The organism is Mycolicibacterium anyangense (assembly GCF_010731855.1).
Classification (GTDB): Bacteria; Actinomycetota; Actinomycetes; order Mycobacteriales; family Mycobacteriaceae; genus Mycobacterium; species Mycobacterium anyangense.
The window spans coordinates 114,215-228,157 of record NZ_AP022620.1 but is presented as its reverse complement, the minus strand read 5'-3'; the positions used below and the strand labels follow the sequence as shown (position 1 = coordinate 228,157).

Genomic DNA, 113,943 nt, shown 5'->3' with positions numbered 1-113,943 from the left:
GTGAATCTGTGCCGGCACCGTGGAGCGCTGCTGGAACAGAACGAGAAGGGCCGTTGCCGGTTCTTCTCCTGTGCTTACCATCGGTGGTCGTATGACCCCGACGGGTCGCTGCGGATGATCACCCGGGACAACACCTTCGGCGACATCGACCGCAGCGCTCAGGGTCTGGTGGAGCTGCCGTGCGAGGAGCGGCACGGTTTCATCTGGATTATCGACAACGCACACGCATCGATCAACGTCGCCGAATGGCTGGGCCCGGAGATGGACACCATCCTGGCCGGCTACCACCTCGACGAGCTGACATGTTTCCGCGCCGCCGGTTTCGACGAGCCGACGAACTGGAAGATCATGCAGGACGCGTTCCTGGACGGCTACCACATCCAGTACGCGCATCCAAACTCCGCGGGAAAGATCATTCATACCAATGTGATGGCCTTCGAGGACTTCGGGCGGCATTGCCGGTTCATCGCCCCGCGCAAGTCGATCGACCGCTGGCTGGAAGAGGATCCCGGCGACCAGCCACTGGACCCCTACGTCACCGAGACCCACTTCCTGCTGCCGAACAGCACCCTGCTGCGTCAACCGGATCACTTCCAGCTGTTGACGTTCCGGCCGCATCCGACCGACCCCACCCGATCGCGGATGGAGCAGCGATTGATGGTGCCTCCGGTGGAAGCCTCCGGCCTCGAGCAGTCGCACTGGGAGCACCGATGGGACAAGAACTGGCAGATCCTGCTGACCGTCCTGCACAACGAGGACTTTCCCCTGCTTCGCGATTCCCAGCAGGGCATGGGAAGTGCCGATGCCGGCGGAATGCTGTTGGGTCGCAACGAGGTCGCCAATCAGGTGTTCCACCGGGAGATCAGGAAGCTGCTCGCGCAGGGCCGCGCCGCCACATGACCAACCGATGATCAAGTACGAGTGGCGAACCGAACTCAGTGCCGCCGAGGCCGACGAACTGCGCGATGTCCTGCAGCGGGCATCGGAGTACGACGCCGAACCCGGTTACAGCACCATCGATTTCGCGTCGGTAGCGCAATCCATGGCGGAGCAGGACTCGAAGGACTGCCATCTGGTCATCTGGATGCTCCCGCACGCGACGGCGCTCGCCGAACCAGACGAGCCTGAGCGCATTGCTGGCCTGGTCCGCCTGCAGCACACCGGGAGTGGATGCGCCGACGGCACCGCGGTGATCGATCCGAGACTGCGCTCGATCGGCATCATGACGCTGCTGACCGAACAACTCGGCCTGGACACCACCGGTCCGACCGGCTGGGTCGGCACCGGAGCCCACACCATCTCGTGCTGGGCCCGCGGCAACCACCCAGCCGCGGGACGGTTGAGCAACCGGTTCCTCGTCCCGCGAACACGCCAGGTCTGGCAACTGATCCGCGGCACGGATCCGGATCCGGAGCTTGCCGGCGCCCCCGTTCTCGAGCCGGCAGCCGCCACTGGTGCGGGAACCAGCTGGACGCTGCGGGAAGCGGGGCGGGCATTGGGCACGGCAACACTGAGCAGCGTCACCTTCGACTCCGAGGAATTCGGCGTGTGCAGTGTCATCAGCGATATCGAGTTCTCGCCGTCGGCGCCCGCCGGGGCATTGCGACGACTGCTCTACGGCATCAGCGTCATCGCCCACGAAGCGGGCCGAACCGGGGTCGTGGTCAACGTCGATTCCAATGACCCCGCCCTGGTCAACGCCGCCCGGCTGGCCGGCTTCCACCACGACCGCACCGATGTGCGTTACCAACTCGGAGGTACCCCGTGAGCGTGACGCTCGCACCCGACGATCTCGTCGCCACCGTCGAGGCCCACGGTAAGGCCGTCGCCGCTGCCGACAACAAGACCGTGCTGGCCGACTTCATGCCGGATCGGATCGGCCAGCTGATCGCGTCCGCAGACGTTCCGCGGACCCTCAAGGGTTCACACGTGCAGAGCATCACCGCCGTCGAAGAAGGCAGCTACGACGCGGTCATCCGTTACCTCAGGGCCGACGACAGCTGGTTCGAACTGCGCAGCCGCTGGGTGCGATTCGGCGACGGCACCTGGCGCGTCCTATCGGTGCGCAACATCCCGGACACTCCGCCGTGGATCGACCTGACCGGACCCTCCCTCGACGGCCTCGATACCCCACACTGGGACGGGCTGCGTGCGGGAAGGCTTGTGCTGCAACAGTGCGGTGACTGCTCGACCTGGATCTGGTCGCCCCGGCCCATCTGCCCGCACTGCCATTCCTTCGCCATCTCCTGGCATGATGTCGACCCCGTCGGCACCGTCTACTCCTGGACCCGCACCTGGCAACCGTTCTCGCCGCAGAGCACCGGGCACCTGCCCTACGTCGTGGTGCTCGTCGAGCTACCCGCGGCGGGCCTGCGGCGAGTCGTCGGTGTGCTGGCCGACGCCGACGGAGTGACGCCGCGCATCGGTGCCACGGTACGCGGACGGATCGAACAGCCACCGGACGGCGATCACTGGCCACTGATCCGCTGGCATCTCGAGGAGGACGCCCGATGAGCGGCTTTCGCGGCGCGACCGCAGTGGTCGGAGTCGGCGCCACCGATTACTACAAGCGTGGCACCAGCCCGTTCTCCTCGGCCCAACTGGTGTTGCAGGCCATCCTGGCAGCGTGCCGGGACGCCGGTGCCGACCCACGCAGGATCGACGGGTTCGTCTCCTACGCCGGTGATTCCAGTGAGGGGCTGGCCATCGGCGCGGCACTGGGAGTTCACGAGGTCCGCTGGTCGACCCAGATCTGGGGCGGTGGCGGCGGCGCGGTGGCCGCGGCAGTGAACTGTGCTGCCGCGGCGGTCCACAGCGGGCAAGCCGAGTGCGTGGTCGTCTACCGCGGCCTCAGCGAAGCGACCGACGGCCGAGGCGCCTTCACCAAGGGGCACATGGGCCACCTCTACACCGCGCACGGCATGCTGGCACCGCCACAGGTCTGCGCGTTGCGCACCCAGCGGATGCTGGAAATCGACGGTGTCCCGGCCTCCGCGTTGGAGGCGGTGTCGATGGCCGGCTACCACCACGCCCAGAACAATCCCCGGGCCGTCGCCTACGGCCGGCCGCTGGACCACGACCGCTACGCCCGGTCCCGGCCCATCTCCGAACCGCTGCGCCTGTTCGACTGCTCCCGGGAAAATGACGGTGCCACAGCCATTCTCGTGGTGGCTGCCGACCGGGTGGGCGACTATCGCGGCCGTCCGGCCTACATCCTGTCCGGGGTGCAGGGAGCGGCAGCAGGCTGGACCGAATCGGTCGAGAACGAGGACCGCTACACCAGCGCCGGCTTCCATCCTGCCCTGGTCGAACGACTCTGGCAGGGAGCGGGCATCACAGCCCAGGATGTGGACGTGACCCAGGTGTACGAGAACTTCACCGGACCGGCAGTCGCCTCGATGATCGACCACGGACTCTGCCCGCCGGGCCCGGCGGCCGGGGACTTCCTGACGCTGCAGAATCTGACCGTCGAAAGCGGGGATCTGCCGATCAACACCGCCGGCGGCAATATCGCCGAAGGCTTCGTGCACGGTATCGGGCTGGTGGCAGAGGCGGTCCGCCAGATCAGGGGTGGATCACCCAATCCCGTTCCCAACGCCGAGATTTCCCTGCTGATCGGCGGCCCCATGGCACCATTGGTCAGTTCGACTGTCTTCGGCGCCGCTGCCACAGTGTGACCGCGACAAGCGACATCACGTATCGAGGAGAACGATGGCGACGACAGTAGCTTCGGCACTGCGGTGGTGGGCCCGGACTCAGGGCGAGCGCAATGCACTCGTCGTCGGCGAGGACCAGCTCAGCTATCGGGAACTGCAAGAGTGGACGAGTCGGCTGGCCCGCCGGCTCGCCGACGACGGAGTCAAACCCGGGATGCGAGTCGGTCTGCTGGCACCGAACTCGCTGCAGTGGCCGGTGGCCGCACTGGCGATCATGAAGGCCGGCGCGGTTCTGGTCCCGCTCAACTCACGGCTGAAGCCGGCCGAGATCCGCAAGATCGCCGACGACGCCGAACTCACCGTGATCATCGCCGCGGAAGCACACCTGGCCGACGCCCAGGAGGCCGGATCAGCCGGACGCGAATTCGCGGTGTGGGACCTGGACATCGCCGGGGACGTCCGGGCCGGTGCGGCCGACGACTTCGCCGTCGAGCCGGGTCTGGCCGACCCCATCGCGATCATCTTCACCAGCGGCTCGACCGGCCTGTCCAAGGGCGTGATCCTGACCAGTCAGACCCTGATGGGCATGGTGCTGGAGAACACGCTCACCGAAGAGGGATTCCGACCCGGTACCGTCACGCTGCTCGTGCTGCCGCTGGCGTTCACGCCCGGACTGGTCTACGGCGTACTGATCACCACGGTGCTCGGTGGCACGCTGGTGGTCGAACCTGAACTCAACCCGGCACGTGCGGTCACCATGATCGAAAAGCATTCGGTACGAGCATTATTCGGTGTTCCGCTGGTCTTCGAGGCGCTGTCCCGGACCGAGGAGTTCGCCAGCGCCGACCTCAGCTCACTGCAGACCGCCATCGTCGGCGGGGCGGCGGTGCCGCCGGACCTGTTGCGCCGCTGGGCCGAGAAGGGCGTGCTGCTCCGCCAGATCTACGGGATGACCGAGGCCGGCGGCGTGGCGACCGCGACCATCAAGTCCGAGGCCCTCGAACACCCGGATTCGTGCGGTAGCGGTTCGATCTTCACCGAGGTGCGGGTGATGGCCGCCGGCGGGTCACTGGCCCCGCCCGGAGAGCCCGGTGAACTGGTGGTTCGAGGTCCGGGGGTGACTCCCGGCTACTGGAACGATCCGCAGACCACCGCCACCGCATTCCGGGACGGCTGGCTGCACAGTGGGGATCTGGGTGTCGCTGACGACGCGGGGCGGCTGCGGTTCCTGGACCGGATGAAGGAGCTCATCATCTCCGGCGGGATCAACATCTCCCCTGTCGAGTTGGAGTCGACGATCGCGGCGTTGCCCGGGGTTGCCGAGGTCGCGGTGATCGCAGTGACCGACGAGCGCTTCGGTGAGACGCCCGCCGCGATCATCACGGTCGCCGACGGCTCAGATCTCGACGAGCCCGCGGTGATCGCGCACTGCGAGAACCTGTTGTCGGACTACAAGATTCCGCGCTACGTGGTGCTGTTGTCCGATCCGCTGCCCCGGCTGCCCAGCGGAAAGCTGGACAAGAACGCCATCCGCTCGGCCTATCGGGACATTCCCGATCGCTTCAGCAAGGTGCGGTAGATCAGAACCGGTAGATCGACTTGGTGACCTCGTAGGCGGCCAAGCCCTCGGGACCGAGTTCGCGACCGATGCCGCTGTCCTTGACCCCACCGAAGGGCGAGCGCATATCCAGTTCGTAGCCGTTGACCCCGATCGATCCGGTCCGGATCCGACGGGCGATGTCGGTGGCGCGCTCGACGTCCGTCGACCACACCGTCCCCGCCAGGCCGAACGCGCTGCCATTGGCGATCGCGACGGCATTATCGTCATCGTCGTACGGCGTGATGGTCAGTACCGGTCCGAAGATCTCCTCCTGGGCGATCCGGTCGGCGTTATCCACATCGGCGAACACGGTGGGCTGCACGAACCATCCACTGGGCTGGTCGTCGGGTACTCCCCCGCCTGCGACAAGCTTGGCGCCGGAATTGCGACCGATAGCGATGTAGTCGAGCACCCGTTCACGCTGACGCTCACTGACCAGCGGGCCGATGTCGGTGGCCTCGTCGAGCGGATCACCGACGGTCAGGCTGCTGGCCAGATCCGCGATGGCGTCGACGAACTCGGGATATCGGAACCGCGGAACCAAGATCCGCGAGCTCAGGTGACAGGTCTGGCCGTTGTTGACAAACGACGCCGACCGTAGACCGTTGACCGTGTCGGTCAGATCGGCGTCATCGAGGATGATCGCGGCCGACTTTCCCCCCAGCTCAAGCGTGACCGGCCGGATCAATCGGCCGCACGTCTCGCCGATCGCCCGGCCCGCCGCGGTCGAGCCGGTGAATGCCACCTTGTCGACGCCCGGGTGGCCGACCAGGTGGGCGCCGGCGGCCGCACCGCCCGGAACGATGTTGAGCACGCCGGCGGGCAATCCCACTTCGGCGGCGGCATATGCGAACGCCAACGCGTCCAGGCTGGTTTCGGGCGCGGCCTTGAGGATGACCGAACAGCCGGCCGCCAGGGCCGGGGCGATCTTCATGACCGCGAGGGCCTGGGGATAGTTCCACGGGGTGATGGCGGCGACGACGCCGACGGGCTCGCGACGGACCAACGTATGGCCCGCCAGGGCCGGCCTGACCTCCTCGGGCGAGAAACCCTCGACCAGTCCCGCGTAGTAGCGGACCAGAGCCGCCGGGAAGATCCCGTTGACCAGTCGCGAGAGCGTGATCGGCATGCCGTTCTCGCGGGTGACCAGGGTGGCCGTCTGGGCTGATCGCTCGCGCAGTGCAGCGCTGAAGCGCTTGAGAACGGCGGCGCGCTCAGCTGGTGGGCAGCTGCGCCACTGCAGTGCCGGCGCCGACCGCGCGGCGGCCACCGCGTCGTCGATGTCGGTCTCGGTAGCGCACGGGCCTTCGCCGAGCGGACGCCCCGTGGCCGGCTCGATGACGGTGGTGAACTCCACGGGCCGCCAAAAGCTGCCGCCGATGTAGATCTCCGGTTGGACGGTAGTCATGATCTCCTCACGGCGTGGCCATCACCAGACAGTCGACAGCTGCCGTGTGTGCTCCTGCTAGGCAAATCCGGTGTCAGATCCGGACGCCGGCAGTGCACCCAAGCTCTTTGCCAGACAGCGATATAGAAGCATGACCAAGTGCTATCGACAGACTGCTAAACCTTATCTCTATAGATTAATCCACGTCAAAGAGGGAGGCTTCGATTGGGCCCTGGCCGCATACACCCGGCCGAGGCACAACCGGCGACGAAGCATCCGATCGGAGGAGAAGTCGCCGACCTGATCGACGTCCCGGAGAGTCGGGATCGTCAGCGCAGACAGGTAGCTGACGATCTCGACAGATGCCCACTCCAATGGCCTTGAACTGCACAAACCGGGCAGCTAGCCCATAAGGGGTACAAAATAGCCCCCATCGAGGAGCAGCAGTCGCAGCAAAGGTCACGATACGGTTCCGCAATGTACCCGGACGCCAACGCAGACCCCGGGCAGCTGACCATTCCGGCGCTGCAGTCGGTCTCGTGCCAGACCCATCAGGGCACCGCCAGCAACCCTGACAAGCCGTCGGGCGCCCCGCAGTGACCGCTAGCAACACATTCGCCAAGCCAGTACGTGCCTTCGGCGGGTTCATCGGCATGTCCCTGGACACGCTCGTATTGATGTTCCGGCCGCCGTTCGCCTGGCAGGAGTATCTCCTGCAAACCTGGTTCGTCGCACGCGTCTCGGTACTACCCGCCTTGATGTTGACGCTGCCCTACTCCGTCCTGCTGGTGTTCACATTCAACATCCTGCTCGGCGAGTTCGGCGCGGCCGACTTCTCCGGCACCGGGGCAGCGATCGGCACGGTGAACCAGATCGGCCCCATCGTCACCGTCCTCGTGGTCTCCGGGGCAGGGGCGACAGCGATGTGCGCCGATCTCGGCGCCCGCACGATCCGGGAAGAACTGGACGCATTGAAGGTGATGGGTATCAATCCGATCCAGGCGCTCGTCGTCCCCCGAGTCCTCGCGGCGACGACTGTCGCCCTGGCCTTATCGGCGACGGTGATCCTCACCGGTCTGGCAGGTGCCTACATCTTCTGTGTCTACATTCAGCACGTATCCCCTGGCGCGTTCGCGTCCGGAATGACGTTGCTCACCGGATTGGGGGACGTCGTTGTATCTCTCACCAAGGCCACGCTGTTCGGCTTGGCTGCCGGCCTCATTGCCTGTTACAAGGGCGTTTCCGTCGGCGGCGGCCCCGCGGGCGTCGGCAACGCGGTCAACGAGACCGTCGTGTTCACCTTCATGGTGCTGTTCGCGATCAACGTGATCGTGACTGCGGTCGGCATCCAATTCACCGTCTAAGGCAGGCTGTCCGGTGACCATAGGAATTCCAAGCAGACTGCGCCCCAAGCTGACCGCGAGCATCGAGGACCTTGCAGCGGGGTGGAATCGTGTCGGCTCACAAACCCGGTTCTTCGTACGAACTCTCGCCGCCATCCCGGAGGCCGTGACTCGTTACCGCAAGGAGCTGTTGCGCCTGATCGCGCAGATGGGACTCGGCGCCGGCGCACTGGCAGTCGTCGGCGGAACCGTCGCAATCGTGGGCTTCTTGACCATGACCACCGGTGCCCTGGTTGCTGTGCAGGGCTACAACCAGTTGGCCTCAGTCGGTTTCGAAGCGCTGACCGGATTCGCGTCAGCCTTCTTCAACGTCCGCTTGATTGTTCCCGGCACAGTGTCGGTTGCGCTGTCGGCGACCATCGGCGCAGGAGCCACCGCCCAGATCGGCGCCATGCGCATCAACGAGGAAGTCGACGCCCTGGAAGTCATCGGAATCAAATCCGTCACCTATCTCGCGTCAACTCGGGTATTGGCCGGTGTCATTGTCGTGATCCCGCTGTACTGCATCGCGGTGATGATGGCCTTCCTTGCCGCGCGCACCGGAACAGTCGTCATCTACGGGCAAGGATCCGGGGTCTATGACCATTACTTCAACACTTTCCTCAATCCCACCGACGTCATCTGGTCGTTCATGCAGTCGGTAGCGATGACAGTCGTGATCATGCTGGTGCACACCTACTATGGCTATACAGCAAGCGGCGGACCGGCCGGCGTGGGCGAAGCGGTGGGCCGGGCGGTCCGCACATCCATGGTCGTCGCGGCGGTCGAGATCGTGATGATCTCACTGGCCGTCTACGGTCAGTCCGGCAACTTCAATCTGGCTGGCTGACCGTGGAACCCAGACCTGGCGAACAACGCCTGCACGACCGCTGGTGGGCTCTTATTCTGGTCATTGCTATTGGTGTCTTCTTTTTCGTTACCTCAACGGCATTCGCCGGAACCTTCAGGTCCTACGTTCCGGTCACCCTGACCGCGGATCGTTCCGGCCTGGTGATGGAGAACGGCGCGAAGGTCAAGATGCGCGGCGTCCAGGTGGGACGGGTCAGCCAGATCACCGGTGGCGACGGTCCTTCCTCGCTCCGACTCGAGATCGACCCCGACCAGATTCAGTACATTCCGGCCAACGTCGGAGCACAGATCCGGGCCACGACTGCCTTCGGCGCCAAGTTCGTCGACCTGGTGTACCCGACGAACCCCAGCCCCCAACGACTTGCCGCGGGCGCGGTTCTGAAGTCTGACAACGTCACCACAGAGGTCAATACGGTCTTCCAGAACGTCGTCAATTTGCTGAACATGATCGACCCGGCCAAGCTGAATGCCGTCTTGACCGCCGTCGCCGAAGGGGTTCGCGGGATGGGACCTCAAATAGGCCAGGCGACAACCGATCTCGACCAAGTTCTCAAGGCGCTCAATGAGCGTAGCGACACCATTAGGGCCGATTGGCGATCATTCAAGGACTTCAACGACACCTACGCCGCGGCAGCACCCGACATCGTGACAATCCTCAACGCCGGCAGCACCATCAGCGACACCATCGCCAACCAGGCTTCCTCGCTAGACGCGCTGCTGCTCAACACGGTTGGCTTCTCCCACTCGGCACGCGAATTGTTGGAGAGCAGCGAGGATCCGTTGGTGCGCGCAGTCAATCTGCTCGAGCCCACCACGAACCTCCTCTTGAAATACAACCCGGTCTACACCTGCTGGCTGCAGGGGGCGTACTGGACGTTGACCACCGGCGGTGCCTACGACGCGTGGGGTGGCAAGGACGGCAAGTCAGCTAATTTCGACGTCGCTCTCCTACCCGGCAACGACCCCTACCAGTACCCGGACAACCTGCCGATCGTTGCTGCCAAGGGTGGTCCGGGCGGCAAGCCCAGCTGTGGGTCGTTGCCGGACGCAACCAAGAACTTCCCGGTTCGCCAGCTGGTCACAAATACCGGGTGGGGCACAGGACTCGATATCCGGCCCAATCCCGGCCTGGGGCACCCGTGCTGGGGCAACTGGTTCCCCGCCACACGGGCCGTGCCGGAACCGCCCAGCATCCGACAGTGCCTTCCGGGTCCGGCCCCTGGCCCCGATATGGGGCCGGGAATGCCACCTTACGGCGCCGCGTGGTACGGCCCCGGCGGGGTCCCACTATGGCCGGGCGTTCCACCCGCTCCCGCCCCGACGCCGCCACCCGCGCCGCCGGCCGGAACGCCCCCGACACCGTGAACATCGGCATCCGACAGGAGAAACAACCGTGACGAACCAACTGAGGAGCACCATATGGCGCCTCGCTGTGTTCCTCACAGTCTGCTTTCTCGGCGCATTCGCCCTCCTAGCTGTCTTTGCCCAATTCCGGTTCGGCGGCGGCACGACCTACAACGCCCAATTCACCAACGTCACCGGGCTGAAGTCTGGCGACTTCGTGCGCATCGCGGGTGTTGAGGTGGGCAAGGTCGAAGACATCACCATCAATCCCGACGCGACCGTTCGCGTCGAGTTCTCCGCCCGCGACTCGGTGGCCCTGACCGAAGGGACCCGCGCAGTGATCCGTTACGACAACGTGATCGGCGGTCGCTTCCTTGCTCTCGAGGAAGGTGCGGGTGACCTGAAGCGTCTGCAGCCGGGCGCGACAATTCCGGTCAGCCGTACTGCGCCCGCACTCGATCTCGATTCGGTGATCGGCGGATTCAAGCCGCTTTTCCGGGCACTGAGCCCCGAGCAAGTAAATGCCTTGAGCGGGCAGCTTGATCAAGCACTCCAGGGACAGGGGGCAACCATCTCCTCTTTTCTCGATCAGGCTGCGGTGCTGACCAACACCCTTGCCGATCGCGATCAATTGATCAGCGAGGTCGTCACCAACCTCAACGTGGTCCTGGGCACGGTCGGTGGGCAGAGCGCGCAACTGGACAAGGCGGTGACCAACCTGTCCGGTTTGATCGATGGACTCAATGCTCGCCGGACCGACATCGCCCACGCTTTCACGAACGCGAGCGCCGCCGCCGCCACGGTAGCCGACCTCCTGGACCAGACACGTGAGCCCATCAAGACAGTCATTCACGAGACCGATCGGGCCTCCGCGATCGCGGTGGCTGACCATCAATACTTGGAGAAGTTGATCGACACGCTGCCGGACAAGTATCGCGCCCTCAGCCGACAAGGCATGTACGGCGACTTCTTCAGCTTCTACCTTTGCGATCTGGTCCTCAAGCTGAATGGCAAAGGCGGCCAGCCTGTTTACGTCAAGGTGGCCGGCCAAGACACCGGGCGGTGCACTCCGAAATGAAAGCCTTCTCCGAACGCAATCCTGCCGTCCTCGGCGCCGTCGGCGCCGTCGTCATCGCCGCAATAGTGCTCGCCGCCCTGAACTGGCAGAAAGTTCCGTTCCTCAATCCTGGCCGGAACTACTCCGCCTACTTCGCGGACGCCGGCGGGCTGTTCACCGGAGCCGGAGTGGAAGTCTCCGGACTGCCGGTCGGCAAAGTCTCCAGCATCGAATTGGACGGCCAGCAGGTTCTGGTGAAGTTCCGCATCAAAGGTGATGTGCGCCTTGGCGACCGTACCGCTGCAGCGATCAAGACCAAAGGTCTGCTCGGAACCAAGATGCTCGACGTCACACCGCGGGGCGACGGCGCTCTGTCCGGTCCCATCCCGATCGATCGCACCACGTCGCCGTACCAGCTTCCGGATGCATTGGGCGATCTGACCAACACCATCAGCGGGCTGGACACCAACCAACTCTCGGCGTCGTTGGCAACCATGGCAGACACCTTCTCCAGTACCCCGCCGGATCTGCGTAACGCAGTGGCGGGAGTAGCCCGGTTCGCCGACACCCTGGACAAACAAGATGCCCAGCTACGCAGTCTGCTCGCCAACGCCGCGAAGACAACTGGTGTGCTCGCCACCCGCACCGACCAGATCGTTCAACTCGTCCGGCAGACCAATTCCCTGCTCGTCGCCCTCGATGAACAGAGCGCCGCGTTGGACCAGATCTGGCGAAACATCTCCGCGGTATCTCGCCAACTCAAAGGCTTCATCGCCGACAACCAGGCCACACTCAAGCCGGCCCTGGAGAAACTGAACGGCGTCCTGACCATCGTCGACGACCGTAAGGCCAAAGTGCAGGATGCGATCAAGCGGCTCAACAGCTACGCCATGTCACTGGGCGAATCCGTTTCCTCCGGACCGTTCTTCAAGGCTTATGTGGTCAATCTGTTACCCGGACAGTTCGTACAACCCTTCATTGATGCGGCCTTTTCCGACCTCGGCACCGACCCCGCGACGCTCCTGCCGTCCCTTCGCACCGACCCGCAAGTCGGCCAGCCCGCGACTCCTGCGCTGCCCGTGCCGTACCCGCGCACTGGCCAGGGCGGCGAACCCAACCTGAACCTGCCCGACGCAATAACGGGCAAACCCGGTGATCCCCGATACCCGTATCGAGAGCCGCTTCCCGCGCCGCCGGCTGGCGGTCCGCCACCGGGGCCGCCAGCCGCATCACCGCCCGAGATCGCCTCGAGTCCCGACCCGATACCGGCACCCGTTCTCGTGCCGGCGCCGAACGAACAACCAGCCGACGGTCAGACCGGAGGTAGCCGATGAAAACGCTACGCAGGCCACGACTCGCACTAGCGATCGTGTTGACGTTGACGATGCTCGCCGGTGTCGTGCTGGTCGTACGCGCCCTCGACCATGTTGGTCGCAACGAGGTTGTCGCATATTTCGAGAACAGCAATGCGCTGTTCCCGGGTGATGACGTACGGATCCTTGGCGTACCCGTTGGCCGCGTTGCAGCTGTCGAGCCACAACCCGACGGCGTGAAGGTCTCCTTCTGGTACGACAGCAATTACAAGGTCCCGGCCGACGCAAAAGCCGCCATTTTGTCGCCCATGCTGGTGACCGGTCGGGCCATTCAGCTGACACCGGTCTACACCGGCGGCCCAACCTTGAAAGACGGCGCCGTCATCGCCCGCGACCGCACCGCAGTACCAGTCGAGTGGGATGAGGTACGTACCCAGCTCAAACGCCTCACCGAGTTGCTGGCGCCGACCAAGCCTGGCGGAGTCAGCACTCTTGGCGCCTTCATCGATACCACGGCGGACAATCTCCGCGGTCAAGGCGGCAACATCCGCGAGACCATTGTCAAACTCTCACAAGCGATGTCGATAGTCGGCGACCACAGCAGCGATATCTTCGACACGTTCCGGAATTTGTCGATCCTGGTCTCGGCGCTTCGCGGTAGCAGCGACCTACTGACCCAGCTGAACAACAATCTCGATTCAGTGACCGCCGCACTGGCCAGTGATCCAGGCAAGATCGGTAATGCTTTCGTCCAGATGAATTCGGTCATCGGAGACGTCAAGCGGTTCGCCGACGAGAACAGCGGCACCATCGGAACCTCATTCGACAAGCTCGCCTCCATCAGCGCGGCCCTCAACGACAGCCTCGATGACATCAAGCAGACGTTCCATATTGCTCCCTCAACCGTTCAAAATTTCGACAACATCTACGAGGCGTCGAACGGATCGTTCACCGGAGCACTGGCCGTCAACAACTTCGCCAATCCGATTTCCTTCATTTGCGGCGCCATCCAGGCCGCATCGCGACTAGGGGCCGAACAGTCTTCGAAGTTGTGCGTCCAGTATCTGGCGCCCATCATCAAGAACCGCCAATACAACTTCCCGCCGATCGGTGAGGATCTTCTCGTGGGCGCGCAGGCACGCCCCAACGAGGTGACTTACAGCGAAGATTGGATGCGCCCGGACTACGTGCCGCCGGCGGCCCCGGCGGCGGCAACACCCGATGCCACCCCAATGGGTCCGTCCCTACCCGCCGAGACACCTCCTGCGCAACAGACCGATCCCACAACGGGGATAGCCGGGATGATGGCGCCTCCCGCTGGCGGCGGCTCATGATCGCCCGGCGATGGTGCCGCAGAGTGGCTACCGTAACGGTGGTCCTCGGACTCGTCGGCGGCTCGTCCGGCTGCGGTCTCAAAGACTGGCAGGGGCTCAACACACTGCCGCTTCCCGGCACTGTCGGCGACGGCCCCGGATCTTTCGTCGTCACGGCGGAGATGCCGGATGTCAACAATATTCAGCCCAACTCCCGGGTGCGGGTGGGCGATACCACCGTCGGGCACATCACGTCGATCGAACTCCAGGGCTGGCATGCGCTGGTCTCGATGCGCCTCAACGGCGACGTCCATCTGCCCGCTAACTCGACGGCCAAGATCGGACTCACGAGCATCCTGGGTTCGCAGCACATCGAGCTCAGTCCCCCGACCGACGCTGCGCCCCAGGGCCAGTTGCACGAGGGGTCGGTCATTCCACTGTCGCACTCGGCATCGTTTCCGACCGTCGAACAGACTCTGGCGGCCGTCTCGATGGTGCTCAACGGCGGTGGACTCGGCCAAATCCAGGACATCACCGAGGCGTTCAGTACCGCCTTCCGCGGACGTGAACAGGATCTGCGCAACCTGATCCACGAGCTAGACCGGTTCGCCACCAACACCAACGGACAGACCGACGACATCATTGCCGCCACCGAGAGCTTGAACACGCTGGCCGGCACGTTCGCCGCGAGCCAGCCGGTGCTCGACAAGGCACTCAAGTCGGTTCCCGAGGCGCTGGCGGTACTCAATGCCGAGCGCGACAACCTTGCCGAGGCCGCTGATGCCTTGGGACGGTTCGCCGATCGGGTGGTGAGCACCGTAGACCAGACCAAGGCCAATCTGGTCAAGGAGCTCAAAGAGATCGGCCCGGTGCTCGAGTCGTTGGCCAATGCCGGGCCTGCCATGACTCGGGCGCTGAGCCTGATTCTGACTTTCCCCTTCCCCAACGAGACCATCGAGAAGTGGCAGCGCGGGGACTACGCCAACATGACCGCGATCGTCGATCTCACGCTCAGCCGCATCGACCAGGGCCTCTTTACCGGCACCCGCTGGGAGGGCGACCTCACTGAGCTCGAGATGCAATGGGGCCGCACGATCGGTCAGTTCCCCAGCCCATATACCAACGGCAATCCATTGGTCGCGCCGTACCGATTCGATCAGGGGCCATAACGTGCATTTGAACAGACGAATGTTGATCCAGCTCGCGACCTTCTGCGCCATCGCGCTGATCGCGATCGCAGTGATGAGCCTGCAGTTCCTGAAGCTCCCGGCCAAATTGTTCGGGATCGGACGCTACACCGTGACCGTGGAGTTACCCGAGAGCGGTGGACTCTACGGAACAGGCAACGTGACCTACCGCGGTGTCGAAGTGGGAAGGGTCCAGACGGTAAAGCTCACCGATACCGGTGTCCGCGCCGTCCTGTCACTGAAGTCGGGTATCGATATTCCGTCGGATCTCAAGGCAGAGGTGCACAGTCAGTCAGCCATCGGTGAGCAGTACGTCAATCTGATTCCCCGCAACGGGTCCTCACGGCCCCTCAAAGATGGCGACATCATTCCGATTTCCGATACCTCGGTGCCTCCAGACATCAATTCATTACTCGATGCGGCGAACACCGGTCTGCAGGCCATCCCTCGGGAAAACCTCAAGACAGCGATCGACGAGGCCTACACCGCAGTCGGCGGCCTCGGTCCACAGCTCTCCGAAATCGTCAAAGGATCAACAACGTTGGCGATCGATGCACGCAAGAACCTCGACCCGTTGATCAGCCTCATCGACAACTCGAAACCAGTACTGGACTCGCAAAGTCAGTCGGCGCAGGCAATCCGAGCGTGGGCGGCGCACCTGGCCACAGTCACCAGCGACCTGCAAAGCCACAATGACGCAGTCTCGGGCTTCATCGGTCAGCAAGGAATCGTCGTCACCTCCGAGGAAGCCCGTCGACTGGTGGAGCGACTCAAACCCACATTGCCCGTCCTGGCGGCCAATCTCGCCAGCGTGGGTCAAGTGGGTATCGACTATCAGAACAGTATCGAGCAATTGCTCGTGACGCTTCCCCAGGCAGTCGCATCCGGTCAAGGCACCTTCCTCGCCAACGCGAACACCAAGCAGGCCTATAAGGGCGAATATCTCTCCTTCAACCTCAACGTGAACCTCCCACCGGCCTGCACGACGGGATTCCTTCCTGCCCAGCAAGCCAGGGACGCGAGTCTGACCGACTATCCCGACCGGGCACCGGGGGACCTGTACTGCCGCACCCCGCAGGACTCACCGTTCAATGTCCGCGGGGCACGCAACATCCCATGCGAGACCCGGCCAGGCAAGCGCGCCCCCACGGTCAAGCTCTGCGAGAGCGACGAACAGTACGTGCCCCTGAACGACGGCTACAACTGGAAAGGCGACCCGAATGCGACGCTGTCGGGACAGGACATCCCGCAGCTCGCACCGGCGTCCGCCGCACCCCTTCCCGACGCACCGAATACTGCTCTGCCCGCCACCCAGACAGACAAGACGTGGCAATCGATGTTGTTGCCACCCGGCTCCTGACGCCGATAGTCACAACGTGGAGCACGGGGAACGGCAAGAGGCGTCTGGAGTTTGGATCATGGGGCATCACTGATGGCCGGGTTGCCGATGGTCACCGAGACGCTGGCCGGCAGCGACACACGCCGCCAGGGGTGTCGTCGCCAGACCGTGGCGATCAATCCGGCGCTGGCAATCTCGAACGATCGGTCGTCGTCGCCGTGAACGGCAAGCCAGCCTGACCCGGCGGTGTGGCCTCGTCACCAGCGACGCGTCGCGCCCCCAGCCGGACCACGACGGGCCCGAACACGCCAACGGCCACGCCTACCAGGAGACAGTTCCCGCTGTCGGCTGCGGTACCTGCGACAGCCATTCCGAGCCCGACCAGTGCGCACAAGGACGATGTCAGCGCAACAGGAACCGAATCGGCGCCGCGATACCGACCGGCCAGCACGTACGGATCCATCAGAAGACGTAACGCCCGATCATCTCCGCGACGGCGGCGGGCTTGTCGGCACCGTCGATCTCGACGGTGTGTTGCACCGTGAGATTGACTGTGGTGACACCGTCTTCGGTCGGTAACACCTCGACGAGCCGGCACCGCACCCGCAGACGTGAGCCCACCGGCACCGGCGCCACGAAGCGCACCTTGTTCAATCCGTAGTTGATGCCCATCTTGGCCTTGTCAACGACGAAGCACTGCTTGCTCAGAGCAGGGATCAGAGACAAAGTCAGCAGGCCATGCGCGATCGTGGCGCCGTAGGGGCTTTCAGCGCGTGCCCGGACCTGGTCGACGTGGATCCATTGGTGGTCGCCCGTTGCTTCGGCAAACGTGTCAATTCGGTCCTGGTCGACCAGGAGCCAGTCGCTGACCCCCAGCTCGGCACCGGCCAACGCCAGCGCATCGTCGATCGACGCGATCACTTTCATGGTGTCTCCTCAGACCGTGCGCTCGGCCTTTGCTGCCGCCGAGGTCGACTTGCTGCGTTCACGAGCCCGCACCCAATCGTTCTCACTCATCGACGTCAGCGCGGCGAACGTATTCGGACCGGCGAGCCGCTGTCCACCATCCATCGCGATGGTCTCACCGGTCAGATAGTCACACGCATCCGAGAACGCGAAGATCGTCAGATTGGCCAGTTCCTCGATCGTGCCCGTGCGCCCGAGTGGAATCTGTTCGGCCTGAGTTGCTCCCGCTGAACTCTCGGCAGTCGGGTTGAGCATCTCCCAGGCATACTCGGTCGGAATGGGTCCCGGTGCAAGGGCATTGAGCCGGATGCCGTAGCGGCCCCATTCCACGGCCAGCGACATCGTCATCGCGTGAACAGCGGCTTTTGCCATCGCCGATGGCACCACGAATGCCGATCCACTCCATACCCAGGTAGTGAGGTTGGACAGTACCGAACCGCGTAATCCCTCTGCGATCCAACGCCTGCCGACCGCCAGGGTAGTGTTGAACGAGCCTGTCATCACCGTCGACGTGACTGCGTCGAAGGCCCGCGGACTCAGGCTGGTGGTGGGGGCGATGAAGTTCGCGGCCGCGTTGTTCAGCAGTCCTGTCAGTGGTCCGTAGTGAGCCCAAATATCCTCTACAGCAGCGGATACCGCATCGAAGTCGCGGACATTGACCGCCTGGTAATGCGCGACGCCGGGACGATCGGCCGAGATCGCCGCTACGGCCTCGGCGAGGACATTCTCCCGCCGTCCCCAGATGTGCACGTGGGCGCCGTGTGCCACCAGCCGGGCAGCGACGCCGCGACCCAGTCCGGTCCCACCGCCGGTGATGAGGATTCGCTTGCCGGCGAGCGCAGTCGTTGAATAGATGCTCACAGGTCAAGAGCCTTCGCAATGATGTCCCGCTGGACCTCGTTGGCTCCCCCATAGATCGGCGGCGCCAGCGCTTTTCGGACTTGCAGCTCCATCCCGTACTCGACGGTGTAACCGTTGCCACCCATCAATTGCACACCTTCCAACGCTGCACGTTTGGCCACCTCGGTGCATTTGAGCTTGGCGATAGCCCCTTCCCTTGCGAGCTGCGCCTCCAGCCCGGCATCGATCTGTGCCGCCACCTGGTAGACGTAGGAACGACAACAATCGATCTCCGCGACCAGATCCGCTATCCGGTGTCGAACGGCTTGAAACATGCCCAGCGACCGACCGAACTGTTCGCGTTGCTTGACATAGGCGATGGTGTCTTGCACGGAGCGCCTCGCCGCGCCGATCGACATCGCTGCGATGATCAGCCGCTCGACGTTCAAGCCGCGCATCAACCGGTGCCAGGCGTCGCCTACGCCGCCGACGACGTTGGCGGCAGGCACCGACACATCGGTGAAGAACACCTCGTTGACGGTGTGACCGTCCATGGTCTGGATAGGCTTGATCTCGAGACCGGGCGCGTCGGTGGTCGAGTACATCAGCGTCAGCCCTTGGTGTTTGGAACCCTCGCTTGACGTCCGGGTTAGCACCAACAGATGGTCGGCGAGATGGGCGGCGGTGATCCACGTTTTCTGCCCATTGACGATGAACCGATCCCCGTCTCGAATCGCCCGGGTGCGAACAGATCCCAGGTCGGATCCGGCGCCAGGTTCGGATAGTGCGATCGCCTCGAAGCGGCCGCTACACAGATTGCCGAGCACTTCCATCTTCTGGTCCTCGGTTCCGTGCCGCAGATAGGTCTGCGCGGCCGTCAAGCCAGTTCCGTAGGCATGGATCGGCGCCAGTCCACGTGCCGTCTCCTCGAGGAAGATGCACTCCTCCACCATGCCCGCACCACCGCCGCCGTACTGAGCCGGAAGAGACACTCCCAACCAGCCCAACTCGGCGAGCGCGAGAAGCAACCCAGGACTGTTCGACAGCGTGCCGCCGTCGGTCAGCGAATCGCGTTGTTCGACCGTGCCGCAATTGTCCACACAGAACTGTTCGATCGCGTCAGCGAAATCTTGTTGCTCTGCAGTGAACAGCGACACCTCAGTTGCCCCGGTACGGCGCGAAGTCAGGCAACCGCTTCTCGTTGAAGGCCGTCACACCCTCCTTGGCCTCCGGCGTCTCACCGAAGAGTTTCAGGTTGGAGTAGGCCATCTGACCGAGGGAGGCGAATTGTTCAGTGTCGGCGTTGAACGACTGCTTGAGCACCTTCAAGGAGGTCGGCGACAGCTGCAGGATCTCATCGGCCCACGCACGCACCTCAGCCCTGAGCTGGTCAGCAGGCACCACCTTGTTGACCAATCCCCATTCATAGGCCTGCTGCGCCGAGTACCGGCGGCACAGGAACCAGATCTCCCGGGCCCGTTTCTCACCGACCACCCGGGCGAGGTAGCCGGTGCCGAAGCCGGCATCGAACGAGCCGACCCGCGGACCGTTCTGGCCGAAGATCGCGCTCTCCGAGGCGATGGTCAGATCACAGAGCACGTGCAGGACGTGCCCACCGCCGATGGCGAATCCGTTGACCGCTGCGATCACCGGCTTCGGCGCATCCCGGATCACCCGGTGCAGCGAATCCACCTCGAACAAACCGCTGTCCGACGGACCGTAGTCGCCGGTCTCGGCGCGCTGTCTCTGGTCGCCACCGGTGCAGAACGCCTTCTCCCCAGCGCCGGTCAGGCAGATCACACCGACCTCGGAACTGCCCCAGGCCAGCTTGAAGGCCTTGATCAGCTCGTCAACGGTTCGGGCCCGGAAGGAGTTGTAGCGATCAGGGCGGTTGATCGTGATCCAGGCCAAGCCGTTGTCAACCTCGTAGGTGATATCGGTGAAGTCAGTCATGTTGTCGCCCTTCGTCATTGAAGGCCCACTGGCGGGGATTCCCGGTGGGCATCTGGGAATTTTGGTCATACCATAATACCAAAGCCGATGGCGAGCAAGGCGCTCAACGGTCTCGAAACTCTGCCGGGATCGACTCGAGGGCGTTCTCGCGGTCGCGCAGTTCGACACGACGGATCTTTCCCGAGATGGCCTTGGGCAACTCGTCGACGAATTCGATGCGCCGCAGGCGTTGATGGGGCGCCAGGTCCACACCGCCGTTGGCGAGCCATTGCCCGGCCCGATAGGCCCGGCTTGCCGGACTGGATTCGTTCATCGTCGGCTCCTGGAAGTTACTATCTCGGTGTTCGGGATCGTTGCTGCTGAAGGAGGCCTCGAATGGCACGCCGTGAACCGGCGGCGCGCTCGTCGCGGGCCGAAGTGGTGGCCGCCGACCTCGAGCACGAGATCATGTCCGGGCGTCTCCCGGTAGGAGCTCATCTCGGCCGGCGCGCGGAACTGATGGATCGGTTCGGTATCAGCCCAACGGTGATGAACGAGACGTTGCGGATTCTGCGCGATCGGGACCTGGTGTCGGTACGGCCCGGACCAGGCGGCGGCATCACCGTCGCCAACACCCCGCCGCAGGTCCGAACTGGCGCGCTGGACCTGTGGTTCCAGCCCTCCAATCCTCATCCCCTCGACCTCTTCGAGGCCCGGCTCTATCTCGAATTCGGACTGACCAAGGCGGCCTTCGAGCGCGCCGGCAGCGAGGACATCGCAGCGATGCGCGAGGCGATGATGCACATGCGGGCCAGCCGTGAGGCACGCGAGTTCTTCGACGCGGTATTGAACTTTCACGCCGTGGTCGCGGCCGCAGCACACATTCCAGTGCTCGAAGGAATGCACCAGCTCATCATCACCAGCATCAGGGCCGTGTTGAGCCGAGTGACCTTTGTCAGCGATCATGAGCCGATCGTCGCGGCCAGCATTGCCGTCCACGACGACATCGTGGCCGCGATCGCCGTCCATGACCATGTGTCGTTCGTCGACGCCATCAATCGTCACGACCGCGACCTCATCCGGGCAGACGACCCCGGTCGCACGCCGCACACCCCGCAGCACCCCTGATATCAGCCGTACCCACGAGATCCCCACTACGCGTGGGGTTTCGGGCTGCAGCGAACCTGGGCGCACCCTGTACTCCTACCATCGCAGTGATGTGATCCACACCATTCTGCATAAACATCTTGAATTATGGATGCACAATATTCTAGGCTGTCAGCGATCCCCTCCCCCACCCTTCGAGGTCGCGATGAGCTCCCCGCCCCGCACCGCTCTGGTCGACGTGCACACCCACGCCATCGATCCAGACCTTCCTGCCCTCATCGAGCGCTACGGCCTCGACCGCTGGCCGAGCGTGGAACGCACCGGCGAAACCACCGCCTGGCTCAACTATGGTGAGCGCCGCTACCGTCAGATCGACCACCGATGCTGGTCTGTGGACGTTCGCTTGGCCGACATGGATCGTGACGGGGTTGCGCTGCAGGTCATTTCACAGATACCAGTGACCTTCTGCTATGACGCGGACCCAGCCGGCGCGGCGGAGCTCGCCGCCATCCAGAACGACTTCTTCGCCCGGTTGGTCGGTACACACCCGACGCGGTTCGCAGCGCTGGGCGCCGTCGCACTTCAAGACCCTGACCTCGCGGTCGCCGAACTGCGCCGGTGTATGGGTCGTCCCGGCTTCCTCGGCGTCGAGATCGCCACCCAGGTGCAGGGCCGCGAACTTTCGGACGAAGAATTCGACCGATTCTTCGCGGTGGCTGCGGAGTTGGGCGCTTTAGTCTTGGTCCACCCGCGCGACGAGGACCTGCCTAGCCGAATGGCCGGACTGGCAATGGGTTTCGGGGCCGGAATGCCCATCGAAACTGCCACCGCGGCAGCGTCACTCCTCACCAGCGGCGCGATCATCCGGCGACCCGGCGTTCGACTGTGCCTCGCACACGGTGGTGGGGCGCTCCCCGCGATCATAGGCCGGCTGGACAAGGGAGCCGAAATCGGCGGAATGCCAGCCGATTCGGCGCAGCTACCTAGCCGAGTGGCCACCTCACTGTGGTGCGACTCGCTGACCTACAACCGAACCGCATTGTTGGCCGCGATCGAGGTGGTGGGCGCCGACCACGTGGTTTTCGGTACCGACTATCCATTCCCTGCCGTGCCCGATCCCATCGATCACATCGTCGCCGACCTCCCCGACGATCTCACTGACCGCATCACACGAACAAACCTGGAGAGCATCTATGGCGCACTTCCTTGGACTGGGCCTGACCCACTACCCATTGCTGGCAGGAACTGACGACCACATGGCCAGCCTGCTGCGCTGGACACTTGCCGACCCCGACATCCCGGAGACGGCGAAGGACCCATCGAACTGGTCGGGACCGATGCGACGCGAATGGGGCGCTGACAAGGGAGTGACCGCGGCAGCAGAGCATCGAAAGGCATTGGTCGACAACCTTGCTCGCTGCCGCGCCGCCTTGGACGAGTTCGAACCGGACGTCGTGGTCGTCTGGGGCGATGATCAGTACGAGAACTTCCGCGAGGAAGTCGTGCCGCCCTTTTGTGTGTTGGCATACGACGATCTGCGCGTGGAGCCGTTCGAGCTCATGACCGAGCGGGGTAGCCCCAATGCCTGGGGTCTGCCCGACGACACGACCATCACGGTGCGCGGCAGCTCCGACACCGGTCGGTGGTTGACGAGCGAACTCATCGAGCGCGGATTCGACATGGCCTACTCCTACCGTAAGCGTGCGGACGCGGCCTTTCCTCATTCAATCGTCAACACCCAGCTGTTCCTGGACTACCCAGATGCGGGCTCGGCCTTCGGCCATCCGCTGCTGCCGATCACGGTGAACTGCTACGGACCGCACGTGATAGCCCGCCGCGGAGGGTTGGTCACCTTCGCGCAGAGCATAGGAGAACGTCTGGACCCGGTCGGCCCGTCACCGGCACGCTGCTTCGCCCTGGGCCGCGCCGTCGCGCAGGCATTCGCCGCTACCGACCTGCGGGTCGCGCTGGTGGCGTCATCGAGTTGGTCGCACGCCTTCCTCGTGGACAAGACCTGGCGTCTGACCCCCGACACCGACTCCGACCTGAGGCTCTACGGTTTGCTGACCGACGCCGACTGGGAGGCATGGCAGACGACGACGACATCGGACCTCATCGCGTCGGGCCAGCAGGAGATGCTGAATTGGTTCTGCATGACCGGTGCGATCGCCGAACTCGGGCTGGAACTCAGCTGGTCAGAACTCGTCCTGACCAGTGTCTTCAACTCCAACAAGTGCTTCGCGATCTATGCGGAAGAGGAAGGAGGCCCTCGATGACGTTCACAGTGGCCCAATCCCACACCATCGACGCCGGTGGTATCACCACCGCCTACCTGGAGGCAGGCTCGGGGGCTGCGGTGCTGATGCTGCATGGTTCCGGACCTGGAGTCTCCGCGACGGCGAACTGGCAGCTCACTATCGGGCCCGTCGCGGAACGCTTTCATGTCCTGGCTCCTGACATCGTCGGATTCGGTGCTACCGAGCGTCCGGACGACGTCGTCTACTCGTTGCGGACCTGGACCGACCACGTGTGGTCGTTCCTGGACGCGAAGGGCATCGACCGCACCGCCATCGTCGGCAACTCCCTCGGCGGCCGCATCGCCCTGCAGATGGCCACTGACCATCCGGAACGGATCAGCAGAATGGTGCTGATGGGCTCCCCCGGTGTCGGAATGACGCCGACCGAGGGACTTGCCGCGCTACGGGCCTATGAACCCTCACCCGAGGCCATGCGTCAGCTGCTGAAGACCTTCTTCGCAGTGAACCCAGAGCTCATCACCGAGGATCTGGTCACGATCAGGTATGAGGCCAGCGTCGCCGACGGCGCGTACGAGGCCTACCGGGCGATGTTCTTCGACCCCAGGCACAAGGGTTCCGAGTTGGCCATCACAGCTGACGAGGTTCGCACCATCACCATTCCCACCCTGCTGGTGCACGGCCGCGAGGACAAAGTCGTGCCACTTGCGGTCTCGCTGACCATGCTGGACCTCCTTCCCCATGCCGACCTACACGTGTTCAGCCGGTGCGGACACTGGACCCAGATCGAGCGCGCTGACGAATTCTCCGCTCTGGTGGCCGACTACCTGGAGCGCTCATGACCACCGCCGAACGCTCGACAATCGACCGGGATAGACCTGCCGCCGGCAACCCGGTGGTCGTCGACGACCGTGATCTGAACACCTTTCGGGTACACCGTTCGGCCATGACGTCCGAGCAGATCCATCGGGCCGAGGTGGAGCGGATCTTCGGGCATTCCTGGCTCTATGTCGGCCACGAGTCGGAGATCCCCGAACCGGGCGACTTCGTGCGCCGCAACGTCGCCGGCCGGCCAATCTTCATGGTCCGCGGCGCAAAGAGCGGCAACGTCAACGTCTTCCACAACACCTGCACTCACCGCGGCGCGCTGGTGTGCCGCCAAGACTCGGGCAATGCCAAGGTGTTTCAGTGCTTCTACCATGCTTGGTCGTTCGACAGTGAAGGCACCCTCAAGGGTGTACCCGACCGCGACGGATACGCCAACGGACTGAACTTCGAGGAGCTCGGGCTGGCCAGAGTGGCCAGAGTCGAGTCCTACCGCGGCTTCGTGTTCGCCAGCTATGACCACGACATCGTCGACCTCACGACCTGGCTGGCCGGTGCGAGGGACTACATCGACATGGTGATCGACGGCTGCGGTGGCGCCGTCGAGATCATCAAAGGCACCAACGAATACAGCTTCGACGCCAATTACAAGTTACTGATCGAGAACAGCGTGGACGGCTACCACGCGGCGTCCACCCACGACACCTACTTCAAATACCTGGTGTCGCTGGGCACCGATATGCAAGGTGGGGTGCTCGGCGAAGCCGTCAGCCTGGGAAACGGTCACGCCGTCATCGAATACTCCTCGCCCTGGGGTCGGCCGGTCGCCAAGTGGGAACCGCTCTTCGGCGAACAGGCAAAAGTCGAGATCGACCGTATCCGTGCCGAACTGATCGAGCGCCACGGCGCGGAACGCGCTCGCAAGATGTGCGAGGTGAATCGGAATCTGGTCATCTACCCGAACCTGATCATCAATGACATCATGGCAGTCACGGTGCGAACGATGTTCTCCCCCAGGCCAAACCGGGTGGACGTCACCGCGTGGGAATTGGCTCCCAGCGACGAGCCGGCCAGCTTGCGCGATCGCCGACTCGACAGCTTCCTCACTTTCCTTGGGCCGGGCGGCTTCGCCACCCCGGACGATATCGAGGCGCTCGAATCCTGCCAGCAAGGCTTTTCCAGCGGCGGCTGCGAGTGGAACGACATCTCCCGCGGTATGGGTCGGGGGCCGATGGCCAACGACGAGGAACAGATGCGCGAGTACTGGCGACGCTGGCAGCAGCAGATGGGTGAAGCAGCTGATCTGGGCGGTGAGCGGTGACCGCGGCGGTCGTGACTCGGGCCGCGATCGAGGAATTTCTGTATCACGAAGCCGCCCTGCTCGATTCATGGGATCTGGACGGATGGTTGGAGCTGTACACCGTCGACGCCAAGTACGAGGTGCCCTGCAACGACAAGCTCGACGCCGACCCGGTACGCGACCTGCTGCTCATCGACGACGATTACCGCCGCATGCAGGCCAGGGTGGAACGACTGAACAATCGCAGAGCGCACCGCGAGTACCCACATTCGCGCAGTAACCATCAGGTGTTCAACGTCCGGGTGGAGCCGCTGGGTCCGGCTGGTGAGGAGATCGCCGTGAGCGCCGCGTTCACCGTATGGCGGTTCAGAGCGGGCAAGTCGAGTGCCTACGTCGGCAAGTACCGCTACCGGCTGCGTCGAGTCGAGGGCAGCTTACGAATCGCCTACAAGCGAGTCGAGTTGGACATGACCGATCTGCGGCAGGTCGCCGACGTGGCGATCATCCTGTGAGCAGCCGACTCGATGGTCGGACCGCGATCGTGACCGGTGCGTCCTCCGGAATCGGCCTCGGTATCGCCGAGCGACTGATCGCCGACGGGGCAAGGGTTTTCGCCGTCACCCGATCTCAGGCCGACCTTGATCGAGTAACGGGTTCTATCCCGGTCACCGGAGGCTTTGTCGGCGAGCTGCACACACCCGACGTGGCGGCAGATCTGGTGACCGCTGCGGTGCAGTCGCTCGGCCACGTCGACATTCTGGTGAACAACGCCGGTGGTGGAGTCATCGCACCGACGCTGGAGCACACCGAAGAGACCCTGCAGGCGACCATCGACAACAACCTGTGGACCACGATCAGATGTGTGCGGGCGGTCCTGCCGCACATGATCTCCCGGGGCCACGGCAGGATCGTCAACGTAGGCGCCGATTCTGTTCGTACCGGTTTGATGGACCACGCCATCTACAACGCCGCCAAAGGCGGGGTGCACGCCATGGTCACCGGTCTGGCCCGGGAGTTCGCCGACTCGGGTATCACGGCCAACACCGTCGCACCGTGCTACGTCCGCACCCCCGAGCTCTCCGCCCTCTTCGCCTCCGGCGCCGCCCCGGCCCGGTTGCTGCAGGTCGTCGAGCAGGGCACCGCGATGATCCCACTCGGCCGGCCGGGCGACCCGGCGGAGGTAGCCGCGATGGTGGCCTTCCTGGCCGGCGACGACAGCGGGTTCGTGACCGGACAGACCATCTACGTCAACGGCGGCGCCAGTATGGGCTGACGCCCGGAAGGACCGAAGAACCATGCCCCTGCCGACAACCCACCTGCGCAGCGCCGCCGATCGACTGATCGCCGCGGCCGACGCCCGACAGCAGTGTAAGCCGGTACGAGATATCCTCGGCGACAACGATATTGATGCGGCCTACGCGGTGCAGAATCTGATCACCGAGGATTCGCTGAGCCGTGGCCGCACCATCGTCGGGCACAAGATCGGCCTGACCTCGCCCGCCGTTCAGCGCCAACTCGGAGTGGACCAACCCGATTCCGGCGTGCTGTTCTCGGAAATGCGACTCCGCACCGGATCGACGGTCCCGGCCGGGACGCTGTTGCAACCCAAAGTGGAGGCGGAGATCGCCTTCGTGCTGAGCGCCGACTTGGTCGACGACATCTCCCAGTCAACGGTCCGTGCCGCTGCGGGACGGGCCCTGCCAGCCATCGAAATCGTCGACTCACGAATCCGGGACTGGTCGATCAGCATCGTCGACACGATCGCCGACAACGGCTCCTCGGCGCTGTTCGTGTTGGGCGATGGGGCTCAACCCGTTTCCGACATCGACTTCGTCTCCCGGACCATGCAGCTCACCCGGGATGGCGCGCCGGTGTCGCAGGGGCGCGGCGCCGACTGCCTGGGCAGCCCACTGATCGCCTTACAGTGGCTGGCTGAGCGGGCGCGCGACAACGGATCTCCGCTGCGCGCCGGGCACATCGTGCTCTCCGGGGCGCTGGGGCCGATGGTTCCAGCCATACCGGGTAGCACGTACTGCGCGACGATCGACGGCATCGGGTCGGTGGAAGTGTCGTTCGCCTAGCAATCGAAGACGTGCGGCTACCCCAAAGGGGCCACGAGATCACTCCCGAGTGGGGACGTTTTCGATCACGGATGTGGGCAACATCACTGGCACAGAGGCTTTCGGCCCGTCGAAACACGAGGAGGCCCACGTGGCAACCAGTATCGATCCCGGTATCAGCGGAGCCCCCAACACCGCGGTAGCACCGGCACCTTACGGGACGGACTACCGAATGTGGAAGGTGCTGGCGTGGTGTGGGCCCGTCTTCCTGTTCGCGGTGTTCGTGCTGTGGGGGATTGTCGGACGCAACATGCCGCCCTTCCCGCCCAGCGCCACCGGTGAAGAGGTCAAGGCACACTTCCAGGAGTTCCGGACACCGTTGTTGATCGCGCTGAGCGTGTGCCTCACGATGACGGCGTTCTACATGGCGTGGAGCATCGCGGTCTCCCGGCTGATGGAGGCGGTCGAAGGCCGTGGCGGGATTCTGTCGAAGGTCGAATATCTGGGGGGCACGATCACCTGCGCCCCCGTGACGATCACCATGGCGATCTGGCTCACCGCCGCCCACGAAGTCAACAGCCTCAGTCCCGAGATCATGCACATGCTCTACTGGATGGGCTGGCTGACCTTCGACCTGGCATACTTCGTCACCTCATTGCAGATCGCGGCGGTCAGCATCGTGTTCGCCCGCGACAAGCGGCTCAAGAAGCTCGTGCCGAGCCCGGTGGTCTGGTGGGGCTGGGTGACCTTCGCATCGTTCTTCTCGGTGAGTGCCATTCCGTTCGTCACCACCGGACCGCTGGCGTTCAACGGCGTGATCAGCTTCTGGATCGCCTTCTTCAGCTGGTTCTTCTGGATTCCCTCGCTGTCCTACTACGTCATCAAGGGCATCGATCGGGTCAAGGCTGAGGAGGCTGCAGCAGCGCGTGCCGGCGCCTGAGCTGGTGGCAACCCCGACATCGGCCGGATCGCATGCCCGACGTCTTCCCGGTGTGGACGGCGTCTGGGTCGCCATCGGCGCGGACGCGGTCTTCTTCGCGATCCTCTTCCTGACCTTCATGCAGGACCGCCTGAAAGATCCTGCGCTGTTCGAGGCCTCCCGGCACACGCTCAACCCCAACTTCGGCGGCATCGATACGGTCATCCTGCTGACCAGCTCATGGTGCGTGGCCATCGCCATACAGGCGCTCAAGCGAGATCTTCCCGGCGCCGCATCGCGCTACCTCCTCGGCGCGGTGCTGACCGGTTTGATGTTCGTGGTTTCCAAGGGCATCGAGTACTTCTTGAAGTTCTCGCACGGCATCACACCGGCGACCAACAGCTTCTTCATGTGGTACTTCACCCTGACCGGTATCCATCTGATCCACGTAGTCTTCGGCACCGGCCTGTTGACCTTCGTTTGGTGCAAGGCGCGTACCGGCAGCTACCACAGCTCGAATCGGGTGGTGCCGGAGTGCGTGGCGTCCTACTGGCATCTGGTCGACATGTTGTGGGTCGTGCTTTTCCCGCTGCTCTACTTGCTGAGGGCGGGCTGATGTCGGTACTGCGGCTGCGCGCCACCCTGGTGTGGCTGGGCCTCATCCTGGCCACGGTGGTGACGACATGGGGTTTGTCCAAGAACGCATTCAGCCCGGTCGTGGCCGTGGTCGGGACCTTTCTGATCGCCGCGGTGAAAGTCCGCTACGTCATCCTGGATTTCATGGAGCTTCGCACTGCGCCTCGACCGGTTCGCATCGCCTTCGAGATCTGGCCGATCGTGGTGACCACGGTAATCCTGGTCTTCTGGTTCCTCAGCCGCTGACTCCCATCGCGCTACGAAGGCCCTTCTGGTGGTTGAAAAACCCCCCTAAGGGAGACGCAGCTCGACCTGCCCCGCAATTAGCGTGACGCCATGGTTCACGAGCCGACCGCCCTTGCCGACTACCCGCGCCGCTATTTCGCAGCCTGGAATCAACGCGACCTGGCCACCGCACTGGACGTGATATCCGAAACCGTCGAATGGCAGGACCCGTCTCTGCCGGTTCCGATCACCGATCACCACAGCGCCGCCGACTTCTTCACCGCGGCCTGGACCGGATTCCCGGACATGGCCTTCCACCCAGTGGGTGAGCCCCTGGTCGATGCCGCCAACAACCGGGTTACCCAGGAGTGGCGGATGGCGGGCACCCACACCGGCGAAGGATTCCCACCCGGAGTACCCCCCACCGGCCGGGCATTCGACGTGACCGGAATGGATGTCTGGGAAGTCGACGAGACCGGTAAAGCCGTGTCGGTACACGCTTACTGGAACACCGTGGCGCTACTGACTCAACTCGGCCTGGCCTGAGACCCGTGCACGCAGTCGTCATCCGCGACTTCGGTGACCCCACGGTCTTGCAACCCGACTCGTTCCCGAACCCGACCGACAGACCCGGCTGGGTCACTGTCGAACTCAAAGCCGCAGCGCTGAATTGGCATGATGTGCTGGTGCGCGAGGGCCGGTATCGCTCCCCGCTGCCGCACATCATCGGCGCCGACGGTGCCGGAATCCGCCGCGACACCGGTGAGCCCGTGGTGATCGTGCCATCGCTGTACTGGGGTGAGCGCGACGACGCCCCCGGGGCTGACTGGCAGATTCTTGGTGACCACATCTGCGGCACCTACGCAGAACTGGTCAGCGTGCCGGCGGAATGCCTTGCGCCAAAGCCGGCCGGATTCAGTTGGGCTCAGGCGGCGGCCCTCCCGCTGGTGGGGCTGACAACCTACCGTGCCTTGTTCAGCCGGGGCCGGCTGCGAGCCGGCGAATCGATGTTGGTGGTCGGCGCCGGCGGCGGAATCGCCTCCATGGCAGTACAATTGGCCTCACACGCCGGTGCATCGATCACCGTCACATCCTCGTCTACGCACAAGATCGGTGCCGCAGTCGCCGAGGGCGCCGCCGGCGGCGTGCTGCACACCGAGCCCGACTGGCCGGAACAGGCCCGGCAGTTGTCGCCCTCAGGCGCCGGCTTCGACCTCATTCTCGACCCGGTTGGCCGCTGGCCGGAATCGATTCGGGCACTACGGCCCGGGGGCCGGCTGGTGGTGCTGGGAGCCAACGCCGCCGAGGTCGCCGAGATAGACGTCCGCCGGTTCTACTTCGGCCAGTACGACCTGCTCGGGACCACGATGGGCACCGTTCGCGACTTCGCCGGTCTGCTGCGGCTGCTCACCGACTACCGGGTGCCTCCCCCGGTCATCGACCGGACCTTCCCGCTGGACGAAGCAGCCAGAGCACATCAACACCTCGAGACCTCTCGGGGATTCGGCAAGACCGTACTGGAGAATGCATGAGCCACCTTGTCGCCTACGACGTGCGCACCACCGGCCCAGAGCCGGACGCGCCGTCGGCGGCCTACGTGACCCTCGATGATCCGGCACGCCGGAACGCCTTGTCCGACGAGCTGCTCGATCAGTTGTTGGAGGCGCTGCGCCGCGCCGCCACGGACCCACAGGTGCGGGTGATCGTCCTGACCTCTTCGCACGAGAAGGTGTTCTCCTCGGGCGGCAACCTGGACGCGTTCGCCGACACCCGTTCGACGATCACCAAATATGCTGGACTGAAACGCTTTCCAGATCTCTACCGAACCCTGGCGGCGATCGACAAGCCGGTGATCTGCGCGGCCAACGGCGACGTCCTGGCCGGGGCGCTCGGAATCGCCCTGGCCTGCGATCTGGTCATCGCCAAACAGTCCATCCGATTGGGTTGCCCGGAAATCAACATCGGCGCATTCCCGTTCATGATCTCCGCGCTCATCTTCCGCAATACCGGTCGACTGGCCGCCAACGAGCTGATGATGACCGGGCGACTGTTGTCCGCATCCGAGGCGCTCGACCTCGGCCTGCTCAACCGGGTCGTACCCGACGACCAGTTCGACGCGGCCGTACGTGACTGGGTGGCTGCCATCGCGTCAAAGTCGCCACTGCTGCTGGGGCTGGGCAAGAAGGCACTCGATGCGACGCGGGACCTGCCGCTCGATGCCGCCCTGGATTACCTGCAAGCCCAACTAGCTCTGGCTTTCACGACCGAAGACCTCGTCGAGGGAGTGCACGCGTTCAAGCACAAACGCGCCCCCGTTTGGCGCAACCGCTGAGGATGGCGCCGTGATATTTTGGTCTGACCATAATAAGGTTTCGCATATCATCGAAGGGGTGAGCAGCGATGAAGCCTGGTAAATACACCGATCGCCATGCGCCCGAGGACATCGATGCCTATCGCGCCGCGGGTCTGTGGAGCCATGAGACCTTTTACGACCTGCTCTCGCTGCAGGCCGACAGCCGCCCGGACAAGGTGTTCGCCACCGACGGGCAACGCTCGCTCACCTACCGCGAGCTGCACGATTCCGCGCTGCGGCTGGCCGCCGGTTTCCACGCACGCGGTTGGCGGGCCGGTGACACCGTCGCGGTCCAACTCCCCAACTGGGTCGAATTCATCGAAGTGGTGGCGGCGCTGTCCCGGCTCGGGATCATCACCGTGCCGATCATGCCGATCTACCGCCGCGAAGAAGCCAGCTACGTACTCGGGCACGCCGAGGCGCGGGCAGTCATCGCGCCGTCGACGTTCAAAGGCTTCGATTATCTGGGGATGTATCGCGATATTCGCGGTGACTACCCGAAATTGGAGATACTGACCGCACGCGCGGATGCTGCCGGGTTGCTGGCCGCCGGCGAAATGAACAGTGGTGTAACACCTTTGGACTTGGCGCGAGATACCCGTGTGCCGTCCGGATCTGATCTGCCCGCCCAGCCGAGCCCCGACGAACCCTTCGTGATCGTCTACACCTCCGGGACGACCTCGCGACCGAAGGGTTGTGTGCATACGTTCAACACCTATTGCTCGGGAGCTCGTAGCCTGACCAGTGCCTTTGGCTATACCCAGTCCGACGTGCAGTTCGGTCCCTCGCCGATAACGCACACCACCGGTCTGGTGACCAGCGTCTTGCTGCCCCTACTCAACGGGGCCGCAACACATCTGATGGCCGAGTGGGAACCTCGGCGCGGCGCAGCAGAAGTAGCCGAGTTCTCGTGCACTCAGGCTGTCACCGCCACCACATTCCTCCAGATGCTATTGGAAGCGTTCGACCCGAGTCGCCACGACCTGTCCAGCCTGCGGCTGTGGACATGCGCTGGAGCCCCGATTCCACGGGCCGTCGTCGAGCGAGCGCACACCACACTGCCCCATCTCAAGGTCCTGAGTCTCTACGGTCGCAGCGAGAACCTGATGACCACGACCTGCACGGTCAACGACGCCCCCACACGGGCCCTCGATTCCGACGGCGCTGCGATGGCCGGACATCAGGTCGCTGTCGTCGACGCGGAGGGCCACGAGGTACCCCGGGGATCCGAAGGAGACATCGCCTACCGCGGACCGTCCCACATGATCGGTTATCTCGGCGATCCGGAGGAGACCGCCGCACTCCTCACTCCCGATGGATTCTCGCGGTCCGGCGACATCGGGGTCATGGACCGAGACGGTTTCGTCAGAGTCACCGGGCGGCTCAAGGACATCATCATCCGGGGCGGCATGAACATCAGCGCCCGAGAGCTCGAGGAACATCTCGTATCGCACCCCGGTCTCAGTGACTCGGCGGTGGTCGGCTACCCCGACCACCGGCTCGGAGAACGGGTCGCCGCCTTCATCGTCGCGCGCGCCGGCCACCCGGCGCCGTCCGTGGACGACCTGAGGACCTACCTGACCCAGCACGGCGTCGCTATCCAGAAGACGCCGGAGCGGGTCATCAGCGTCGACAGCCTCCCAATGACGGCCACCGGAAAGGTGCAAAAGCACCTGCTTCGCGAACAAGCCGCCAAGATCGTCGAAGCAGGAAAGTAGAGCCACGACAATGGAACTCAAAGACAACTCGGCGGAAGCGGAATTCCGCAGTCAGATCCGGGCCTGGCTGACCGAGACGTTGCCGACACTCGGCGGCCCAGAACCGCACCGGCTCGAGGACAAGCGCGAGTACTGGGGACGCTGGCAGCGTCTGTTGTACGACGCCGGCTACGCCGGTCTGTCCTGGCCCTCCGAATTCGGCGGGGGCGGGGCGGACGCCAAGATCAAGGCGGTCTTCACCGAGGAGATGGACCGCGCCGGTGCCCCGGAGCGGCTGAACATCATCGGTGAGGACTTCGGCGGCCCGACGATCATCGCTTTCGGGACACCGGAGCAACAGCAGCGTTACCTACGGCCGATCCTTACCGGCGAACACATCTGGTGCCAGCTCTTCTCCGAACCGGAGTCCGGGTCCGACCTTGCGTCGTTGCGCACGACCGCAGTGAAGGTCGACGGCGGCTGGACGATCACCGGTCAGAAGATCTGGACGAGTCGCGCCCAACTGGCGGCCCACGCCATCCTGTTGGCCCGCACCGGCGGAGGACCACGACACCGCGGAATCACCTACTTTCTGCTCGACATGGCAGCACCGGGAGTGCGGGTCCGCCCGCTGGAACACATGCTGGGCGAAGCAGAGTTCAACGAGGTCTTCCTCGACGATGTCTTCGTCCCGGACGACGACGTCCTCGGTGCGGTGGACGATGGCTGGCGGGTCGCCATGGGAACACTGGCATTTGAGCGCGTGGCGATCGCGACGGGCCGGGTCAACACCACCGGCGCAGTCAACGACCTGGTCAGCTCAATTGCCGGGCTTGCCGGTGACGACGGCCGACCGCTGGGCGCCGACCCGCTCATCCGGCAGCGCATCGCCGACCTCTATGGCCGCGCACTGACCCATTATTCGATCAGTCAACGGGTGATCAGCGGCGCAGCCAGTGGTCAACCGCCCGGGCCGGTGACGTCGATCGGCAAGCTGTTCTTCTGCCCTCTGGTGGAGGACATCGCCGACTTCGGCCTGTCCCTGTCCCCGGTGGATGGCCAGTTCACACTGGCGGAGAAGGATCCGGTCGGCCGCGACGCCGAAGGCGAACGCTGGCTGCGGCTGGCCAACCAAGCCCGGGGTACCGCGATCGCCGGCGGTTCGACGTTCATCCAGCGCAACATCGTCGCCGAGCGCATCCTCGGAATGCCGAAAGAGTGACGGCGATGAGCAGCTACATCTGGTTTCCCACGACCGATTATGTTGACAACGCCAATGTTTCGCGGCTAGCGCACAAGCACGGCCTGCGGGACATCACCGAGCTGCGGGAGCGTTCGGTAGCCGACCCGGCATGGTACTGGAACGCCGTGCTGGACGATCTCGGCATCACCTTCCCGACCCCGCACACCAAAGTCCTCGACATCACCCGCGGTATCGAGCACCCGGACTGGTTCGTCGGAGCCGAGCTCAACATCGTCGATCTCTGTCTGCGTCGCTGGCGGGACGCCGGCGCCGACCGGGTGGCCGTGCGCCACGAGGCCGAGGATGGATCGCGGCGCAACCTGACCTTCGGCGAGTTGGCCGACAGCGTGGCCAGCGCGGCGGCCGGCCTCCGGCGGCTGGGTATCGGTCGCGGCGACGCCGTAGGGCTCTATGTCCCGATGATTCCGGAGGCGGTGGTGGCGGTCTATGCGGTTGCCGCGATCGGGGCGGTGCTGGTCCCACTGTTCTCCGGCTTCGCGGCAGCGGCAATCGGCGCCCGGCTCCGCGACGCGGACGTCAAGGCCGTGGTAGCCGCCGACGGAACCGTCCGGCGCGGCCGCACCGTTGCGATGCTTCCACAACTGACGGCCGCGCTGGCCGATTGCCCGACCGTCGAACACCTCGTGGTCGTCGACAATGTTGGCGCAGCAACCGATGTCGAATCGACGGTGACCGTGACTCAGTGGTCTGATCTGACTGCCGATCCGGCCGACCTGCTCACCGAGCGTGTCCCCGCGATGCATCCACTGATGCTGGGCTACACCTCGGGAACCACCGGACGTCCGAAGGGCGCGGTGCACACCCATGCCGGTTTCCTGGTCAAGACCGCAAGCGAAATCGCCTACTCCTTCGACATGACCAGTGCCAGTGCCTTCTGCTGGATCACCGACATGGGCTGGATCATGGGACCCCTGTCGATCGTCGGCACCCATGCCAACGGCGCCACCCTGGTGCTTTACGAAGGCTCCCCGGACGTTCCCGACAACTATCGGCTGTGGGATCTTGTTGAGCGACATGGTATCTCGATGCTCGGCGTCTCGCCGACACTGATCCGGACGCTCAAAGGGTCCGACGTAGCTCGAATACACGACCGCGACCTATCCTCGGTCCACGTCCTCGGGTCGACCGGCGAGCCCTGGGATCCGGACTCCTACGACTGGCTGGCCCGAGACGTCTTCGACGGTCGGGTACCGGTGATCAACTTCTCCGGCGGCACCGAGGTAGGCGGCTCATTCCTGGCTCCCTACCCGGTCGAGCCCATCCACAGTTGCTCACTCGGCGGCCCATCTCTGGGAATGGACGTCGACGTCGTCGACCAGGACGGCCGCTCGGTACGAGGACAGGTCGGAGAGCTGGTATGCCGCCACCCGTGGCCGTCGATGACCCGGGGGGTCTGGAAGGACGACCAGCGCTACCTGGACGCCTACTGGTCCCGCTTCCCCGGCGTGTGGACGCACGGGGACTTCGCCATGGTCGACGAGGACGGCCAGTGGTTCATCCTCGGCCGTTCTGACGATGTCATGAACGTCGCAGGCAAGCGGCTCGCGCCGGCCGAGGTCGAGGCCGCCCTGGCCACTCATCCCGCGGTGAGCGAGGCCGCCGCCGTCGGCGTGCCAGATTCGGTCAAAGGCGAAGCAGTGTGGGCATTCTGGGTGGCGCGCAATCCAACGGAGGTCGACGAAACGGCAGTATCGCGGGAGCTCAAGGACATCGTCGGCCAGAACCTCGGCAAGCCGTTCGCGCCGTCGAGGGTCTGGCGAGTCGACGCGCTGCCCAAGACCCGGTCGGCCAAGATATTGCGGCGCGCGATCCGCGCGGCAGCGCTGGGGACCGATCCGGGGGATCTGTCGGGTGCCGAAAACCCGGAGACCGTCGACCACATTCGGCAGACGGTCGGCCGTCAGTCCTCGACCGTGATGGAGTCGCGTTGATCGACTTCCAGGGCCGCCGACGCATAGGAGTGCACGTGCCGGCGCATCCGTCGGCCGGCGGCTGCCGCGTCGCGCTCACGGATCGCTCGGGTGATCGACCTGTGCGCCCGAGTCGTGACGTCGCGAACCGACTCGTCGATGAACGAGGCGTTCTCCGTACCGGCGTAGATCGCCTGCGAGAGACCGGTCATGAAGCCGATCAACAGTTCGTTGTGACTCGCGACGGCAACACCGACGTGCCAGTCGAGGTTGGCCTGCAAAAAGCGTGCGAGATCGGCATTCGCATCGGCGATGGCGTCGTTCGCACGCTCCAGGCGCTCCAGATCCTCGTTCGTCCGCTTGGTGGCGGCGAGTTCGGCGCAGAAAGGCTCAAGCGCCTCTCTGGTTTCCATGAGGTCGGCCAGTTTTATCTGTCTACCCCGTATCAGCATGCTCACGGTGTTGGCCATCGAGGCCGTGCTCGGGCGTTGAACGAAGGCACCACCGGCCCGACCTGCCTTGACCCGCACGAGGTTCTGGACTTCCAGGATCCGCAGTGCCTCCCGGACCGTCGCCCGGCTCATCTGGGTTTGCTTGACCAGCTCGCGCTCGGCCGGCAGGGCAGCGCCTTCTGGCAGTTCTCCGCTGAGGATGCGCTCACGGAGTTCACGGGCCAGCACGTCCGGCGCCTTGGGAACATCGACGGGTCCGAGCGTGATCGCCGACCGCATCGGGCTCTCACCGTCCATCACGCCTCCTCTATCGATCCAATGGTCAGACCTTAGCACCTGACATCGCCCACAACCTGCGGAGACATCAATGCACTGGGAACTATCCGACGAGCAGAATCTGTACGTCGAATCGCTGCGCGACTGGCTCGACGGTACCGCAACCTCGGAGCAGGTCCGGTCCTGGTCCGGCGCCGACGACCAGCACAGCTTTGACGAGGCGCTGGCCGAAGCGGGCTGGGCCGGCGTCGGATTCGACGAATCACGCGGCGGCCAGGGCGGCGGCTTGCTGGAACTGGTGTTGACTGCTCGCGAATTAGGCCGTTCTGCAGCGCCTTCCGCACGATGGCTGGCGCGGGCCTTGGCCGACGTGACGCTCGGCGCGGAGCCGGACATCGCCCGAGCAGCCGCCTCGGGCGATGAGTTGAGTGTGCTGGCGATCCGCTGCGACCGAATACCGGCAACCGGTTCCTCGGTGCGGTGGCACAACGGCACGGTCACAGGTGAAATCCCTTGTGTCCTAGCCGCTGATGGCGCCAGGCGATTCATCGTACCGACCGATACCGATGGCCAACAGCTGGTCGTCGTCGATCGCGACGCGCCAGGCGTGGACGTCCGTCCCCGGGCATTGCTGGACCGGACCCGCGCCGCCGCCGACATCCTGTTCCACGAGGCACCGGCACGGACCCTCGAGGTCGGCGGCAGCGCTGACACGTGGTCGCGGGTGGCCACCCGAGCAGCCGTACTGGTGGCCGCCGACACGCTTGGAGCTGCTGAGCGCATGCTCGACATGACGGTTCAATACGCCAAGCAGCGCAAGCAATTCGGTCGGCCGATCGCCGCGTTCCAGGCGGTGAAGCACGCCGCGGCCCAGATGCTGGTGGCCGTTGAATCGTCTTATTCCGTAACGCTTTTCGCGGGTGCTTCTCTCGATGAGCACCTACCCGAGAGCGCGCTGCACGCGGCGGCGGCCAAGGCCCAAGTGACGCAGCAGTGCGCGGAATTGGCCGATTCGGCCCTCACCGTTCACGGCGCGATCGGATACACCTGGGAGTACGACCTGCAGCTGTTCTACAAGAGGTCGAAACTCGATCGCATTCTGTTCGGCGCCCCGGAAGCCTGGAACGAACGCATTGCCAGCCTGCTGCCACTGGAACCGGCCCTGGCCTGACCTGCCCCCGGTCTTCCATTTTGGTCTGTCCATTACTATGATTAGCATCAAGATCCCCTACCTGGAGTGTCACCGTGGACTTCGAACTCACCGACGATCAGCAGACCATCCGTTCAGCCGTGGCCGAACTGGCTGGAAAGTTCGATGACCACTACTGGATGACCAAGGACCACAGCCACGAGTTCCCGCAGGAGTTCTACGACGCATTCGCCGACGGCGGCTGGCTGGGCATCACGACACCCGAGGAGTACGGCGGACACGGCTACGGCATCACCGAGGCGTGCCTGCTTCTCGAAGAGGTCGCCGCGTCCGGCGCCGGGATGAACGGCGCGAGCTCGATCCACATGTCGATCTTCGGCATGCACCCGGTGATCCTGCACGGCTCCGAAGAACTCAAGGCTCGCACCCTGCCCCGCATCGTCAACGGCGATCTGCACGTCTGCTTCGGCGTCACCGAGCCGGGCGCCGGCCTGGACACCACCCGGATCACCACCTTCGCCAAACGCGACGGTGACCGCTACATCGTCAACGGACGCAAGGTCTGGATCTCCAAGGCGATGGAGTCGGAGAAGATCCTCCTGCTGACGCGCACAACCAAATTCGAAGACTCCCCCCGCAAGACCGACGGCCTGACGTTGTTCCTCACCGATCTGGACCGCACCAAGGTCGACGTCAGGCCGATCCCCAAGATGGGGCGCAATGCGGTGAGTTCCAATGAACTGTTCATCGACGGGCTCGAGATTCCGGTCGAGGACCGTGTCGGCGAAGAGGGCGAGGGATTCAAATACATCCTCGACGGCCTGAACCCGGAACGCTGCCTGATCGCCGCCGAAGCGCTCGGAATCGGCCGGGCCGCTCTGCGCGCGGCCGTCCGCTACGGCAACGAACGGGAGGTGTTCGGCAGGCCGATCGGGATGAACCAGGGCATCCAGTTCCCGTTGGCCGACTCGCTGGCCAAGCTCGATGCCGCGGAGTTGATGCTGCGCAAGGCAACCTGGCTCTACGACCAGGGCAAACCCTGTGGACGCGAGGCGAATACGGCCAAATATCTGTGCGCGGAAGCCGGATTCGACGCCGCCGACCGCGCACTGCAGACGCATGGCGGGATGGGTTACTCCGAGGAGTACCACGTCGCGCGCTACTTCCGCGAGGCCCGACTGACCCGCATCGCCCCGATCAGCCAAGAGATGATCCTGAACTACCTGGGCTCGCATGTCCTGGGCATGCCCAGGAGCTACTGATGACAACTCCGGAACGACTGGCGGCCGCATTTCGGTTGGACGGCCGCTCGGCGCTGGTGACCGGGGCGGGCGGCGGCCTCGGCGCGGCCGTCGCGCAGGCATTCGCCGCGGCCGGGGCCGCTGTCCTGGTCACTGATGTCGACCAGGACGCCGCTGCCGCCGTCGCTACCACGATCACTGCATCAGGTGGCCGGGCCGAGTCCTTCGGCTTCGACGTCCGCGATGCCTCGGCGGCAACGGAGGCCACCGGCCGGGCCGCCGCACTGGTGGGCGGGACGTTGCACGTGCTGGTCAACAATGCAGGCGCGATCGCCCCGGCGATGCTCGCCGACCAGACCGAGGAAACGTTCCGCCGGATCGTGGATATCCACCTCGTCGGCAGCTTCCTGTGCAGTCACGCCGCGCAACAAGTGCTCGCCGGCGACGGCACCGGGCGGATCATCAATGTCACCTCGGCTGCCGGATTGACCGGAACCATCGGGCAGGTCAACTACGGCGCCGCCAAGGCCGGGATCGTCGGGCTGACCAAGTCGTTGGCACGCGAGTTGGCCCGCGATTCGGTGACAGTCAACGCGGTGGCACCACTGGCGGCCACCGCGATGACCGAGAACATCCGCTCGAATGAGAAACTCGCCGCCAAGACGTTGGCCCGTATTCCTCTGGGCCGCTGGGCAACTCCGGAGGAGATCGCTCCCAGTTTCGTGTTCCTGGCATCCGATGCGGCCTCCTACATCACCGGCCAAGTGTTGCCGGTCGACGGTGGAACGGTGATCTGAGATGGCCATCGACGTCGAAGGACCCTTCACCCGCTACGGCCGGCCGGTCTTCATCGCCGAGGCGGTGCGCACCCCAATCGGTCGATCTCATCCCGAACGCGGCTGGTTCCGCGACGTACATCCCAACACGATGCTGGCCGCGTGCTATACCGACCTGATAGCCCGCAGCGGGATCGACCCGGCCGTCGTGGACGATCTGATCATCGGCTGCACGGCGCCGTTTGGCGAGCAATCCCGCAATATCGGGCGCAACGCCTGGCTACAGGCCGGCTACCCGCCCGAGGTACCCGCCACAGTGCTGGACCGGAGATGCGGTTCCGCCCAGACCGCCATCGAGATGGCCGCCGCCCTCATCGCGTCCGGTACCCACGACATCGTGATCGCCGGCGGCGTGGAACACATGGGTCACGTCCCGATCGACTCACCGGGCAAGATCAGCGAGCTCTACGGCGATCCCTGGCCATCGGAACTGCGGGAGCTCTACGCCTTCGTCCACCAGGGCGAAAGCGCCGAACTGATCGCCGAGCGCTGGGGCATCGGGCGCGGCGAGATAGACGAATTTGCTGTCCGGTCACACCAATTGGCTACCGAAGCGATCAACGAGGGTCGGTTCGCTGCCGAGATGGTCACCATGACGCTGGACGGAGAGTTGCGCTCCAGCGACCAGTGTGTTCGTCCCGGCACCACAGTCGACACGCTTGCCGGGTTGAAGCCGGCGTTTCGCCCGGACAGTGGACGGATCACCGCCGGGAGTTCCTCGCCGATCTCGGACGGCGCCGCGGCCGTGCTGTTGTGTTCGGCCGAGGCCGCGCAACGGCACGGGCTGGTGACCCGAGCCCGCATCATCGACCAGACCACCGTCGGGGTCGATCCGATCATCATGCTGACCGGGCCCATACCAGCGACCCGAAAACTGCTGGACCGCAACGGTTTGACCGTAGACGACATAGATCTGTTCGAGGTCAACGAGGCGTTCTCCTCGGTGGTGCTGGCGTGGCAGCGGGAACTGAAAGCGGACCCCGACCGGGTCAACGTCAACGGCGGAGCGATCGCGCTCGGTCATGCTGTCGGGGCCACCGGTGCCCGGTTGGTCGCCACCCTGGTCGCCGAACTCGAACGGCGCGAAGCAGATCTGGGTCTGGTCACCATGTGCTGTGGCGGTGGACTCGGTACCGGAACGCTGCTGCAGCGGGTAGCCACTTGATCGCGTTCGCCGAGTTCCTCTCGCGCGGCGACGGGGTTTGGTGGGGCCAGGCAGCTGCCGAGCCCCGGCCATTGGTGGACGCGCTCATCGCCCAGAACGATCTCATCGGGCCGATCCGTACGTTCACCGGATTGTCGTGGAACGACCAACTCGCCGTCACGATGCCGGCGAGGGTGTCGATGGTCTCCTACGGCGGACTCGGAGAACTGCGCGAACTGAGTCGCACCGGCCGCCTCGATGTGGTGCCCTGTCACTACTCGGCGCTGCCCCGGATGTTCGCCGAACACCACCTTCCGCGCGATGTCGGCTTGGTTCAGGTGTCGGCCCCCGATCGAGACGGGCGGTGTTCGTTGGGCATCGGCGTCGACTACGTCGCGGACGCGGTGCCGCACACGCCGGTGCTCATCGCCGAGATCAACGAGCAGATGCCGGCCACCATCGGCTCGGACCGAATACCGTTGGAACGCTTCGCCGCCACCATCACCACGAATCGCCCGCTGCCCGAGGATCCGTCGCGCGAACCCGACGATGTCGACCGCCGGATCGCCGCCCACATCGCCGAGCTGGTCGAGGATGGTGACACCGTTCAGCTCGGCGTCGGATCGCTGGGCTCCGCGGTCCTGGACTCCCTTGCCGGGCATCAGGATCTGGGCTTTCACACCGGAATGATCACCGACGGCCTGATGCGCCTGGTGACCGAGGGAGTGGTCACCGGAAGACGCAAGGAGCTCGATGCCGGGCTCGTCGTCGTGGGCACCGCGCTTGGGTCGGCACAGCTTTACGCCGGCATCTCCGAACTGCCAGTGCGATTCCTGCCGACCAGCTACACCCATTCCCCCCAGGTGCTCTCACAACTCGCCTCACTGGTCTCGATCAACTTCGCCGTCGAAGTCGACCTCTCGGGACAGGTTGGTGCGGAGGTCAGCCGCGGGGTGTACGTCGGCGCGGTCGGTGGCCAGGTGGACTTCACCCGAGCCGCGGCGCTGACCGGTAGGCGTTCGATCATCGCGATGCGCTCGACTTTCCGCGGCTGTTCCACGATCAAGCCGCGCCTCGACGGCGGCATCGTCACGACGGCACGCGCCGATGTGGACGCCATCGTGACCGAACACGGAGCAGCCCACCTTCGCGGGTGCAGCATCGCCGAAAGAACGCGACGGCTCATCGGCGTCGCGGCACCGGAATTCCGAGACGAGCTGGACAAGGAGGTCAGTCAGATATGAGTTCGAAACTCCCCGGCAGAGCCCATATCCGGGAAGTGGGTCCACGGGACGGCTTCCAGAACGAACCGGAGGTGATCAGTACCGCCGACAAGATCAGGCTGATCAACCAGTTGGGGCAGACAGGCCTGGACCGGATCGAAGTCGCCAGTTTCGTGCGGCCCGACGTCATCCCCCAACTGTCGGATGCCGTCGAGGTTCTCAACGGAATAGACATCCCCGAACATGTCTCGCTGACCGTCCTGGTACCCAACAGCCGCGGGCTGGACAATGCGCTGCGGGTGCGGGAGCGGTTTCATGAGGTCGCCCTGTTCGTCAGTGCATCCGAAACCCATAACAAGCGCAACGTCAACCGGTTCATCGACGAGTCGATGGCCGACAACGTGATTCTGGCCAAGCGTATCGACGCCGAAGACCTCAAGCCCACCGCCGTGATCGCCACCGCTTTCGGTTGCCCGTTCGAAGGCAAGGTCCCCATGGAGCGCACCCTGGAGATCGCCGAACAGTTCGCGGCCGCCGGCTGCCGGGAGATCGGCTTCGGCGATACCACCGGAATGGCGCACCCTGCCTACGTATTCGACATCTTCTCCGCGGCCATCGAGCGGCTGCCCGGTATCGAAGTGACCGCCCACTTCCACAACACCCGCGGCCAGGGTCTGGCCAATGCCTATGCGGCGCTGCAGGCCGGCTGCACCAGCTTCGAATCGAGCTTCGGGGAACTGGGGGGCTGCCCGGTGCCCGCGGGTTCAACCGGAAACATCGCGACCGAAGACCTGATCAACATGTTTCACGAGATGGGCGTCGACACCGGGGTCAACCTTGCTGCGGTGATCGGCGCCGCCCGCGCCGCCCAACAGGTCCTGGGCCGAAAGCTCACCAGCCATTGCATCGTGGCCGGTCCGGTGGACTGGAGCCCCGACCCCGACGGCCCCTCCTGCCATTGACCCAACCGATATCTGAAAGGCAAAGACAACCATGACTTCTCGAGTCGCTTTCGTCACCGGCGGCGCCCAGGGCATCGGCGGCGGCATCTCCGAGACACTTGGCGCGCACGGCTTCAAGGTCGCCATCGCCGATCTCAATCTTGACGCAGCCAAGGAAACCGCTGCCCGTATCATCGCCGCCGGTGGCCAGGCACTCGCGGTACCGATCAACGTCACCGACACCGCCTCGGTCCGCGAAGCGGTGACGGAGGTCGCCGCCGGCTTCGGCGACATCGACGTAATCGTCAACAACGCCGGATGGGACGACTTCATGCCGTTCCTCAAGACCACCGAGGACTTCTGGGACAAGATCCTGGACATCAATTTCAAAGGTGCGCTGCGGGTGTGCCACACGGTGGTGCCCGGCATGGTGGAGCGCGGCTTCGGTCGGGTGATCAACATCGGCTCAGATGCGGGGCGGGTCGGCTCATCGCTGGAGGCGGTGTACTCCGGCGCCAAGGGCGGGATCATCGCCTTCACCAAGACGCTCGCGCGCGAGGTCGCCACCAAGGGTGTCACTGCCAACACCGTCTGCCCCGGTCCCACCGACACACCTGCCCTGCGCAAGTTCGCCGACAGCTCCGGTGAAGACGCCGACAAGGTCATCGGCGGCATGGCCCGATCGGTGCCGATGAAGCGGCTGGGCACACCCACCGACGTCGCCGCGGCCGTCGCCTTTTTCGCCTCTGACGCCGCCGAGTACATCACCGGCCAGACACTGTCGGTCAGCGGCGGATTGACCATGGCATGAGCGTCCAGAACCCCGCGGTGTCCTGGACGACGGACGGTCCGGTGCTGCACATCATGCTCAACCGGCCGCCCGCCAATGCTCTAGGACCGGTGATCGTCGACGGCCTGCACTCGGCGCTGGACGAAGCGGACGCCTCGGCACCCAAGGTCCTCATTCTGTCCTCGGAGCTGCCCGGTCTCTTTGCCGCCGGAGCCGATATCAAGCACATGACGACAGTGGACGCAGCATCGTTTCGCGCCTATGGAGACACCCTGCGATCAGGTCTGGACCGACTCGCCGCGCACCCCGCGCTGTCCATCGCCGCGATCGAGGGACTCGCGCTGGGCGGCGGTCTGGAGCTTGCGATGGCCTGCACGCTTCGGGTGGCGGGTGCGGAAGCAAAACTCGGCCTGCCCGAGGTCAAACTCGGACTGATCCCCGGCGCCGGCGGCACCCAGCGACTCCCCCGGCTGGTGGGTCGCGGTGCAGCACTGGACATCATGCTGACCGGCCGTCAGGTCGAGGGCACCGAAGCGCTCCGGATCGGACTCGTCGACCGGTTGGTGCCCGCGGGCGCAGCCCTGAGTGCCGCCCGCGACCTGGCCGGCGAATTGTGCGCCGCATCGGCACCAGCGCAGCAAGCGGTGGTCCGCACCGTCGACGCGGCCTTCGACCTGCCGCTGGCAGCCGGCCTCCGGTACGAGGTCGAGCAGATCCAAGCCCTGTTTGAACTCGGCGAGGCCGCAGAAGGTTTGCGCGCATTCGTCGACAAGCGGCCGCCCAACTTCGCCTGACAACAGGAGCACTCACGATGACTGCATCCACCCACCAGACCCTCGTCGTTTCGCAACCCGCGGACGGTGTCGTTCTGGTGACGCTGAATCGTCCCAGTCGCTTCAACGCCATGACCGTCGCCATGTTCGACGAGCTCGAACGCGTGGCACGAGATCTGAACAGTGACGGCGCCGTTCGGGTGGTCATCCTCACCGGGGCGGGTGACGCCTTCTGCGCCGGATACGACCTCGACGACGCCGAGGGCCTGCCCGAGCTGTCCCCACTGGGCATGTTGGAACGTCAGGATCGCGCCGCGCGCGCACTGACCGCAATACGGGCTCTGCCGGTTCCCGTCATCGCCGCGGTCAACGGCGCCGCCGCTGGGGGTGGGCTAGCCCTGAGCCTGATGGCCGACATCCGGTTGGGATCACCGAAGGCGAGATTCAACGCGGCCTTCGTCAAGATCGGGCTCTCCGCCGGGGATCTCGGTGTGTCGTGGTTGTTGCCTCGGCTGATCGGGCCGGCTCAAGCCGCCGAGATCTGCTTCAGCGGCCGGATGGTCCACGCTGAGGAGGCAGAACGGCTGGGGCTGCTCAACTTCGTCACCGGTGGCGATGACTTGATCGACCGTGCACTGGCCATGGCCGACCAGATCTGCGCCAACTCTCCCGGCGGCATCACACTGTCCAAACGCGCACTGCAGTCAAACCTCGAGATCGGTTCGTTCGCCGCAGCGCTGGAACTGGAGAGCCGCGGGCAAGCCCTGTTGACCCGGTGTGCGGACATGCCCGAGGCGTTGGCAGCCTTCCGGGACAAGCGCGCTCCGCAGTTCACGGGGCGCTGATGTCGGCCTGGAACCGGGTCGCCATGCGGACCATGGCCGACGTCTGCGCCGAACTCGGCCAGGCCAAAACGCTCACCATCGCCGAGCCACGACCCGGAATCGCCGTCATGTCCGTCAACCGCCCAGAACGCGGTAACTCCCAGACCGTGGAGATGTTCGGCGAAATCGCCTGGTATGCAAACACTTTGCGAAAGGCGCCGCTGCGTGCCCTGATTGTCACCGGTGCAGGAGGGTCAACCTTCTGCACCGGTTTCGACCTGAACGAGGTCCAGGCCATCGCGACGATGACCATCCCCGAGTTCAACGAGTTGGTCGACACCGCGTCAGCCGGGACATCGGGTCTACGCTCGCTGCCCTATCCGGTCATCGCCGCGGTCAGTGGACCTGCCGCCGGCGGCGGTCTATCTCTGGCGCTGTCTGCCGACATCCGACTAGCCACTCCCGCAGCGAGTTTCAGCGCCGGCTTCGTGCGGATCGGACTGTCGATCGGCGAGCTGGGCGCTTCCTGGCACCTGGCGCGACTCATCGGTCCGGCCCGAGCTGCGGAGATCTCCTTCACCGGGCGCACTGTCAAGGCCGTCGAGGCGGTGAAGCTGGGGCTGGCCAACCGGATCGTGCCGGTCGAGGGCGAAGAGATCGTCTCGGCGGCCATCGAACTGGCCGAGCACATCAGCACCAACGGCGCCGAGGGCATCCGCGCCACCAAGAACTCGCTGATCCGCAATGCCGAGATCGACTCGTTCGCTCGGGCACTCGAACTCGAGAATCGCAGCCAAGCGGTCGTCCGGACCACCCTCTAGATCGGAGCTCACATGAGCACTGAAACGACACTGCCGTCGCCCAAGGATCTCACCGAGTGCGGCGCGCTCATCATCGGCGGCACGGCCGGTATCGGACTGGCCACCGCCCGTGCCCTCGCCAAGGCCGGGGTGCCCCGGATCGTCATCGTCGGCCGCACTGTGGAGCGCGGTGAAGCTGCCGCCGCTGCACTGCGCGAACTGGGCGCCGAGGCACATTTCCTGGCCGGCAGCCCGCTGGATCCGGCGGCGGCCGCAGATCTGACAGCCCAGGCCGAGCGGCTGCTGGGCGCCATCGACATCATGATGTGCACCACCGCCGCCGACGGCATCGCACCGGAGCTGTTCAAAGACATCCCGGCAACCGAGATCAGCCGCATACTCACCGAAATGGCCACTCCTGCCATGCATATGGCCAGTGCGGTCCTGCCCGGCATGCGCGCCCGCAAGGGCGGCGTCATCGTCAACGTCGCCTCCGACGCCGCGAAGACCCCCACCCCCGGCGAGGCGATGATCGGCGCCGCCAAAGCCGCGATCGTCATGTTCACCCGCACCATCGCCATCGAGGAGAAGCGCCACGGCATCCGGGCCAACGCATTGACACCGTCGCTGGTCTACGGCACCGCCTCCACCGAGCGGATCACGACCGGCGAGGGGTTCAGCGCGAAGCTCTTCGCCAGCGCCGCCAAGCAGGCCACCCTCGGTGTGCCCGACGCCGACGACATCGCCGCCCTGGCGGTGTTCGTGTGCAGTCCTGCGGCCGGGAAGCTGACCGGGCAAGCGATCAGCGTCAACGGCGGCATCTCGGCGGCCTGACCGCCACAGACACGAAGGGTTGGAAACCATGAAGTTCACCGACGTCATCGACATCCTGGACCGCTCGGTCGGTGGCCCGGACGCCGACGTGTCCTCTCACGGTCCGTTTTGGCGTGGTGTCACCCGAGACCGCTTCGTCGCGATGAAGGTGGGCGGCCGCAAGCTGGTGACCCTCGGCGACGGCGCCGAATCCAATCTGGTGAAGTCGCTGCGGGGCGTCGCACCGTTCGGGTCCGACCTCGAACCGGCGCCGGACGGGGCCAGCATCATGCGGATGCCCGCCTACCTAGACCCGATCTCTGACGAGGACATCGATCGCGTCGTCGCATGGATCGACGCGGGCTGCCCGGAGTAGCGGGGCAATACCCCCCGAAAGCGGGAGCAATGACGCCACCTAGTGGTGACGCGGAGGCCCGACAGACCGGTGAGACTTGGGTCACGCATCAACCAACAACGACCACGTCGGAAAGAGGACTGAAGTGACAACCGTCCAGGACACCCGGGAAGCCGTTCTCCCGGACGAGATCGCCCGCCGGATCGTGCTCCCGGAAGGTCACGCCGACCTTCCTTCGCTCTACGCGGCCTACAAGTGGATGCGCGACAACATGCCGGTAGGCAAGGCGGTGGTCGAGGGTTACGACCCGTTGTGGCTGGTCAGCAAGTATTCCGACATTCAGGAGGTGGAGAGCCTGCAGCCGGAGGTGTTCTCCGCCGGCGGCGGCGCCGACCCCGGGGCGCATAACCCCATCTTGGCCAACCAGGCCGGCGACGAGTTCACCAAGAGCCTCCTGGGCGGCAGCCTGCGGTTGATGGACGCACTCCCGTTCCTCGATCCCCCCGAGCACACCACCGTCAAGAACATCGTCTTCGACTACTTCAAGCCGGGCCGGCTCAAGGCCCTCGAGGGCCAGACCCGGGACCTGGCCAACGAGGCCATCGATAAACTCAAGAATCTGTCAGCCGGCGGCAAGCAGATCGACCTCGTCGACGACTGGGCGCTCGGCTACCCACTACACGTGATCATGACGCTGCTCGGGGTACCGTCCTCCGACGAACCGCAGATGATGGCGCTCACCCAGGAGTTCTTCGGCACAGCCGACCCCGAGCACCAGACCGAGAACGTCGACGTCGAGGTCACCCCCGAAGCGATGGCCCAGCAGTTCGCCGCCACCGTGCAGAGCTTCTACAAGTACTTCGACGTCCTCGTCGAAGACCGGCGTGCCAACCCGCGCGATGATCTGGCCACCCTGATCTCGCTGGCCAAGACGCCGGACGGTGAGTATTGGCCGGCCCCGTATGCATACGGTTGGTTCATGGCCATCTGCACAGCTGGCCACGACACCACCTCGGCGACCCTGGCCGGGACGCTGCAGCAGTTGGCCCTGCATCCGGACGTCCTGGCCAGGGTGAAAGCGGACCCGGACCTGATCGGCAAGCTCATTCAGGAAGGTCTGCGCTACGTCGCGCCCGTTAAGCACTTCATGCGCCGCGCGGAGCAGGACTACGAACTCAATGGCCAGCTCATCAGGAAGGGCGACCGGATCATGCCGCTGTTCCAGTCGGCCTGCCGCGACGAGGAGCTGTTCACCGATCCCGACCGGTTCGACATCGACCGTAACCCCAACAACCACATGGCCTTTGGGTTCGGCCCGCACACGTGCGTCGGGCAGCACCTGGCCAAGCTGGAACTGCGGGTGATGTTCGAGCAGCTGCTGCCCCGACTGAACTCCATCGAGGTGCTGGGTCCGGGCAGTGTCACGCACACCAACTTCGTGGGCGGCCTCAAGCACCTTCCCGCGACGGTGCAGGTGTCCTGACCGGGAAAATATGTCCACAGCCAGCGTTCACGAATACACCGCGGACCTGATCGTCCAGCACCGCGGCGCCCCTGCCGAGGGCGTCGTGGTGTTGGACCTCGTCCATCCTGACGGCCAAGAGCTGCCCCGGTGGCACCCCGGCGCCCACATCGACCTCATCCTCGCTGACGGCCTGACCCGCCAGTATTCGTTATGTGGCGATCCCAGCGACTCGACCACATGGCGGGTGGCGGTGCTACTGGACCCGAACAGCCGGGGTGGCTCACAGTACGTGCACGACACGCTCCACGAGGGTCGGTCTGTACAGGTCCGGGGACCGCGGAACCACTTCGCGTTGGTCGACGCCGGGCGCTACCGGTTCATCGCCGGTGGCATCGGCATCACCCCGATCATGGCGATGGCCGAAAGCGTCGAACGTGCCGGGGGCGACTGGACGCTGCTCTACGGTGGGCGCACACGGGCCTCAATGGCGTTCGCGGACGACTTGGCGAACCGTTATCCCGATCGGGTCACCGTCTGGCCGCAGGATGAACATGGCCTGCTGGATCTGGATGCGCTGCTGGGTAGTTCAGAGGAAGGCACCCTGATCTACTGCTGTGGACCAGAGGCGCTGCTGACGGCGGTCGAGGAGCGCTGCGCCCATTGGCCGGAAGGCTCCCTGCACATCGAACGGTTCGCGGCCAAGGCGCCCGCGATCGATCAGCAAGCCAATCCGCTCAGCCGGTTCACAGTGGTGTGCCAACGTTCGGGTGTCACGCTCGATGTGTCGGAGGACGACACGATCCTGGATCTCGTCGAAGCAGCGGGCGTCTCGATCACCACCAGCTGTTATGAGGGTGTGTGCGGAAGCTGTGAGGCGCGCATCGTCGAGGGCGTCGCCGATCACCGCGATTCGGTGCTCGATGCGCAGCAGCGAGAGACCGGTGAGGTCATGCTGATCTGCGTCTCGCGTTCTCGCACCGAGAAGCTCGTGCTCGATCTGTAAACACCTCTCCGACCGGGTGCTGGTATGTCGCCGCGACGGCATCTTCTATCCCGTTTTGGCCTAACCATAATAACAATTGAAATCTCGACCAGTTTCTGGGACAGTATTGCGTGACAGCGATCACAATGCAGCCCAGGAGGTACTGGATGTCACCGATTGACTACCGCCAGCTCTACATCGGCGGCCACTGGCGCGATGCGGCCACGTCGGCGACGATCGATGTGCAGTCGCCCAGCACCGAAGACATCATCGGTTCGGTACCGCGTGGTAGTGAGGCTGACATCGACGCCGCGGTCGCGGCAGCCCGCGCGGCGTTCGACGACCCGGACGGCTGGTCCACCTGGCATCCCAAACTGCGCGCCGAGGTGCTGGAGAAGTTCGCCGCCGAACTCGAGGCCCGCGGCCCGGAAACCGCGGCCCGGGTTTCCATGCAGAACGGCATGCCCATCTGGCTGGCTCAACAGTTCGAGGCCGGCTTCCCCCCGCTGCTGCTGCGCTACTACAGCGAGGTGATGAATGGCGCCCCAATCGAGGAGGAGCGAGCCGGCATGCTCGGCGGCACCGCGTTGGTCTCACGCCAGCCGATCGGGGTAGTCGGAGCGATCGTGCCGTGGAACGTCCCGCAGGGTATTTCGTTCCTCAAGATCGCCCCGGCACTGGCCGCCGGCTGCACGGTGGTCCTCAAGCCGGCGGAGGAAACTGTTCTCGACGCCTTCCTGATGGCCGAGGCAGCTGCTGCGGCAGGCCTGCCACCTGGGGTGCTCAATGTGGTTCCCGGCGGTCGCGACGTCGGCGCCTACCTGGTCGCCCATCCCGGCGTCGACAAGGTGTCCTTCACCGGGTCCACGGTGGCCGGCCGTGCCATCGCCGAAACCTGCGGCCGTCTCCTGCGGCCGGTGACCCTGGAGCTGGGCGGGAAGTCTGCGGCCATCGTGCTCGACGATGCCGACATCGCCGGTTCCATTGAATCGTTTTTCGGAGCGACACTGCTCAACAACGGTCAGATCTGCTGGCTGAACACCCGCGTCCTGGCACCGCGCAACCGCTACGCCGACATCGTCGACACCATCACCGCCCTGGCGAGCGAACTGACCATCGGCGATCCACTCGACCCCGCAACCAAGATTGGCCCCCTGGTGTCCAGACGGCAACGTGAGCGGGTAGAGGGATACATCGCCAAGGGCAAGCAGGAGGCGCGCCTGACCACCGGAGGTGCCCGGCCGGCCGGTATGAGCCGCGGCTGGTTCGTGGAACCGACGGTCTTCGCCGACGTCGACAACAATGCCGTAATCGCCCGCGAAGAAATCTTCGGGCCGGTACTGTCGGTCATCCCTTATTCCGACGAGGCCGAGGCCATCTCCATCGCGAACGACAGCGTCTACGGACTGGGCGGTTCAGTGTGGTCGTCCGACAGTGCACGCGCCGCCAACGTGGCGCGTAAGGTCCGCTCGGGCACCGTCGGTGTCAACCACTACGTCAACGAACCGGTCGCCCCGTTCGGTGGGGTCAAGGACAGCGGTATGGGCCGCGAACTGGGACCTGAGGGCCTTGCCGCATTCCAGGTTTACAAGACGATCTACCTGCCGCCGGCCCAGTGAGGAGGACCATGACAACCGAACAGCCGCAGACCGACGTTACCGAATGCGTCGAGCGCACTCGCGAAATCATCAGCGCCGCTGCGGCTTTGCTCGCCGACGGCGGCCTGGCCGTTCCGTTGGACTGGGACCTCAACACCAGCGACAGCGCGTTGAATTCGGCCCGATGTGCGCTGGCCGAGCGTCTGGCGGATGAGCAGGAGCGGGCGTCGGCGGCTCAAGCTACCGCTCTGATGCTGAAATCCGTTGCCGTCCAAGTTGATGTCAAGGACGCACTCCTGCAACGGCGGGTGGACGTCGCGACCGGAACCCGCGAAGCCGTCTCCGCCCTTCGCAACGCTCCATCGGCCTCCGCTCTTGCCGAGCGCGCACCGGTCGAGGTGCGTCGGATCGGCTTCCGCCGGGCCTTGTTCTCCCGAATCGAAGAAGGCACCTGGCTCGCCCGCTCCGGCTTCGCCATCGACGATCCCGAGTTCGGCGGGGCTCTGGTGGAGATCGGCCGAACGCACCCCCGCCGGCTCAACGGCCCGCTGCTCGAGAGCGAAATGGTGCGTCGGGGCGTACCGATAGTGATATCCGATCCGCAAACCAATCCACGGGTCCACACCGAGTTCATCAAATTCAGCGGCACCACAAGTTACGTCGCCGCCCCGGTACTCGCCTGGGGTGAGCCGGTGGCGATGATCCATGCCGACCGTGATGGGGACAGCGAGGTGGACGAGTTCGACCGGTGCATTCTCGGCACGTACGCCGAGGGCCTGGGCCTCGCAATCGAGCGGGCACAGCTGATGGAGCGACTGCAAGCGGTGCGCCAGGCGACATCAGACTACGTCGCCGGGGTACGGGCGATCGCCGATGATTTCACCGCTGACGTAGTGGATACCGCCGCCCTCAATCTGGAGTCTGTCGACGACCCGGTACACCCCCGCATGCTGATCGACGATCGCGGTGATCGGCTCACTCTTCGCGAGTGGGACGTACTGCGAAACTTGGCCTCCGGCAAAACAAACGCCCAGATTGCCACCGGGCTGTTCGTCACCGAAGGCACGGTCAAGTCACACGTCAAGCACATCCTGCGAAAGCTTGGTGCCACCAACCGAACTGAAGCAGTCGCCCGTTACCATCGGATGATCTCGTCAACCGGCGCGCACGCCGGTTGACGAGACGCATCACTCAAAATCGAATGACACCGCGGATATTGCGGCCCGCGAGCATGTCGTCATAACCCTTGTTGATGTCCTCTAGGCGGTACTCACGGGTGATCAACTCGTCGAGTTTGAGTTCCCCAAGGTTGTACATCTCCAGATAGCGGGGGATGTCGTGGCGCGGGTTCGAGGAGCCGAACAGCGATCCGTGGATGGACTTCTCGTAGAGGGTCAGCTCGAACAGGGAGCCGCTCATGGTCAATTCCGTGGGGTGTCCGATCGCGGTGACAATGACCTTGCCGCGGCGGCCGACCAGGCTCAAGGCCTCGGCGATATAGGCGCTCTCCGCAGTATCTGTGGTGATGACGCAGGCATCGGCCATCACCCCGCGGGTCAGATCGGTGATGAGAGCCAAGGCCTCGGGAACGTCGGCGACCGCATGCGTGGCGCCGAAAATCTTCGCCTGCTCGCGCTTGAATTCCACTGGGTCGATCGCGATGATGTGCCGCGCGCCTGCGCTCTTGGCACCCTGTAGCGCGTTGGCTCCGATACCACCAATGCCCATCACCACTACGGCGTCGCCGGGACGGACGTCGGCCGTCCTCACCACGCTGCCGAAACCGGTTGGAACGCAACATCCGATGACCGCGGCCCGATCCAACGGGCTGCCGTCGTCGACCTTGACCACCGACGCCATCGGCACCACCGTGTATTCGGAAAACGTTCCGAGCAGGCACATCTGGCCAAGGCCTTTGTCTTTGGCGTGGAATCGATAGGTACCGTCGAGCTGGGGTCCTTGGATGATCTGGGCACCGAGGTCGCACAGGTTGGTCATGCCGCGGGCACAGTGCGAACACTTGCCGCAGGCGGGCAGGAAGCTGAGCACCACCGAGTCGCCTACGGCCACATCGGTGACGCCAGGCCCCACCTCAGCGACGACTCCGGCGCCCTCATGGCCCCCCACGTAGGGCAAGGACACCGGGATGTCGCCGGTGACCAAATGGTGGTCAGAATGACACAGACCGCTGGCGGTCAGCTTGACCATCACTTCGCCAGCCTTGGGAGGGTCGAGTTCGACCTCCTCGACCTCCCATTGTCCTCCGAGTTCCCACAGCACCGCAGCCTTCGTCCGCACAGCCACACCCTTTCCCTAGGTCTGGCTAGATCGTGACCTCTGACACCACGACGGCACATCTTCCGAAAGGGTCATTTGCGGGCAGATTTCCGTGTTACCGCTGACCACCAGGGAATCGTCAGAAGTACCGGGGGTACCTACTCCAATCCGGATCACGCTTCTCGAGAAAGGCGTCTCGGCCTTCGACGGCCTCGTCTGTCATATACGCCAACCTCGTAGCTTCACTGGCGAAGATCTGCTGACCGACAAGTCCGTCATCGAGGAGATTGAATGCGAACTTCAGCATCCGCTGGGCCTGAGGCGACTTTCCGTTGACCTTGGCAGCCCACTGCAGACCCACATTCTCCAGTTCCGCGTGGTCTACCACTCGGTTGACCGCGCCCATCTGGTGCATCTCCTCAGCGGTGTAGGGCTCACCGAGAAAGAAGATCTCGCGGGCGAACTTCTGACCTACCTGCTTGGCCAGATACGCACTGCCGTAACCGCCGTCGAAACTACCGACGTCGGCGTCGGTCTGCTTGAACCGGGCATGCTCACGACTGGCCAACGTAAGGTCGCACGTGACGTGCAGACTGTGCCCACCACCAGCGGCCCAGCCGTTGACAAGGCAGATCACCACCTTGGGCATGAATCGGATCAACCGCTGCACCTCCATGATGTGCAGCCGTCCCGCCCGGGCAACGTCGACGGTGTCCGCGGTCTCCCCCGCCGCGTATTGATATCCGCTACGTCCACGGATGCGCTGATCGCCGCCTGAGCAGAATGCCCATCCGCCGTCCTTGGGGGACGGCCCATTTCCGGTCAGCAGCACGACGCCCACGTCCGGCCACATCCGGGCATGATCGAGAACACGGTAGAGCTCGTCGACGCTGTGCGGCCGAAATGCATTGCGGACCTCGGGTCGATCGAAAGCCACCCGAACCGTCGGCTGGGGTACACCGTCAAGCACATGACGGTGATAGGTGATGTCGGTCAGGTCGCCGAAGCCTTCGACAGATCGCCAGAGTGATTGGTCAAATGGGTTGTGGGACATGGTCAATATGGTAGGACCTGTCAGCGGAGAAGTTCGCCGGCACCCGAAAGATCCCTCTTACGAAGGAATGATTTCCGTAGCCAGCGCGGGACCAATTACACTCTGGCCCCGATCTTTTGCACGATCCAACGACACTGCCTCACGCCGAGGGGGCGAGCTGACACTCCTGGTCGGCAGAGCGTTTGAGATCCTGCAGCATGAACCAGGTCGTGCCGGCGATATAGGCACCCCACACGACCACCGGCATGTAGAAGGCCAGCAATCCGTGGTAGGCAAAGGGCCCGCTCTTGAAGAAGGCCGGACCCGACGCAGTGATGATCGACACCGCGCCAGCGAGCGTCAGCCAGGTGAACCAGCGCGGGATCAGCGGTTGCGGTCGGTCGTCCATCAACTCGACAACACCGGTGGCGACCATCTCGAAGGTGAGATATATCCAGCCGAGCAGGAACGCGAACCACGCCCAGTCGTACCAGGATTGGATAACATCAGAACCAGTTTCCGGACGGTAGGCCGCGACGATCCATGCGCAGCAATTGAAGAAGATGATCAACGAGATGAATACACCGCAGACGGCCGTGGTGATCGACCACAACGGATGCCTGCCCTCGACTCGAGACAGCATGATGCCAAAGACAATCGAGCCGGGCGTCAGGAATCCAGCCGCGATGTAGAACAGCGTGCAACCCACGATCACGCCCCAGCGATGCGTCTCGGTGAACCACACCTTGGTGGCATCCAATCCGAGATCGGCCCGGGCAGGAGCGATGAAGTGCGCGATCCCCAACCACCCGATCACCGTCAAGGCGAGGAAGATCCAGTTACACCACAATCCGATCTTGAGCGAGCCCCCTTTGGCGATGGCAGGCATGAAATCTCACTTTCTCAGCAGCGCTGTCAGTTCCAGCCGGAACCGGCATCTCGCCGCGCGCGACCACGAGGCTGTGTCCCGATCTGATCGTGAACGAGCCTTGCTCCAAGGACAACACCCGGAGGTGACGAATTTTCTCCCTCCTCCGGGGGACAGTGCCTCGCCGCCAGGTCATGGCGACCACGAGGAACACGTGAACGTTTCAGCGGCATCAAGGAAGGACTGCGCCAACCGCGAATCGCCGGTCGCGCCAGATCACTTGGTGTCCGCTCAGTGATGACCGCTGCGTCGACGAACTCAGTGCCGACCACAGGCACGTTGAGACCCTCTCCAGCGGAAGCGGTGGCCAGTACTCGCGGGACTGGCACCGACGTGCGCGCCAAGGCAATGACCAACCGCGCCTCGCGGAGCACATCGTGCGCACCAGGGCGGTGTGGGCGGCGGGGTGGGCGCCTCACCACCGCCTGACGTTCGCCGTCGGACACCAGATACGTGAGCGGTCGGCCAGGTAGCAGCCCAGTGCGGACAACTCAGCTAGCGACTACGACCACGTCATCGTTGGTCCGGCGATTCCACGAGTTGATCGAGATAAGCACCGGTCCAGTGTGTTTCGAACTGTTCAGCGCCCAGGACACCATCGATACTCGCCACACAGGCAGCCTCCCGAATCACAGTGCGCGCACGGTCCTGACTGAACAGGTCGACGACTCCGAAGACGTCCAGGACAAGATCCGTCCGTCCCCCTTCGACGTCGATCAGTGCCGCGGATAGCCGTTGTTGCCGCATCGATGCGTCATAGGTGGCGCGTTGATCGATCGAGGCGACGGGTACGACCCGCCCTTCTAGGGCAACATATCCAGCGAATCCCTCTCTCCCTTGGCAATCCAGATCCAGCCGTTCACGGCGAAGCCCGCCGGCGTATAGACAACGAACCACTTCCAGTGTTGTGGCACCGCCCAGTCGCGCACACCCCAGGAGTGATCGCGATGACCGAGTCCGTCCAGCTCAACCCGCCGACTGCCCACGGTGATGTGGCCACGCAATCGGCCGGTCTGCTCCATCCGATTGCGCGCAAACCAGACGGGCAGACCGTCAGGATTGAGGTGGTAGCTGAAAGCGTCGTGGATTCGGTGGAGTTCACATTCCAGTGCGACCTCATCCTGGCGGAACGCCAGCAGACACGACTGCAGTGGCTCGGGCTGACGCAGCGTGAGGCCATCGAAGGTCAGGTCATCGAAGTCGGCCTACACAGGGAGCCGGCCAGACCCCAACTTCAGCACCAACGGATCCGGGTTCGAGCCCCAGACCACGACGTTGTAGCCGACCCGGCCGCTGCCCGTCGCGTAGAGGTACACCTGCACGCCAAGTCGTTCTTCCGGAACCACCATCTCCCAGAACAGGCTGTCTCGCATTCTGCCGCCCGGCTCGGGACGATGTCGCAAGTCATCCTCGGGGCGGAGAAAACCGAGATCATCGGTTACCGGCACCCGCGATGACGTCGCAACCCGATGCTGGACTGCACCGTCGCGCTCGCCCCCCGGTGTTCCCGTCATCGTCCAATCGTCGCCGTGGCGGTGACTTGCGTACGTCGTCCTTGAGAGCACTTGTGCTCACCCTTTCGGAGGAGCGCCGCGCCGCGAACCTCAGCCACGGCCCGGCGTCGGCGTCGTCTGCGCCTCTGTCAGGACTGCGCGTAACCCAGTGTTTCCGCGGCAGGCTGGGCAATCTCTCAGTCCGTCCCGCAAGGTATGGCGACGTGACTGCCTGCTGGCAGCCCTGATCTGGTCTTCCGTACGCCCTGGGTCCTCCTGACCGACGCTTCGACTTCGAAGGTAATGACGCTCTGGCAAAAACTCTTAGCGACCTGTTAGCGCTGCAAGGGCCCGGCCTTAATTTCCGCCCCTACCTTTGACCTCATGTTGATCGATGTTCGATGGCTTCAGTACCTGCTGAAGCGGCCTGCCCACAAGTAAGCCCCACCGTCGCCCCAACGTGGCACGCGTTGATCGCGCCCACGTCACTCGAGACATTTCCTACCCGTCACCATCTCCCCTGCGCCGAACCGCGGTTGTCATGGCGCCCGGCGGGTCAGTCGGTGATAGAGCCCGGCAGCTTCGGTCCGGTTCGAGGCGCCCAACTTGCGCAAGATTCGCTTGACGTGCACCTTGACCGTGTTCTCCGTCAGAAATAGCGCCGCCGCGATCTGCGCGTTGGTTTTACCCAGGGCAATACTGCGCAACACATCCCACTCCCGCAGCGAGAGGCGATCGATGGCGGGTTCGGTGCCGGCCAATGACGACACCGCGGCCAACCGGACCTGGGGCGCCGCAGAACCTTGCTCGTCCACCCGGTGGCCGAACGAGGCCGACGCGTCATTGATCGCCCGCAACCGGTCGGCGAGCTGTGCCCGTTCCATCGCCAGACCCAGGCCGCAGGCGTAGAGCCCGAGTAGGCGCCGGTCGACTTCTTCGATGCCGGGGTCGGGATACCGGTCAGCATGGATCATGCCGATCGGCTGCCCCCACACGAGCACCGGCGCGGCGACGTAATCGGTGGCACAGGTGAACAGGGCCAGTCTGCGGTAGGCCCGCGGATTGGTTTGCGCGTCACGCACCAGGATCGGGGTTCCGGTGAACAGCATCTCGGACTCCATCAGCTGCCCCGACAGCCGACGCGAGTGAGCGGTTCCGAAGGCCACCACCTGGTCGGCGAAATCCGCGTCATGAACCGCATGCGCGTGCTGGGTCAACCAGATTCCGTGATCTACTCGCGAGAACAACGCGCGGCTGAATCCCATCAGGGTCGCCGCCTCTGGTGCCAGTGCACACACGTCGTCAGCGGACGAGGCCGAGATGAGTTTGTGAACGGCCTGCTGCACACCACCGACCGCATTGTTCAGGTCAACGAGCGCCCGCTCAGGCAGCTCCGCCCACCCGGGGTTGGCGCCGCCGACAACGGCCGGTAGGTGGCTGAGCGCAGTTGCGCTGGACGCTTCAGCCACCCCATCGAGACGACCGATCATCGCTGTAAGCCTACTCGCACTGCTCAAATATGTCTATGACCAGTACGTCCGATTGACGCGCTCTTTCTATCATTTGCGCATTAAAACGCCATCTGTATCCCGTATATGTACTCTCGTGATACGTATTCATCTGAGGCACTGGTCGATCTGAGAAGATGTTTGCGGTCGACTGACAGGAAGGGGTACCCCATGCAGACCGACGCCCCGGCCGTCAAACGTAGACCCAAGGACCGCAAAGAACAGATCCTCGAGCAGGCCGTGCAGCTGTTCACCGAACGCGGCTTCCATTCGGTCAAGCTCGAGGACATCGCCGAGGCGGCCGGCGTCACGGCCCGCGCGCTCTACCGGCATTACGACAACAAGCAGGCGCTGCTGGCGGCCGTGATCCGCACCGCGCAGGAGAACTATCTGCATGCCCGCGAGCCCGACGGCCCGCGTGGCGACGTCCCTGCCCGTCCCCTGGATGCCGAACTTCCGGAGCTGATCGCCGCGGCCATCGCCACCCGTGCGCTGACCGTGCTGTGGCAGCGCGAAGCGCGCTACCTCAACGAGGTCGACCGTGCCGAGGTGCGCAGCCGAATCAATGCCATCGTCGCCGGCATGGAAGCCAGCGTGCGATTGGAGTTTCCCGAACTCAGCCCGCGCCATTCGGAGCTGCGAGCATGGGCGGTCTCCAGCACGATGACCAGCCTGGGCCGACACCACCTCACCCTGCCGCGCGACGACCTCACCGAACTGCTGCGCCGGGCTTGCACCGCGGCCGCCCGAACGCCCGTCGTGGGCGAACTGGAACCGATCGAAGACCCAGCCGCCACCGACCGGGCACTGTTCTCCCGGCATGAGACATTGTTGGCCGCCGGTGCCCGGCTCTTTCGCGCCCAAGGCTTTCCGGCCGTGAGCACCACCGACATCGGCAAGAGGGTCGGAATTGCCGGCCCCGGCCTGTACCGGTCGTTCTCCTCCAAGCAAGCGATTCTCGACACCCTGCTCACCCGGTTCGACGAATGGTCGGCCTTGGAATGCATCCGGGTGGCCCGCGTGGATACCGACGTGTCGGAGACCCTGCGCGGGGTGGTCGCGGGTCGGGTGCGGATTTCGCTGGAGAATCCCGACCTGGTGGCGGTATCGATCACCGAGTTGCCCTATGCCTCCGCGGAGATCCGCGAGGTCTTCGTCCGCAACCAGTCCGACCGCGATGCCCTGTGGATCGACCTGTTGCGCAAGGCCGTTCCGGCGACGGGCACCGCTGAGGCACGTCTTCTGGTCTCCGCGGCGGTGGGTTTCATCGAGGACGTCGCGCGGACCTGGCACCTGACCCAGCGCACCGGCGTCGCCGACGAGATGACCGCGATCGCGATGTCGATCCTGACCAGTCAGGCCGAGCAGGGCTGAACGCATCACCACAACGCCGCGACGGTCCCGCCGTCCGCCAGTTGGGCGGTGCCGTTGACCATGGCGGCGTCGTCGGACAGCAGAAACGCCACTACCCCCGCCATTTCCTCGGGACCGGCCATCCTGCCCTGCAGCCGGCCGATCATCCCGGAGGCGCCGCCTTCCCCGAGCGCCTCGTCGAACATCGTCATTGCCGTCTGCTGCATCGTGGTATCGACGAACGCCGGTAGCAGCGCGTTGGAACGGATGTTGGCCGACCGCAATTCGGCCGCGGTGACGCGGCTGAGGTGGATGATGCCCGCCTTCGACATCCCGTAAGCCGATGTTCCCGCCGCGCCCACCAGTCCACCGAGCGACGACATGTTGACGATCGCTCCCCCACCACGCTCGACCATGCGCGGTGCCGCATGCTTGGTGCACAGCCAGGCACCGCGGAGGTTGATCCGCATGATCCGGTCGAAGTCCTCGACCGTGGTCTCCAGCAACGGCGCGAAGTGGACCACGCCGGCGTTGGCCACCAATTTGTCCACACCGCCGAAGGATTCGACGCACGCCCCCACCATGGCGACCACCTGATCTTCGTCGGCGACGTCCGCCCGGTGGGCGACGGCACCGCCGCCGATCTTCGTGGCGGCCGCTTGCGCCGCGTCGCCGTCGATGTCCGCGCACAGTACCCGGGCACCTTCGTCGGCCAGCCGCTGGGCGATCGCCAGGCCGATCCCGGCCCCTGCTCCGGTGACGATCGCGGCCTTGCCGGCCAGGTCGGGGTGGGCCATCCTGCTACCTCATGTCCTGTTGCGTGGGAGCGCTTCTCATCCGGCGGCCGATCGCGCTGGCCGATACGACTCGACACGCAATCCATGCTCGCGTATCGCACCGAATATCAGTAGCCCGAGTTCCGGTGCGTCGTCGTCGAGTCTGACCGTGTACACGCCCAGGTCGCGCAGGATCCAGGCGACCGTCTGCGACACCCACTCCGCGTCTGCTGCCGCGTCGGTGAACACCCCGCACGTGCGCATACCGGGCGGCCGCAGGTAGACGATCAGGCCCGAACCCGACGTCGTCATCCCGGCCACGGCGGCATTGAGGTCCCGGCCGCAGCGGCAGGCCGTCGACCCGAACACATCACCGGTGAGGCATTCAATGTGCACATGCAGCGGCATGGGCGAGTCGGCTCCGGCGGGCCCGGCCAGTATCGCGAGGTGCTCGCCGTCGTCGCGGACATCCCGGTAGCCGAGCGCGCGGAAACTACCAGCAGCGGCCGGTAGCGCGGTCTCCGCGCAACGCATGACCTGCGGTTCCAGCCGGCGCCGGTACGCGGCGATCTCGGCGATCGACACCATCGGCAGCCGGTGCGTCGCGGCGAATGCCGACAGCTCGTCGGTATCGGCCATCGTGGACGGATGGCGTTGCGAGACAAGCTCACACAACACACCCGAGGGTCGCCGACCGGCGAGGGCAGCCAGGTCGATCGCCGCTTCTGCCCCGCCTGCGCGGGCACCGAGGACGCCATGCAGCCCGGCCAGCACCGGCACCACGTGCCCGGGTCGGCGGAAATCTGCGGCAGTGGCGTCGGCATCTGCCAGGGTCGCGATGGTGCGGGCCCGATCGGTCGCCGAGATCCCGGTGCCCACGTCAACGGCGTCGACCGCAACACGGTGCGCCGCCGTGGCTGCTGAGGCCGTCGGCTGCTGGCACACCGGAGGCAGGTCGAGTCGCTCGCAGTCCCCGGCCGGCAGGGCCACCCGGACATAGCCCGAGGTGTGCCGCACCGTGAAGGCGAGCAACGCCGGCGTTGCGGCATCGGCCGCGTACATCAGGTAACCCTGGGCGGCAACCTCGTCGACCACCACCACCGCGCGTCCCATCGCCACTGCCGAGATGGCCCGGCGCACGCGCCCGTGCGCGGTCCTCATCTGCACTCCTCCCCGACGGCAGCCAGCTCCACTAACGCAGCCCACCCAGGAAGTCGAGCAGCAGCCGGTTGGTCTCCTTGGGCTCTTCCTGCTGAATCCAGTGCCCCACATCGGCGATCATGTGGGTGCCGCAGTAGTTCGGCATCACCTCGTGGGCACGTTCGACGGCCTCGGCTCCCCAGATGGTGCCGACGTCATACTGGCCGCCGATGAACAGCGCGGGCGGGGTCAACGGCGTGCCCTCCTGGTCGGCCAGATCATGCCAGTCGTTGTCGATGTTGTGATAGAAGCTCAGCGGCCCGCCGAACCCGGAACGCTCGAATTCGGCTGTGTAGAAGTCCAAGTCGGCCTCGGTGAACCAGTCCGGCATCGGATCGGGATACACGAAGGCATCCTTGAGCCGTGCCCCCTGCTCCATACACAGCGGCCCCGAGCGGATCACCTCGATCGGATCCATCGCCGCGAGGTCGACACTTGCTGCCACCGCCGCCTCGGTGGCAGCGATCGCGGGCTGCCCGGAGACGGTGTAGGTCAGACCCAGCAGCCAGCCGCGCAGGTCCTCCTCGATCTCGGCGATGACGGCATCCTGCTCGGAGAAGTAGTCCTGGTACCAGACCTTGCCCGGGCCGGCCAATTCCAGGTGATAGTCATTGGGCCGGCGCTCGCCGAACGGGCTTCCTGGCAAGCCGATCACCCCGCGACCGGCAAACGGAACGCTGATCCCGACCACACCCCGGCAGCGCTCCGGATGCAACCACGCGAACGTCCAGGCGACCGGAGCGCCCCAGTCGTGGCCGACCACCACGGCCTGCTCCTCCCCGTAGGCGTCGATCACCCCGACGATGTCGCCGACCAATTCCTTGATGCGGTAGGCGGTTTGAACGCGGTACTTGGAGGAGCGGCCGTACCCGCGCTGATCGATGGCCACCACCCGATAGCCCGCGTTGGCGAGAGCGGGGATCTGGTGGCGCCACGAGTACCACGATTCGGGGAAACCGTGCACCAGGATCACCAGGGGACCTTCCCCCTCTTCCACGGCGTGGATGCGGGTGCCGCGGCAGTTCAACATCTGGTGGATCATGTCGTTCCTTGTCTCCTGGCTCTAGTTGCTGCGGGTGGCGGCGGCGCCGGCCAGAACGTCATCGGCGGGCACGACGATGCCGACCGGTGGGACACCACGATCGGCATAGTTGCGCTCGATCAGCGTCTTCTGCCCGGACAGTTTGGTGCGCAACCACTTTCCGACCACCCGCGACGCGACCCGCGGAGTCATCAGCGCCGCCGCCGGCTTGACCAGATGTACCACCGCGAGGAACTCGTTGTAGGTCTCGGGATCGTCGTGCACGAACTCCATCACCCGGTCCATGTACCAGGTGAGCGCCCCGAAGTAGAACGGACGCTTCTTCTCGACGTCCTTGAGCCAGTCGAAACGCAGGTTCTGTTCGCGGATAACGAACCAGGCGGTGTCCGCCATCTTGGCGATGGTGCGGAAATAACGGCGCGGCAGCGTGGGATCGGTGGGTGAGTACTTCTCCAGCAGCAGCTGCATCTCCCGGACTTCCTTGAGCGCCAGCGTCATCCCCAGACCGGACACCGGGTCGGCACTGGTGTAGGCGTCCCCGACCACCAGCAGCGCCCGGGGCAGGTTGCGCTTCTTCTCGTAGTGCAGCCGCAGCATGTTCGGGTAGCGGAAGTTGTAGATCTCCGATGCCGGCTCCAAGCCGTCGATGTTGTCGCCGATCACTTCAGAGGGCATCTGCTTGGCGAATGCGCGGAACTCCTCGGCAGTGCGCGGCGGCGAGTAGCAGTTGTAGGCGACCAGGGTGGTCGACAGCGTGGTGCGAGTGCTGTCGGTGTAGTACTGGGCGGCGTAGGTGTCTTCGAACGGCCGGTAGGCGTAGCAGATCACCATCACCTTGTCGTCCCACTGCCGCTCGGGCGGGACGGTGTGGAACATCGTGGAGTAGAAGCAGTTGATGATGTCCTGCTCGACCTCCGGTGAACCGATGCCCAGGCGTTCCAGGATCTCCGGGACGCGGGTGTTCTTGCCCGACGCGTCCACCACGAATTCGGCAGGGACCACGTCGAGTTCGTCACCGTCCCCGGCGACGGCCACCCCGATGATGGCGTCGCCGCTGCGGTCGTAGACCAAGTCGGCGACCTCGGCGTCATAGCGGAACGTGACCCAGGGTTCGGTGTCGAGCCGGCGCCGGACGCACCACTCCAGCAACGGCCTTGCAGCGCAGACGATCTGGATGTCACCGGTGCCGGGCTTCTTCCACTCACCTCCGAGCCGGATGCGGTACTGGGCGGCCATGTCGACGTCGAACGCACCCTCACGCACCATGTCGTCGATGATGCCGGGGAAGAAGCGCTCCAGTTCAATTCGCCCGGCGGTCAGCAGGTGATGCAGATGCCAGCCCTGGGCCGCACCCGGCCTGCCCTCGCGGCGGGTGTGCGGAGCGTCCTTCTCCAGCACGATGACGCGGTCGAATTTCTCGGTGAGCACCTTGGCCGCGGCGATCCCGGCGATGCTGCCGCCGATCACCACCGCGGTGCCCTTGCCGCGTGACCGCACGTCAGCTACGTCGATGGCAGCGTAGTCCAGACGCGCTGCGCTGCGGCGCCGTGCCGCGCCGCTGGGAACGAACTTCTCGTAGTACAGACCCGTTCCGTGAATACCGTTGTCGGTCAGCCAGTTCCGGGTGGCTTCCACCATGGCCGCCGGGCCGCACAGGTAGACGTCGGCGTTGCCGCCGTCGAACATCGACGGGTCGAGTACGTCGGTGACCCTTCCCACCGCCCCGTCCCAGGCTGCGTTCGGACGGGACACGACGGTATGGACTTCCAGCCCGGGCAACCGCACCTTCACAGCCTCGAGCTCGTCGAGCTTGCACAGGTCTTCGGCATGGGTGGCGCCGTAGACCACATGCACGGGCTGACCGACCTCGGCGTCCAGGCTCTGCACCATCGCCAGGATCGCCGAGATACCGGTACCTCCGGCGACGAAGACCAGCGGCCGCACGACGGGGCGCAGGTGGAAACTCCCCTTGCTGGCACGCATCGCGATCCGGTCGCCCGGCTTGGCCCGATCCCGAAGGTAGTCCGACATCGCGCCACTGGGCAGCAGCCGGACGATGAACTCGACCTCACTGCCCCGGCCAGCCGGGTGGGCATAGGAGTAGTTCCGCCACGCCGTGGTGCCGGGCACCTGCAGCTGAGCGAACTGCCCGGCCCGGTAGACCAGTGTCCCCAGATCGGAGGTGTCGATTCGCAGCAATGCGGTGGTCGTCGACAGCTGCTCCACGGCGGTCACCGTGCCGGTGCCGGCGACCAACCGCGCAGCGTTGTCATCGGCCGGGTACTGCAGGTCGATCACACAATCCGAGGACGCGAACGTCTGACAGGTCAGGATCTTTCGCTCGTCGCGTTCGACCTCCGAAAGACCCTCGGTGCGTCCCATCTCGTAGGCACCCGAGGTGCAGGTGGCCACGCAGGTGCCGCAGATCCCGCTTTGGCATTCGTTGACGATGGCGACGCCGTGCTCCTCCGCGGCATCCAGGACCGTCTGGTCCGGCCGGGCCGGCATCGTCTTGTTCGTGCCGTCCGAATACCGGACGGTGATCTGTCGCGCCTGCATGTCCATGTCCTTTCGGCGTCCCTGTCGGCCCCCGGTGGATGTTGTGCTAGACGATCGCGGCGGCCGGCTTCTTGGCGATCCGCGCGTTGAGCCGCGGCATGACCTCTTCGGCGAGCAGCCGCATCGATTCCTTCCACGGTCCCGGGTTGTCCCGGTAGTCGAACCCGAGGATCAGCAGGTGCCCGAAACCACCGACCTGGTCGTAGGTGGCTTCGAGCTTGTCGACCACCGTGTCGACCGACCCGACCACAAAGGTGTTCTCCGCCAAGTATTCCGGCGTGACGTCCTCATCGGGAACCGACGGGTTGTGCTTGTAGAACTTCGTCATGCCGAACATCCGGAAGGTCGGCAGCACGTACTCGCGCATATTGCGGCCCATCATGCCGTCCACGGCGTAGTGGAACGCCTGTTCGTCTGTCTCGGCGACGACCACCTCACGCACCAGACGCCAGTCCTTGCGGTCGGGTGTACGCCCGGACCGGGCTGCGCCCTCCAGCACCGCATCCCAGTGGGTGGCTACGTATTCGGTGTTGAGGTCCAGGCTCATCGGGAGATAGCCGCGCTCGCCGGCGAGCTTCAGCGTCTCCGAACCCGCGCTGAAGCCGGTGACCCCGATCGGCGGGTGGGGCGCCTGGAAGGGCTTGATGTGCCGCTTCATCAGACCTTCGAACATCGGTGCAATACCGTTGGCGTTCCAGTACTTTCCGCGGAACTCCCACGGCTTGTCCTCGGTCCAGACCTTGAGCATGATCTCGAGCGCCTCGCGGGTCATCTCCCGGTGCTCACCGTTCTGGCCGTCGACGTCGAACAGCGCCCAGTCCCCGGGGATGCCGCTGGCACCGACACCGAGCATGAAGCGGCCCTGGGCCAGGTGGTCGAAGTAGGCCACGCGGTGGGCCAGTTCGACCGGGTGATGGTAGGGCAGCAGGTGGGCGCCCGGGGCCAGCTTGATGTTCTTGGTCCGCAGCAGCGCCTGGGCCAGCAGGAGGTCGGGGGCGCAGATCGGTTCCCACGGGACGGTGAAGTGCTCGCCGACCCATGCCTCCACATAACCGAGCTGATCGGCGAGTTCGATGAGCTCCAGGTCCCACTGGGTCGCGTCGTAGAGGCTGCGCTCCGGCGGATGCGCCGGCATCAGGAACAGTCCGATCTCCATGGTGAACCCTCTCGGTAGTGGCCGAACGACCGCGCGTGGCACATCGGATGCGACGTACACCACAGTACTAGCAAGATACTTCACTCGGCGCAAGTTGCAATTTTCTACGTCATATGTGTCCCATTAGGGCGAAATTGTGTCGTATCAGCTATGGACATAATCGTTGAAGGCCGCGTAGCGTGCAGCTCCAGCGGCGGTGATCCGCGGCAAGGGAAGGGAGCATTCGTGCAGCATTTCGACTACATCTCCTACGAGGTCCTCCACAGCGGGAGGATCGCCGTGATCACGCTCGACCGCCCGAAGCAGCGCAACGCGCAGAACCGGGGGATGCTCGTCGAACTCGGGTTGGCGTTCGAACTCGCCGAAGAGGACGACACCGTGCGGGTGGTGATCCTGCGCGGAGCGGGGCCGAGCTTCTCGGCCGGCCATGACCTCGGATCCTCCGATGACGTCCGGGAACGATCGACCGGCGCCGGCCAGCACCCGACGTATCTCTGCAACGGCGGAACGCTCAGCGGCGCCGACGCCCGGCATCGCCAGGAATGGCACTACTTCTTCCAGAACACCAAGAGGTGGCGCAACCTGCGCAAGATCACCATTGCCGAAGTGCACGGAATGGTGCTGTCCGCAGGACTGATGCTGGCCTGGTGCTGCGACCTCATCGTCGCCGCCGAGGACACGATCTTCGCCGACGTGGTCGGGACCCGGCTGGGGATGTGCGGGGTCGAATACTTCGGCCACCCGTGGGAGTTCGGTCCGCGCAAGGCCAAAGAGCTGCTGCTCACCGGTGATTCCCTGGGTGCCGACGACGCGCACGCGCTGGGCATGGTCAGCAAGGTGTTCCCGACCGACGAACTGTCGGCACGCACTCTGGAGTTCGCCGCCCGCATCGCCAAGGTTCCCACCATCGCCGCGCTGTTGATCAAGGAGTCGGTGAACCAGAGCGTCGATGCCATGGGCTTCTCCAACGCCCTGGACTCCTGCTTCACGCTGCACCAGCTCAACCACTCGCACTGGGCCGAGGTGACCGGTAATCCGCTGGGCATCGGCACCGTGGAGCAAGGCCTCGAAGACTGGCGGCTCGCCCCGGAGATCCTGCCTGCCGACAAGAACCGTCCCTGACCGCCGGAGCGAAGAACACGTGGACATCGACTACCCGCCCGAAGCCGAGGCGTTCCGCGCGGAGATCAGGACCTTCCTGGCCGAGACCCTGCCCGCCGATTGGTCCGGCCCCGGCGCGCTGCCCACCGACGAGCGCGCTGAACTGCGCCACCAGTGGCGCAAGATCCTGTCCGACCGCGGCCTGGCCGCGGTCTCGTGGCCGCGACAGTACGGCGGCGGCGGGCTGTCGGCCATCGAGCAGGCGGTGCTGGCCGAGGAATTCGCCCGCGGCGGGGCACCCGAGCGCGAAGAGAACGACATGTTCGGGATCGACCTGCTGGGCAACGCGATGATCGCCCTGGGCACCGAGGAGCAGAAGAGACATTTCCTGCCGCGCATTCTGTCCGGCGAGGATCGCTGGTGTCAGGGCTTCTCCGAGCCCGATGCCGGGTCGGATCTTGCTTCGGTGCGCACCAAGGCGGTGCTCGACGGCGATGACTGGGTGATCAACGGGCAGAAGATCTGGACATCGGCAGGCCCGACGGCGAACTGGATCTTCGTGTTGGCCCGGACCGATCCCGAAGCACCCAAGCACAAGGGGCTGTCGATGTTGCTGGTGCCCGTCGACCAACCCGGGGTGCTCGTCCGGCCGATCGTCAACGCCGCCGGACACGAGTCGTTCTCCGAGGTGTTCTTCACCGACGCCCGCGCCCGCGCCGGCGACGTGCTGGGCGGTGTCGGCGGCGGGTGGGCCGCTGCGATGACGGTGCTCGGATTCGAGCGCGGCTCTCAGATCACCACCGCAGCAATCGAATTCGGCCGCGGACTGGACCGGCTTCGGACACTGGCCACCGAACGTGGCAAGCACACCGATCCCCTGATCCGCGACGGGCTGGCGTGGTGCTATTCGCGGGTGCAGATTCTGCGCTACCAGGGCTACCGCGGCCTGACCCGGCTGCTCAACGGGCAGCGTCCGGGTGTGGAGGCCGGGGTGAACAAGGTGATCTGGAGTGAGTACTTCCGCCGCTATACCGAACTGGCGGTCGAAATCCTGGGGCTCGATGCGTTGTGCGCCGACGGACCGGGCAACGGGGAGGCGTTGATCATGCCCGCCGCCGGAACCCCCAACTCCGCGTCCGCATGGCTCGACGAACTGGTGTATGCGCGGGCGGCCACCATCTACGCGGGGAGCTCGCAGATTCAGCGCAACGTGATCGGCGAACAGCTCCTGGGACTTCCGAAGGAGCCGCGCTGAGATGGACTTTCAGTACGACACCGACCAGGAAGACTTCCGGCAGTCGGTGCGCGACTTCCTCACCGAGGTCGCGCCACTGCCCCGAGTCCGGCAGATCGCCGCGACCACCGGGCACGACGAACGGCTGTGGCAGCGGGTCTGCCGCGAGCTCGAGCTGCCGGGTCTGCACGTGCCCGTCGAGTACGGCGGAGCAGGTGCCTCCCTTATCGAATCGAGCATCGCCTTCGAGGAACTTGGGCGCGCCCTGACCCCGACGCCGTTGGCCACCCACGTATTCGCGGTGAACGCGATTCTGGCAGCCGGAGACGAGGAGCAGCGGCACCGGCTGCTGCCCGGACTGCTCAGCGGGGCTCGGATCGCGGCGTACGCCGACACCGCACCCGTAACCGCCGAACGCACCGCGGACGGTCTGGTGCTGACCGGCGTGTGCAGCCCGGTGCTGCACGGCCACCTGGCCGACGTGATCGTGGTTCCCGCCGTCGTCGACGACGCGGTGGCGCTGGCCGTGGTGCCCGCTGACTCGCCCGGGGTCAGTGCCGAGGAACTCGCCTCCTTCGACATCACCCGTCCGGTCGCCCGGCTGACACTGCGGGCGGCAGCAGCCGAACTTCTCACCGGGGCAGCGGAAACTCTGGACCGGGTACCGGACAGCGCCCGGGTGCTGCTGGCCGCCGAGATGCTCGGCGGAGCGCAGGCCTGCCTTGATCTCTCCGTCGACTATGCCAGCAGCAGAACACAATTCGATCGCGCAATCGGATCATTCCAGGCGGTCAAGCACATGTGCGCCGACATGCTGATCGAGATCGACGCTACCCGGGTGGCGGTGATGTTCGCGGCGATGACCGCCGACGACCCTGCTGAACTGGCCGTCGCCGCCCCGTTGGTCAAGGCGCAGGCCGCCGACACGTTCAAGCTGTGCGCGGCCAATGCCATCCAGGTGCACGGTGGTATCGCGTTCACCTGGGAGCACGATCTGCACCTGTACTTCCGCCGCGCGAAGACCACCGAGGCGTTGTTCGGCAGCAGTAGCCACAACCGGGCGCTGCTCGCCGATCGCATCGGCATCTAGCCAGCACTGAGAGGACGCAACGATGACCGTCTCGGCGTCAACCGGGATCACGCTGAGCGACGTTCTGGCCCGCCATGCGCGGGTGCGCCCCAACCAGGTCGGTTTCGTCGACCCTCTGCGGCGCAGCACCTTCAGCGCGATGGACGACCGGGTCAACCGGTTGGCCAACGCCCTTGCCGAACGAGGCGTCCGCCGCGGCGACCGGGTTGCCGTGTTCGGATTGAACAGTATCGAGCTGGTCGAAAGCTGGCTGGCTGCCCTACGTCTCGGTGCCATCGCGGTGCCGGTGAAGTTTCGTCTGGTCGCTGACGAGATCGCCTACCTGCTGACCGACAGCGGGGCGTCGGCCGTCGTGGTGGACGCCGCGCTGGCCCCCACGCTCGAAGCGGCCCGGCAGTCGGCCGATTCGGTACACACGGTCATCACCATCGGCGGTGACCTGCAGGAGGTGATCGACAGCGCGAGCGCCGAGGCCCTGCGTGTCGACGTCGGCGATGAGGATCCCGCGTTCATCGTCTATACCTCGGGTACCACCGGCTTCCCGAAAGGTGCGGTGCTGAGCCACCGTAACCTCTACCTGCACGCGTTCAGTTCGATCGGCACGCTGGGTCATCGCGCCGACGACGACTGCTGGATGGGCGTCGCCCCGCTGTTCCATACGGCCGGGGTGTCCGGAATGCTGCCCGCGTTCCTGACCGGCGGCAGGGTCGTCATCCCGCCGTCGACGGGCTTCGACCCCGAGGCGATCGTGCGGACCATCGTCACCGAACAGGTGACCTCCTGCTGGATGACCCCCGCGCAATGGCAACTGGTCTGCTCGTTGGACGGCCTGAGCAAATGGGATTTCTCCCGGCTCCGCCGGATCTGGTGGGGTGCGGCACCGGCGTCGAACACCTTGCTGCAGAGGATGATCGACGCCTTTCCGCACGCCGAGATCGTCGCCGCCTTCGGGCAGACCGAGTGCAGTCCGATCACCTGCCTGCTGAGTGGACCCGATGCGGTCCGCAAGATCGGCTCGGTGGGCACACCGATGCTCAACGTCGAGGTCAGGATCGTCGACGACGACATGAACGACGTGCCTGTGGGCAGCGTCGGCGAAATCGTCTATCAGGGCCCGCTGGTGATGCGGGAGTACTGGAACAAGCCCACCCAGACCGCCGAGGCCTTTCACGGCGGATGGTTCCATTCCGGCGACCTGGTCCGGCAGGATGAGGACGGCTACATCTATGTGGTCGACCGGAAGAAAGACATGATCATCTCGGGCGGAGAGAACATCTACAGCGCCGAGGTGGAGAACGCCGTGGCAGCGCACCCGAAGGTCACCGAGGTGGCCGTCGTCGGGGTACCGGATCCGACCTGGGGAGAAACACCGTTGGCGGTCATCGTCCCCCACGACCCGGACGACCCACCGACCGTCGAGGAGATCGAGTCGCACTGCCGGGTTCACTTGGCGGGCTACAAGCGCCCGCGGCGGATCGCGATCGTCGACGCACTGCCACGAAACGCCGGCGGAAAGGTTGTGAAACACGTGCTGAAGGACACGCTGGGCCAACAACAAACGCCGAGGTCCTACGCGGCCGGTGAGCAGACCGTCGCCCTGCTCGACGAGACCATCGGCGCGAACTTCGAACGCACGGCAGTGCAGTACCCCGGCGTCGAGGCGCTGGTCGACGTGCCCACCGGCAGGCGCTGGACCTACGCCGAACTGGACGCCGAGATCAACCGCCTGGCACGAGGTTTGATCGCCGTCGGCGTCGAACAAGGCGACCGGGTGGGCATCTGGGCGCCCAACTGTGCGGAGTGGGTGATTCTGCAGTACGCCACGGCCAAGGCCGGCGCCATCCTGGTCACCATCAACCCGGCCTATCGGACCCACGAGCTGGCGTATGTGCTGAATCACTCCGGGGTGCGAATGTTGTTCTCCGCCACAGAGTTCAAGGGCTCCGACTACCGCGCCATGGTCGCCGAGGTCCACCCCGAGGTGCCGGACCTCCGCGATGTCGTCTTCCTGGGCACACCCGATTGGGACCGGCTTCGCGAGCGCGCTGACAGCGTCGGCGACGAGGATCTGCGACGCCGGATGGATCTTCTGGCCCCGTCGGACCCGATCAACATCCAGTACACCTCCGGCACCACGGGTTCGCCCAAAGGTGCGGTGCTCTCCCATCGCAACATCCTCAACAACGGCTACTTCGTCACCGAGCTCATCAACTTCTCCCCCGAGGACCGGCTGTGTATCCCGGTGCCCTTCTATCACTGCTTCGGCATGGTCATGGGCAACCTCGGCTGCACCACGCATGGCGCGACGATGGTGATCCCCGCCGCCGGTTTCGACCCGGCGGCCACGCTCGCCGCCGTCGAGCAGGAACGCTGCACCGGGCTGTACGGAGTGCCGACGATGTTCATCGCCGTGCTCAGCCACCCGGACCTGGCCAGCCGGGATGTCACCTCGCTGCGCACCGGGATCATGGCGGGCTCACCGTGCCCGGTGGAGGTGATGAAGCGGTGCATCGACGAGTTGAACATCGGCGAGGTCTCGATCGCCTACGGCATGACCGAGACGAGCCCGGTGTCCTGCCAAACCCTCATCGACGACGATCTAGAGCGGCGGACGGCGACCGTCGGCCGGGCCCACCCGCACGTTGAGATCAAGATCGTCGACCCGGACACCGGCGCGTTCGTTCCGCGCGGCGAACCCGGCGAGTTCTGCACCCGCGGCTACTCGGTGATGCTGGGCTATTGGCGCGACGACGACCGCACCCGGGAGGCCGTCGACTCCGACGGCTGGATGCACACCGGGGATTTGGCCGTGATGCGCGACGACGGCTACTGCCAGATCGTCGGCCGCATCAAGGACATGGTCATCCGCGGTGGTGAGAACGTCTACCCGCGCGAGATCGAGGAGTTCCTGCACTCCCATCCCGACATCGACGACGTCCAGGTGATCGGCGTGCCCGATGAGAAATACGGTGAAGAGATCTGCGCGTGGATCAAGATGCGCGCCGGTGCCGACGCCCTCGACGCCGCGGCAGTGCGGGAGTTCGCCACCGGCAAGCTGGCTCATTACAAGATCCCCCGCTATGTCCGGGTGGTCGAGGAGTTCCCCATGACCGTGACCGGCAAAGTCCGCAAAGTCGACATGCGTACCGAGTCGATCCGCCTGCTCGATCTGTAGAGCGGCGCTGTCTCACAACCAGAGTCAAACGCCACGCACTTTCCTATGATGCGACGATGGCCGTCGACGCTGTCGCGCCCACCAGCGCCGAAGCCGCGCGGTATCGCGCCGCGGGCTGGTGGACCGACGCCACACTCTCGGACTTCGTCACCGCCAATGCCGCCTCAACACCGGACAAGGCCGCCTACATCGACTTCGATGCCGCTGGCCCGGAGCGGACCCTGACCTGGTCACAGTTCGACACCGCCACCACCAACCTGGCCACACAACTACAGGCACTGGGGGTCACCCGGGGTGATCGGGTGGCGGTGTGGCACGGCGACACCTCGTCGATCCACGTGCTGCTGGTGGCCATCGAACGATGCGGCGCGGTGACCGTCGGGCTGGGGGCGCGGGCCGGAGTGCGCGAAGCCAGCCACATCGTGCGCAGCACGACGCCGGCACTTCTGGTCAGCGATGCGCACCGGCGAGACCAGGCCGCCGCGGCGGCTGCCGACACCTCCGTGCCTGCGGTGGTACTCGACTCCCTTGGCCAGCTCCGCATCGACCCAGCGCCCGTGTCAGGAGCGGCGCTGTCCCCCGTCGGGCCCGACGAACCGTTTCTGATCAACTCCACGTCGGGCACCACCGGCCTGCCCAAGTGCGTCGTGCACAACCAGAACCGCTGGCACTACTTTCACCTCAAGGCCGTCGCCAACGGCGAACTCACCGCCGACGACGTGTTCCTGCCGGTGATCCCCATCCCGTTCGGTTTCGGACTGTGGACCTCGCACATCACGCCCCTTCACCTCGGCACGACGACGGTGCGCATCGAACGCTTCGACGCGGCGGCCACCTGCGCGGCCATCGAACGCCACCGTGCGACGGTGCTGTGCTGCGTCAGCACGCAGCTGATGATGATCCTGGCCAGCGATGCCTCCCGCGAGCACGACCTGAGCAGCCTGCGGGTGGTGTTCACCGGTGGCGAGCCGCTGCCCTACACCCAGGCCGCGCAATTCGAGGAGCTCACCGGCGTGACGATCCTGCAGTTCTACGGGTCCAACGAGACCGGCATGCTGAGCGCCACCACCACGCAGGACTCGCTGCACCACCGGCTGCGCACCGCCGGGCGCATCGTGCCTGAGATGGCCGTGCGGCTGTTCGACGGCGACACCGATGTGACGGAATCCGGCCGCGGGCAACCGGTTTGCCGTGGACCTGCGCTCAGCATGGGCTACCTGGGTGGGGTCGACCACGACAAGCTGTACACCGCCGACGGCTGGATGCGGATGGGTGACATCTGCGAGCTGGACGCCGAGGGTTATCTGCGGCTGACCGGACGAACCTCGGACTTCATCCTGCGCGGCGGCAAGAACATCAGTGCGGTCGAGGTCGAGGAGGTGGTGGCCACCCACCCCGCGGTCGCGGTTGCCGCGGCGGTGGCGATGCCCGACCCGCTGTTCGGCGAGCGGGTGTGTGTGTACGCCGAACTCAAGGACGGTTACGCGCTGGATCTTGCGGGGCTCGTGGAGCACCTGCTGTCCCAGGGCATGTCCAAGGAGCTGCTGCCGGAGCGCCTGGAGATCCTCGATGAACTACCGCGCTCCTCGGGCGGCAAGATCGCCAAAGGCCGACTTCGCGAGCTCATCCGGTCAACACTGGAGCAATCATGAGTAACCACGAAGTACGCCAGGGCGGATTGGGCGTATGGGCGCCGTCGAAGGTGCCCCGCATCGGGGTGGACCTGACCGATGAGCAGAAGATGGCGATCGCATTCCGCCACCTCGCCGATATCGGGTTCGCCGAGAACATGGCCGGCCACATCACCTGGCAGCCCGAGGGCCGCAGCGATATGTACGTCAACCCGTGGGGATTGTGGTGGGCCGAGCTCACTGCCTCCGACATCTGCGTGGTCGACCAGAACGCCCACGTGGTCAGCGGCCGTTGGGATGTCACCCCGGCGATCCACATCCACACCGAGATCCACCGGCACCGGCCCGACGCGCGGGTAGTGATCCACAACCACCCCTACTACGTCAGCCTGATCGCCGCACTCGGGGTGCTGCCCGAGCTCGTCCACCAGACCGGAGCCCTGTTCCTCGACGATATGTACTTGGTCGAGAAGTACGACGGAGAGGTCGACACCCCTTGGCGCGCAGCTGAATTAGCCGAGCAGATCGGCCCGGCCAACCTGGTGGTACTGGCCAACCACGGTGTCATCGCGATGGGCCACGACGTGGCGTCCGCGGTGTACCGGGCGGTGTCCATCGACCGGGTGTGCCGGTTGGCCTACGACGTGATGCTGACCGGTCGCACTCCGTCGCAGATGAACCGCGGCGACATGGTGGGCATGCAGGCGTCACTGATCGAGCGGGCGGCCGACGTGTACTGGGCGGGTGCGGCACGTATGACCATCAAAGCCGACCCCACCGTCCTGCACTGAAGGAGCGTGCCCCATGGCGTCCATCGACGAATTGCAGACGAACCTCAACTTCACCACCGCCAAGACCGGCGCCGACCGCACCGTGACCTTCCTGCCCGACCCGCCGCGCGCCACCCGGCACTACACCGTCATCTCCGTCGACGACCACATCGTCGAGCCGCCGGACACCTTCGAGGGCCGGGTACCCCGTAAGTTCGCCGACCGGGCGCCGCGGGTGGTGGATACCGACGACGGCGGCCAGACCTGGATCTATGACGGGCAGTCACTACCCAATGTCGGCTTCAACGCGGTGGTAGGCCGGCCAGTCTCGGAGTACGGCTTCGAGCCGGCCCGATTCGACGAGATGCGCCGCGGCGCCTGGGACATCCACGCGCGGGTGGCCGATATGGACCTCAACGGCGTGTATGCCTCGCTGAACTTCCCCTCGTTCCTCCCCGGCTTCGCCGGCCAGCGCCTGCAGCAGGTGACCAACGATCGCGACCTGGCGATGGCAGCGGTGCGGGCCTGGAACGACTGGCATCTGGAGGCCTGGGCCGGCGCGTACCCGGACCGGATCATCCCGTGCCAGCTGCCGTGGCTGCTGGATCCCGAGGTCGGCGCCACGATGATCTACGAGAACGCCGAACGCGGCTTCCACGCGGTGACGTTCAGCGAGAACCCCGCGCTGCTGGGTCTGCCGACGATTCATTCCGGGTACTGGGAGCCGTTACTGGCCGCCTGCGCCCACACCGGCACGGTTGTGAACCTGCACATCGGGTCGTCGGGAACCTCACCCTCCACCACCGCCGACGCCCCTCCAGACGTGGCCGGTGTGCTGTTCTTCGCCTATGCGATCACCGCTGCGGTGGACTGGCTGTACTCGGGGGTCTGCACCCGCTACCCGGATCTGAAGATCTGTTTGTCCGAAGGTGGAATCGGCTGGGTGGCAGGGCTTCTGGACCGCCTTGACCACATGCTGAGCTATCACGAGATGTACGGCACGTGGAAGGCGCTCGGCGAGACCCTGACACCGGCGGAGGTGTTCAGCCGCAACTTCTGGTTCTGCGCCGTCGAGGACCAGTCCTCGTTCATCCAGTACGAACGGATCGGCGCCGACAACATTCTACTCGAGGCGGACTACCCGCACTGCGACTCCACCTGGCCGCACACCCAGGAGACCATCCGCGAGCAGATCCAGACGCTTCCCGCCGACATCATCCGAAAGGTGACCTGGGAGAACGCTTCCCGGCTCTACCAACATCCGGTTCCCGCGGCGGTTGCGCGGGATCCAGACGCCTACTGACCGTCGAGCCAGTTCGAGATCGCCGCGACCGCATCGCGGAAGAAGATGCGATACGGACGGTCGCAGACATAGCCGATGTGCGGTGTGGCCAGCACGTTGTCGAGCGTCCGCAACGGATGGCCCGCCGGCAGCGGCTCGGTATCGAAGACGTCGAGGGCCGCCCCGGCGATCGTCCTGGACCGCAAGGCGTCGACAAGAGCTGCCTCGTCGACGATTGGCCCGCGAGAGGTGTTGACCAGCAAGGCGGTTGGCTTCATCTGACCGAGCTCTGCTGCTCCGACCAAGCCGGTGGAACGTTCACTGAGCTTCATGTGGATGGTCAGCACGTCGGCGGTGGCGAACAGCTCGTCCTTGGTGACCAGGGTGGCACCGGCCTGGCTTGCCGCCTCCACCGTGAGATTCCGGCTCCACGCGATGACCGTCATGCCGAAGGCTTCACCGATGCGGGCAACCCGCGCACCGATACGCCCCACCCCGAGTACACCCAACGTGCGACCGGACAGCTCGCGACCTACCGAGGTCTGCCAACCGCCACCGCGCACCGACCCGCTCTCGACCACCAGGTTGCGTGCCGCGGCCAGGATCAGCGCCCATGTCAATTCGACGGTGGAGGCCACGGTGCCGCCGGTGGTTCCGACGACGATGCCGCGCTCCTGCGCGGCAGCCATGTCGATCGAGGCGTTGAACGGTCCAGTCGACGCGATCATCTTCAATCTAGGAAGGCGCTCGATAATGCTACGCGGCAACGGTGTTCGCTCCCGCATCACCATGACGGCGTCGAATCCGGACAACCGGGCCACCAGCTCGTCAGGATCCGCCAGGTGATCGGTAAAGACGGTCAGGTCGGCTCGCTCGGTCACCGGGGTCCAGTCGGCCATCCGGTGTGCGACGTTCTGGTAGTCGTCGAGGACTGCCACCTGCATGCGCCTGACATCAACGGTCATGCCCGCAGGCTAACCCGATCAGGACTAGAGTCAACGACCAGTGACCCTGCTCAGCTACTCGGCCTCGACTGCGCTGCTTGCCTACGACAGCGTGGCGTTGCGCGTCGGCATGGTCGTCGGAGCGTTGGTGTTCCCCGTCCTCGGGTTGATCCTGCTGATCATAGGGCTGGTCGAACGGTCGAAGGCCAACCGGCCACGTCCGCCCTACGTTCCAGGGTATCCAGGACATCCCGTGCCACCGAGCTATCCCGGCTATCCCCCACCGCCGGGCTACCCGCTTCCGTATCCGCCCCCGCCGCCTCCACGCTCCACCGCGGGTCGGGGTCTGATCACCGCAGGATCCATCCTGCTCGTCCTCAGCCTCATAGGAATCGCAGGCCGCGCAGCCACCGGAGTCGGCGACCGCACAGCGGCCGAAAAGTTCACTCCCCCAGTCAAAGTCGGGCAATGCATCACCGGCGAGGCCTTGGCGTCCGGCACGATCGGCGCCAGCGACATCATCAGCTGCACCGACACAAATGGTGTCTTCGAAGTCGTCAGCGCGGGCATACAGGACGCGAAGTGCCCGGACGGCAAGCGCGACGATACCGACTTCGCACGCTGGACCAACGATCAGTACACCGTCTGCTTCCTGCCCAACCTTCAGACCGGACAGTGCTACGCGGCGATCCACGGCACCCCGACGCCCACAGAGCCCAATCGGGGCAACACACTCGAGCCCGTCGACTGCACCGCCACTTCCGCCGCCTTCAGAGTGGTCAAACGCGCTAACGCGGCGGATTTCGATCTGTGCCCACCTGGCACGAAGCAACGCATCTGGACCATGCCGCCGCGCACCTATTGCACCGCACCACCATCGTGATCCGCCACGAGGGAATACGACAAACACGACAGGAGTTGAGCAGGCCATGAGTGACGCAGAACTGAGCCCGACTGACTGGGTACGCGAGCAGACCGAACAGATCCTCAAGCAGGGCACCACCGACGGCGTGCACATCATGGAACGCCCGGTCGTGCTGTTCACCACGACCGGCGCCAAGTCCGGCAAGAAGCGCTACGTACCGCTGATGCGCGTCGAGGAGAACGGCCGCTACGCGATGGTCGCGTCCAAAGGCGGCGCCCCCGAACATCCGTCGTGGTACTTCAACGTCAAGTCCAACCCGACCGTCACGGCACAGGACGGCGAGAAGGTGGTCACGCTGACCGCCCGCGAGGTATCCGGCGACGAGCGTGAGCACTGGTGGAAGCTGGCCGTCGAGGCCTACCCGCCCTACGCCGAGTACCAGACCAAGACGGACCGGCTGATCCCGGTCTTCGTGCTGGAGTAATTCCGGCTCACATCCGTAGCGTCACGCCGAGCAGGGCGACCAGGCCCAGCCCGGCGATCATGGCGGCCACGATCGAGGCGATCGAATACGGCATCGGGCCGAACTCGACCTTGAGCGCGCGCAACTCCTGGCGGTGCTGGACCCAGCCGAGGATGAGCGCGGCCAGCCCGATGACGATCATCGCGAAGCCGAAGATCTGCGGGCTGACATACGGGTCGCGAAGACGATCGTTCTCCGACAGGTACCGGAAAATCTGGTAGATCGTGAAGCCGAACGCGATCAGCGAGGTGCTGGTCCGCGTCCACGCCATCAAGGTCCGCTCCAAGGCCAATCGATTGCGTTCGGCCGCAAGCCGCGTATTGGCGTCCACCCCAGCAGTACACACCACGGCGTCTACATTTCGCATGTGGCCAGTGACCGCAATGCTTCAACCACGTCTGATGAATTAGCCGTAGGCGCACCATACTTCGCATTTTGACCAGATACCGCGAGTAACTCTGGTTTCTGGCCATTTGATTGCCGTCGAGATAATTTGCTGAAACGCTAGGCAGACGGCTTGTCGCAACATACTGTAACGATCGTCGGAAATCGCGGGGGCGCCCGACTTCGGGGCGGATGATGCGTGAAAGGAGGCGGGCGTGGCCCCCGGGACATCGCATTCATTGCCTCGTGTCCTCACCATGACCGCGCTCTGGGGCGCTGCGGCGATCAGCGGCGGTTTGTTCCTGGCCGCCACCGCTGCGGCCACCCCTTCGCAGCCCAGTCCCGGCTGTGTCGTGACCACCCACGGCTCGTGTACCGCCGGCCACTCGGCCCGGACCGCCGAAACAGCAATGCCGACAACCACCGTGGCCGCTGCCAGAGCCACGACGGCGTTCGCCGTGGCGAGCAACGGCCCCTTCCTCGGGCTCATCGGTGATGGCGTCGACGCGGCCGCGAACTGCGTCGGCTCAGCATGCAACGGCGGCCGCGGAGGCCTGCTCTGGGGCAACGGTGGCAACGGGGCCAACGGCGGCACCGGCGGGGACGCGGGCCTGTTCGGAAACGGCGGAAACGGCGGCAACGCCAACACCTTGGGCCAGGCCGGCGGCCGTGGCGGCAACGGCGGACTGCTGTGGGGTAACGGCGGCGACGGCGGCAACGGCGCAGACGGCATACCGGGATCCGCGGGCGTCAACCCATCGACGCCGAACGGCAGTTTCGCCTATGTCGGCAGCTCGGGCACGTCGTCGAGTGGGATCGGGGATCAGATCGGCGGCGCGGGCGGAACCGGCGCGCCGGGCGGACAATACAACTTCTTGTTCGTGACGCCCATCGGAGGAACCGGCGGCGGCGGCGGATGGGCATTCAGCTTGAGCGGCAACGCCACTGGAGGCAATGGCGGAGCCGGCGGCGCGGGCGCGTTCGGTGGCCCCGGCGGCCAGGGCGGAACCGGCGGGGTGGCCAGCGTCGGCTCCACGGGAACTGCGATCAGCGGTGACGGTGGAACCGGTGGAACCGGCGGAACCGGGGCCTCCGGCGGACAGGGCGGAACCGGCGGCGTCACCTGGGCGACGACCGGCGTCGCGGGCAACGGCGGAACCGGCGGGACCGGCGGGACGGGTGCCGCCGGCGGCGACGGCGGTGACGGCGGAGCCGGTGGCAACGGCGGCCGCGGCGGCCTGTTCGGCGGTAACGGCGGACAGGGCGGACTGGGCGGTAACGGCGCGAATGGCGGGACCGGCGCCACCGGTGGCCAGGGCGGCGCGGGAGGCACCGGCGGCACCAGCATGTACCCGACCGGGACCACGGGCGCAGGCGGCACCGGTGGAGCAGGCGGGACGGGCGGGACCGGTGGTAACGGCGGCCAAGGCGGCAAAGGCGGTACCGGTGGGCGCTCCTTCCTCTCCGGCACACCGGGCACCAGCGGCGGATCCGGGGTGGCGGGTACCGGCGGCGCGGGCGGCCAAGGCGGCACCGGAGGTACCGGCGGCACCAGCGGATCCGGGTCCACCGGCACCGCCGGCCAATCAGGTCAGAGCGGCCATGCCGCGAGCGGACGTCAGGGCGGTACGGGTGGTACCGGCGGCTCCGGCGGTACCGGCGGCGCCAGCTGATCGTCTCGGGATCGCCGACTTCGCTGGCAGTGGCAGTCGGCGGCGATTGCGGCCGCGGCAGCACCCGCGATCCGAGGCCGCCAGTCCCGATCAGCCGAGCATTCACAGCCACCTTTCACCTAGTCCACATGCTTATGACGCCGACCGGTACCGATGCTTGACTCTCAAATGAGGCCTACGTCACACTCAATTGCTTCGATGAACAGGTGCTTGCTGTCACTGCTAGAACGCACATACCCCGATGTACGGGTGATCGCGTCGACACGCTCGCGTCGTTGCCAGGGAGAAGGCGTGACCGCATTCAAGGAGGTGCCGGCCGTTGACCGCAGGTGTCGATGACGCAACAGCGGCCGAGACGGAAGGCACTGCACTTTCCTGCGTCGAAACCGACGTGGATGTCGATGTGGACCTGGATGTCGCGACGAACGACGTCACCATCCCTGACCACGACGAGCGCACCGACGGCCTCCCCGGCGGCCTCGCCGCAGCGACGCCGGCCGCCGGACTGGCCGCCACGTTGCTACGCGGCCCGCTGGGCAGGCCGCTGCACTACGGCCTGAACCAGTTCGACTCGTCGCTGAAGACGCTGGGCCGATTCTTCGAACTCGGGGTGCTGGCCTTCGCTCACCTCGGCAAGGACCTCATCCGGCTGCGTCATCCGTGGCGCGACACGATCAATCAGGCGTGGTTCATCATCAGCGTCACGGCCATCCCGGCGCTGTTGGTCTCCATCCCGTTCGGCGTCATCGTGGCGGTGCAGGTCGGCAACTTCATCTCCCAGGTCGGCGCCTCCTCGGTGTCCGGCGCGGCCGGTGGTCTGGGCGTGATCCGGCAGGGCGCCCCGATCGTGGCGGCGCTGCTGCTGGGCGGGGCGGCCGGCTCAGCGGTGGCCACGGATCTGGGCACCCGCACCATCCGGGAAGAGGTCGACGCCCTGCGAGTCATGGGCGTCGATCCGATTCAGCGACTTGTCACCCCGCGCCTGGCGGCGATCGTGTTCGTTGCACCCGTGTTGTGTTCCTTCATCATCTTCATGGGATTGGCGGCCGGTTACGCGATCAACGTCGGCTTCCAGTCCGGCACTCCGGGCAGCTACATCGCCTCGTTCGCCTCGTTCGCCAGCGTCACCGACGTCGTGGTGGCCGTCATCAAGACCTGGCTGTTCGGCATCGTGGTGATCCTCGTGGCATGTCAGCGCGGTCTGGAGACCAGGGGCGGTGCGCGCGGTGTGGCCGATGCGGTCAACGCGTCAGTCGTCATCGGTGTGGTCGCCGTGTTCGGCCTGAATCTTCTGATCACCCAAGGCTTGTCGATGTCGATGCCGCTGAGAGTGGGCTGATGGCGACACCGTCGCGCTATGTCCCCACCCCCCTGCGAGCCCCCCTGTGGGTCGCCGGGCGAAGCGACTCGATCATCCAGCGCCTGGGCCACCAGGTCACATTCCTGTCCCAGGTGCTCGGCGCCATCCCCGCGACCATCAAGCATTACCGGCATCAGACCGGGGTGCTGCTGGTGGACATCATGTGGGGCAACGGGTCATTGATCGTCGGCGGCGGCACGATCGGCGTGCTGGTGTTCATGGGCGCCGCAGTCGGCGGTTCGGTGGGCATCGAAGGCTACGGCGCCCTCGACATGGTCGGCATGGGCCCGCTGACCGGCTTCGTCTCCGCCTACGCCAACACCCGCGAGATGGCACCGATGATCGCCGGCATCGGGTTCGCCGCCCAAGCCGGGTGCCGGATGACCGCCGAGATCGGGGCGATGCGGATTTCCGAGGAGATCGACGCGCTGGAGGCACTCGGCATCCGGTCGATCCCGTTCGTGGTGACCACGCGCGTCATCGCCGGCATGCTGACCATCGTTCCGCTGTACGTCGTGACGCTGGCGTTGAGCTACCTGTCCTGCGTGCTGGTGGTCAACGTGCTGCACGGGCAATCCTCGGGCACCTACTACCACTACTTCGACTCGTTCCTGCAGCCGTCGGACGTGGTCTTCTCGGTGCTCAAGGCGGCCATCTTCGTCACCTTGATCATCGCGATCCACTGCTATCACGGTTACTACGCCGAAGGCGGACCCGAAGGTGTCGGGCGGGCGTCGGGGCGGGCCATCCGCGCCAGCATCGTCACCGTCGTAGCCGCCGACATGGTGCTCACCTTGCTGTTCTGGGGCAACACCCCCGGGGTTCGGATCTCTGGATAGCCATGCCCGCTGCTGACCAAGGCTCGCGAGCGCCAAGTATGCGCACGTTGCGCCTCCGCGGCCTCATCGCCGCGGTGGTCCTCGGCATCGCCGGGATCGGGCTCTACCAGCTCGGAACCGGCGGATACACCAAAACCTTCACCGTGACGGTCATCGCCGACACCCTCGGCGAGGGGCTGACCCCCGGCGCGGAGGTCAAGTTCCGCGGCCTGTCCATCGGATCGGTCGGCAGCCTGGAAACCACCGGCTACAACAAACAGAAGATGACACTGCGACTCGAGCCCGACCAAGCCACTGCGCTCGCTGCCGACACCACCGCGAAGTTCGTGTCATCCAACACCTTTGGCCTGGCGGCCGTCGAACTGGTCAGCACCGGCTCGGGCCCCAGGCTGCGAGCCGACCAGACACTACTGATCAACTCCGACGTGCCGCCCACTTCCATCACCGGATTGCTGCGCCAGGGCCAGCGCCTCGGTCAGATCATCGACTCATCCGACGTCGAGCACATCATCGCCGTGGTAAGCCGACATTCGGATCTCACCGAGCCGGTGACACGTTCATTCTTCGACCTGGCCAAGATGCTCGCGGATTCGCAGACGGTGCCGTTCTCGCAATCCCTTTCGGTGTTCGCCTCGGTGATCAACGGGGCCAGTGACGCGGTGCCGTTGATCAACCTGGCCTACGAACTCCTCAACGGCATGTCCTTCTTGGCGCAGCCAGAGGGCGTGCAGCGCATCAACGTGATCCTCGACCAGTCAGCCAAACTGCTCTACAACACCGACGCGGTATTCGCCCGCAACATCTCCTGGCTCGTCCCCCTGGCCGACGCACTGCGCAACATTCTGCTCCCGCGCATGTACATGCTGGGGAGCCTGGCCCCCGCCTACGACCGGCTCTCCGGCCTGATCGACCGCACCAGCGCCGCGTTCCCGATGGTCGACGGGAAGGTTCGGCTGCAGATCGAGGTCATCATGGACACCATGCCGGGACTGCCGGCCGCACTCGAACCGGCCACCGCACCGCCGCCGGGAGCGGGCGGATGAGAAGTGTCAGCAAGGCATTGGTGTGGTTGACGATCTTCAGCGCGGTCGCGGTGGTATGCACGCTGATCGTGGTGACCGCGCTGCGCTCACCCATCAACGGAACGGTGTCCCGCTACACGGCGGCGTTCACCGACGTCTCGGGACTGTATGTCGGCGATGACGTACGTATCTCCGGGGTGCAGGTCGGCAAGGTCGAGACCATCCGGCTTGACGGGCGGATCGCGAAAGTCGACTTCACCGCGCAGGACAACCAGCCGCTGTTCACCAACACCGTCGCGGCGGTGCGCTATCAGAGCCTCATCGGTCAGCGGTATGTGGAGCTCGTCCAACCCGCCACACCGGACAAGCGCCTGCCCGCCGGAGGCGACATCCCCGTGGGACAAACTATCCCGTCGTTTGATGTGGCCAAGCTGTTCAACGGTTTTCGGCCGATCTTCCAGACCGTTGACCCCGCCCAGTTCAATCTGCTCGGCGAGAACCTGCTGAAGTTGATCCAGGGCGACGAGAACGGGGTGGGACCGTTCCTGCACGACCTGGACGTCATCTCCACACTGGCCACCGACCGGAAGGCCGTCATCACCGCGATCATCAGAAACCTCAGTTCGATCTCCCAGGACCTTGGTGGCAAATCGCAGCAGCTGTTCGGACTCATCGCCGTCCTCAACGACGTTCTGACGCAGTTCGGCTCCAAGGCCGCGGAGTTCCGGTCCGCGCTCGATGTCGGACTTCCGGTGCTGCGCAACACCACCCACATCATGCAGTATCTGGAGCGTCTGTTCGATGGCCAGACCGTGCCGATGTATGACCTGACGGCACGGATGTGGCCCCAGACCCCGACGATCATCGCCGGCCTGTCGCTGGTGCCGTCCCTGATCCAGGGAGTGCGCGACACCCTGATCGATGACAAGCCTGCCACGCCGACGTTCATCTGCTCGCACGGTGAGCTCACGCTGCCCGGCATCGGCCAAGTGTCATTCGCGCAACAGAACTTGGTGATCTGCAAATGATCTCTGTACGGAATCGGCTCGGCGCGCTGAGCAGGCGCATCGATCTGTCGGCGTGGCTAGGGCCCCGGCAGGGCATTCCCGACGAGCACACGGCCGCCGCCCGAAGCCGCCGACAGGGCATCATCGGGCTGGTCGTCATCATTGCGGCGCTAGCCGCGACCGCCGCCGCGTATCTGAATCCGAGCGGTGAATCGGGCTATACCGCCCATCTGACCAACTCTGCGGGCATCCGAGCCGGTGATCAGGTGCGCATCGCCGGGATCACGGTCGGCAAGGTGACCGGGGTGCGACTTGACGGCGCACTGGTGGAGATGACGTTCGATGTCGAGCGGTCGATCAAGGTCGGTTCGGATTCCACCCTCGACGTCAAGCTGCTGACCCCGCTGGGCGGCCACTATGTCGCCCTGGATCCCAAGGGCGACATGCCGCTGGGCCGCAATGTGATTCCGCCGCAGCGTGTCTCACTTCCGTTCGAGGTCAACGACATCATCCAGGCGGCGACGCCGGTGATCAAGGAAGTCGACGGCCAGGTCATCCACGACACATTCGCCGAAGTCGCCAACGCCGCCGGCAGATATCCCGACGCCATCCGCAATCTGTTGCAGGCGGCCAACGATCTCACCTCGTCCTTGAGCGGCTCGACCGCCGAATTCCACCGCAGCCTGGGGTTCGTCGCCGACAGCATGGGCGCCATGGTCGCCGGCCGCAAACAACTGGTCACCCTGGTGCAGCAGCTCGACATCCTGGGCAAGGGATACACCGCCGATTCGGTGGACATCATCGAGTTCTTCGGCCTGGTCAAAGAATTGGCCCGGATCATGGACCGGCTCACGACGGTGTACGCCCGCGACCTGGCGCCTGTCATCAACGGAATCGACGACATCATCGACACGCTGTACGCCCACCCGGACCAGCTCGGCAAGGCTGCCGACGCGATGGGCCAGGCGTTGAACATCGTGATGCCGATGCTCAGCGGCAACGGGGTGGTCATCGACAAGGGCAACCAATTGGTGCCCGGTCAGGATCTGTGCCTGCCGAACATCATGAGGAACTGTTGAGATGACACCGATCTCGACGCTTCGAGCCCGCCTGAATTCGCCGCTGCGGGCCACCGCGGCGCTGGCCGTGGTCGCCGCCGTCGCGGTCGCGGCGGTCACCGGGGCAAAGTTCGTCATGCCCACGGTGAACAACACCAAGGCGATGTGCGCCGAGTTGAGCGACGCCGTCGGTTTGTACGTCGGCAACAAGGTCGCCCTCCTGGGAATCGACGTCGGCTCCACCACCTCGATCGAGAACAAGCCCGACCACGTCCAGGTGGACTTCACCGTGCCCGCCGACCTGGATCTGCCCGCGGACGTCGGGGTGGTCACCTATTCCCAGTCGATCGTCACCGACCGCCATATCGAATTGACCAAGGCTTATACGGGCGGCCCGAAGTTCGCCGGGCCCGGGTGTATCAAGCTCGCCAATACCCGGACTCCGATCAGCGTCAGCGAAACCTTCGCCGCGGTGGGCAATCTCGCCGACACGATATTGGGCCCCCATCCGGGCAAAGATGCCTCGCAGGCACCCGGTGTTCAAGCGATCAACAACAGCCTGTCCGCAGCCAGCCGCTCACTCAACGGCACCGGCACGCAGCTCAACGAGACCCTGCGCAACCTTGTCACCATGCTGGCCGATCCGTACCAGGCCGACACCGACTACCGGCGGCTGTTCGAGAACAGCGAGATCTTCACCTCAGGTTTCCTCAAGAACTGGGACACCTTCGCCTCGGTCATCCAGTCGTTGCCCGCGATGGTGGCACTGATCGAGGCGTTGTCGGACAACATTTCCGCCGCCTTGGCCAATGTCTCACACCTGCTCCCGATCCTCGTCGAGGCGTCGACCCGGCTGGCGCCGAGGCTGTACCGCAACATCGGCGACAAGCTGGTTCCGTGGATCCGAGATCTGCTGAACAACCACAACAAGACCATTCTGTCGATGATCAACACCTGGCCGCAGTTCACCCGGTGGTTCACCGATATCTACGAAACATCCTGGGGCACACATAATGTCACGTACATCCCGCCCCAGGTATCGATCGCACCGACGCAGGCCGGAGCTATCTGCGAGGTACTCAAGCAGCGCCGGACCCCCGGTGCGGCCGCTGCCTGCGCGTCGGGCAGTTCCTCGGACCCGGTGACCCTCGGACTCACCGATCTGATCCTGGGGGCGGCACTGGGATGACACGACGTCTGCTACGAAAGCTGATATCGATCGGGTGCGCGGTGCCGGTCGGCCTCGCCGCCACACTGACTGCGGGGTGTTCGCTGGATCCCACCCGGATGCCGGTGCCCGGCGCCTACTCCCCCGCCAATCCGTACCGCCTCAAGATCGAATTCTCCAGTGCGCTCAATCTTCCCGCCCGAGCCAAGGTCGATACCGGCGGCATCCAGGTCGGGGTGCTCGACCACGTGGCACTCGACGGCTCGACGGCCGTCGCCTACGTCGACGTCGCCGGTGACACCACGCTGGCCGACAACACCCGCGCCGAGCTGCGACAGGCCACCCCGCTCGGGGACGTCTACATCGCACTGTTGCCGCCTGCCACGCCGTCGTCCTTGACGCTTCGCAACGGCGACACCATCCCGCTGCGCAACACCGCACCGGCCACCAACGTGGAAGACGTGCTGCGCTCGGTGTCGAACCTGATGGCCGGCGGGGCGATCGGTACATTGCAGACTGCGGTGATCGACGCCAACAGGGCGTTCCCCAAGGACCCCAACGAGCTGACTCACATCCAGCGCACCATTGGTGGGATTCTCAACGACCTGGCCGCCAATCAGGAGACGATGAGCGGAATCCTGTTGAGCCTGGAGAACATCAGCTCCACCCTGTCGTCGAACACCGCGGTGTTCAACCGGCTGGTCACCGAAGGTCCCGCCAAGCTGGGGGGTCTCTCGGCGGTGACCCTCGGGATCCTCAACCTCGTGGCCGACTCCAAGGACCTCGGCAAGCTCGGCGGCGATGTGATCAACCCGATCACCGGGGACGTCATGCAGATGCTGTCCTACATCACGCCTCTGGTCGGGACGATGGCCACCGTCGACACCACGATCCCGGTGATCGCAGACAAACTCAACGCCCTGGTGCGCGACAAACTCATTCCGTTCTTCGGCAAGGGCGGCCCCCGGTACACCATTTCGGAACTTCGGCCACCAGCCGGCAGCGAAGGCGTCGATCCCGCGGACAAGGCTGATCAGGCGGTCTCGGCGATGCGGACGATGGGACTGTTGCCGTGAAGTTCAACGCCCGCACCACCCTGGTGCTGCTGGCGGTGATGACACTGCTCGGCGCGCTCTACATGTCGATCGGGGTGCTCGATATCAGTCCGACCAAGAAGGTCACCCGACTGACATTGCTGCTCAACACTTCTGGCGGTCTGCTGCCCACCTCCGACGTCACCATGCGGGGAATCAAGATCGGCAGGGTCACCGGCATCCGGACGACGGCCACCGGACTGGCCGTGTCGATGGACATCGATCAGGCCAGCCAAGTTCCCGCCGACAGCAGGATCGCGGTGGAGAATCTTTCTGCCGCAGGCGAGCAGTACGTTGACTTCAAGCCGAAAGTGATTGCACCCCCCTATCTTTCCGACGGCGCGGTAATCCCGGCCGATCGGGTGGCGCCAATGGTCACCGGTAGTGAACTATTGACCAAAGTCAACGCCCTGATCTCCGCGCTCAACCCCGACGACCTGCGCACCATCGTCACCAACGTGTCGGAGGCGTTGGACGGTAACGACGGCACCCTGGACTCGCTGGCGACCACTGCCGGTCTGGCCGCCAAGGTGGTCCGCGACGACAAGCAGATCCTGACCACTTTGTTCAGCAATATCTCGGCGCTGACCTCGAATCTGGGCACCGTCGATGCCGGCCAGGTGATCAGTCAGACCGGGACGTTGCTACCGAAGACGGTGCCGGCCTTCCTGCGCCTGGTCAAAGAATTCGAGAATCTGTCCTACAGCGGTTCGGGTCTGCTGGGGCCCGGCGATCCCGGCGGAGTCCTGATCGCCAAGATCAGCGAGTACATGGACGAGTTGGCCGAACCGCTCGGTACCTTTGCCACCGTCCTGCAGCCGGCGGTCGCACCGCTGCACGACGTCAAGGTCGATGGCGGGCACTGGCTGGACTTCTGGGAATCGACCTTCAATGACCAAGGCGCACTACGGGTTCAGCTCAACGTTCCCGAATGGCACCAGGGACAGTGAACGCGCACCCGCGCAGAAAGAATGGCTATGACTACCCCAACAACCGGCGACGACAGCGCCGAAGACACCGCACCGGCCGACACGGCGGTGGCCGTCGAGGAACCGGCTGAGACCACCCCGTCCCGGCAGCCGTTGAAGTGGGTTGCGGCCCTGCTCCTGATCGCTGCGATCGGGGGCGGCGCCTTCGCGTACACCAAGTATCAGCAGGTTAGTCATGAACTCGCTCAAATCCGCCGGTCGCAGGCCGATCACGACGCGGCAGCCAAGCTGGCGAGGGATTACGCGCTCAAGTCGCTGACGTACACCTTCGAAGACCCGGATGCATTCTTCAAGTCCGTCGAAGACGGTGTGTCGCAACCGCTGAAGGACAAGTACGTCAACGCCACCGACCTGCTCAAGAGCATCATGCTGCAGGCACAGGTCAGCTCATCCGGCGAGGTGCTGGCCACCGATGCGGTGTTGCAGTCCGACGGAACCTACCGGGTGGTGGTGTCGGCACATCAGACCACCCGCAATCTGCAGAACCCGACCCCGAAGGTGTCGATCATCCTGCTGCGGGTCACCGTCGCCAAGTCCGGAGACTCCTGGCAGGTCACCGATATCGGCCCCGAGACAGGTAGCCAGCAGGCGACCGAACAGCAGCTACCGGGCGCTCCGCCACCGCCGCCTCCACCCGGCAAGCCGGCGCCCAAAGGTTAGGTGCCGTGAAACGGCTCGCCCTGCCGCTGGCCGCCGTCCTGGTTGTCACCTCGGTTGCATTGTCCCCCAAGGTGGTCGCCGACACTTTGCTGCCGCCGTGCCCCCAGAGCGGGGCCGTGATCACCCCGAGCGGTAGGACACCCAAGGTGGACTGCAGCCTGCATTCCGGTGACCTCGACTTCGCCGTGAACTACTGGAGCGTGCCGGAACTGCCGGAACCGCGCGCGGTGAAGGTGACGGTCACCGACTCGACCGGCGAGGTGGTGCAAACCATCAACGAATTGCTGGAGCCGTCCAGCCCGGGCGGCGTGGGCCTGGAGGACGTCGACGGCGACGGCCGTGCAGAACTGATTATTCCCATGGGGCAGAACCTCTTCAACGGCACCCCCAACACCAGGTTCTCGGTGTGGCGGGCCCCGGGTGATCGCCGCCATTACGAACGCACCCAGATGGTCGGCCAGGCCGTCTATCCCAGCGGCGACGGTTACGCGGTAAGCAACGGCGGCGCATTGACGAGCCGGGATCTCACGTTCTACCTGCCGACCGGTGCCGGTTACACCCTGGTCATCGTCATCACCATCGAGGTCGAACAGGTGGACCCCGATACCCACCAGGTGCTGACGGTGAACTGCCGGGCACACCAGGAAGACGGCTTGCACGCCATCGACATGGATGTCTACCAGGCCGAGGACACGTTCTGTGCGTCACCGGCGGCAATGGCGATCTGGCCTGGGGCACAGCGCTTGTCGCTGCGGCATCGCCCCGCAGGACGGTGAGTCAGGGCGCGCAGTCCGCGCGGACCGCAGCCAGGTCCTGTCGCGCGGTAGCCAGATCGGTGGCCAGCTGCTCCGGGCTGGCAGGCCGGTAGGGATCGGAGTTGTCGATGTCTGCTGCCACCAGAACCGACCGGATCCGCAGGTCGACCGAAGTGGGCGCGGTCAAACCGTACAACGGGGACAGGGCATTGCGGAGCTGGCCGGCGACGTAGAACGGGGTCCCGTTGGGCGACACCATGTTCAGGGCCGTCTCGATCCGGTCGGCCGCGGGCATCATGATGTCGCACTCCCAGGCCTCGACGGCCTCAGCGGGCGCAGCCCGAAACCCCAGCATGAGCCCGACGGCCATGACCGGAAGGCACAGAAGTCGTCGACGCATTGCCGTTAGCTTGGCATCCGCACGGTCGGCTTGTCCGGGATTTATGACGTTCCCGGCCGAAATTGACGCTCTTGACAGATTCCCCGGACAACCTGCGAGCGCGCTGTTAGTTTCCACTCAACTGTCACCGCAAGCCCCGTGAGGTCCTCCCATGTCGCAGTCGGGATCGTCGGATCACCAGCCCTCGGCACCCTGGCTCGCCACCCGATTGGCGGCAGCTGTCGTCGTCACCGGGGTAGCCCTGGCGGGTCCGCAAGCACTCGGCGTCGCGTGGGCCGATAACCCGTCGAGCGACAACGGTTCGACCAGCAGCGCGTCGGCACCGAAGTCTTCGACAGGCGGCTCGGCTCGCCAGGCGCATCAGAGTGCGACGTCCCATTCACCCAAGGCCTCGGCAGGTATCACGCCGCGACCCGCGGCGGCGACCGGCGCGGGTGCCGATGCCGTCTCAGCGGCCGACGTCGCGACGGGCGCAGCGGGGCGCAGCTCTCGCACGGTGACCGCGCCGAAAGTCAGCTCGGCAACGACGCCGGATGCCCCGGTGACCGTGACACCGCCGTCCGCGAACACCGTGCCGCAGGCCACCGCGATCACCAGCTGGACCTCCGGTTCGATCCTCGCGATCTTCGTTTCCAACGGCACCCTGTCGCATCCCGACGCCGGGCTGCTGGTGGGCAACGGGTTCAGCTTCGACGGCATCACCTGCGCGACGGGCGTCAAATGCGACGGTGGCCGCGCCGGCCTGCTGTTTGGAAACGGCGGTGCCGGCTACAACGGTGGCGTCGGCGGCAACGCCGGACTGATCGGCAACGGCGGCGCGGGTGGGCGCGGCTCGAGCATGGTCAACGCCGGAACCGGTGGTGACGGAGGCCGCGGCGGTCTGCTGTTCGGTAATGGTGGCGAAGGCGGCTCAGGGGCCACCAGCGCCAACGGCGGCCGAGGCGGAGCCAGCGGTTTCTTCTTCGGCGTGGGCGGTCGCGGCGGCATCGGTGGGCCCGGCTCCGTGCAGTGCCTGTCGGCGCCCACCTGCGAACCTCCGACGGTGGGCGGCACCGGCGGGCTCGGCGGCCGCGGCGGACTGTTCTTCGGCCGGGCCGGCGCACCCGGATCGGCTCCGCTGCCAACGGACTCATGGTTGTTCCTCGGCTACACGCCGGTGTTCCCTGTCACCGCGCCGCCGCCCTGCACGGTCAACTGCGATGAAATCGGCTCGGCTGGACAGGGATTGATCTACCCGGATGACAGCGACCCCAGCAAGCCGTATGCCATCCCGGGCACTGTGGTCCCCAACATCACCCTGCCTGCCGGCACGCCGTTGGGACGCTGGGGCTATTCGGGTGGCTCGTTCCTGGCTCCGGCGGGTACGCATTTCGCGCAGCTGTCGCTGCCGCCGGCCAGCCAGGTGGCGCCGTACTTCGAGTACGTCGTGGCCAACCCGGCGAACCTGCCGCCCGGACTCCGGATCGAACAGTCCCAGGCCGCACCGTGGTTTGGACAGCCCGGTGGCGGTATCCAGTACCGCATCACCGACGCGAACGGCAAGGATGCACCGGTCCAGGCGTTGCTCGACTCCGGGTTCCTGACCTACCGGTGACAGACCCGGCGGATTTCGAGCGGCTCTCCCGGAACTGGATCCACTGGTCAGAGGTTGCCGGGCTGACCGAGGTGTCGGTGTCGACGGACTGCGCGGACTGCGCAATCCTGTTCAGCTCCAGTGACTCTTCAGTGCACCTTCGGCACGACGGCGACTGGTGGGTGGTGGACACCGTCAACGACCGCCGCCAGCGCGCTAACGACACGGCCAGGTTTTCCAGCTACGAGTTGGCCGAGAAATACTTGGTGTTCATCTGGGGGTCGGCGGCGCGCAGCGTGCAGCGAGCGCCACTGCCCGGCCCTGCGCTCTACCAGCTCGGCTTCAGCCCCGATGTCGAGGCACTGCCGATCAGCGAAGGCGTCTACGAACTGCGATCGGCCGAAGGCCGTGCCGTACTGCCCGAGCCGTACGCAACGATCGTCAGCCGCCTGATCGGCAAGCCGCTAGACGAGATCGAAGAGATACTGCGGGCGGGCTAGGAGGAGTGACCACTCACGATCAGCTCGTCAGCGTGATCGGACCGCTCCGGCTCGTCGTCCTGCTCGATCTCCCACAGGTCGTCCTCGTCCTCGTCGTTCTCGCCCAGGTCAACAGCCGCATCGATGGACATGATGATCGAGAAGGCCTGAGCCAGATTGACCAGCTTGGAGTCGCTGGCTTTGGGCGCCTGATCCCGGATCGCCTTCAGCAGTTCTTTCGCGGTTTCTTCGACCAGCTCGTCGAGGTCAGCCATGACAATCTCCTGTCGCGGTCGTTTGTGTCACGTGCAGCATCGACAGTAGCGCCCGCCTCGACGACCGTTGCCCGCCTTTGCCATTCGGTCTTCTACTAGCCAGCGGAGGTTCACAAGAGAGCGCACCGGAAGACAACCGGTGTCGTGGTTGCCGACGAATTGAACTTCACCCGCGCCGCGGGACGCCTCCACGTCGTGCAATCGGCGCTGTCGACCTCGATCGCGAAACTGGAACGCGAACTCGGTATTGCCCTGTTCGATCGGACCCGGCAGCAGATCAGACTGACGCCGGCGGGTGAACGATTCCGCATCCACGCACGGGAGGTGCGGCGCAGTGTGCGTGCGGCCGTTGGTTCGGTCGACGAGTTTCGCGGAACCCTCTCCGGCACAGTCGAGTTCGGATCCCTGATTTCGTTCGGGCCGATGGACGTCGCCCACGCTCTCGGCGACCTCCACCGCCTGCACCCTACGTGCGCCTGCGACTTCGGCTAAGCCAGTCCGGTGCGTCTGCGTACCTGGCGGCGCTCATCGAAGGCTCACTCGATCTAGCGCTGGTGTCGGTTCCTGACCGCTTCCCACCGCAACTCGACATGCGGTTGCTGTTCGAAGAGCCGATGGTGTTCGTCTGCTGCCGCGATCACAGGATGGCGCACGAAAGACCGTCAACATCGCCGATCTGGCAGACGAGGAATTTGTCGGCTTCCCGCCCGGGTTCGGATTGCGACGTCTCGTCGACGATGCGTTCCGCACCGTCGGTGCCGACCCGCCCGTATCGGAGGCGCGAAAGTCGCCCGACCTGCCGTCGGTGAGGCTGAACGATCCGGTGATATGGCAGGTGTTTCTCGCGTCACCCTCAGCGACGCGGATGTCACCCGCGACGATCGCGCTGACTGACCTTCTGCTCGACGCCGCGGTGCGAGCCCGGGGGCGATGATGAGGCCACTCTGCGAGCAACCGCTCCAGAGTCCGCATCGAGATTCCCACAGCGCGCCGATCCGGGCCCAAGCAAGGACACAGAGATGTCCGAAAAGTGGAGCTAAGGGGATTCGAACCCCTGACCCCCACACTGCCAGTGTGGTGCGCTACCAACTGCGCCATAGCCCCGTCGTGCTCATCGAAGTTACACCACGGGTAGCTGCGCCTCAAAATCGCTGGTCAGCGCGGCCAAGAACAGGTGAATTGCGACAAGAGTGCACCGAGATCGAGCTGACGCAGGCCGCTACTCGCACTACTCCTACGTGAGTACAGTCTCGACGGCACAGCCCCCTACGGGAGCTCGCCGGCCGCCTCCGGGCCCAATGACCGCGCCGGGGTGGGTTCCAGCGGCGGGCGGTCCCTGGTCTCGGGCGCCAACGCCCAGCCCAGCGCCGCGAGCACCAGAATCACCCCGCTGAGCGCGAACGCCCACTCGAACGACAAATGCTGGGCGATCTCCCCCACCCCTAGCGAGCCGACGATCGACCCCAGGTCCGACATCATCTGGAAGGTCGCCACCGCAGTGCCGCCGCGCGACTTGCCGATGATGTCGGCCACCGCGGCCTGCTGCGGCGCGGTGAACACGCCGGTGGCCGCACCGGCCACAAACGCACCGGCCAGAAACAGCGGCAGCGAGGTCGCCGCCCCCACCACCGCGGTCGTCACCCCGGAGACCGCCAGGCCGGGGATGAGCAGTGGCCGGCGCCCCGTGCGGTCGGAGAACCGGCCTGACGGTATCACCGCCGCGACGTTGCCGGCCGCGAAGGTGGCCAGCGCTGCGCCGGCGACACCCGGCCCGCGATGCAGCGCCTCGGTGACGAAGAGCGGCACCAGCGCCACCCGCAGTCCGAACGCCGACCATCCGGTGGCGAAGTTCGACAGCAGCGCCGCCCGGTAGGCCGGATGGCGCAGGGCGACGCGCACCGTGACGGTCAGCTCGTCTTCCGGCGCGGGCGCAGCGAGCTGGGAATGGCGCAGGCTGATGAACACCACCGCCGCCGCGATCAACAGCGCAACGCCGTAGATCAGGAACGGCGCGGCGAGCCCCAGCCCAACGGTCAGGCTGCCCAGCAGCGGACCCGCCACCGATCCGACCAGGAAGGCACTGGAGAACATGCCGGCCACCCGGCCGCGGGCGTCGTGCGGGCTGATCCGGATCATCAGGCCCAGCGCCGAGACGAAGAACATCGTCGAGCCGATCCCACCCAGCGCGCGGAACACCAACAGCTGCCAATAGGTATGGGCGAACGCGCATGCCCCCGTGGACAGGGCCACGATCAGCAGGCCGCTGACATAGATCCGCCGTTCGCCCAGCCGCTGCACGAGCATGCCCGAGGCCGGGGCGAACACCAGGCGCATCAAGGCGAAGGCGGTGATGACGAAGGTCGCCGCGCTGATGCTGACACCGAAGCTGCGGGCGAAATGCGGTAGCACCGGCGCCACCACGCCATATCCCAGGGCGATGACCACGTTGGCCGCGATCAGCACCCAGACCTCGCTGGGCAGCCGGGCGGCTACGTCATCGGCGGGACAGTCCCCTCCGCAACAGAACTCACGAGATGACTGTATTCACCACTTCGCGGGCCGCCTCTTGGACCTCCGCCAGATGCTCGGGACCCTTGAACGACTCGGCGTAGATCTTGTAGACATCCTCGGTGCCCGACGGGCGCGCGGCAAACCAGCCGTTGGCGGTGGTGACCTTCAGCCCGCCGAGCGGGGCCCCGTTCCCGGGTGCGGTGGTCAGCTTGGCGGTGATCGGTTCACCGGCCAACTCGGTGGCGCTGACTTGCTCGGCAGAGAGTTTGGACAGCCGGGCCTTCTGCTCCCGGTTGGCCGGCGCGTCGACCCGGGCGTAGACCGGCGCCCCGTACTCGGCGGCCAATTCGGCGTAGCGCTGCGAGGGCGAAGTACCGGTGACGGCCTGGATCTCCGAGGCCAGCAAGGCCAGGATGATGCCGTCCTTATCGGTGGTCCACACCGAACCGTCACGCCGCAGGAACGACGCGCCCGCGGACTCCTCGCCGCCGAATCCGATTGTGCCGCCGATCAATCCGTCGACGAACCACTTGAACCCGACCGGCACCTCGATCAACTTGCGGCCCAAGCCGGCCACCACCCGGTCGATGATCGACGAGCTGACCGCGGTCTTGCCCACCGCCACGCTGCCTGGCCAGTCCGGCCGATGCGAGTACAGGTAGTCGATCGCCACCGCCAGGTAGTGGTTGGGGTTCATCAGCCCGCCGTCGGGGGTGACGATGCCGTGCCGGTCGGAGTCGGCGTCGTTGCCGGTCGCGATCTGGTAGGCATCGCGGTTGGCGATGAGCGAGGCCATCGCGTTGGGCGAACTGCAGTCCATCCGGATCTTGCCGTCGGTGTCCAAGGTCATGAACCGCCAGGTGGCATCGACCAACGGGTTGACCACGGTCAGGTCCAGTTTGTGCTGTTCGGCGATCGCACCCCAGTAATCGACGCTGGCCCCACCGAGTGGGTCGGCACCGATGCGAATGCCCTCGGCGCGGATCGCGTGGATGTCGACGACGTTGGGCAGATCCGAGACGTAGGCGTCGAGGTAGTCGTGGCGCTGGGCGCTCTGCAGCGCCCGGGCCAGCGCAACCCGCTTCACGTCGGCCAGACCGCCACGCAGAATCTCGTTGGCGCGCTTGGCGATTGCCCCGGTGGCATCGGTGTCGGCCGGGCCACCGTTGGGCGGGTTGTATTTGAACCCGCCATCGCGCGGCGGGTTGTGCGACGGGGTGACGACGATGCCGTCGGCCAGATCGGTGCTGCGGCCCCGGTTGTAGGCCAGGATCGCATGGCTGACCGCCGGGGTCGGAGTGTAGCGGTCCGCCGAATCGATCAGGGCCACAACATCGTTGGCTGCCAGCACTTCGAGTGCCGATACCCAGGCAGGTTCGGACAACCCGTGGGTGTCGCGGCCGATGAACAGTGGCCCGGTGGTGCCCTGCCCAGCTCGGTACTCCACAATCGCTTGCGTGGTGGCCAGAATGTGCGCCTCGTTGAACGCCCCGTCCAGACTGGAGCCCCGATGACCCGAGGTACCGAACACGACCTGCTGGTCGACGTTGTCGGGGTCCGGTTGCACCGCGTAGTACGCGGTCACCAGATGGGGCAGATCGACGAGGTCTTCGGGAAGCGCCGGCTTACCGGCGCGGGGGTTGGCCGCCATGGACGCAATTCTGCCCGCCGCGGGCGATACTGGCTCGCGGATTCACCGACGGTTAAGGGGGTAGCCCGTGTTCGGCCATGACAACCGCGAACTGGCGGCCATCTTCGTCGGCGGCGCGATCGGGACTGCCGCCCGCGCCGCGCTGGCGACGCTCGCCGTTCCCGATCCGGGCCGGTGGCCGTGGCCGACGTTCGTGGTCAACATCGTCGGCGCGTTCCTGCTGGGATATTTCACCACCCGCCTGCTGGAACGGTTACCGGTCTCGAGCTACCGACGTCCGTTGCTCGGCACCGGCGTGTGCGGCGGGTTGACGACGTTCTCCACCATGCAGGTCGAGACAGTCCGGATGATCGAGCATCAGCACTACGGCCTGGCCGTCGGCTACACCGTGGTCAGTATCGCCGCGGGCCTGCTTGCGGTGTATGCCGCGACCGTGATGGTGCGCCGGGTCAGGCTTCGCGCGTGAACGTCGCGGTATGGGCGGGTGTGCTGGTCATCGGCGGGTTCGGGGCGGTGGCCCGGTTCATGGTCGACAAAGCGGTGGCCCGCCGCACCGCGCGGTCGTTCCCCTTCGGCACCCTCGCGGTCAACATCTCCGGTGCGGTGCTGCTGGGGTTCATCACCGGGCTGACATTGAGTCATGAGGCTGCCCTGCTGGCCGGCACCGCGTTCGTCGGCGCCTACACCACGTTCTCGACCTGGATGCTGGAAACCCAGCGACTTACCGAGGAACGCCAGCTCAAACCGGCGCTGGCCAACCTCGTCGTCAGTGTGGCGCTCGGCCTGCCCGCCGTCATGCTCGGACAGTGGATCGCGAGCCTGATATGACCTACCTCAAGCTGACCACGTACTTCGGTGAGCGCACGCGAATGGGCTCACAGTTCCTGGCCGAGGCGATGCTCGACATGTACGCCGAACACCAGGTGGCCGCTAGCGTGCTCCTGCGTGGCATCGCCAGTTTCGGGCCGCGCCATGTGATCCGCAGCGATGAGTCACTGACGCTGTCGGAGGATCCGCCGGTCGAGATCGTCGCCGTCGACACCGAGGACGTCATCGGCGCGCTGATCTCCGATGTCGTCGAGATGACCCCGCGCGGCCTGATCACCCTCGAACGGGCGCAGCTCGTCGGCAGCGACCTGGCCCAGCTGCCGCTACCCGACGGCGATGCCGTCAAGCTCACGATCTACATCGGCCGCCGCCGACGGGTGAACGGTCTGCCCGGCTTCTACGCGGTCTGCGATCTGCTGCACCAGCACGGCTTCGCCGGGGCCACGGTCTTCTTGGGCGTCGACGGGACCGCTCACGGTCGGCGCCGCCGGGCGCACTTCTTCAGCCGCAACGTCGACGTACCGGTGATGATCATCGCGGTCGGCACCCGTGCACAGGTGCAACAGGTGCTGCCCGGCCTGGAGTCGGTGCTCTACGAACCGCTGATCACCGTCGAGCGGATCCAGGTGTGCAAACGCGACGGCCAGCTGTTGGCGCGGCCGCCGGCGCTGCCGGCCACCGACGCCCATGGCCGCGAACTGCGGCAGAAACTGATGATCTACACCTCCGAGTCCACCCACTACGACGGCGTCCCGATCCACCGTGCCCTGGTACGCAAGCTGTGGGAGTCCGGAACTGTCAGCGGCGCAACCGTTTTGCGCGGAATCTGGGGTTTCCACGGTGATCACAAGCCGCATGGCGACAAGATCATCCAGTATGGCCGGCAGGTGCCGGTGACCACGATCGTCGTCGACACCCCGCAGGTCATCGCCGGCTGTTTCGACCTGATCGATGAGGTAACGGGGACGCATGGTCTGGTCACCTGTGAGATGGTGCCCGCCCTGTTGATGCTCGACGGCGGCCAGCGCCGCGGTGCCACCGACTTGGCCGACTACCGTTACTAGCTATCCGCTCAGCAGGAGTACGCCGGCGACCAGCAGAGCCACCACCTTGACGATCTCGAACCCGACGTAGACGAGGTGGGCCCCCGAGCGGCCGGCTTCGGCCTGGCCGGCGTCGGCCAGCACCGCATCCGAGCGCCGGGTCAGCGCCGGGCGCACACCGATCACCTGTACCAGCAGGGCGCCGATGGCGGCCAACGCCGCGGCGATGACACCGCCGCTCGGCGTGCCGGCGACCAGCGCGACCACCAGTGCCGCGGCGAGGACGATCTCGCAGGCATTGAGCGCCCGGAACACCAGCCGCCCGATGCCTAGCCCCAGCGGGATCGTCACGCCCGGCGCGCGGAATTTCAGCGGCGCCTCCAGGAACGAGATGGCCAACACCATGCCCAGCCACACGAAAACCACCGCGACCGCGACCGCCACCGAGGTGTCCACGAGCCCCCTCACTGCCAATCGTGGGATTTCGGCGCGCTTTTCGTCGGCTAGCGACGGAAAGCGCGCCGAAATCGCAACCGTGTGGCCATCATGGCACGGACGGCGTCGGCCAGAACCTCACAGCTGCAGGAAACCGCCGTTCCACCACACGCCCCAGCCCGGCAGGTCGGCGTTCCACACCACCGGCAGCCACGGCGCCCACACTGGTGGCGGTGGCGGCGGCGGAGCCCACACCGGAACGACGCCGTCGATATCGCCGCGATGTCCGGGCGGGGGCAGGTACCCCTGGCCAGGTGGCAGCGGGTTGCCCGGCGCGCCGACATTGGCTCCCGGTCCGGGATCACCGGGCAGCCACGGCGGCCCGGGCGGCCCGTGCGGGTCGGCCTGCGCCACACCCGTCGCAAAGCCGAATGCAGCCACGGCCATCGCGGCGGTGGCGGCGATGCTCTTCCACGTCATGTCAGTTACTCCTGGATCGGGCCTGCTCGGCCGCAGGACACCACACGACCCCCTCCGGACATGGTCTGTACCCAAACGGCATGAACGGGTAAACACGGCGGTATGCGAGGCATCGAGTGGGCCGTGGCCGGGTGTGCGCTGACACTGGCGGCGTGCGGCGGCAGTCCGTACACCACCGCGACGCTCACCCCGTCGTCGTCCACAACGTCCAGCGCATCCACAACGTCCAGCGCGTCCAGGCAATCCGCACCCGCCGCTGCGACGCAACGCACGGTCCGGTGGGTCGACCTGCAGCCCGGGGACTGCCTGGTGGACCCACCGCCGACAGATCCGGCCGTGGTGATGGTCGACCTCGTCGACTGCGCCGCCCCGCACCAGGCCGAGGCGTTCCTGCGGGCACCGATTCCGGTGAATGCCGCACTGACCGACGTCGGCAATGAGCAGTGCAACGCCGGTCTGGCGGCCTACACCGGCGGCGGCCAGTACACGATCAGCTACCTCATCGACTCCGAGCAGGACCGCACGTCGAACAACCCCTACCCGAGCACGGTGATCTGCCTGCTGCAGGCGCCCGGTGGACAGTCGCTGACCGGTTCTGCGCGGCACTGATCCTGGCTGATCTTGTCAGTGTCTTGTCAGTGCCCGTCGCTACCGTTGCGCGATGGCCGAGGTGTTCGAAGCGACGTGGTTCTTCCTGCCGGGCATTCCGCCGTACGCGGTGTGTGACGACCTGCAGGCGTTGGCGGCTTGGGCGCACCACCACGTGCCACGGCAGGGCAAGCGGGCCCGTCCACTCTTGGTGGGCGAAGACCGGAGACTGTGGTTCCTGCAGCCCGACGGCAGCCTCGCCGAGGTCTCCCGGGCACGGCGGTCGTCGCGCTTTCCCAGCGCGAGTGACGCCTACTGGCGGGCCCGGGAGGGCACCGACGCCTGGCATCAGCGCCCGCACCGTCCACACACCCCCGAGCGGCGCACACACATCCCAATAGTGGTCAGCACGCTGAGTGCCGCCGACCACGGCTACCTGCAGTGGCTCGAGAGCACCTGGCAGTCAATCGACTGATATACCTTGTGCAACAAGAGAATTCGTCAGGCCACGGTGGAAAAGAACTGGCCGGTGGCCGCCGAGGCGTTGAATGCCGGTCCGGTGGGCCAGACGTGTCCGCCGCCGTCGAGGCTGACGAATTCCACCCTCGTTCCACCGGCACAGCCGGTCGCGGTGAATCCGGCCGGGTCGGCCGCGGGGTCGCCGGGGCATTGATCGAGCGCACGCCACCGTTGCGCCATCGAGGGTGCGCTGACGACGTCGCTGGGACCACCGCGGCCGACCATCGCCCCGCCGGTGTAGGGCACCACCGGATCCGCGGTGCCGTGCACTGCCAGCACCGACACCGGTCGTGACGGGTTGCACCCGATGCTCATGCTCAGCGTGCCGGCCACCGGCGCGACGGCCGACACCAGGTCGGCACGATCGCACGCCAATCGGTTGGCCATGAACGCCCCGGCCGACATCCCGGTGACGAAGACCCGGCCCGGCGGAATGCCGAAGTCACGGGTGAGCTGGTCGATGAGGGTGGCCAGGAATCCGACGTCGTCGACCCCCTGCCGATCGGGCAGTGAGGCGCCCCGGCCGTCGGCCCAGCTCATGTCGATGCCGTCGGGGTAGGCCACGACGAACCCGTACTGGTCGGCGACGGCGTTGTAGTTGCTCACCCCCGCCTGCACCGCCCCGGTCTGCCCGGCTCCGTGCAGGTTGATCACCAACCCGGCGGGGTGGGCCAGACCCGCCGGGACGTGCAGCACATAGGTGCGCTGCAGACCGCCGAATGTCAGCGCGCCGGGCGGGTCTCCGGGGGCGGCCGAACTGGGGGCCACCGCAAGGGCGGCGGCGGCGAACAGCGCAGCCACCAGTGCTGTCGTGCGGGCAATCACGCTTCCAGTCTGCCCAGTGCGACGCAGAAGTTGGCAAAACGTCGATTTTTCGTGGCCGGAAGTTCGTTCGCCGGTAACCGGATGCGGTGGTTGCGACACGGTCACGGATGGATACCTTTTCGCGCACCACCGGTCACAGAAGTCCCACCAATCCCTATCGTCACATGCATCAATCGTTGGCGTCACTGGGACGTCTCGCCCCTTCGAAAGGTGTGCTGTGGCGCCGCGTCTCCGCATTCCCGCGCGACCGACGGCGTCGGTGCTCGTCCTTGGTCTGTGTGCCTCGCTGTGCGTGGCGCCACCGGCGTCGGCCGAGCCGTGCCAGGGCGCATCGGCCGATGCGCAGCCGCTGCCCAACCAAGCCTTCGAGATTCCGAACCCGTCGCGAATCGCCCCGTTCGACCGTCCGATCGGACACAAACCGGCCGGCGCCAACGACGAGGCCCCGCTGCCCAAACTCGGCCAGTTGCCATTGGCGATCATCAAGGCGCTCATCCCCAATTCGGGTCAGGTGCAAAAGCAGGGCGCCGTCGCACCGGTGAAGCCCGGCACCACCACCCAGACGCCTCCGGCGGCCCAGCAGGCACCCGCCCCCGCACCCGCCCCCGCACCGGCGGCCCAGCCCGCGCCGTCCAATGCCCCGGCCGGCACGTCACTCGTCGGCTGGGTCACCGGTCCGGACAGCCCGAACAGGACCATCCAGCGCTTCGCTGTCACCGGCACCGACCTCGGAATCATGTGGGACAACGGCGATCCCGCCAACCAGCAGGTGCTGATGGCGTTCGGCGACACCAACGGCTACTGCCAGATTCCCGGTAAGCAGTGGCGCTACAACGTCCTCTTCCGCACCCAGGACCGGTCATTGGCGAACACCATCTCAGTCGCCGACGGCGTGCCCGGCAATCCCTACTCCGGCTCGCCGGTCTGGCGCCAGGGCATTTCCAAGCAGGTGATCAACAGCATCAACGCCGCCCCGGAGGAGACCGGCATCATCCCCACCGCCGGTGTCGGCTTCGGCGGCAAGCAGTTCATGAACTTCATGTCCATCAAGAGCTGGGATGCCAACGGCGCGTGGACCACCAACTACTCGGCGATCGCGGTCTCCAGCGACAACGGCGAGACCTGGGGTGTCTATCCCAACACCGTGCGCACCCCGGGCGGCGGCAACGAGAACTTCCAGATGGGCGCCTTCCTTAAGCCCGGCCCCGGCGACCCCTACCTCTACACGTTCGGCACACCGAACGGGCGTAGCGGTTCGGCGTTCATCGCGCGGGTTCAGCCCGCCCTGATCCCGGATCTGAGCAAATACGAGTACTGGAGTTCGGACAGCAACTCCTGGGTTGCGGGCAACCCCGGCGCCGCCACACCGGTCATCCCCGGTCCTGTTGGCGAGATGTCGGCGCAGTTCAACACCTATCTCAAGCAATACCTGGTGCTGTACTGCAACGGCAACAACGATGTCGTGATGCGGACCGCGCCGGCGCCGCAGGGGCCATGGGGACCCGAGCAGATGCTCGTGTCATCCATGCAATTCCCCGGCGGCATCTATGCGCCGTTCCTGCATCCGTGGTCCACGGGTCGCGAGCTGTACTACAACCTCTCGCTGTGGTCGGCGTACAACGTGATGCTGATGCACACCGTCCTGCCCTGATCGGCGTTCAGAGCTCGTTGGTCGGATCGCCGGCCGGGCCGGCCGGGCCGGCCGGGCCTGTGGAGTACTGGGTGTAGAACGCGACCGCGGCGAGGGTGGCGGCGACGCCGATGACCCCCCACAGGATCACCGAGAAGATCAGCGACCCGAACAGGAAGTTGTAGGTCACCGCCAGGTACAGGGCCCACACGACCCGGTAGGCGCACCACAGCGCCGTCAGCCCGGAGCCGATCGCGATGGCGAGGCTCTTCTGACGGTCCACACGGGCGATGTACTGCTCGACGGCGGGGGGCAGGATCTTCATCTGTCGTCCTTTCACGGATACGGCGCCGCGGTGGCGTCGTCCCGCCAAGTCGACTGCACCCGGTCGGCTACCGATACCAAGTTCGCCCGGCTACCGGGGCACGCTTCCGCGCCGACAGCCGCCGGAAAGAGTTGGGCCCTGGGTGATCACGGCACCCAATGACAGGGTGGCTGCGGCGGCGAGATCGGCAACCGGCGGAAGTGACAGCCGAACCTCGTAGGCGACCGGCCCGCGGTCGGTGTCGCGGCAGACCAGGGTGACCCGCTTACCCGCTCCGGCGCCGAATCCGGTGTCCACCGCCGCCCGTATCGCCTCGATCGACACTCGGTCGGTACCGCGGAATACCGGGTCGAGAACGGCGACCGCCTGATCGGCCAGGGACGAGGAGACCCGGAAGTAGACCGCGGGTGGGACCCCCGAGCAACTGCCGTGCGCCTTCCATTCGTGCGGCGCCATGATGCCGACATCGGACATCTTCGACTGCAGATCGGATTGAAGATCCTTGGGCAGGTTCAGCGACGACAGATCCCGCGGGCCGGCCGGCAGCGCGCAGTACTGCTCGCTGGTGGGCTGCGGCCACAGACCGTGCAGGATCAACGCCGGTCCCAGCCCTCCGACGTGGCCACTGCGGCAGCCCGGGTTGGACCTCTCCAGCGAGCACAGGCTCGGACCCCATGTCACGACCAGCAGGCTCGAGGTGCTGCGCGGCGCCGCGCTGGGCGTGGGGCGCGGACGGTTGACGTAGCGGACGGCGACCACGGCGGCGACGAGAACCACCAGCACCGCCACAACGCCAACGAACCGCCGACGGCGTCGGTTTCGAAAATCCATGGGCAGGAGGGTTTTTCCTACCGATCGCTGCGCTTGCAGTTCGGATCGGCGGGCTTGGCCGGCCAGGCGCAGACGTCGATGTAGGTCTTGTCCTGGTAACCACCGCCGTCGACCACGCTGTAGGCCGCACCGTTGGTTCCGGTGTAAGTGGCGCCGCTGTCGGAGGTCACCACGCTGGTCACGTCCCACTTCTTGGCTTCGAGTGCGGCCTGGTAGGCCTTCATCACGTCAGCCGGTGCGCCCGACACCTGAAAGTAGAGGTGAATGCCGTTGTCGGCGAGGCTGTCTGGACCCTTTGTCGTGTTGGTGTTCTCCGGAGTCGGCACCAGGGAGGTGAGCTGACCCGAGTCAGCCGCGGCCGCCGACGAGAGCGAGGACGACGCGGAGGAATTCGACGACGCGGCCGTCTTCCCGGAGTCCGAACTGCCGCATGCAGTTCCACTCAGGGTAATCGCGGCGACAACGACCACCACTGCACTACGCATCATGAGCGCTCGCTTTCTTCTCGGCGCACCGTAGCAAACCATGGGCCGGTTGGGCAGGTGATTCGAAGCTCATCCCTGCCGGGGCCGTGACCCGTGTGGGTCGCCCCCGTCGCGGCAATGCCCAACTGCTGTTCGATGGTGCGCAGCGAACTCACCGCGTCAGGTAGCGGAAGGAACAGTGGCCAGCCGTGAAACTGCCCGTCACGCAACACGAATGTCATGTCGAGGCCCTGGGTGATCGCCCGCTGACGAAGCCGCAGGGTATCCGGGGCCAGCAGGTCGCGCGATCCACTGTAGACCGCAATGGGTGGTAGGCCGTCCAACGAGCCGTAGAGCGGGCTGGCCCGCGGATCGGTGAGGTCGAGCCCATTCGCCCAGGCCAGGCCGAAAGTCTGCAACTGTCTGACGTCGAGCAGCGGGTCCCAGATCAGCCCGCTGGCGGGATCGCTGACGGAGGCATCCAGCCACGGCGAGATCAGGACGATGCGGCCCGGTGTCGCGGCGCCGCGACGCACCAATTCCTGGGTCGCGGCCAGCGCCAGTCCCCCACCCGCCGAGGCCCCGGTCAGGCTGACGTGATCAGCACCGTGGACGTCGACCAGGGCGCTGAGGAGATCGGCCACCGCCGGGACGACCGTGGCTGCCGTCCCGCCCTGCCCCGCCAGCGGGTACATCGGCACCACCACCGTGGCACCGGTCTGCCGAGCAATGGCACCGTTGGCCAGCCATTCGAACACCAGCGGCTGGCTGACGTATCCGCCACCATGGAGTGCGACGACGTAGTCGCCCGAGGGTGTCGGCGGGGCCAGTGTGTAGACCGGCATACCGTTGACGTCGGCGCGGCTCACCGTGAGTCCCACTGTGCTGTACCAGGGCGGCGACTCCTGGTTGAAGACCGTGGGCGCCGGCATCAGCGTGGCGTGGGTGCTGACTTGCTCCAGACCCCAGAGCACGAGGTTGAACAGCCGGTTGAGCAGGCTCGGTCGGCCGGTGAAGAGCTGTTGATCCGCGGCCCAATTGGTATAGGGCACATCAGCTTTCGATGTGTCGACGCTGGGAGTGCTGGACGCCTCGGTGGCCGACCGCGCGGACCGGCCGGCTGCGGCAGGCTTGCGGGTTTCGATCGCCTTGGTGGTCAACGTCGTTCGGCGGGCCGGGGCAGCGGGGCCGGCGCGGTGCAGACGCGGCACCGTGGCCCTAGGGCTGTTGGCTGCCGAGGTCGACGGGCGGGCACTACCCGCGGTGGTCCCGTGATTCGTGTCGGCCGACGAGATGGCAGACCCCAGGAACATCAGGGCGCCAGCACTCGCGACGGCAGCAGCCGACAGCCGCAGCACGTATCCGAACCTGGTCATCCCCCCGGACCCCCAATCCAGTTGAGATCATACGGTGCGAACAGCGCCGCATGACGCGATGGGCCCGGGCGGTCGGGGGAAGGCGCTAAGGCCGGGAGGGTGGCGGATCGATACCGAGCGATCGCGCGATGAACGGTGCAACAGACTGGTGGAATCGCGCGCGGATGTCGTCGGGTTCGGTGGCCGGGCTGTCAAAGAGCGCCACCCCGACCAAGGACAGCACGATCCGGGCATCAGCATTCGGGTCACCGCTTGTGAGGAGGCCCTGGCGAGTGCCCTCTGCCAGAATCTCGGCCAGGGGGGCGGTGAGAGCCCCCAAGCAACGCTCTACCAGCCCAGGGTGTTGCGGGAGTAGTCCGCGGTAGGACGAGGCAAAGAGAGCGGCGGGCTTGGCGAATTCGTCATCAAGGCCCCACGAGATCAGCGCGCCGACGTATTGCCAGATGCGGTCCGGGATCGGTGCGGCGGGATCGATGAGGGATTCGATCACACCGGCCATCCGCAACAAGTCGCGCTCCAGCAGTGCGGCGAGCAGGTCGTCCTTGGTCTCGAACTGTCGATAGAAACTGCGGGTCGACATATGCGCCTGGCGAAGGACACCGCTGACCTTGAAACCCCACCACCCGTTGCGGGCGAGAACGACGGCGGCCGCATCCATGAGTTCAGCGCGCTCGGCTGCCATGACGGCCGCCGAGTCCGCGCTTGCAGACTTCCCGTCGCCGAGTTTTGTCGCCACTGCTACACCGCCTTCGCCCAGGTGATCCACGCAACTCTAAAACGGCAATGGACAACCTTGTCGTCACCTCCGGTGCGAACGCCTCCGGTGCGAACAGCGATCCGCGGGCGCAGTGACCCCACCTCAGGCGATGCCCGACACCCACCCGAGATCAGCCGGCGGCAACGGCCCCGGCGACGGCTCCGGACCGGGCGGAAGGGAAGCGTGGCCGGGCATCGTCGGCCCATATCCCGGCTGCGGACCGTGAATCGAGGTCTGCGGGTCAGGGGTCGAGGTCTGGGGGTCATAGGTCGGGCTCGCCGGACCGTAGCCCGGAGGTGGTCCGTAGACCGTCTGTGGCATTGCGGCCAGGAGTCTGGCGGCCACGAATGCCGCCGCCTGGTCGGTGTAGCCGGGAACGTAGCCCTCGGTATGCCCACTCCACGCATTGCCCGGGCCGGCGTGACAGATCGGGTCGCCCGGGTTGCACAGGTCGATGGCCTTGGCGCCCAGCAGTGCACTCTGGTTGGGCAGCGACCCGCCGGTGCGGTCGGCGACATTGCCGAACGTGGCGACCGCGGCGATGTTGTCGGCGTACTCCGGCGGTAGCGAACTGCCCCAGGTGATACCGGCCATGGGAACTCCGGCGACGATGTCGATCACGCTCGCGCCCTGGGAGTAGCCCCCCAGAACGATCCTGGTGGTCGGACAGCTGGAGACCGTCGACTTGATGTGCGAGATGACGTCGTTGGCACCGTCGCCGCCGTGCAGCTGCAGCTTGCCGGCCTTGTAGTTGACCGGGTAGCTCTCGATGTTCAGACCGGGCACCTGGCTGCGCAGCGAGTCGACCAGGGCGTCGCCGACCCGGCCCATTCCCACCGGCTCGTCGGTGCCGCGGGCGAAGATCACCTCCGCGTCGGGGCAGTCGGCAGCCACCGCCGCGGGCGGCGCAGCAAGCACGGCGCCAGCAATGAACACGGGCGAAGCAACCAGCCCGACCCAGCGACCGGTTGACCAGCCGCCCCCCACCGGATGCCTTCGCGTTGAGCGAAGAGGCATGCGACGAATCTAACCCACTGTGGGCGCCCGCGTACCGGCAGTTGCCGCCATTCGACGCCCTCCGTTATTGACGGAAAAGCAAACGGACCTGGCCTTATCGCCTGCCGCAACACGTGGCTGTGCCCACCGCGCGGACGCTCGGTGCTGGCACCGACCGGGGTCACGGTATCGCCGAATTGGCGAACCTAACATCGATAGTTGTCCATATCGGCGATAGCGAGCGGATCGCTGCGGTTCCTAAGCTAGCGGCAACATCGGCGGAAGGAACGAGTGGATGACGGTTCTCGATACGGCGGTCGGCGGCCCCGAACTGGTCCAGCAGCGCCGACTCGTCACCGAGGTGCCCGGCCCGCGGTCCCGCGAACTGTCGGCCCGTCGTGCCGATGCACTGCCGGCAGGCCTGGCCAGCGGCGCCCCGATCTACGCCGCTGCTGCCGGCGGCGGCGTCATCGTCGACGTGGACGGTAATTCCTTCATCGATCTGGGTAGCGGCATCGCTGTCACCACGGTGGGCAACGCTGCCCCGGCAGTGGTGGCGCGAGCGGCCGACCAGCTGTCGCGCTATACCCACACCTGCTTTCTGGCCACCCCATATGAGCCCTACATCGCCGTCGCCGAAGTGCTCAACCGGCTGGCCCCCGGCACCCACGAAAAGCGCACCGCCTTGTTCAACACGGGAAGCGAGGCCGTGGAGAACTCCGTCAAATACGCCCGCGAGGCCACCAAGCGGCCGGCGGTGGTGGTCTTCGACCATGCCTTCCACGGCAGGTCCCTGCTCACCATGACGATGACCGCCAAGAACCAGCCCTACAAGCACGGTTTCGGGCCGTTCGCACCCGAGGTGTACCGGGCACCGATGGCCTACCCGTACCGGTGGCCCTCCGGACCGCAGAACTGCGCGGCTGAGGCGTTCAGCTTCTTCACCCAGCTCGTCGACGCACAGATCGGCGCCGACGCCGTGGCGTGTGTGGTCGTCGAGCCCATCCAGGGTGAAGGCGGCTTCATCGTCCCCGCCCCCGGCTTCCTCGCCATGGTCGCCGACTTCTGCCGCGAGCGCGGGATCCTGTTCGTCGCAGACGAGGTACAGGCCGGCATCGCCCGCACCGGAGCGTGGTTCGCCAGTGACCACGAAGGTCTGGTGCCGGACCTTCTCGTCACCGCCAAAGGTCTGGCGGGCGGGATGCCACTGGCCGCGGTCACCGGGCGCGCCGACATCATGGATGCTGCCCACCCCGGCGGCATCGGGGGCACCTACAGCGGCAATCCCGTCGCCTGCGCCGCCGCTCTGGGCGTCTTCGAGGAAATCGAAACGCACGACCTGCTGCGGCGCGCCCAGGAGATCGGTGCGCTGATGGTTCGCGAACTCGGCGACATTGCGGCCCACAACGGTGTTCTCGGCGAGGTTCGCGGCCGGGGCGCCATGATCGCCGCCGAGCTCGTCGTGCCGGGCACCCGCATCCCCAACCGCGACGCGGTGGCCGCGATCAGCCGCCATTGCCTCGACAACGGCGTGCTGACGTTGACCGCCGGTACGTTCGGCAACGTGCTGCGCTTCCTGCCGCCGCTGTCGATCACCGATGACCTGCTGATGGACGCCCTCGGCGTGGTCCGCGACGCGTTCGCCACCCTCTGATCCCAGCTCCGACTACCGCCTCAAGGAGAACCCGATGAGCATCACCGCCGCAGCACCGCCGAGCAACGACACCCGTACGCCGTGGGAGTTGTTCGGGATCGACCGTCTGCTCGACGACGACGAACGCGACATTGCCGCCACGGTGCGCAAGTTCGTCGAGACCCGGCTTCGCCCCAATGTCGGGGACTGGTTCGAATCTGCCACCCTGCCCAAGGAATTGGCCCGGGAGTTCGGCGAGCTGGGTGTGCTCGGGATGCACCTGCAGGGCTACGGCTGTGCGGGTACCAACGCCGTCAGCTACGGGCTGGCCTGCCTGGAGCTGGAAGCCGGCGACAGCGGCTTTCGCAGCTTCGTCTCCGTGCAGGGCTCACTGTCGATGTTCTCCATCTACCGCTACGGCTCTGAGGAACAGAAGAACGAGTGGCTGCCCCGGCTGGCCACCGGCGAGGCCATCGGGTGCTTCGGGCTCACCGAACCCGACTTCGGCTCCAACCCCGCCGGGATGCGCACCCGCGCCCGCCGCGATGGCAGCGACTGGGTGCTCAACGGCACCAAGATGTGGATCACCAACGGCAATCTCGCCGACGTGGCCACCGTGTGGGCCAACACCGATGACGGCATTCGGGGGTTCCTGGTGCCCACCGACACCCCCGGGTTCACCGCCAACGCGATCCACAAGAAACTCTCGCTGCGCGCCTCGGTGACCTCCGAGCTGGTCCTGGACAACGTCCGGCTGCCCGCCTCTGCGCAACTCCCCCTCGCCGAAGGCCTGGGTGCACCGCTGTCGTGCCTCAACGAGGCCCGGTTCGGCATCGTCTTCGGCTCCCTCGGTGCCGCCCGGGACAGCCTGGAGACCGCCATCGCCTACACCCAATCACGCGACGTCTTCGACCGACCGCTGTCCAGCTACCAGCTCACCCAGGAAAAGCTGGCCAATATGACGCTCGAACTGGGCAAGGGCATCCTGCTGGCCATCCACCTCGGCCGCATCAAGGACGCCGAAGGTGTACGCCCCGAACAGATCAGCCTGGGCAAGCTCAACAACGTCCGCGAGGCACTGGCCATCGCCCGCGAATGCCGAACGCTGCTCGGCGGCAGCGGCATCACCCTGGAGTACTCCCCCCTGCGCCACGCCAACAACCTCGAATCTGTCCTCACCTACGAAGGCACCTCCGAAATGCACCTGCTTTCCATCGGACGAGCACTCACCGGACACGCCGCCTTCCGCTGAAACTGTTCCGCCACAAACTGATTGGCCACTAGATGACCGCGAGCACGCCTGAAAAACTGCACCACCTGATCGCCGGACAGTGGGTCGCCGGCCGCGGCGACGCGGTGCGCAGCGTCAACCCGGCGCTCCCGGGGATCGTCGTGGCCGAAGGTGCCGCGGCGACCCTCGCCGATGTCGATGCCGCGGTGGGAGCAGCGGCCGAGGCAGCTCGCTCGTGGGCGGGTACGCCGATGCATCAGCGCGGCGCGATCCTGCTCGAGGCGGCCACCGTCATCGAGCGCCATGCCGAGGACTGGGGCCTGGAACTGGCGATCGAGGAGGGCAAGACCCGCGCCGAAGGAGTCGGTGAGGTCCGGCGCGCCGCGCAGATACTGCGCTACTTCGGCAACGAAGGTGACCGGGTCGCCGGGCAGATCTACTCCTCACCGCGTGCCGGCGAGCAGATCCTGGTGACCCGCAAGCCGCTCGGCGTCGTCGCGGTCATCACCCCGTTCAACTTCCCCATCGCCATCCCGGCCTGGAAGATCGCCCCTGCCCTGGTCTACGGCAACACCGTGGTCTGGAAACCCGCCAGCACCGTTCCCCTGCTGGCGATCCGGCTGGCCGAAGCCCTGAGCACCGCGGGCCTACCTGCCGGTGTGCTCAACCTGCTCATCGGCGACTCCGCACTCGGCGACGGCCTGGTGAATCACGAGGGTGTGGACGCCGTCACCTTCACCGGGT

Annotated in this window: 115 protein-coding genes, 1 tRNA gene and 1 pseudogene (2 of these 117 only partly in view); 81 read left to right on the top strand and 36 right to left on the bottom strand. The window is 65.6% G+C overall.

Going from position 1 to position 113,943, the window contains the following annotated elements; translation table 11 throughout:
* The 5 genes in view from G6N35_RS01025 to G6N35_RS01005 are tightly spaced (at most 34 nt apart) and all read left to right on the top strand, a layout consistent with a single transcriptional unit that may run on beyond the window.
* Positions 1–900 carry the 3' portion of an aromatic ring-hydroxylating oxygenase subunit alpha gene (locus G6N35_RS01025; RefSeq protein WP_163802439.1) on the top strand. It extends 279 nt beyond the left edge of the window, so the window shows 900 of its 1,179 coding nt (coding positions 280–1,179); its start codon lies off the left edge, out of view; the stop codon is at positions 898–900.
* Positions 901–907: 7 nt separating this feature from the next.
* Complete coding sequence (locus tag G6N35_RS01020) at positions 908–1,768, top strand: hypothetical protein (RefSeq protein ID WP_163802438.1); 861 nt, start codon at positions 908–910, stop codon at positions 1,766–1,768.
* A complete protein-coding gene (locus tag G6N35_RS01015; RefSeq protein ID WP_246224160.1) occupies positions 1,765–2,514 on the top strand; it encodes a Zn-ribbon domain-containing OB-fold protein in 750 nt (249 codons plus the stop codon). The genes G6N35_RS01020 and G6N35_RS01015 overlap by 4 nt, the downstream gene beginning before the upstream one ends.
* A complete protein-coding gene (locus G6N35_RS01010; protein ID WP_163802436.1) occupies positions 2,511–3,677 on the top strand; it encodes a thiolase C-terminal domain-containing protein in 1,167 nt (388 codons plus the stop codon). Before G6N35_RS01015 ends, G6N35_RS01010 begins: the two co-directional genes overlap by 4 nt.
* Positions 3,678–3,711: 34 nt before the next feature.
* Entirely contained in the window at positions 3,712–5,235 is a 1,524-nt protein-coding gene (locus G6N35_RS01005) for a class I adenylate-forming enzyme family protein (RefSeq protein WP_163802435.1), read from the top strand.
* Position 5,236: 1 nt separating this feature from the next.
* Here the strand turns inward: G6N35_RS01005 and G6N35_RS01000 are convergent, their stop codons facing one another.
* The gene (locus G6N35_RS01000) at positions 5,237–6,664 is read right to left on the bottom strand and encodes an aldehyde dehydrogenase (protein WP_163802432.1); all 1,428 of its coding nucleotides are present in this window, start codon (positions 6,662–6,664) and stop codon (positions 5,237–5,239) included.
* Positions 6,665–7,120: 456 nt separating this feature from the next.
* Between G6N35_RS01000 and G6N35_RS27565 the strand changes: the two genes are divergently transcribed.
* The 10 genes from G6N35_RS27565 (at position 7,121) to G6N35_RS27560 (ending at position 16,670) form a co-directional block, all read left to right on the top strand.
* Positions 7,121–7,243: a hypothetical protein gene (locus G6N35_RS27565; protein ID WP_281356950.1), complete on the top strand. Its 123-nt coding sequence runs from the start codon at positions 7,121–7,123 to the stop codon at positions 7,241–7,243.
* Positions 7,244–7,296: 53 nt separating this feature from the next.
* A complete protein-coding gene (locus tag G6N35_RS00995) occupies positions 7,297–8,007 on the top strand; it encodes an MlaE family ABC transporter permease (RefSeq protein ID WP_163807389.1) in 711 nt (236 codons plus the stop codon).
* A 13-nt stretch (positions 8,008–8,020) separates the two neighbouring features.
* On the top strand, positions 8,021–8,875 hold the full coding sequence (locus G6N35_RS00990) for an MlaE family ABC transporter permease (RefSeq protein WP_163802430.1): 855 nt from the start codon (positions 8,021–8,023) through the stop codon (positions 8,873–8,875).
* 2 nt (positions 8,876–8,877) lie between these two features.
* Positions 8,878–10,260 carry an MCE family protein gene (locus G6N35_RS00985; RefSeq protein ID WP_163802428.1) on the top strand — a complete coding sequence of 461 codons (1,383 nt, stop codon included), beginning with the start codon at positions 8,878–8,880 and terminating at the stop codon, positions 10,258–10,260.
* Between the two features lie 28 nt (positions 10,261–10,288).
* Positions 10,289–11,317, top strand: a complete 1,029-nt coding sequence (locus G6N35_RS00980) for an MCE family protein (RefSeq protein WP_163802426.1) — start codon at positions 10,289–10,291, stop codon at positions 11,315–11,317.
* A complete protein-coding gene (locus G6N35_RS00975; protein ID WP_179967297.1) occupies positions 11,302–12,630 on the top strand; it encodes an MCE family protein in 1,329 nt (442 codons plus the stop codon). Before G6N35_RS00980 ends, G6N35_RS00975 begins: the two co-directional genes overlap by 16 nt.
* Entirely contained in the window at positions 12,627–13,943 is a 1,317-nt protein-coding gene (locus G6N35_RS00970) for an MCE family protein (protein ID WP_163802423.1), read from the top strand. Before G6N35_RS00975 ends, G6N35_RS00970 begins: the two co-directional genes overlap by 4 nt.
* A complete protein-coding gene (locus G6N35_RS00965) occupies positions 13,940–15,091 on the top strand; it encodes a virulence factor Mce family protein (protein ID WP_163802421.1) in 1,152 nt (383 codons plus the stop codon). Before G6N35_RS00970 ends, G6N35_RS00965 begins: the two co-directional genes overlap by 4 nt.
* 1 nt (position 15,092) lies before the next feature.
* A complete protein-coding gene (locus G6N35_RS00960) occupies positions 15,093–16,469 on the top strand; it encodes an MCE family protein (protein WP_163802419.1) in 1,377 nt (458 codons plus the stop codon).
* Between the two features lie 72 nt (positions 16,470–16,541).
* Entirely contained in the window at positions 16,542–16,670 is a 129-nt protein-coding gene (locus G6N35_RS27560; protein WP_281356949.1) for a hypothetical protein, read from the top strand.
* Positions 16,671–16,910: 240 nt separating this feature from the next.
* Here G6N35_RS27560 and G6N35_RS00955 read toward each other — a convergent pair whose 3' ends face one another.
* From G6N35_RS00955 to G6N35_RS00935, 5 genes are all read right to left on the bottom strand, one after another.
* On the bottom strand, positions 16,911–17,375 hold the full coding sequence (locus G6N35_RS00955; RefSeq protein ID WP_163802417.1) for a MaoC family dehydratase: 465 nt from the start codon (positions 17,373–17,375) through the stop codon (positions 16,911–16,913).
* A gap of 9 nt (positions 17,376–17,384) precedes the next feature.
* A complete protein-coding gene (locus tag G6N35_RS00950) occupies positions 17,385–18,275 on the bottom strand; it encodes an SDR family oxidoreductase (protein WP_163802415.1) in 891 nt (296 codons plus the stop codon).
* A complete protein-coding gene (locus G6N35_RS00945) occupies positions 18,272–19,405 on the bottom strand; it encodes an acyl-CoA dehydrogenase family protein (RefSeq protein ID WP_163807388.1) in 1,134 nt (377 codons plus the stop codon). The genes G6N35_RS00950 and G6N35_RS00945 overlap by 4 nt, the downstream gene beginning before the upstream one ends.
* 7 nt (positions 19,406–19,412) lie before the next feature.
* Entirely contained in the window at positions 19,413–20,207 is a 795-nt protein-coding gene (locus G6N35_RS00940; protein WP_163802412.1) for an enoyl-CoA hydratase-related protein, read from the bottom strand.
* Positions 20,208–20,310: 103 nt separating this feature from the next.
* Positions 20,311–20,520 carry a hypothetical protein gene (locus G6N35_RS00935; protein WP_170313102.1) on the bottom strand — a complete coding sequence of 70 codons (210 nt, stop codon included), beginning with the start codon at positions 20,518–20,520 and terminating at the stop codon, positions 20,311–20,313.
* 62 nt (positions 20,521–20,582) lie between these two features.
* On the opposite strand from G6N35_RS00935, the gene G6N35_RS00930 reads away from it, so the two are divergent.
* The 17 genes from G6N35_RS00930 (at position 20,583) to G6N35_RS00850 (ending at position 36,758) form a co-directional block, all read left to right on the top strand.
* The gene (locus G6N35_RS00930; RefSeq protein ID WP_163802411.1) at positions 20,583–21,314 is read left to right on the top strand and encodes a FadR/GntR family transcriptional regulator; all 732 of its coding nucleotides are present in this window, start codon (positions 20,583–20,585) and stop codon (positions 21,312–21,314) included.
* Positions 21,315–21,405: 91 nt separating this feature from the next.
* Positions 21,406–22,542 (top strand): amidohydrolase family protein, encoded by a 1,137-nt coding sequence (locus G6N35_RS00925; protein WP_246224159.1) that lies wholly within the window; start codon positions 21,406–21,408, stop codon positions 22,540–22,542.
* The gene (locus tag G6N35_RS00920; protein ID WP_163802409.1) at positions 22,487–23,569 is read left to right on the top strand and encodes a DODA-type extradiol aromatic ring-opening family dioxygenase; all 1,083 of its coding nucleotides are present in this window, start codon (positions 22,487–22,489) and stop codon (positions 23,567–23,569) included. The genes G6N35_RS00925 and G6N35_RS00920 overlap by 56 nt, the downstream gene beginning before the upstream one ends.
* Positions 23,566–24,390 carry an alpha/beta fold hydrolase gene (locus G6N35_RS00915; RefSeq protein WP_163802408.1) on the top strand — a complete coding sequence of 275 codons (825 nt, stop codon included), beginning with the start codon at positions 23,566–23,568 and terminating at the stop codon, positions 24,388–24,390. Before G6N35_RS00920 ends, G6N35_RS00915 begins: the two co-directional genes overlap by 4 nt.
* Positions 24,387–25,694 carry an aromatic ring-hydroxylating oxygenase subunit alpha gene (locus G6N35_RS00910; RefSeq protein WP_163802406.1) on the top strand — a complete coding sequence of 436 codons (1,308 nt, stop codon included), beginning with the start codon at positions 24,387–24,389 and terminating at the stop codon, positions 25,692–25,694. Before G6N35_RS00915 ends, G6N35_RS00910 begins: the two co-directional genes overlap by 4 nt.
* Positions 25,691–26,185: an aromatic-ring-hydroxylating dioxygenase subunit beta gene (locus G6N35_RS00905; protein WP_163802404.1), complete on the top strand. Its 495-nt coding sequence runs from the start codon at positions 25,691–25,693 to the stop codon at positions 26,183–26,185. Before G6N35_RS00910 ends, G6N35_RS00905 begins: the two co-directional genes overlap by 4 nt.
* A 29-nt stretch (positions 26,186–26,214) precedes the next feature.
* Positions 26,215–26,946: an SDR family NAD(P)-dependent oxidoreductase gene (locus G6N35_RS00900; protein ID WP_246224158.1), complete on the top strand. Its 732-nt coding sequence runs from the start codon at positions 26,215–26,217 to the stop codon at positions 26,944–26,946.
* 22 nt (positions 26,947–26,968) lie between these two features.
* On the top strand, positions 26,969–27,754 hold the full coding sequence (locus G6N35_RS00895; protein ID WP_163802400.1) for a 2-keto-4-pentenoate hydratase: 786 nt from the start codon (positions 26,969–26,971) through the stop codon (positions 27,752–27,754).
* A 130-nt stretch (positions 27,755–27,884) separates the two neighbouring features.
* A complete protein-coding gene (locus G6N35_RS00890; RefSeq protein ID WP_163802398.1) occupies positions 27,885–28,673 on the top strand; it encodes a hypothetical protein in 789 nt (262 codons plus the stop codon).
* 52 nt (positions 28,674–28,725) lie between these two features.
* Positions 28,726–29,268 (top strand): cytochrome c oxidase subunit 3, encoded by a 543-nt coding sequence (locus G6N35_RS00885; RefSeq protein ID WP_163802396.1) that lies wholly within the window; start codon positions 28,726–28,728, stop codon positions 29,266–29,268.
* Complete coding sequence (locus tag G6N35_RS00880; protein WP_163802394.1) at positions 29,268–29,534, top strand: cytochrome C oxidase subunit IV family protein; 267 nt, start codon at positions 29,268–29,270, stop codon at positions 29,532–29,534. Before G6N35_RS00885 ends, G6N35_RS00880 begins: the two co-directional genes overlap by 1 nt.
* A 90-nt stretch (positions 29,535–29,624) precedes the next feature.
* Complete coding sequence (locus G6N35_RS00875) at positions 29,625–30,059, top strand: ester cyclase (protein ID WP_163802392.1); 435 nt, start codon at positions 29,625–29,627, stop codon at positions 30,057–30,059.
* A gap of 5 nt (positions 30,060–30,064) precedes the next feature.
* Positions 30,065–31,045, top strand: coding sequence for a quinone oxidoreductase family protein (locus G6N35_RS00870; RefSeq protein ID WP_163802390.1), 981 nt, complete (start codon positions 30,065–30,067; stop codon positions 31,043–31,045).
* Positions 31,042–31,845, top strand: coding sequence for an enoyl-CoA hydratase/isomerase family protein (locus tag G6N35_RS00865; RefSeq protein WP_163802388.1), 804 nt, complete (start codon positions 31,042–31,044; stop codon positions 31,843–31,845). Before G6N35_RS00870 ends, G6N35_RS00865 begins: the two co-directional genes overlap by 4 nt.
* 68 nt (positions 31,846–31,913) lie before the next feature.
* The gene (locus G6N35_RS00860) at positions 31,914–33,584 is read left to right on the top strand and encodes an AMP-binding protein (RefSeq protein WP_163802386.1); all 1,671 of its coding nucleotides are present in this window, start codon (positions 31,914–31,916) and stop codon (positions 33,582–33,584) included.
* Between the two features lie 10 nt (positions 33,585–33,594).
* Entirely contained in the window at positions 33,595–34,785 is a 1,191-nt protein-coding gene (locus tag G6N35_RS00855; RefSeq protein ID WP_163802384.1) for an acyl-CoA dehydrogenase family protein, read from the top strand.
* Between the two features lie 5 nt (positions 34,786–34,790).
* Positions 34,791–36,758, top strand: a complete 1,968-nt coding sequence (locus G6N35_RS00850; protein WP_163802382.1) for an AMP-binding protein — start codon at positions 34,791–34,793, stop codon at positions 36,756–36,758.
* Here G6N35_RS00850 and G6N35_RS00845 read toward each other — a convergent pair.
* The gene (locus tag G6N35_RS00845; protein WP_246224157.1) at positions 36,728–37,468 is read right to left on the bottom strand and encodes a FadR/GntR family transcriptional regulator; all 741 of its coding nucleotides are present in this window, start codon (positions 37,466–37,468) and stop codon (positions 36,728–36,730) included. The two genes, G6N35_RS00850 and G6N35_RS00845, sit on opposite strands and share 31 nt — an antisense overlap.
* Positions 37,469–37,556: 88 nt before the next feature.
* Between G6N35_RS00845 and G6N35_RS00840 the strand changes: the two genes are divergently transcribed.
* The 16 genes from G6N35_RS00840 to G6N35_RS00765 all read left to right on the top strand — a co-directional run bounded on the left by G6N35_RS00840 (position 37,557) and on the right by G6N35_RS00765 (position 53,578).
* On the top strand, positions 37,557–38,636 hold the full coding sequence (locus G6N35_RS00840; RefSeq protein WP_163802378.1) for an acyl-CoA dehydrogenase family protein: 1,080 nt from the start codon (positions 37,557–37,559) through the stop codon (positions 38,634–38,636).
* 74 nt (positions 38,637–38,710) lie between these two features.
* Positions 38,711–39,877 carry an acyl-CoA dehydrogenase family protein gene (locus tag G6N35_RS00835; protein WP_163802376.1) on the top strand — a complete coding sequence of 389 codons (1,167 nt, stop codon included), beginning with the start codon at positions 38,711–38,713 and terminating at the stop codon, positions 39,875–39,877.
* Complete coding sequence (locus G6N35_RS00830) at positions 39,877–40,653, top strand: SDR family NAD(P)-dependent oxidoreductase (protein ID WP_163802375.1); 777 nt, start codon at positions 39,877–39,879, stop codon at positions 40,651–40,653. The genes G6N35_RS00835 and G6N35_RS00830 overlap by 1 nt, the downstream gene beginning before the upstream one ends.
* 1 nt (position 40,654) lies before the next feature.
* Positions 40,655–41,857, top strand: a complete 1,203-nt coding sequence (locus G6N35_RS00825; RefSeq protein WP_163802374.1) for a thiolase family protein — start codon at positions 40,655–40,657, stop codon at positions 41,855–41,857.
* Positions 41,854–43,080 carry an acetyl-CoA hydrolase/transferase family protein gene (locus tag G6N35_RS00820; RefSeq protein ID WP_163802373.1) on the top strand — a complete coding sequence of 409 codons (1,227 nt, stop codon included), beginning with the start codon at positions 41,854–41,856 and terminating at the stop codon, positions 43,078–43,080. The genes G6N35_RS00825 and G6N35_RS00820 overlap by 4 nt, the downstream gene beginning before the upstream one ends.
* Positions 43,077–44,021: a hydroxymethylglutaryl-CoA lyase gene (locus tag G6N35_RS00815; protein ID WP_163802372.1), complete on the top strand. Its 945-nt coding sequence runs from the start codon at positions 43,077–43,079 to the stop codon at positions 44,019–44,021. The genes G6N35_RS00820 and G6N35_RS00815 overlap by 4 nt, the downstream gene beginning before the upstream one ends.
* Before the next feature lie 31 nt (positions 44,022–44,052).
* Positions 44,053–44,811: an SDR family NAD(P)-dependent oxidoreductase gene (locus G6N35_RS00810; RefSeq protein ID WP_163802371.1), complete on the top strand. Its 759-nt coding sequence runs from the start codon at positions 44,053–44,055 to the stop codon at positions 44,809–44,811.
* On the top strand, positions 44,808–45,584 hold the full coding sequence (locus G6N35_RS00805) for an enoyl-CoA hydratase/isomerase family protein (RefSeq protein ID WP_163802370.1): 777 nt from the start codon (positions 44,808–44,810) through the stop codon (positions 45,582–45,584). The genes G6N35_RS00810 and G6N35_RS00805 overlap by 4 nt, the downstream gene beginning before the upstream one ends.
* 17 nt (positions 45,585–45,601) lie before the next feature.
* The gene (locus G6N35_RS00800; RefSeq protein ID WP_163802369.1) at positions 45,602–46,408 is read left to right on the top strand and encodes an enoyl-CoA hydratase/isomerase family protein; all 807 of its coding nucleotides are present in this window, start codon (positions 45,602–45,604) and stop codon (positions 46,406–46,408) included.
* Entirely contained in the window at positions 46,408–47,208 is an 801-nt protein-coding gene (locus tag G6N35_RS00795; RefSeq protein ID WP_246224156.1) for an enoyl-CoA hydratase/isomerase family protein, read from the top strand. Before G6N35_RS00800 ends, G6N35_RS00795 begins: the two co-directional genes overlap by 1 nt.
* A gap of 12 nt (positions 47,209–47,220) precedes the next feature.
* The gene (locus G6N35_RS00790; protein ID WP_163802368.1) at positions 47,221–48,021 is read left to right on the top strand and encodes an SDR family NAD(P)-dependent oxidoreductase; all 801 of its coding nucleotides are present in this window, start codon (positions 47,221–47,223) and stop codon (positions 48,019–48,021) included.
* 28 nt (positions 48,022–48,049) lie between these two features.
* A complete protein-coding gene (locus G6N35_RS00785) occupies positions 48,050–48,376 on the top strand; it encodes a cytochrome c (protein ID WP_163802367.1) in 327 nt (108 codons plus the stop codon).
* A 124-nt stretch (positions 48,377–48,500) separates the two neighbouring features.
* Positions 48,501–49,838 carry a cytochrome P450 gene (locus tag G6N35_RS00780; RefSeq protein ID WP_163802366.1) on the top strand — a complete coding sequence of 446 codons (1,338 nt, stop codon included), beginning with the start codon at positions 48,501–48,503 and terminating at the stop codon, positions 49,836–49,838.
* Between the two features lie 10 nt (positions 49,839–49,848).
* Positions 49,849–50,823, top strand: coding sequence for a PDR/VanB family oxidoreductase (locus tag G6N35_RS00775; protein ID WP_163802365.1), 975 nt, complete (start codon positions 49,849–49,851; stop codon positions 50,821–50,823).
* Positions 50,824–50,969: 146 nt separating this feature from the next.
* On the top strand, positions 50,970–52,421 hold the full coding sequence (locus tag G6N35_RS00770) for an aldehyde dehydrogenase (RefSeq protein WP_163802364.1): 1,452 nt from the start codon (positions 50,970–50,972) through the stop codon (positions 52,419–52,421).
* An 8-nt stretch (positions 52,422–52,429) separates the two neighbouring features.
* Complete coding sequence (locus tag G6N35_RS00765) at positions 52,430–53,578, top strand: LuxR C-terminal-related transcriptional regulator (RefSeq protein WP_163802363.1); 1,149 nt, start codon at positions 52,430–52,432, stop codon at positions 53,576–53,578.
* 13 nt (positions 53,579–53,591) lie between these two features.
* On the opposite strand, the gene G6N35_RS00760 is transcribed toward G6N35_RS00765, so the two are convergent.
* The 8 genes from G6N35_RS00760 to G6N35_RS00730 all read right to left on the bottom strand — a co-directional run bounded on the left by G6N35_RS00760 (position 53,592) and on the right by G6N35_RS00730 (position 59,621).
* Entirely contained in the window at positions 53,592–54,698 is a 1,107-nt protein-coding gene (locus tag G6N35_RS00760; RefSeq protein ID WP_163807385.1) for an NDMA-dependent alcohol dehydrogenase, read from the bottom strand.
* A 118-nt stretch (positions 54,699–54,816) separates the two neighbouring features.
* Entirely contained in the window at positions 54,817–55,731 is a 915-nt protein-coding gene (locus G6N35_RS00755; protein WP_163802362.1) for a 1,4-dihydroxy-2-naphthoyl-CoA synthase, read from the bottom strand.
* 139 nt (positions 55,732–55,870) lie between these two features.
* Complete coding sequence (locus G6N35_RS00750; protein ID WP_163802361.1) at positions 55,871–56,599, bottom strand: hypothetical protein; 729 nt, start codon at positions 56,597–56,599, stop codon at positions 55,871–55,873.
* 26 nt (positions 56,600–56,625) lie between these two features.
* The gene (locus G6N35_RS00745; RefSeq protein WP_281356948.1) at positions 56,626–57,084 is read right to left on the bottom strand and encodes a phosphotransferase; all 459 of its coding nucleotides are present in this window, start codon (positions 57,082–57,084) and stop codon (positions 56,626–56,628) included.
* A gap of 67 nt (positions 57,085–57,151) precedes the next feature.
* Positions 57,152–57,535 (bottom strand): DUF7064 domain-containing protein, encoded by a 384-nt coding sequence (locus G6N35_RS27810; protein ID WP_456093984.1) that lies wholly within the window; start codon positions 57,533–57,535, stop codon positions 57,152–57,154.
* Positions 57,442–57,660 carry a DUF7064 domain-containing protein gene (locus G6N35_RS00740; protein ID WP_163802360.1) on the bottom strand — a complete coding sequence of 73 codons (219 nt, stop codon included), beginning with the start codon at positions 57,658–57,660 and terminating at the stop codon, positions 57,442–57,444. Before G6N35_RS00740 ends, G6N35_RS27810 begins: the two co-directional genes overlap by 94 nt.
* A 183-nt stretch (positions 57,661–57,843) precedes the next feature.
* Positions 57,844–58,152 (bottom strand): hypothetical protein, encoded by a 309-nt coding sequence (locus tag G6N35_RS00735; protein WP_163802359.1) that lies wholly within the window; start codon positions 58,150–58,152, stop codon positions 57,844–57,846.
* Positions 58,153–58,670: 518 nt separating this feature from the next.
* A complete protein-coding gene (locus tag G6N35_RS00730; protein ID WP_163802358.1) occupies positions 58,671–59,621 on the bottom strand; it encodes a LuxR C-terminal-related transcriptional regulator in 951 nt (316 codons plus the stop codon).
* Between the two features lie 189 nt (positions 59,622–59,810).
* Between G6N35_RS00730 and G6N35_RS00725 the strand changes: the two genes are divergently transcribed.
* Positions 59,811–61,013, top strand: coding sequence for a TetR/AcrR family transcriptional regulator (locus G6N35_RS00725; protein ID WP_163802357.1), 1,203 nt, complete (start codon positions 59,811–59,813; stop codon positions 61,011–61,013).
* A 5-nt stretch (positions 61,014–61,018) separates the two neighbouring features.
* Here G6N35_RS00725 and G6N35_RS00720 read toward each other — a convergent pair whose 3' ends face one another.
* Genes G6N35_RS00720 through G6N35_RS00700 form a run of 5 tightly spaced genes read right to left on the bottom strand, consistent with a single transcriptional unit; the run spans position 61,019 to position 67,725 of the window.
* Entirely contained in the window at positions 61,019–61,789 is a 771-nt protein-coding gene (locus tag G6N35_RS00720; protein WP_163802356.1) for an SDR family oxidoreductase, read from the bottom strand.
* Between the two features lie 36 nt (positions 61,790–61,825).
* Positions 61,826–62,929, bottom strand: a complete 1,104-nt coding sequence (locus tag G6N35_RS00715) for a 3,4-dihydroxy-2-butanone-4-phosphate synthase (RefSeq protein WP_163802355.1) — start codon at positions 62,927–62,929, stop codon at positions 61,826–61,828.
* 31 nt (positions 62,930–62,960) lie between these two features.
* Positions 62,961–64,010 (bottom strand): alpha/beta fold hydrolase, encoded by a 1,050-nt coding sequence (locus G6N35_RS00710; RefSeq protein ID WP_163802354.1) that lies wholly within the window; start codon positions 64,008–64,010, stop codon positions 62,961–62,963.
* A gap of 21 nt (positions 64,011–64,031) precedes the next feature.
* Complete coding sequence (locus tag G6N35_RS00705) at positions 64,032–66,569, bottom strand: 2Fe-2S iron-sulfur cluster-binding protein (RefSeq protein WP_163802353.1); 2,538 nt, start codon at positions 66,567–66,569, stop codon at positions 64,032–64,034.
* A gap of 46 nt (positions 66,570–66,615) precedes the next feature.
* Positions 66,616–67,725, bottom strand: coding sequence for an LLM class flavin-dependent oxidoreductase (locus G6N35_RS00700; RefSeq protein WP_163802352.1), 1,110 nt, complete (start codon positions 67,723–67,725; stop codon positions 66,616–66,618).
* Positions 67,726–67,950: 225 nt separating this feature from the next.
* Between G6N35_RS00700 and G6N35_RS00695 the strand changes: the two genes are divergently transcribed.
* The 7 genes from G6N35_RS00695 to G6N35_RS00665 are packed head-to-tail and all read left to right on the top strand — an operon-like array spanning position 67,951 to position 78,029.
* Positions 67,951–68,847 (top strand): enoyl-CoA hydratase, encoded by an 897-nt coding sequence (locus tag G6N35_RS00695; protein ID WP_163802351.1) that lies wholly within the window; start codon positions 67,951–67,953, stop codon positions 68,845–68,847.
* A gap of 19 nt (positions 68,848–68,866) precedes the next feature.
* The gene (locus G6N35_RS00690; RefSeq protein WP_163802350.1) at positions 68,867–70,081 is read left to right on the top strand and encodes an acyl-CoA dehydrogenase family protein; all 1,215 of its coding nucleotides are present in this window, start codon (positions 68,867–68,869) and stop codon (positions 70,079–70,081) included.
* 1 nt (position 70,082) lies between these two features.
* Positions 70,083–71,150 (top strand): acyl-CoA dehydrogenase family protein, encoded by a 1,068-nt coding sequence (locus G6N35_RS00685; RefSeq protein WP_163802349.1) that lies wholly within the window; start codon positions 70,083–70,085, stop codon positions 71,148–71,150.
* Between the two features lie 22 nt (positions 71,151–71,172).
* Entirely contained in the window at positions 71,173–74,325 is a 3,153-nt protein-coding gene (locus tag G6N35_RS27700; protein WP_163802348.1) for a long-chain-fatty-acid--CoA ligase, read from the top strand.
* 56 nt (positions 74,326–74,381) lie between these two features.
* Positions 74,382–75,977 (top strand): class I adenylate-forming enzyme family protein, encoded by a 1,596-nt coding sequence (locus G6N35_RS00675; RefSeq protein WP_163802347.1) that lies wholly within the window; start codon positions 74,382–74,384, stop codon positions 75,975–75,977.
* Positions 75,974–76,747 carry a class II aldolase/adducin family protein gene (locus G6N35_RS00670; protein ID WP_163802346.1) on the top strand — a complete coding sequence of 258 codons (774 nt, stop codon included), beginning with the start codon at positions 75,974–75,976 and terminating at the stop codon, positions 76,745–76,747. Before G6N35_RS00675 ends, G6N35_RS00670 begins: the two co-directional genes overlap by 4 nt.
* Positions 76,748–76,760: 13 nt before the next feature.
* Entirely contained in the window at positions 76,761–78,029 is a 1,269-nt protein-coding gene (locus G6N35_RS00665; protein WP_163802345.1) for an amidohydrolase family protein, read from the top strand.
* Here the strand turns inward: G6N35_RS00665 and G6N35_RS00660 are convergent.
* On the bottom strand, positions 78,023–78,973 hold the full coding sequence (locus tag G6N35_RS00660) for a D-2-hydroxyacid dehydrogenase family protein (RefSeq protein ID WP_246224155.1): 951 nt from the start codon (positions 78,971–78,973) through the stop codon (positions 78,023–78,025). The two genes, G6N35_RS00665 and G6N35_RS00660, sit on opposite strands and share 7 nt — an antisense overlap.
* Before the next feature lie 40 nt (positions 78,974–79,013).
* Between G6N35_RS00660 and G6N35_RS27005 the strand changes: the two genes are divergently transcribed.
* The gene (locus G6N35_RS27005; protein WP_179967296.1) at positions 79,014–79,835 is read left to right on the top strand and encodes a hypothetical protein; all 822 of its coding nucleotides are present in this window, start codon (positions 79,014–79,016) and stop codon (positions 79,833–79,835) included.
* A gap of 46 nt (positions 79,836–79,881) precedes the next feature.
* Positions 79,882–80,301 carry a nitroreductase family deazaflavin-dependent oxidoreductase gene (locus tag G6N35_RS00650; RefSeq protein WP_163802344.1) on the top strand — a complete coding sequence of 140 codons (420 nt, stop codon included), beginning with the start codon at positions 79,882–79,884 and terminating at the stop codon, positions 80,299–80,301.
* A 7-nt stretch (positions 80,302–80,308) separates the two neighbouring features.
* Here the strand turns inward: G6N35_RS00650 and G6N35_RS00645 are convergent, their stop codons facing one another.
* The gene (locus tag G6N35_RS00645) at positions 80,309–80,671 is read right to left on the bottom strand and encodes a YidH family protein (RefSeq protein WP_163802343.1); all 363 of its coding nucleotides are present in this window, start codon (positions 80,669–80,671) and stop codon (positions 80,309–80,311) included.
* 310 nt (positions 80,672–80,981) lie between these two features.
* On the opposite strand from G6N35_RS00645, the gene G6N35_RS27555 reads away from it, so the two are divergent.
* The 11 genes from G6N35_RS27555 to G6N35_RS00590 all read left to right on the top strand — a co-directional run bounded on the left by G6N35_RS27555 (position 80,982) and on the right by G6N35_RS00590 (position 92,370).
* The gene (locus G6N35_RS27555; RefSeq protein WP_163802342.1) at positions 80,982–82,397 is read left to right on the top strand and encodes a hypothetical protein; all 1,416 of its coding nucleotides are present in this window, start codon (positions 80,982–80,984) and stop codon (positions 82,395–82,397) included.
* 436 nt (positions 82,398–82,833) lie between these two features.
* A complete protein-coding gene (locus tag G6N35_RS00635) occupies positions 82,834–83,736 on the top strand; it encodes an MlaE family ABC transporter permease (RefSeq protein WP_407664592.1) in 903 nt (300 codons plus the stop codon).
* Positions 83,736–84,596: an ABC transporter permease gene (locus G6N35_RS00630; RefSeq protein ID WP_163802341.1), complete on the top strand. Its 861-nt coding sequence runs from the start codon at positions 83,736–83,738 to the stop codon at positions 84,594–84,596. Before G6N35_RS00635 ends, G6N35_RS00630 begins: the two co-directional genes overlap by 1 nt.
* Positions 84,597–84,634: 38 nt before the next feature.
* Positions 84,635–85,639, top strand: coding sequence for an MlaD family protein (locus G6N35_RS00625; RefSeq protein WP_246224154.1), 1,005 nt, complete (start codon positions 84,635–84,637; stop codon positions 85,637–85,639).
* On the top strand, positions 85,636–86,646 hold the full coding sequence (locus G6N35_RS00620) for an MlaD family protein (protein WP_163802339.1): 1,011 nt from the start codon (positions 85,636–85,638) through the stop codon (positions 86,644–86,646). The genes G6N35_RS00625 and G6N35_RS00620 overlap by 4 nt, the downstream gene beginning before the upstream one ends.
* Entirely contained in the window at positions 86,643–87,704 is a 1,062-nt protein-coding gene (locus tag G6N35_RS00615; RefSeq protein WP_163802338.1) for an MlaD family protein, read from the top strand. The genes G6N35_RS00620 and G6N35_RS00615 overlap by 4 nt, the downstream gene beginning before the upstream one ends.
* Position 87,705: 1 nt before the next feature.
* Entirely contained in the window at positions 87,706–88,872 is a 1,167-nt protein-coding gene (locus G6N35_RS00610) for an MlaD family protein (RefSeq protein ID WP_163802337.1), read from the top strand.
* Complete coding sequence (locus tag G6N35_RS00605; protein WP_163802336.1) at positions 88,869–89,927, top strand: MlaD family protein; 1,059 nt, start codon at positions 88,869–88,871, stop codon at positions 89,925–89,927. Before G6N35_RS00610 ends, G6N35_RS00605 begins: the two co-directional genes overlap by 4 nt.
* On the top strand, positions 89,924–90,895 hold the full coding sequence (locus G6N35_RS00600; RefSeq protein WP_163802335.1) for an MlaD family protein: 972 nt from the start codon (positions 89,924–89,926) through the stop codon (positions 90,893–90,895). The genes G6N35_RS00605 and G6N35_RS00600 overlap by 4 nt, the downstream gene beginning before the upstream one ends.
* Positions 90,896–90,922: 27 nt before the next feature.
* Entirely contained in the window at positions 90,923–91,594 is a 672-nt protein-coding gene (locus G6N35_RS00595; protein WP_179967295.1) for a hypothetical protein, read from the top strand.
* A gap of 5 nt (positions 91,595–91,599) precedes the next feature.
* Positions 91,600–92,370, top strand: a complete 771-nt coding sequence (locus G6N35_RS00590) for a hypothetical protein (protein ID WP_163802334.1) — start codon at positions 91,600–91,602, stop codon at positions 92,368–92,370.
* Position 92,371: 1 nt separating this feature from the next.
* Here the strand turns inward: G6N35_RS00590 and G6N35_RS00585 are convergent, their stop codons facing one another.
* A complete protein-coding gene (locus tag G6N35_RS00585; RefSeq protein WP_163802333.1) occupies positions 92,372–92,749 on the bottom strand; it encodes a hypothetical protein in 378 nt (125 codons plus the stop codon).
* Between the two features lie 151 nt (positions 92,750–92,900).
* Here G6N35_RS00585 and G6N35_RS27550 point away from each other — a divergent pair, with 151 nt between their 5' ends.
* Both G6N35_RS27550 and G6N35_RS00575 read left to right on the top strand, forming a co-directional pair.
* A complete protein-coding gene (locus G6N35_RS27550; RefSeq protein ID WP_163802332.1) occupies positions 92,901–94,343 on the top strand; it encodes a TNT domain-containing protein in 1,443 nt (480 codons plus the stop codon).
* A complete protein-coding gene (locus G6N35_RS00575; RefSeq protein ID WP_163802331.1) occupies positions 94,340–94,822 on the top strand; it encodes a hypothetical protein in 483 nt (160 codons plus the stop codon). Before G6N35_RS27550 ends, G6N35_RS00575 begins: the two co-directional genes overlap by 4 nt.
* On the opposite strand, the gene G6N35_RS00570 is transcribed toward G6N35_RS00575, so the two are convergent.
* Positions 94,819–95,076: a hypothetical protein gene (locus tag G6N35_RS00570; RefSeq protein ID WP_163802330.1), complete on the bottom strand. Its 258-nt coding sequence runs from the start codon at positions 95,074–95,076 to the stop codon at positions 94,819–94,821. The two genes, G6N35_RS00575 and G6N35_RS00570, sit on opposite strands and share 4 nt — an antisense overlap.
* Positions 95,077–95,220: 144 nt before the next feature.
* Between G6N35_RS00570 and G6N35_RS27695 the strand changes: the two are divergent.
* Positions 95,221–96,010 (top strand): annotated as a pseudogene (locus G6N35_RS27695) (LysR family transcriptional regulator).
* Between the two features lie 97 nt (positions 96,011–96,107).
* On the opposite strand, the gene G6N35_RS00560 reads toward G6N35_RS27695, so the two are convergent.
* The 3 genes from G6N35_RS00560 to pgm form a co-directional block, all read right to left on the bottom strand.
* Positions 96,108–96,180: transfer RNA gene (locus G6N35_RS00560), tRNA-Ala, on the bottom strand.
* Between the two features lie 162 nt (positions 96,181–96,342).
* Positions 96,343–97,620 carry an MFS transporter gene (locus G6N35_RS00555; RefSeq protein WP_163807381.1) on the bottom strand — a complete coding sequence of 426 codons (1,278 nt, stop codon included), beginning with the start codon at positions 97,618–97,620 and terminating at the stop codon, positions 96,343–96,345.
* Positions 97,604–99,238: a phosphoglucomutase (alpha-D-glucose-1,6-bisphosphate-dependent) gene (gene pgm / locus G6N35_RS00550; protein WP_163802329.1), complete on the bottom strand. Its 1,635-nt coding sequence runs from the start codon at positions 99,236–99,238 to the stop codon at positions 97,604–97,606. Before pgm ends, G6N35_RS00555 begins: the two co-directional genes overlap by 17 nt.
* Positions 99,239–99,305: 67 nt before the next feature.
* On the opposite strand from pgm, the gene crcB (G6N35_RS00545) reads away from it, so the two are divergent.
* Genes crcB (G6N35_RS00545) through G6N35_RS00535 form a run of 3 tightly spaced genes read left to right on the top strand, consistent with a single transcriptional unit; the run spans position 99,306 to position 101,130 of the window.
* Positions 99,306–99,704, top strand: coding sequence for a fluoride efflux transporter CrcB (crcB, locus tag G6N35_RS00545; RefSeq protein ID WP_163802328.1), 399 nt, complete (start codon positions 99,306–99,308; stop codon positions 99,702–99,704).
* Between the two features lie 59 nt (positions 99,705–99,763).
* A complete protein-coding gene (crcB, locus tag G6N35_RS00540) occupies positions 99,764–100,066 on the top strand; it encodes a fluoride efflux transporter CrcB (RefSeq protein ID WP_246224532.1) in 303 nt (100 codons plus the stop codon).
* Positions 100,063–101,130, top strand: a complete 1,068-nt coding sequence (locus G6N35_RS00535; RefSeq protein WP_163807380.1) for a putative PII-like signaling protein — start codon at positions 100,063–100,065, stop codon at positions 101,128–101,130. The genes crcB (G6N35_RS00540) and G6N35_RS00535 overlap by 4 nt, the downstream gene beginning before the upstream one ends.
* On the opposite strand, the gene G6N35_RS00530 is transcribed toward G6N35_RS00535, so the two are convergent.
* Both G6N35_RS00530 and G6N35_RS00525 read right to left on the bottom strand, forming a co-directional pair.
* The gene (locus G6N35_RS00530; protein WP_163807379.1) at positions 101,131–101,565 is read right to left on the bottom strand and encodes a hypothetical protein; all 435 of its coding nucleotides are present in this window, start codon (positions 101,563–101,565) and stop codon (positions 101,131–101,133) included.
* Positions 101,566–101,682: 117 nt separating this feature from the next.
* Positions 101,683–102,024 (bottom strand): hypothetical protein, encoded by a 342-nt coding sequence (locus tag G6N35_RS00525; protein WP_163802326.1) that lies wholly within the window; start codon positions 102,022–102,024, stop codon positions 101,683–101,685.
* Positions 102,025–102,126: 102 nt separating this feature from the next.
* On the opposite strand from G6N35_RS00525, the gene G6N35_RS00520 reads away from it, so the two are divergent.
* Both G6N35_RS00520 and G6N35_RS00515 read left to right on the top strand, forming a co-directional pair.
* A complete protein-coding gene (locus G6N35_RS00520) occupies positions 102,127–102,633 on the top strand; it encodes a hypothetical protein (protein ID WP_163802325.1) in 507 nt (168 codons plus the stop codon).
* Positions 102,634–102,685: 52 nt separating this feature from the next.
* A complete protein-coding gene (locus tag G6N35_RS00515) occupies positions 102,686–103,087 on the top strand; it encodes a hypothetical protein (protein WP_163802324.1) in 402 nt (133 codons plus the stop codon).
* Positions 103,088–103,113: 26 nt separating this feature from the next.
* On the opposite strand, the gene G6N35_RS00510 is transcribed toward G6N35_RS00515, so the two are convergent.
* On the bottom strand, positions 103,114–103,956 hold the full coding sequence (locus tag G6N35_RS00510; RefSeq protein ID WP_163802323.1) for an extracellular catalytic domain type 1 short-chain-length polyhydroxyalkanoate depolymerase: 843 nt from the start codon (positions 103,954–103,956) through the stop codon (positions 103,114–103,116).
* Between the two features lie 217 nt (positions 103,957–104,173).
* Here G6N35_RS00510 and G6N35_RS00505 point away from each other — a divergent pair, with 217 nt between their 5' ends.
* A complete protein-coding gene (locus G6N35_RS00505) occupies positions 104,174–105,607 on the top strand; it encodes a glycoside hydrolase family 183 protein (protein ID WP_163802322.1) in 1,434 nt (477 codons plus the stop codon).
* Positions 105,608–105,614: 7 nt separating this feature from the next.
* Here the strand turns inward: G6N35_RS00505 and G6N35_RS00500 are convergent, their stop codons facing one another.
* The 6 genes from G6N35_RS00500 to G6N35_RS00475 all read right to left on the bottom strand — a co-directional run bounded on the left by G6N35_RS00500 (position 105,615) and on the right by G6N35_RS00475 (position 110,356).
* Positions 105,615–105,911: a hypothetical protein gene (locus G6N35_RS00500; protein WP_163802321.1), complete on the bottom strand. Its 297-nt coding sequence runs from the start codon at positions 105,909–105,911 to the stop codon at positions 105,615–105,617.
* A 90-nt stretch (positions 105,912–106,001) separates the two neighbouring features.
* Entirely contained in the window at positions 106,002–106,742 is a 741-nt protein-coding gene (locus G6N35_RS00495) for a ribonuclease T2 family protein (protein WP_163802320.1), read from the bottom strand.
* Positions 106,743–106,759: 17 nt separating this feature from the next.
* Complete coding sequence (locus tag G6N35_RS00490; protein WP_163802319.1) at positions 106,760–107,230, bottom strand: hypothetical protein; 471 nt, start codon at positions 107,228–107,230, stop codon at positions 106,760–106,762.
* Positions 107,227–108,582 (bottom strand): alpha/beta hydrolase, encoded by a 1,356-nt coding sequence (locus tag G6N35_RS00485; RefSeq protein ID WP_163802318.1) that lies wholly within the window; start codon positions 108,580–108,582, stop codon positions 107,227–107,229. Before G6N35_RS00485 ends, G6N35_RS00490 begins: the two co-directional genes overlap by 4 nt.
* A gap of 85 nt (positions 108,583–108,667) precedes the next feature.
* Positions 108,668–109,318, bottom strand: a complete 651-nt coding sequence (locus G6N35_RS00480) for a TetR/AcrR family transcriptional regulator (RefSeq protein WP_163802317.1) — start codon at positions 109,316–109,318, stop codon at positions 108,668–108,670.
* A gap of 123 nt (positions 109,319–109,441) precedes the next feature.
* Positions 109,442–110,356, bottom strand: coding sequence for a cutinase family protein (locus G6N35_RS00475; RefSeq protein ID WP_163802316.1), 915 nt, complete (start codon positions 110,354–110,356; stop codon positions 109,442–109,444).
* 274 nt (positions 110,357–110,630) lie between these two features.
* On the opposite strand from G6N35_RS00475, the gene gabT reads away from it, so the two are divergent.
* The 3 genes in view from gabT to G6N35_RS00460 are tightly spaced (at most 34 nt apart) and all read left to right on the top strand, a layout consistent with a single transcriptional unit that may run on beyond the window.
* Positions 110,631–111,989, top strand: coding sequence for a 4-aminobutyrate--2-oxoglutarate transaminase (gabT, locus tag G6N35_RS00470; protein ID WP_163802315.1), 1,359 nt, complete (start codon positions 110,631–110,633; stop codon positions 111,987–111,989).
* A 34-nt stretch (positions 111,990–112,023) separates the two neighbouring features.
* Positions 112,024–113,220 (top strand): acyl-CoA dehydrogenase family protein, encoded by a 1,197-nt coding sequence (locus tag G6N35_RS00465; protein ID WP_163802314.1) that lies wholly within the window; start codon positions 112,024–112,026, stop codon positions 113,218–113,220.
* A 32-nt stretch (positions 113,221–113,252) separates the two neighbouring features.
* On the top strand, positions 113,253–113,943 hold the start of the coding sequence (locus G6N35_RS00460; RefSeq protein WP_163802313.1) for an aldehyde dehydrogenase family protein. The gene runs 779 nt beyond the window's last position; the window shows 691 of its 1,470 coding nt (coding positions 1–691); it begins with the start codon at positions 113,253–113,255; its stop codon lies off the right edge, out of view.

What these genes read in the sequence shown, in the direction of transcription:
- G6N35_RS01020 (WP_163802438.1), top strand. Translation starts at nt 908, where the DNA reads ATGATCAAGTACGAGTGGCGAACCGAACTCAGTGCCGCCGAGGCCGAC.
- G6N35_RS01010 (WP_163802436.1), top strand. Translation starts at nt 2,511, where the DNA reads ATGAGCGGCTTTCGCGGCGCGACCGCAGTGGTCGGAGTCGGCGCCACC.
- G6N35_RS01005 (WP_163802435.1), top strand. Translation starts at nt 3,712, where the DNA reads ATGGCGACGACAGTAGCTTCGGCACTGCGGTGGTGGGCCCGGACTCAG.
- G6N35_RS01000 (WP_163802432.1), bottom strand. Translation starts at nt 6,664, where the DNA reads ATGACTACCGTCCAACCGGAGATCTACATCGGCGGCAGCTTTTGGCGG.
- G6N35_RS27565 (WP_281356950.1), top strand. Translation starts at nt 7,121, where the DNA reads ATGTACCCGGACGCCAACGCAGACCCCGGGCAGCTGACCATTCCGGCG.
- G6N35_RS00995 (WP_163807389.1), top strand. Translation starts at nt 7,297, where the DNA reads ATGTCCCTGGACACGCTCGTATTGATGTTCCGGCCGCCGTTCGCCTGG.
- G6N35_RS00970 (WP_163802423.1), top strand. Translation starts at nt 12,627, where the DNA reads ATGAAAACGCTACGCAGGCCACGACTCGCACTAGCGATCGTGTTGACG.
- G6N35_RS00965 (WP_163802421.1), top strand. Translation starts at nt 13,940, where the DNA reads ATGATCGCCCGGCGATGGTGCCGCAGAGTGGCTACCGTAACGGTGGTC.
- G6N35_RS27560 (WP_281356949.1), top strand. Translation starts at nt 16,542, where the DNA reads ATGGCCGGGTTGCCGATGGTCACCGAGACGCTGGCCGGCAGCGACACA.
- G6N35_RS00955 (WP_163802417.1), bottom strand. Translation starts at nt 17,375, where the DNA reads ATGAAAGTGATCGCGTCGATCGACGATGCGCTGGCGTTGGCCGGTGCC.
- G6N35_RS00940 (WP_163802412.1), bottom strand. Translation starts at nt 20,207, where the DNA reads ATGACTGACTTCACCGATATCACCTACGAGGTTGACAACGGCTTGGCC.
- G6N35_RS00935 (WP_170313102.1), bottom strand. Translation starts at nt 20,520, where the DNA reads ATGAACGAATCCAGTCCGGCAAGCCGGGCCTATCGGGCCGGGCAATGG.
- G6N35_RS00930 (WP_163802411.1), top strand. Translation starts at nt 20,583, where the DNA reads ATGGCACGCCGTGAACCGGCGGCGCGCTCGTCGCGGGCCGAAGTGGTG.
- G6N35_RS00920 (WP_163802409.1), top strand. Translation starts at nt 22,487, where the DNA reads ATGGCGCACTTCCTTGGACTGGGCCTGACCCACTACCCATTGCTGGCA.
- G6N35_RS00915 (WP_163802408.1), top strand. Translation starts at nt 23,566, where the DNA reads ATGACGTTCACAGTGGCCCAATCCCACACCATCGACGCCGGTGGTATC.
- G6N35_RS00910 (WP_163802406.1), top strand. Translation starts at nt 24,387, where the DNA reads ATGACCACCGCCGAACGCTCGACAATCGACCGGGATAGACCTGCCGCC.
- G6N35_RS00895 (WP_163802400.1), top strand. Translation starts at nt 26,969, where the DNA reads ATGCCCCTGCCGACAACCCACCTGCGCAGCGCCGCCGATCGACTGATC.
- G6N35_RS00880 (WP_163802394.1), top strand. Translation starts at nt 29,268, where the DNA reads ATGTCGGTACTGCGGCTGCGCGCCACCCTGGTGTGGCTGGGCCTCATC.
- G6N35_RS00875 (WP_163802392.1), top strand. Translation starts at nt 29,625, where the DNA reads ATGGTTCACGAGCCGACCGCCCTTGCCGACTACCCGCGCCGCTATTTC.
- G6N35_RS00865 (WP_163802388.1), top strand. Translation starts at nt 31,042, where the DNA reads ATGAGCCACCTTGTCGCCTACGACGTGCGCACCACCGGCCCAGAGCCG.
- G6N35_RS00860 (WP_163802386.1), top strand. Translation starts at nt 31,914, where the DNA reads ATGAAGCCTGGTAAATACACCGATCGCCATGCGCCCGAGGACATCGAT.
- G6N35_RS00855 (WP_163802384.1), top strand. Translation starts at nt 33,595, where the DNA reads ATGGAACTCAAAGACAACTCGGCGGAAGCGGAATTCCGCAGTCAGATC.
- G6N35_RS00850 (WP_163802382.1), top strand. Translation starts at nt 34,791, where the DNA reads ATGAGCAGCTACATCTGGTTTCCCACGACCGATTATGTTGACAACGCC.
- G6N35_RS00845 (WP_246224157.1), bottom strand. Translation starts at nt 37,468, where the DNA reads ATGCGGTCGGCGATCACGCTCGGACCCGTCGATGTTCCCAAGGCGCCG.
- G6N35_RS00840 (WP_163802378.1), top strand. Translation starts at nt 37,557, where the DNA reads ATGCACTGGGAACTATCCGACGAGCAGAATCTGTACGTCGAATCGCTG.
- G6N35_RS00830 (WP_163802375.1), top strand. Translation starts at nt 39,877, where the DNA reads ATGACAACTCCGGAACGACTGGCGGCCGCATTTCGGTTGGACGGCCGC.
- G6N35_RS00825 (WP_163802374.1), top strand. Translation starts at nt 40,655, where the DNA reads ATGGCCATCGACGTCGAAGGACCCTTCACCCGCTACGGCCGGCCGGTC.
- G6N35_RS00815 (WP_163802372.1), top strand. Translation starts at nt 43,077, where the DNA reads ATGAGTTCGAAACTCCCCGGCAGAGCCCATATCCGGGAAGTGGGTCCA.
- G6N35_RS00810 (WP_163802371.1), top strand. Translation starts at nt 44,053, where the DNA reads ATGACTTCTCGAGTCGCTTTCGTCACCGGCGGCGCCCAGGGCATCGGC.
- G6N35_RS00805 (WP_163802370.1), top strand. Translation starts at nt 44,808, where the DNA reads ATGAGCGTCCAGAACCCCGCGGTGTCCTGGACGACGGACGGTCCGGTG.
- G6N35_RS00800 (WP_163802369.1), top strand. Translation starts at nt 45,602, where the DNA reads ATGACTGCATCCACCCACCAGACCCTCGTCGTTTCGCAACCCGCGGAC.
- G6N35_RS00795 (WP_246224156.1), top strand. Translation starts at nt 46,408, where the DNA reads ATGTCGGCCTGGAACCGGGTCGCCATGCGGACCATGGCCGACGTCTGC.
- G6N35_RS00790 (WP_163802368.1), top strand. Translation starts at nt 47,221, where the DNA reads ATGAGCACTGAAACGACACTGCCGTCGCCCAAGGATCTCACCGAGTGC.
- G6N35_RS00785 (WP_163802367.1), top strand. Translation starts at nt 48,050, where the DNA reads ATGAAGTTCACCGACGTCATCGACATCCTGGACCGCTCGGTCGGTGGC.
- G6N35_RS00775 (WP_163802365.1), top strand. Translation starts at nt 49,849, where the DNA reads ATGTCCACAGCCAGCGTTCACGAATACACCGCGGACCTGATCGTCCAG.
- G6N35_RS00770 (WP_163802364.1), top strand. Translation starts at nt 50,970, where the DNA reads ATGTCACCGATTGACTACCGCCAGCTCTACATCGGCGGCCACTGGCGC.
- G6N35_RS00765 (WP_163802363.1), top strand. Translation starts at nt 52,430, where the DNA reads ATGACAACCGAACAGCCGCAGACCGACGTTACCGAATGCGTCGAGCGC.
- G6N35_RS00755 (WP_163802362.1), bottom strand. Translation starts at nt 55,731, where the DNA reads ATGTCCCACAACCCATTTGACCAATCACTCTGGCGATCTGTCGAAGGC.
- G6N35_RS00750 (WP_163802361.1), bottom strand. Translation starts at nt 56,599, where the DNA reads ATGCCTGCCATCGCCAAAGGGGGCTCGCTCAAGATCGGATTGTGGTGT.
- G6N35_RS00740 (WP_163802360.1), bottom strand. Translation starts at nt 57,660, where the DNA reads ATGGAGCAGACCGGCCGATTGCGTGGCCACATCACCGTGGGCAGTCGG.
- G6N35_RS00735 (WP_163802359.1), bottom strand. Translation starts at nt 58,152, where the DNA reads ATGACGGGAACACCGGGGGGCGAGCGCGACGGTGCAGTCCAGCATCGG.
- G6N35_RS00730 (WP_163802358.1), bottom strand. Translation starts at nt 59,621, where the DNA reads ATGATCGGTCGTCTCGATGGGGTGGCTGAAGCGTCCAGCGCAACTGCG.
- G6N35_RS00725 (WP_163802357.1), top strand. Translation starts at nt 59,811, where the DNA reads ATGCAGACCGACGCCCCGGCCGTCAAACGTAGACCCAAGGACCGCAAA.
- G6N35_RS00720 (WP_163802356.1), bottom strand. Translation starts at nt 61,789, where the DNA reads ATGGCCCACCCCGACCTGGCCGGCAAGGCCGCGATCGTCACCGGAGCA.
- G6N35_RS00715 (WP_163802355.1), bottom strand. Translation starts at nt 62,929, where the DNA reads ATGAGGACCGCGCACGGGCGCGTGCGCCGGGCCATCTCGGCAGTGGCG.
- G6N35_RS00710 (WP_163802354.1), bottom strand. Translation starts at nt 64,010, where the DNA reads ATGATCCACCAGATGTTGAACTGCCGCGGCACCCGCATCCACGCCGTG.
- G6N35_RS00705 (WP_163802353.1), bottom strand. Translation starts at nt 66,569, where the DNA reads ATGCAGGCGCGACAGATCACCGTCCGGTATTCGGACGGCACGAACAAG.
- G6N35_RS00700 (WP_163802352.1), bottom strand. Translation starts at nt 67,725, where the DNA reads ATGGAGATCGGACTGTTCCTGATGCCGGCGCATCCGCCGGAGCGCAGC.
- G6N35_RS00685 (WP_163802349.1), top strand. Translation starts at nt 70,083, where the DNA reads ATGGACTTTCAGTACGACACCGACCAGGAAGACTTCCGGCAGTCGGTG.
- G6N35_RS27700 (WP_163802348.1), top strand. Translation starts at nt 71,173, where the DNA reads ATGACCGTCTCGGCGTCAACCGGGATCACGCTGAGCGACGTTCTGGCC.
- G6N35_RS00675 (WP_163802347.1), top strand. Translation starts at nt 74,382, where the DNA reads ATGGCCGTCGACGCTGTCGCGCCCACCAGCGCCGAAGCCGCGCGGTAT.
- G6N35_RS00670 (WP_163802346.1), top strand. Translation starts at nt 75,974, where the DNA reads ATGAGTAACCACGAAGTACGCCAGGGCGGATTGGGCGTATGGGCGCCG.
- G6N35_RS00665 (WP_163802345.1), top strand. Translation starts at nt 76,761, where the DNA reads ATGGCGTCCATCGACGAATTGCAGACGAACCTCAACTTCACCACCGCC.
- G6N35_RS00660 (WP_246224155.1), bottom strand. Translation starts at nt 78,973, where the DNA reads ATGACCGTTGATGTCAGGCGCATGCAGGTGGCAGTCCTCGACGACTAC.
- G6N35_RS00650 (WP_163802344.1), top strand. Translation starts at nt 79,882, where the DNA reads ATGAGTGACGCAGAACTGAGCCCGACTGACTGGGTACGCGAGCAGACC.
- G6N35_RS27555 (WP_163802342.1), top strand. Translation starts at nt 80,982, where the DNA reads ATGACCGCGCTCTGGGGCGCTGCGGCGATCAGCGGCGGTTTGTTCCTG.
- G6N35_RS00630 (WP_163802341.1), top strand. Translation starts at nt 83,736, where the DNA reads ATGGCGACACCGTCGCGCTATGTCCCCACCCCCCTGCGAGCCCCCCTG.
- G6N35_RS00625 (WP_246224154.1), top strand. Translation starts at nt 84,635, where the DNA reads ATGCGCACGTTGCGCCTCCGCGGCCTCATCGCCGCGGTGGTCCTCGGC.
- G6N35_RS00620 (WP_163802339.1), top strand. Translation starts at nt 85,636, where the DNA reads ATGAGAAGTGTCAGCAAGGCATTGGTGTGGTTGACGATCTTCAGCGCG.
- G6N35_RS00615 (WP_163802338.1), top strand. Translation starts at nt 86,643, where the DNA reads ATGATCTCTGTACGGAATCGGCTCGGCGCGCTGAGCAGGCGCATCGAT.
- G6N35_RS00610 (WP_163802337.1), top strand. Translation starts at nt 87,706, where the DNA reads ATGACACCGATCTCGACGCTTCGAGCCCGCCTGAATTCGCCGCTGCGG.
- G6N35_RS00605 (WP_163802336.1), top strand. Translation starts at nt 88,869, where the DNA reads ATGACACGACGTCTGCTACGAAAGCTGATATCGATCGGGTGCGCGGTG.
- G6N35_RS00595 (WP_179967295.1), top strand. Translation starts at nt 90,923, where the DNA reads ATGACTACCCCAACAACCGGCGACGACAGCGCCGAAGACACCGCACCG.
- G6N35_RS00585 (WP_163802333.1), bottom strand. Translation starts at nt 92,749, where the DNA reads ATGCGTCGACGACTTCTGTGCCTTCCGGTCATGGCCGTCGGGCTCATG.
- G6N35_RS27550 (WP_163802332.1), top strand. Translation starts at nt 92,901, where the DNA reads ATGTCGCAGTCGGGATCGTCGGATCACCAGCCCTCGGCACCCTGGCTC.
- G6N35_RS00570 (WP_163802330.1), bottom strand. Translation starts at nt 95,076, where the DNA reads ATGGCTGACCTCGACGAGCTGGTCGAAGAAACCGCGAAAGAACTGCTG.
- pgm (WP_163802329.1), bottom strand. Translation starts at nt 99,238, where the DNA reads ATGGCGGCCAACCCCCGCGCCGGTAAGCCGGCGCTTCCCGAAGACCTC.
- crcB (WP_246224532.1), top strand. Translation starts at nt 99,764, where the DNA reads ATGGTCGACAAAGCGGTGGCCCGCCGCACCGCGCGGTCGTTCCCCTTC.
- G6N35_RS00535 (WP_163807380.1), top strand. Translation starts at nt 100,063, where the DNA reads ATGACCTACCTCAAGCTGACCACGTACTTCGGTGAGCGCACGCGAATG.
- G6N35_RS00525 (WP_163802326.1), bottom strand. Translation starts at nt 102,024, where the DNA reads ATGACGTGGAAGAGCATCGCCGCCACCGCCGCGATGGCCGTGGCTGCA.
- G6N35_RS00520 (WP_163802325.1), top strand. Translation starts at nt 102,127, where the DNA reads ATGCGAGGCATCGAGTGGGCCGTGGCCGGGTGTGCGCTGACACTGGCG.
- G6N35_RS00515 (WP_163802324.1), top strand. Translation starts at nt 102,686, where the DNA reads ATGGCCGAGGTGTTCGAAGCGACGTGGTTCTTCCTGCCGGGCATTCCG.
- G6N35_RS00500 (WP_163802321.1), bottom strand. Translation starts at nt 105,911, where the DNA reads ATGAAGATCCTGCCCCCCGCCGTCGAGCAGTACATCGCCCGTGTGGAC.
- G6N35_RS00495 (WP_163802320.1), bottom strand. Translation starts at nt 106,742, where the DNA reads ATGGATTTTCGAAACCGACGCCGTCGGCGGTTCGTTGGCGTTGTGGCG.
- G6N35_RS00490 (WP_163802319.1), bottom strand. Translation starts at nt 107,230, where the DNA reads ATGATGCGTAGTGCAGTGGTGGTCGTTGTCGCCGCGATTACCCTGAGT.
- G6N35_RS00485 (WP_163802318.1), bottom strand. Translation starts at nt 108,582, where the DNA reads ATGACCAGGTTCGGATACGTGCTGCGGCTGTCGGCTGCTGCCGTCGCG.
- G6N35_RS00475 (WP_163802316.1), bottom strand. Translation starts at nt 110,356, where the DNA reads ATGCCTCTTCGCTCAACGCGAAGGCATCCGGTGGGGGGCGGCTGGTCA.
- gabT (WP_163802315.1), top strand. Translation starts at nt 110,631, where the DNA reads ATGACGGTTCTCGATACGGCGGTCGGCGGCCCCGAACTGGTCCAGCAG.
- G6N35_RS00465 (WP_163802314.1), top strand. Translation starts at nt 112,024, where the DNA reads ATGAGCATCACCGCCGCAGCACCGCCGAGCAACGACACCCGTACGCCG.